109 protein-coding genes, 1 tRNA gene, 2 pseudogenes and 1 riboswitch (2 of these 113 cut by a window edge) are annotated in these 115,343 nt (G+C 38.4%); of the genes and pseudogenes, 44 read left to right on the top strand and 68 right to left on the bottom strand.

Features of this window, described 5'->3' with window-relative positions; all coding sequences use genetic code 11:
• The 7 genes from RM553_RS07495 to RM553_RS07465 form a co-directional block, all read right to left on the bottom strand.
• Nucleotides 1-809, bottom strand: partial view of an FAD binding domain-containing protein gene (locus tag RM553_RS07495; protein ID WP_311534302.1) — the 5' portion only. 187 nt of this gene lie to the left of the window's left edge; 809 of the gene's 996 nt are visible here — the first part of the coding sequence; its start codon is at nucleotides 807-809; its stop codon lies off the left edge, out of view.
• Between the two features lies 1 nt (nucleotide 810).
• Nucleotides 811-1,488, bottom strand: a complete 678-nt coding sequence (locus RM553_RS07490; protein ID WP_311534301.1) for a (2Fe-2S)-binding protein — start codon at nucleotides 1,486-1,488, stop codon at nucleotides 811-813.
• Between the two features lie 19 nt (nucleotides 1,489-1,507).
• Complete coding sequence (locus tag RM553_RS07485) at nucleotides 1,508-3,706, bottom strand: xanthine dehydrogenase family protein molybdopterin-binding subunit (RefSeq protein ID WP_311534300.1); 2,199 nt, start codon at nucleotides 3,704-3,706, stop codon at nucleotides 1,508-1,510.
• 181 nt (nucleotides 3,707-3,887) lie between these two features.
• A complete protein-coding gene (locus RM553_RS07480) occupies nucleotides 3,888-4,487 on the bottom strand; it encodes a nucleotidyltransferase family protein (RefSeq protein ID WP_311534299.1) in 600 nt (199 codons plus the stop codon).
• Between the two features lie 2 nt (nucleotides 4,488-4,489).
• The gene (locus RM553_RS07475) at nucleotides 4,490-5,509 is read right to left on the bottom strand and encodes an XdhC family protein (RefSeq protein WP_311534298.1); all 1,020 of its coding nucleotides are present in this window, start codon (nucleotides 5,507-5,509) and stop codon (nucleotides 4,490-4,492) included.
• A gap of 242 nt (nucleotides 5,510-5,751) precedes the next feature.
• Nucleotides 5,752-7,962, bottom strand: coding sequence for a xanthine dehydrogenase family protein molybdopterin-binding subunit (locus RM553_RS07470; protein WP_311534297.1), 2,211 nt, complete (start codon nucleotides 7,960-7,962; stop codon nucleotides 5,752-5,754).
• Between the two features lie 9 nt (nucleotides 7,963-7,971).
• The gene (locus tag RM553_RS07465) at nucleotides 7,972-8,436 is read right to left on the bottom strand and encodes a (2Fe-2S)-binding protein (protein ID WP_311534296.1); all 465 of its coding nucleotides are present in this window, start codon (nucleotides 8,434-8,436) and stop codon (nucleotides 7,972-7,974) included.
• Nucleotides 8,437-8,970: 534 nt separating this feature from the next.
• On the opposite strand from RM553_RS07465, the gene modA reads away from it, so the two are divergent.
• From modA to RM553_RS07440, 5 genes are read left to right on the top strand one after another with little or no spacing between them, the layout of a single operon-like run.
• On the top strand, nucleotides 8,971-9,663 hold the full coding sequence (gene modA, locus RM553_RS07460) for a molybdate ABC transporter substrate-binding protein (protein WP_311534313.1): 693 nt from the start codon (nucleotides 8,971-8,973) through the stop codon (nucleotides 9,661-9,663).
• Nucleotides 9,660-10,058 (top strand): TOBE domain-containing protein, encoded by a 399-nt coding sequence (locus RM553_RS07455; RefSeq protein ID WP_311534295.1) that lies wholly within the window; start codon nucleotides 9,660-9,662, stop codon nucleotides 10,056-10,058. Before modA ends, RM553_RS07455 begins: the two co-directional genes overlap by 4 nt.
• Nucleotides 10,058-10,723 (top strand): molybdate ABC transporter permease subunit, encoded by a 666-nt coding sequence (modB, locus tag RM553_RS07450; RefSeq protein WP_311534294.1) that lies wholly within the window; start codon nucleotides 10,058-10,060, stop codon nucleotides 10,721-10,723. Before RM553_RS07455 ends, modB begins: the two co-directional genes overlap by 1 nt.
• Nucleotides 10,720-11,595 (top strand): ABC transporter ATP-binding protein, encoded by an 876-nt coding sequence (locus RM553_RS07445; RefSeq protein ID WP_311534293.1) that lies wholly within the window; start codon nucleotides 10,720-10,722, stop codon nucleotides 11,593-11,595. The genes modB and RM553_RS07445 overlap by 4 nt, the downstream gene beginning before the upstream one ends.
• 11 nt (nucleotides 11,596-11,606) lie before the next feature.
• Nucleotides 11,607-12,791: a molybdopterin molybdotransferase MoeA gene (locus RM553_RS07440; RefSeq protein WP_311534292.1), complete on the top strand. Its 1,185-nt coding sequence runs from the start codon at nucleotides 11,607-11,609 to the stop codon at nucleotides 12,789-12,791.
• A gap of 525 nt (nucleotides 12,792-13,316) precedes the next feature.
• Here the strand turns inward: RM553_RS07440 and RM553_RS07435 are convergent.
• From RM553_RS07435 to RM553_RS07400, 8 genes and pseudogenes are all read right to left on the bottom strand, one after another.
• Nucleotides 13,317-15,533: a xanthine dehydrogenase family protein molybdopterin-binding subunit gene (locus RM553_RS07435; protein ID WP_311534291.1), complete on the bottom strand. Its 2,217-nt coding sequence runs from the start codon at nucleotides 15,531-15,533 to the stop codon at nucleotides 13,317-13,319.
• A 1-nt stretch (nucleotide 15,534) separates the two neighbouring features.
• Nucleotides 15,535-16,521, bottom strand: coding sequence for an FAD binding domain-containing protein (locus RM553_RS07430; RefSeq protein WP_311534290.1), 987 nt, complete (start codon nucleotides 16,519-16,521; stop codon nucleotides 15,535-15,537).
• A gap of 11 nt (nucleotides 16,522-16,532) precedes the next feature.
• A complete protein-coding gene (locus RM553_RS07425) occupies nucleotides 16,533-17,039 on the bottom strand; it encodes a (2Fe-2S)-binding protein (protein WP_311534289.1) in 507 nt (168 codons plus the stop codon).
• Nucleotides 17,040-17,208: 169 nt separating this feature from the next.
• Nucleotides 17,209-17,745 carry a hypothetical protein gene (locus RM553_RS07420; protein WP_311534288.1) on the bottom strand — a complete coding sequence of 179 codons (537 nt, stop codon included), beginning with the start codon at nucleotides 17,743-17,745 and terminating at the stop codon, nucleotides 17,209-17,211.
• A gap of 110 nt (nucleotides 17,746-17,855) precedes the next feature.
• Nucleotides 17,856-18,509 (bottom strand): cation efflux transmembrane domain-containing protein, encoded by a 654-nt coding sequence (locus RM553_RS07415; protein WP_311534287.1) that lies wholly within the window; start codon nucleotides 18,507-18,509, stop codon nucleotides 17,856-17,858.
• Nucleotides 18,510-18,519: 10 nt separating this feature from the next.
• Nucleotides 18,520-19,719 carry an efflux RND transporter periplasmic adaptor subunit gene (locus RM553_RS07410; RefSeq protein ID WP_311534286.1) on the bottom strand — a complete coding sequence of 400 codons (1,200 nt, stop codon included), beginning with the start codon at nucleotides 19,717-19,719 and terminating at the stop codon, nucleotides 18,520-18,522.
• Nucleotides 19,720-19,725: 6 nt separating this feature from the next.
• Nucleotides 19,726-24,085, bottom strand: a pseudogene (locus tag RM553_RS07405) (CusA/CzcA family heavy metal efflux RND transporter).
• 81 nt (nucleotides 24,086-24,166) lie between these two features.
• On the bottom strand, nucleotides 24,167-24,481 hold the full coding sequence (locus tag RM553_RS07400; RefSeq protein WP_311534285.1) for a DUF6660 family protein: 315 nt from the start codon (nucleotides 24,479-24,481) through the stop codon (nucleotides 24,167-24,169).
• A 142-nt stretch (nucleotides 24,482-24,623) separates the two neighbouring features.
• Nucleotides 24,624-24,713, top strand: a riboswitch (TPP riboswitch).
• Between the two features lie 71 nt (nucleotides 24,714-24,784).
• On the opposite strand from RM553_RS07400, the gene RM553_RS07395 reads away from it, so the two are divergent.
• Genes RM553_RS07395 through RM553_RS07380 form a run of 4 tightly spaced genes read left to right on the top strand, consistent with a single transcriptional unit; the run spans nucleotide 24,785 to nucleotide 27,502 of the window.
• Nucleotides 24,785-25,507: a class I SAM-dependent methyltransferase gene (locus RM553_RS07395; RefSeq protein ID WP_311534284.1), complete on the top strand. Its 723-nt coding sequence runs from the start codon at nucleotides 24,785-24,787 to the stop codon at nucleotides 25,505-25,507.
• Entirely contained in the window at nucleotides 25,507-26,562 is a 1,056-nt protein-coding gene (locus RM553_RS07390; RefSeq protein ID WP_311534283.1) for an AIR synthase family protein, read from the top strand. Before RM553_RS07395 ends, RM553_RS07390 begins: the two co-directional genes overlap by 1 nt.
• Nucleotides 26,562-27,215, top strand: a complete 654-nt coding sequence (locus tag RM553_RS07385) for a thiamine phosphate synthase (protein ID WP_311534282.1) — start codon at nucleotides 26,562-26,564, stop codon at nucleotides 27,213-27,215. The genes RM553_RS07390 and RM553_RS07385 overlap by 1 nt, the downstream gene beginning before the upstream one ends.
• On the top strand, nucleotides 27,212-27,502 hold the full coding sequence (locus tag RM553_RS07380) for a Trm112 family protein (RefSeq protein WP_311534281.1): 291 nt from the start codon (nucleotides 27,212-27,214) through the stop codon (nucleotides 27,500-27,502). The genes RM553_RS07385 and RM553_RS07380 overlap by 4 nt, the downstream gene beginning before the upstream one ends.
• A 416-nt stretch (nucleotides 27,503-27,918) precedes the next feature.
• Here RM553_RS07380 and surE read toward each other — a convergent pair whose 3' ends face one another.
• Nucleotides 27,919-28,650, bottom strand: coding sequence for a 5'/3'-nucleotidase SurE (surE, locus tag RM553_RS07375; RefSeq protein WP_311534280.1), 732 nt, complete (start codon nucleotides 28,648-28,650; stop codon nucleotides 27,919-27,921).
• A gap of 222 nt (nucleotides 28,651-28,872) precedes the next feature.
• Between surE and RM553_RS07370 the strand changes: the two genes are divergently transcribed.
• Nucleotides 28,873-29,787: a diacylglycerol/lipid kinase family protein gene (locus tag RM553_RS07370; RefSeq protein ID WP_311534279.1), complete on the top strand. Its 915-nt coding sequence runs from the start codon at nucleotides 28,873-28,875 to the stop codon at nucleotides 29,785-29,787.
• Here the strand turns inward: RM553_RS07370 and RM553_RS07365 are convergent.
• The gene (locus tag RM553_RS07365) at nucleotides 29,784-30,680 is read right to left on the bottom strand and encodes a carbohydrate kinase family protein (RefSeq protein ID WP_311534278.1); all 897 of its coding nucleotides are present in this window, start codon (nucleotides 30,678-30,680) and stop codon (nucleotides 29,784-29,786) included. The two genes, RM553_RS07370 and RM553_RS07365, sit on opposite strands and share 4 nt — an antisense overlap.
• Before the next feature lie 68 nt (nucleotides 30,681-30,748).
• A complete protein-coding gene (locus tag RM553_RS07360) occupies nucleotides 30,749-32,092 on the bottom strand; it encodes a sugar porter family MFS transporter (protein ID WP_311534277.1) in 1,344 nt (447 codons plus the stop codon).
• Nucleotides 32,093-32,254: 162 nt separating this feature from the next.
• Here RM553_RS07360 and RM553_RS07355 point away from each other — a divergent pair, with 162 nt between their 5' ends.
• The 3 genes from RM553_RS07355 to deoD all read left to right on the top strand — a co-directional run bounded on the left by RM553_RS07355 (nucleotide 32,255) and on the right by deoD (nucleotide 34,324).
• Nucleotides 32,255-32,830, top strand: coding sequence for a VOC family protein (locus RM553_RS07355; RefSeq protein ID WP_311534276.1), 576 nt, complete (start codon nucleotides 32,255-32,257; stop codon nucleotides 32,828-32,830).
• Nucleotides 32,831-32,979: 149 nt separating this feature from the next.
• Nucleotides 32,980-33,624: a deoxyribose-phosphate aldolase gene (gene deoC / locus RM553_RS07350; protein ID WP_311534275.1), complete on the top strand. Its 645-nt coding sequence runs from the start codon at nucleotides 32,980-32,982 to the stop codon at nucleotides 33,622-33,624.
• 1 nt (nucleotide 33,625) lies between these two features.
• The gene (gene deoD / locus RM553_RS07345) at nucleotides 33,626-34,324 is read left to right on the top strand and encodes a purine-nucleoside phosphorylase (protein ID WP_311534274.1); all 699 of its coding nucleotides are present in this window, start codon (nucleotides 33,626-33,628) and stop codon (nucleotides 34,322-34,324) included.
• Nucleotides 34,325-34,335: 11 nt separating this feature from the next.
• Here the strand turns inward: deoD and RM553_RS07340 are convergent, their stop codons facing one another.
• Nucleotides 34,336-35,439 (bottom strand): fatty acid desaturase family protein, encoded by a 1,104-nt coding sequence (locus tag RM553_RS07340; protein WP_311534273.1) that lies wholly within the window; start codon nucleotides 35,437-35,439, stop codon nucleotides 34,336-34,338.
• Nucleotides 35,440-35,620: 181 nt separating this feature from the next.
• On the opposite strand from RM553_RS07340, the gene mgrA reads away from it, so the two are divergent.
• On the top strand, nucleotides 35,621-36,616 hold the full coding sequence (gene mgrA / locus RM553_RS07335; protein ID WP_311534272.1) for an L-glyceraldehyde 3-phosphate reductase: 996 nt from the start codon (nucleotides 35,621-35,623) through the stop codon (nucleotides 36,614-36,616).
• A 76-nt stretch (nucleotides 36,617-36,692) separates the two neighbouring features.
• Here the strand turns inward: mgrA and RM553_RS07330 are convergent, their stop codons facing one another.
• Together RM553_RS07330 and RM553_RS07325 are read right to left on the bottom strand one after the other, a co-directional pair.
• On the bottom strand, nucleotides 36,693-37,664 hold the full coding sequence (locus tag RM553_RS07330) for a type I phosphomannose isomerase catalytic subunit (RefSeq protein ID WP_311534312.1): 972 nt from the start codon (nucleotides 37,662-37,664) through the stop codon (nucleotides 36,693-36,695).
• Nucleotides 37,665-37,717: 53 nt separating this feature from the next.
• Nucleotides 37,718-39,331: an ArnT family glycosyltransferase gene (locus tag RM553_RS07325; protein WP_311534271.1), complete on the bottom strand. Its 1,614-nt coding sequence runs from the start codon at nucleotides 39,329-39,331 to the stop codon at nucleotides 37,718-37,720.
• Nucleotides 39,332-39,582: 251 nt separating this feature from the next.
• Here RM553_RS07325 and RM553_RS07320 point away from each other — a divergent pair, with 251 nt between their 5' ends.
• The 6 genes from RM553_RS07320 (at nucleotide 39,583) to RM553_RS07295 (ending at nucleotide 43,400) form a co-directional block, all read left to right on the top strand.
• The gene (locus RM553_RS07320) at nucleotides 39,583-39,849 is read left to right on the top strand and encodes a hypothetical protein (RefSeq protein ID WP_311534270.1); all 267 of its coding nucleotides are present in this window, start codon (nucleotides 39,583-39,585) and stop codon (nucleotides 39,847-39,849) included.
• A 214-nt stretch (nucleotides 39,850-40,063) separates the two neighbouring features.
• Nucleotides 40,064-40,137 (top strand) — tRNA-Arg (locus tag RM553_RS07315).
• 699 nt (nucleotides 40,138-40,836) lie between these two features.
• Nucleotides 40,837-41,202: an ArsR/SmtB family transcription factor gene (locus RM553_RS07310; protein ID WP_083645664.1), complete on the top strand. Its 366-nt coding sequence runs from the start codon at nucleotides 40,837-40,839 to the stop codon at nucleotides 41,200-41,202.
• Nucleotides 41,203-41,207: 5 nt separating this feature from the next.
• Complete coding sequence (gene merTP / locus RM553_RS07305) at nucleotides 41,208-41,828, top strand: mercuric transport protein MerTP (protein WP_241551299.1); 621 nt, start codon at nucleotides 41,208-41,210, stop codon at nucleotides 41,826-41,828.
• A gap of 1 nt (nucleotide 41,829) precedes the next feature.
• Entirely contained in the window at nucleotides 41,830-43,176 is a 1,347-nt protein-coding gene (locus RM553_RS07300; protein WP_083645666.1) for a dihydrolipoyl dehydrogenase family protein, read from the top strand.
• A 17-nt stretch (nucleotides 43,177-43,193) separates the two neighbouring features.
• The gene (locus RM553_RS07295; protein ID WP_083645667.1) at nucleotides 43,194-43,400 is read left to right on the top strand and encodes a GDCCVxC domain-containing (seleno)protein; all 207 of its coding nucleotides are present in this window, start codon (nucleotides 43,194-43,196) and stop codon (nucleotides 43,398-43,400) included.
• A gap of 290 nt (nucleotides 43,401-43,690) precedes the next feature.
• Here the strand turns inward: RM553_RS07295 and RM553_RS07290 are convergent, their stop codons facing one another.
• From RM553_RS07290 to RM553_RS07255, 8 genes are all read right to left on the bottom strand, one after another.
• On the bottom strand, nucleotides 43,691-46,795 hold the full coding sequence (locus RM553_RS07290) for an efflux RND transporter permease subunit (RefSeq protein ID WP_083645668.1): 3,105 nt from the start codon (nucleotides 46,793-46,795) through the stop codon (nucleotides 43,691-43,693).
• An 18-nt stretch (nucleotides 46,796-46,813) separates the two neighbouring features.
• A complete protein-coding gene (locus RM553_RS07285) occupies nucleotides 46,814-48,316 on the bottom strand; it encodes an efflux RND transporter periplasmic adaptor subunit (RefSeq protein WP_083645669.1) in 1,503 nt (500 codons plus the stop codon).
• A 16-nt stretch (nucleotides 48,317-48,332) separates the two neighbouring features.
• Entirely contained in the window at nucleotides 48,333-48,608 is a 276-nt protein-coding gene (locus RM553_RS07280) for a hypothetical protein (protein WP_083645670.1), read from the bottom strand.
• Between the two features lie 15 nt (nucleotides 48,609-48,623).
• On the bottom strand, nucleotides 48,624-49,808 hold the full coding sequence (locus tag RM553_RS07275; RefSeq protein ID WP_083645671.1) for a TolC family protein: 1,185 nt from the start codon (nucleotides 49,806-49,808) through the stop codon (nucleotides 48,624-48,626).
• A 73-nt stretch (nucleotides 49,809-49,881) separates the two neighbouring features.
• Nucleotides 49,882-50,319 carry a DUF6769 family protein gene (locus RM553_RS07270; RefSeq protein WP_083646226.1) on the bottom strand — a complete coding sequence of 146 codons (438 nt, stop codon included), beginning with the start codon at nucleotides 50,317-50,319 and terminating at the stop codon, nucleotides 49,882-49,884.
• 108 nt (nucleotides 50,320-50,427) lie between these two features.
• Entirely contained in the window at nucleotides 50,428-50,850 is a 423-nt protein-coding gene (locus tag RM553_RS07265) for a DsrE family protein (RefSeq protein ID WP_083645672.1), read from the bottom strand.
• Nucleotides 50,847-51,254, bottom strand: a complete 408-nt coding sequence (locus RM553_RS07260) for a DoxX family protein (RefSeq protein ID WP_083645673.1) — start codon at nucleotides 51,252-51,254, stop codon at nucleotides 50,847-50,849. Before RM553_RS07260 ends, RM553_RS07265 begins: the two co-directional genes overlap by 4 nt.
• Nucleotides 51,255-51,316: 62 nt before the next feature.
• The gene (locus RM553_RS07255; protein ID WP_311534269.1) at nucleotides 51,317-51,679 is read right to left on the bottom strand and encodes a hypothetical protein; all 363 of its coding nucleotides are present in this window, start codon (nucleotides 51,677-51,679) and stop codon (nucleotides 51,317-51,319) included.
• Nucleotides 51,680-51,822: 143 nt separating this feature from the next.
• Between RM553_RS07255 and RM553_RS07250 the strand changes: the two genes are divergently transcribed.
• Complete coding sequence (locus RM553_RS07250; protein WP_083645675.1) at nucleotides 51,823-52,209, top strand: DUF302 domain-containing protein; 387 nt, start codon at nucleotides 51,823-51,825, stop codon at nucleotides 52,207-52,209.
• 31 nt (nucleotides 52,210-52,240) lie between these two features.
• On the opposite strand, the gene RM553_RS07245 is transcribed toward RM553_RS07250, so the two are convergent.
• Entirely contained in the window at nucleotides 52,241-53,596 is a 1,356-nt protein-coding gene (locus tag RM553_RS07245; protein ID WP_086047660.1) for an OprD family outer membrane porin, read from the bottom strand.
• Nucleotides 53,593-54,624, bottom strand: coding sequence for a c-type cytochrome (locus RM553_RS07240; RefSeq protein WP_083645676.1), 1,032 nt, complete (start codon nucleotides 54,622-54,624; stop codon nucleotides 53,593-53,595). Before RM553_RS07240 ends, RM553_RS07245 begins: the two co-directional genes overlap by 4 nt.
• A gap of 163 nt (nucleotides 54,625-54,787) precedes the next feature.
• On the opposite strand from RM553_RS07240, the gene RM553_RS07235 reads away from it, so the two are divergent.
• Together RM553_RS07235 and RM553_RS07230 are read left to right on the top strand one after the other, a co-directional pair.
• Complete coding sequence (locus tag RM553_RS07235; protein ID WP_236995824.1) at nucleotides 54,788-56,395, top strand: bifunctional metallophosphatase/5'-nucleotidase; 1,608 nt, start codon at nucleotides 54,788-54,790, stop codon at nucleotides 56,393-56,395.
• 28 nt (nucleotides 56,396-56,423) lie between these two features.
• Nucleotides 56,424-56,951, top strand: a complete 528-nt coding sequence (locus RM553_RS07230) for a DsrE family protein (RefSeq protein ID WP_083645678.1) — start codon at nucleotides 56,424-56,426, stop codon at nucleotides 56,949-56,951.
• 51 nt (nucleotides 56,952-57,002) lie between these two features.
• Here RM553_RS07230 and RM553_RS07225 read toward each other — a convergent pair whose 3' ends face one another.
• The 17 genes from RM553_RS07225 to RM553_RS07145 form a co-directional block, all read right to left on the bottom strand.
• Complete coding sequence (locus tag RM553_RS07225; RefSeq protein WP_083645679.1) at nucleotides 57,003-58,430, bottom strand: bifunctional metallophosphatase/5'-nucleotidase; 1,428 nt, start codon at nucleotides 58,428-58,430, stop codon at nucleotides 57,003-57,005.
• A gap of 73 nt (nucleotides 58,431-58,503) precedes the next feature.
• Nucleotides 58,504-60,582: a protein-disulfide reductase DsbD family protein gene (locus RM553_RS07220; protein ID WP_241551301.1), complete on the bottom strand. Its 2,079-nt coding sequence runs from the start codon at nucleotides 60,580-60,582 to the stop codon at nucleotides 58,504-58,506.
• A 36-nt stretch (nucleotides 60,583-60,618) separates the two neighbouring features.
• Nucleotides 60,619-61,212 carry a TlpA family protein disulfide reductase gene (locus tag RM553_RS07215; protein WP_083645681.1) on the bottom strand — a complete coding sequence of 198 codons (594 nt, stop codon included), beginning with the start codon at nucleotides 61,210-61,212 and terminating at the stop codon, nucleotides 60,619-60,621.
• 154 nt (nucleotides 61,213-61,366) lie between these two features.
• Nucleotides 61,367-61,717 carry a hypothetical protein gene (locus tag RM553_RS07210; protein WP_311534268.1) on the bottom strand — a complete coding sequence of 117 codons (351 nt, stop codon included), beginning with the start codon at nucleotides 61,715-61,717 and terminating at the stop codon, nucleotides 61,367-61,369.
• Between the two features lie 63 nt (nucleotides 61,718-61,780).
• Nucleotides 61,781-62,413, bottom strand: coding sequence for a Crp/Fnr family transcriptional regulator (locus RM553_RS07205; protein WP_083646232.1), 633 nt, complete (start codon nucleotides 62,411-62,413; stop codon nucleotides 61,781-61,783).
• Between the two features lie 13 nt (nucleotides 62,414-62,426).
• A complete protein-coding gene (locus tag RM553_RS07200) occupies nucleotides 62,427-62,840 on the bottom strand; it encodes a DUF6691 family protein (RefSeq protein WP_083646230.1) in 414 nt (137 codons plus the stop codon).
• Nucleotides 62,841-62,843: 3 nt separating this feature from the next.
• Nucleotides 62,844-63,401: a YeeE/YedE family protein gene (locus RM553_RS07195; RefSeq protein WP_083645683.1), complete on the bottom strand. Its 558-nt coding sequence runs from the start codon at nucleotides 63,399-63,401 to the stop codon at nucleotides 62,844-62,846.
• Between the two features lie 133 nt (nucleotides 63,402-63,534).
• A complete protein-coding gene (locus RM553_RS07190) occupies nucleotides 63,535-64,749 on the bottom strand; it encodes an MFS transporter (protein WP_311534267.1) in 1,215 nt (404 codons plus the stop codon).
• Entirely contained in the window at nucleotides 64,749-66,089 is a 1,341-nt protein-coding gene (locus RM553_RS07185; protein WP_311534266.1) for an MBL fold metallo-hydrolase, read from the bottom strand. The genes RM553_RS07190 and RM553_RS07185 overlap by 1 nt, the downstream gene beginning before the upstream one ends.
• Before the next feature lie 85 nt (nucleotides 66,090-66,174).
• Nucleotides 66,175-66,780, bottom strand: coding sequence for a class I SAM-dependent methyltransferase (locus RM553_RS07180; protein WP_083645686.1), 606 nt, complete (start codon nucleotides 66,778-66,780; stop codon nucleotides 66,175-66,177).
• Nucleotides 66,781-66,795: 15 nt separating this feature from the next.
• Nucleotides 66,796-67,113, bottom strand: coding sequence for a rhodanese-like domain-containing protein (locus RM553_RS07175; protein WP_083645687.1), 318 nt, complete (start codon nucleotides 67,111-67,113; stop codon nucleotides 66,796-66,798).
• A 23-nt stretch (nucleotides 67,114-67,136) separates the two neighbouring features.
• On the bottom strand, nucleotides 67,137-67,952 hold the full coding sequence (locus RM553_RS07170) for a sulfite exporter TauE/SafE family protein (RefSeq protein ID WP_083645688.1): 816 nt from the start codon (nucleotides 67,950-67,952) through the stop codon (nucleotides 67,137-67,139).
• Between the two features lie 327 nt (nucleotides 67,953-68,279).
• Nucleotides 68,280-69,683: an alpha/beta hydrolase family protein gene (locus RM553_RS07165; protein ID WP_083645689.1), complete on the bottom strand. Its 1,404-nt coding sequence runs from the start codon at nucleotides 69,681-69,683 to the stop codon at nucleotides 68,280-68,282.
• Nucleotides 69,684-69,761: 78 nt separating this feature from the next.
• On the bottom strand, nucleotides 69,762-70,355 hold the full coding sequence (locus RM553_RS07160; RefSeq protein WP_083645690.1) for a hypothetical protein: 594 nt from the start codon (nucleotides 70,353-70,355) through the stop codon (nucleotides 69,762-69,764).
• A 6-nt stretch (nucleotides 70,356-70,361) separates the two neighbouring features.
• Nucleotides 70,362-70,850, bottom strand: coding sequence for an RNA polymerase sigma factor (locus RM553_RS07155; protein WP_083645691.1), 489 nt, complete (start codon nucleotides 70,848-70,850; stop codon nucleotides 70,362-70,364).
• Between the two features lie 218 nt (nucleotides 70,851-71,068).
• Nucleotides 71,069-72,385 (bottom strand): hypothetical protein, encoded by a 1,317-nt coding sequence (locus tag RM553_RS07150; protein WP_311534265.1) that lies wholly within the window; start codon nucleotides 72,383-72,385, stop codon nucleotides 71,069-71,071.
• An 84-nt stretch (nucleotides 72,386-72,469) separates the two neighbouring features.
• The gene (locus RM553_RS07145; protein ID WP_311534264.1) at nucleotides 72,470-72,730 is read right to left on the bottom strand and encodes a helix-turn-helix domain-containing protein; all 261 of its coding nucleotides are present in this window, start codon (nucleotides 72,728-72,730) and stop codon (nucleotides 72,470-72,472) included.
• Nucleotides 72,731-73,452: 722 nt separating this feature from the next.
• On the opposite strand from RM553_RS07145, the gene RM553_RS07140 reads away from it, so the two are divergent.
• From RM553_RS07140 to RM553_RS07130, 3 genes are read left to right on the top strand one after another with little or no spacing between them, the layout of a single operon-like run.
• The gene (locus RM553_RS07140; protein WP_311534263.1) at nucleotides 73,453-76,434 is read left to right on the top strand and encodes a SusC/RagA family TonB-linked outer membrane protein; all 2,982 of its coding nucleotides are present in this window, start codon (nucleotides 73,453-73,455) and stop codon (nucleotides 76,432-76,434) included.
• Nucleotides 76,435-76,444: 10 nt separating this feature from the next.
• Nucleotides 76,445-77,848: a RagB/SusD family nutrient uptake outer membrane protein gene (locus RM553_RS07135; RefSeq protein WP_311534262.1), complete on the top strand. Its 1,404-nt coding sequence runs from the start codon at nucleotides 76,445-76,447 to the stop codon at nucleotides 77,846-77,848.
• On the top strand, nucleotides 77,835-80,648 hold the full coding sequence (locus RM553_RS07130) for a M16 family metallopeptidase (RefSeq protein ID WP_311534261.1): 2,814 nt from the start codon (nucleotides 77,835-77,837) through the stop codon (nucleotides 80,646-80,648). Before RM553_RS07135 ends, RM553_RS07130 begins: the two co-directional genes overlap by 14 nt.
• Nucleotides 80,649-80,717: 69 nt before the next feature.
• Here RM553_RS07130 and RM553_RS07125 read toward each other — a convergent pair whose 3' ends face one another.
• The 3 genes from RM553_RS07125 to RM553_RS07115 all read right to left on the bottom strand — a co-directional run bounded on the left by RM553_RS07125 (nucleotide 80,718) and on the right by RM553_RS07115 (nucleotide 82,499).
• On the bottom strand, nucleotides 80,718-80,999 hold the full coding sequence (locus RM553_RS07125; protein WP_311534260.1) for a DUF6520 family protein: 282 nt from the start codon (nucleotides 80,997-80,999) through the stop codon (nucleotides 80,718-80,720).
• A 138-nt stretch (nucleotides 81,000-81,137) separates the two neighbouring features.
• The gene (locus RM553_RS07120; protein ID WP_311534259.1) at nucleotides 81,138-82,058 is read right to left on the bottom strand and encodes a helix-turn-helix domain-containing protein; all 921 of its coding nucleotides are present in this window, start codon (nucleotides 82,056-82,058) and stop codon (nucleotides 81,138-81,140) included.
• A gap of 18 nt (nucleotides 82,059-82,076) precedes the next feature.
• Nucleotides 82,077-82,499 (bottom strand): DUF7793 family protein, encoded by a 423-nt coding sequence (locus tag RM553_RS07115; RefSeq protein WP_241551324.1) that lies wholly within the window; start codon nucleotides 82,497-82,499, stop codon nucleotides 82,077-82,079.
• Between the two features lie 174 nt (nucleotides 82,500-82,673).
• Between RM553_RS07115 and RM553_RS07110 the strand changes: the two genes are divergently transcribed.
• The 9 genes from RM553_RS07110 to RM553_RS07070 all read left to right on the top strand — a co-directional run bounded on the left by RM553_RS07110 (nucleotide 82,674) and on the right by RM553_RS07070 (nucleotide 92,918).
• Nucleotides 82,674-85,082: an aminotransferase class I/II-fold pyridoxal phosphate-dependent enzyme gene (locus RM553_RS07110; protein WP_311534258.1), complete on the top strand. Its 2,409-nt coding sequence runs from the start codon at nucleotides 82,674-82,676 to the stop codon at nucleotides 85,080-85,082.
• Nucleotides 85,083-85,161: 79 nt separating this feature from the next.
• On the top strand, nucleotides 85,162-86,016 hold the full coding sequence (locus tag RM553_RS07105; RefSeq protein WP_311534257.1) for an RteC domain-containing protein: 855 nt from the start codon (nucleotides 85,162-85,164) through the stop codon (nucleotides 86,014-86,016).
• 281 nt (nucleotides 86,017-86,297) lie between these two features.
• The gene (locus RM553_RS07100) at nucleotides 86,298-86,582 is read left to right on the top strand and encodes a helix-turn-helix domain-containing protein (RefSeq protein WP_311534256.1); all 285 of its coding nucleotides are present in this window, start codon (nucleotides 86,298-86,300) and stop codon (nucleotides 86,580-86,582) included.
• A 3-nt stretch (nucleotides 86,583-86,585) separates the two neighbouring features.
• Nucleotides 86,586-87,338 (top strand): hypothetical protein, encoded by a 753-nt coding sequence (locus tag RM553_RS07095; protein WP_311534255.1) that lies wholly within the window; start codon nucleotides 86,586-86,588, stop codon nucleotides 87,336-87,338.
• Complete coding sequence (locus RM553_RS07090; protein ID WP_311534254.1) at nucleotides 87,322-87,978, top strand: P-loop NTPase family protein; 657 nt, start codon at nucleotides 87,322-87,324, stop codon at nucleotides 87,976-87,978. The genes RM553_RS07095 and RM553_RS07090 overlap by 17 nt, the downstream gene beginning before the upstream one ends.
• A 78-nt stretch (nucleotides 87,979-88,056) precedes the next feature.
• Nucleotides 88,057-89,988, top strand: coding sequence for an AAA family ATPase (locus tag RM553_RS07085; protein ID WP_311534253.1), 1,932 nt, complete (start codon nucleotides 88,057-88,059; stop codon nucleotides 89,986-89,988).
• A complete protein-coding gene (locus RM553_RS07080) occupies nucleotides 89,988-90,590 on the top strand; it encodes a hypothetical protein (protein WP_311534252.1) in 603 nt (200 codons plus the stop codon). Before RM553_RS07085 ends, RM553_RS07080 begins: the two co-directional genes overlap by 1 nt.
• Nucleotides 90,580-91,647 carry a hypothetical protein gene (locus RM553_RS07075; RefSeq protein WP_311534251.1) on the top strand — a complete coding sequence of 356 codons (1,068 nt, stop codon included), beginning with the start codon at nucleotides 90,580-90,582 and terminating at the stop codon, nucleotides 91,645-91,647. The genes RM553_RS07080 and RM553_RS07075 overlap by 11 nt, the downstream gene beginning before the upstream one ends.
• 2 nt (nucleotides 91,648-91,649) lie before the next feature.
• Entirely contained in the window at nucleotides 91,650-92,918 is a 1,269-nt protein-coding gene (locus tag RM553_RS07070) for a hypothetical protein (RefSeq protein ID WP_311534250.1), read from the top strand.
• Here the strand turns inward: RM553_RS07070 and RM553_RS07065 are convergent.
• Nucleotides 92,896-93,552 carry an N-acetylmuramoyl-L-alanine amidase family protein gene (locus tag RM553_RS07065; RefSeq protein WP_311534249.1) on the bottom strand — a complete coding sequence of 219 codons (657 nt, stop codon included), beginning with the start codon at nucleotides 93,550-93,552 and terminating at the stop codon, nucleotides 92,896-92,898. The two genes, RM553_RS07070 and RM553_RS07065, sit on opposite strands and share 23 nt — an antisense overlap.
• 189 nt (nucleotides 93,553-93,741) lie before the next feature.
• On the opposite strand from RM553_RS07065, the gene RM553_RS07060 reads away from it, so the two are divergent.
• Genes RM553_RS07060 through RM553_RS07020 form a run of 9 tightly spaced genes read left to right on the top strand, consistent with a single transcriptional unit; the run spans nucleotide 93,742 to nucleotide 100,847 of the window.
• The gene (locus RM553_RS07060; protein ID WP_311534248.1) at nucleotides 93,742-94,029 is read left to right on the top strand and encodes a hypothetical protein; all 288 of its coding nucleotides are present in this window, start codon (nucleotides 93,742-93,744) and stop codon (nucleotides 94,027-94,029) included.
• A 30-nt stretch (nucleotides 94,030-94,059) separates the two neighbouring features.
• Nucleotides 94,060-94,344, top strand: coding sequence for a hypothetical protein (locus RM553_RS07055; protein ID WP_311534247.1), 285 nt, complete (start codon nucleotides 94,060-94,062; stop codon nucleotides 94,342-94,344).
• A complete protein-coding gene (locus tag RM553_RS07050; protein WP_311534246.1) occupies nucleotides 94,331-96,733 on the top strand; it encodes a TraG family conjugative transposon ATPase in 2,403 nt (800 codons plus the stop codon). Before RM553_RS07055 ends, RM553_RS07050 begins: the two co-directional genes overlap by 14 nt.
• Before the next feature lie 4 nt (nucleotides 96,734-96,737).
• A complete protein-coding gene (locus tag RM553_RS07045) occupies nucleotides 96,738-97,319 on the top strand; it encodes a conjugal transfer protein (RefSeq protein WP_311534245.1) in 582 nt (193 codons plus the stop codon).
• 9 nt (nucleotides 97,320-97,328) lie between these two features.
• Entirely contained in the window at nucleotides 97,329-98,165 is an 837-nt protein-coding gene (locus RM553_RS07040; RefSeq protein WP_311534244.1) for a hypothetical protein, read from the top strand.
• A 20-nt stretch (nucleotides 98,166-98,185) separates the two neighbouring features.
• A complete protein-coding gene (locus tag RM553_RS07035) occupies nucleotides 98,186-98,800 on the top strand; it encodes a conjugal transfer protein TraK (protein ID WP_311534243.1) in 615 nt (204 codons plus the stop codon).
• Complete coding sequence (gene traM / locus RM553_RS07030; protein WP_311534242.1) at nucleotides 98,790-99,713, top strand: conjugative transposon protein TraM; 924 nt, start codon at nucleotides 98,790-98,792, stop codon at nucleotides 99,711-99,713. The genes RM553_RS07035 and traM overlap by 11 nt, the downstream gene beginning before the upstream one ends.
• A gap of 11 nt (nucleotides 99,714-99,724) precedes the next feature.
• Nucleotides 99,725-100,585, top strand: a complete 861-nt coding sequence (locus RM553_RS07025) for a DUF4138 domain-containing protein (RefSeq protein ID WP_311534241.1) — start codon at nucleotides 99,725-99,727, stop codon at nucleotides 100,583-100,585.
• A gap of 7 nt (nucleotides 100,586-100,592) precedes the next feature.
• A complete protein-coding gene (locus tag RM553_RS07020) occupies nucleotides 100,593-100,847 on the top strand; it encodes a hypothetical protein (RefSeq protein ID WP_311534240.1) in 255 nt (84 codons plus the stop codon).
• Nucleotides 100,848-100,961: 114 nt separating this feature from the next.
• Here RM553_RS07020 and RM553_RS07015 read toward each other — a convergent pair whose 3' ends face one another.
• From RM553_RS07015 to RM553_RS06945, 16 genes and pseudogenes are all read right to left on the bottom strand, one after another.
• Nucleotides 100,962-101,750 carry a nucleotidyl transferase AbiEii/AbiGii toxin family protein gene (locus tag RM553_RS07015; RefSeq protein ID WP_311534239.1) on the bottom strand — a complete coding sequence of 263 codons (789 nt, stop codon included), beginning with the start codon at nucleotides 101,748-101,750 and terminating at the stop codon, nucleotides 100,962-100,964.
• The gene (locus RM553_RS07010) at nucleotides 101,747-102,538 is read right to left on the bottom strand and encodes a type IV toxin-antitoxin system AbiEi family antitoxin domain-containing protein (protein WP_311534238.1); all 792 of its coding nucleotides are present in this window, start codon (nucleotides 102,536-102,538) and stop codon (nucleotides 101,747-101,749) included. Before RM553_RS07010 ends, RM553_RS07015 begins: the two co-directional genes overlap by 4 nt.
• Nucleotides 102,539-102,613: 75 nt before the next feature.
• Nucleotides 102,614-102,748: pseudogene (locus RM553_RS19725) on the bottom strand (DUF7149 domain-containing protein); the annotation flags it as partial.
• Between the two features lie 284 nt (nucleotides 102,749-103,032).
• Nucleotides 103,033-104,619 carry a type IV secretory system conjugative DNA transfer family protein gene (locus tag RM553_RS07005; RefSeq protein WP_489752714.1) on the bottom strand — a complete coding sequence of 529 codons (1,587 nt, stop codon included), beginning with the start codon at nucleotides 104,617-104,619 and terminating at the stop codon, nucleotides 103,033-103,035.
• A gap of 10 nt (nucleotides 104,620-104,629) precedes the next feature.
• Nucleotides 104,630-105,661, bottom strand: a complete 1,032-nt coding sequence (gene mobB, locus RM553_RS07000) for a MobB family relaxase (RefSeq protein ID WP_311534237.1) — start codon at nucleotides 105,659-105,661, stop codon at nucleotides 104,630-104,632.
• 11 nt (nucleotides 105,662-105,672) lie between these two features.
• Nucleotides 105,673-106,023, bottom strand: coding sequence for a BfmA/BtgA family mobilization protein (locus RM553_RS06995; protein ID WP_311534236.1), 351 nt, complete (start codon nucleotides 106,021-106,023; stop codon nucleotides 105,673-105,675).
• A gap of 456 nt (nucleotides 106,024-106,479) precedes the next feature.
• Nucleotides 106,480-106,929, bottom strand: coding sequence for a JAB domain-containing protein (locus RM553_RS06990; protein ID WP_311534235.1), 450 nt, complete (start codon nucleotides 106,927-106,929; stop codon nucleotides 106,480-106,482).
• Between the two features lie 78 nt (nucleotides 106,930-107,007).
• Nucleotides 107,008-107,364 (bottom strand): single-stranded DNA-binding protein, encoded by a 357-nt coding sequence (locus RM553_RS06985; protein WP_311534234.1) that lies wholly within the window; start codon nucleotides 107,362-107,364, stop codon nucleotides 107,008-107,010.
• A gap of 582 nt (nucleotides 107,365-107,946) precedes the next feature.
• Nucleotides 107,947-109,842, bottom strand: coding sequence for a heavy metal translocating P-type ATPase (locus RM553_RS06980; protein ID WP_311534310.1), 1,896 nt, complete (start codon nucleotides 109,840-109,842; stop codon nucleotides 107,947-107,949).
• Nucleotides 109,843-109,922: 80 nt separating this feature from the next.
• Nucleotides 109,923-110,186, bottom strand: a complete 264-nt coding sequence (locus RM553_RS06975) for a cation transporter dimerization domain-containing protein (RefSeq protein ID WP_489752715.1) — start codon at nucleotides 110,184-110,186, stop codon at nucleotides 109,923-109,925.
• A gap of 522 nt (nucleotides 110,187-110,708) precedes the next feature.
• Nucleotides 110,709-111,272: a DUF305 domain-containing protein gene (locus RM553_RS06970; protein WP_311534232.1), complete on the bottom strand. Its 564-nt coding sequence runs from the start codon at nucleotides 111,270-111,272 to the stop codon at nucleotides 110,709-110,711.
• Between the two features lie 698 nt (nucleotides 111,273-111,970).
• The gene (locus tag RM553_RS06965; RefSeq protein WP_311534231.1) at nucleotides 111,971-112,267 is read right to left on the bottom strand and encodes a phosphoribosylpyrophosphate synthetase; all 297 of its coding nucleotides are present in this window, start codon (nucleotides 112,265-112,267) and stop codon (nucleotides 111,971-111,973) included.
• A 9-nt stretch (nucleotides 112,268-112,276) separates the two neighbouring features.
• A complete protein-coding gene (locus tag RM553_RS06960; protein WP_311534230.1) occupies nucleotides 112,277-112,756 on the bottom strand; it encodes a nuclear transport factor 2 family protein in 480 nt (159 codons plus the stop codon).
• Between the two features lie 16 nt (nucleotides 112,757-112,772).
• Nucleotides 112,773-113,315 (bottom strand): ion channel, encoded by a 543-nt coding sequence (locus tag RM553_RS06955; protein WP_311534229.1) that lies wholly within the window; start codon nucleotides 113,313-113,315, stop codon nucleotides 112,773-112,775.
• Nucleotides 113,316-114,869 carry an FMN-binding glutamate synthase family protein gene (locus RM553_RS06950; protein ID WP_311534228.1) on the bottom strand — a complete coding sequence of 518 codons (1,554 nt, stop codon included), beginning with the start codon at nucleotides 114,867-114,869 and terminating at the stop codon, nucleotides 113,316-113,318.
• Nucleotides 114,823-115,343, bottom strand: partial view of a DUF2231 domain-containing protein gene (locus RM553_RS06945; protein ID WP_311534227.1) — the 3' portion only. It continues 154 nt past the right edge of the window; 521 of the gene's 675 nt are visible here — the last part of the coding sequence; the start codon falls outside the window, past its right edge — the gene reads right to left on this strand; the stop codon is at nucleotides 114,823-114,825. Before RM553_RS06945 ends, RM553_RS06950 begins: the two co-directional genes overlap by 47 nt.

Here is a 115,343-nt window from a genome sequence, read left to right as displayed (position 1 = left end):
TTTGGCGCCACACTTCCCAGCACTAAACGTGCTTTTGTAATCTTCCCGCTTTCCATCACCAGGGCAGCAGCAACAGAAACAAGTGCAAAGGCAAAAGAATGACGGTCGCGTATTTTCAAATAATAAGAATTTTCAGCAAATTCCTTTGATTCTTCAGGCAAATCGATAGCCGTAATTAATTCTCCTTCTTTTAAAACCGTTTCTTTCCATGGAGTATCTTCAGGCAACAGATGGAAATCAACAACAGGAATACTTCTTTCACTGCCATCCGACAGCCGTGTTTGTATAACAGCATCCATTGCTGTAAGTGCAGTGGCCATGTCTGAAGGATAAGAAGCAATACATTTTTCTGAAGTTCCCAGGATAGACAACAATCGGTTTTCTCCATTTATCGCAGAACAACCACTCCCCGGTTCCCTTTTATTACAGGGAAAAGGCGGCGACATAAAATATGGGCAACGTGTTTTTTGCAACATATTGCCCCCATTGCTAGCTTTGTTGCGCAACTGTGCAGAAGCACCTAACAAGATTGCCTGGGAAACAATAGGATAAGCTTCCTTGAGTTCTTTATTCGCAGCTGTTTCGCTGTTGCTGGCCATAGCGCCGAGCCGCAGCCCGCCATTATAGGCTTTAATTGTTTTAAAATCAAGATGAGATACATCTATTAAATAATCCGGATGCACAACATCCCTTCTTATTAGATCTACCAGATTGGTTCCTCCTGCTAAAAATTTCGAATTTTCCTGCCGGGAAGCTGTTGCTGTTGCCTCTGAGGCTTCTTTCGCTTTTGTATATTGAAAAGGATACATTTTACATTTTTTTTAGAAGTGATTTGTCATAATTCCCATCCCGTACAGTTTTGATTGCAGCTACTATGCCTTTGTAAGCGCCGCAACGGCAAATATTACCGCTCATCCATTCCTGTATTTCATCATCGCTCCCGGCTCTATTGTTTTCCACCACTTTTATCGCAGACATGATTTGGCCAGAGGTACAATACCCACACTGGAAGCCGTCATGTTCAATAAAAGCTGCCTGCATGGGATGAAAATCCTCTTCTGAACCTATACCTTCTATAGTGGTCACCTCCTGCCCATCTATTTGTGCGGCAAGTGTAAGACAGGAATTAATCCGTTCTTTACCTATAAATACTGTACACGCCCCGCAGGCGCCCTGGTTGCAGCCTAATTTGGTTCCGGTAAGGCTAAGTTGTTCCCTTAGCAGGTTAAGCAGACTGGTACGGGGATCTAACTTCATCTTCATCTGTCTTCCGTTAATGCTGGTTTCAATTTCAACAAACTTTTCGAAGGGAAGCGCCGGGGCATCAATAGCTTCTGCAGCTAAGGTGGCGTAGGGTGCAATGGCCATTCCTCCTGCTGCAAGAATAGCTCTTGAAATAAACTTCCTCCTGCTAATCTTTGCCTCAATCAAAGATTTCTCTTCCGGCCATAGATCTTCCTGCTTTCTTTCTATCTCTTCTTTCTTCATCTTATGCTTTTTGCTGCTGTTATATTAATTTATCGAGGGTGATAGGCAGTTTTCTTATTCTCTTACCGGTGGCATTGTAAATAGCGTTGGCAATAGCGGCTGCTACTCCCGTGGTACCAATTTCACCAATTCCCCGGCCACCGTGAGAACTAAATTTATAATCAGGGATGTCCAGGTATTCTACCTGCAAATCATTAATATCTGCATTTACGGGAACATAGTATTCGGCCAGATCGGCATTTACCACATGGCCGTGGTCGTATTTTGTATGTTCCAGCAGGCCCATTCCGTAGCCAAAAATAATTCCGCCGTAAAACTGACTGTTACCGAGTTTCCGGTTAATCACCTTTCCCACATCGTAAACCGCCGTAATTCGAGGAATAGTAATTATACCCAAATCGGGATCTACATTGGCTTCTACAAAAACAGCCCCGAAAGACTGGTACGCGTAACCCTCTTCCTGTTTAGCCCCTGTTTCATCTGTGGAATAGGTTACACTTATATTTTCCTCTCCACTGCGCTGCACAATATTTTCAATGTTTTCACCTTCAGATGACCCATCGCTAATTTTACCATTTTCAAATTGCAGTTCATTTTCATTTATCTGAAAATATGGACTTTCACTTTGGCCTATTGCCGTACTGCCTAGTTTTTTTCTTAATTTTTCAGCAGCCAATTGAACATAACTTCCTGCTGAAGCAGTAACCTGCGAACCTCCTGAAAGCGGGCCTTTGGGGTAATCTGAATCTCCTATTTCCACGATCACTTTTTCAAAAGGCACACCAAGTGTATCGGCCACAATCTGGCCTAAAACAGTATAAGTTCCGGTACCTATATCTTGCGTTGCAGTACGCAAAAGTACTGTCCCGTCTTTTCTCAAAGTAAGGTTACATTCCCCGCCGGAACGATGGGCGGGATAAGTGGAAGTAGCCATACCATGCCCAACTAAAACACCGTCTTTTAGCATTTTTCCCGGATTTTTATTCCTGTTTTCCCAGCCGAATAACTGTGCTCCACGTCTATAACATTCTTTTAAATGCTTGGAAGAAAATGGCAAATCTTTCTTCAGGTCCCTGTCAGTATCATTAATAATCCTGAATTCAACAGGATCCATATTCAGCTTTTCGGCCATTTCATCCATGGCAGCTTCCAAAGCGTAAGTTCCACTGGATTCGCCCGGGCCTCTCATATAAGTTGGAGTTGGTAAATTGAGCCTGCCGTATCTGTGCTTCATGGAAAAGTTGGGAATATCATACAACATGGCTGATGTTACCCCGCAGGATTCATAAAAAGTACCCACTTTGGAAGTATAGGAATAAGTATCATGTGCTCCCGCTTCCAGCTTCCCGTTTTTGTCTGCGGCCAGGGTTACTTTTTGAATAACTTTTGGCCGGTGTCCCACAGAGGTAAACATATCTTCCCGGGTAAGGAACATTTTTACCGGCCGGCCCGTCATTTTTGCGGCCATGGCGGTCAGCAATGTATGTGGCCATAAAGTTCCTTTACAGCCAAAACCTCCCCCAATATGCTGGGCAATCACCCTAACGTTTTTAGGTTCCAGACCAAAAGCACGGGCAATTCCTTCCTGATGATTGGAAACGCCCTGTGTGGCATCATAAACCGTGAGCCGGTCTCCATCCCAAATAGCTGTGGTGGCCGAGAGTTCCATTGGGTTATGATGTTCAGTAGGGATCTCGTATTCCTCACTTATTACCACATCGGCCTCATTTTTGGCGGTTTCAAAATCTCCCCGGCTGTACTGCAATTCTTCCGGCCGTGGTTCGTAGTAGTCCTTTAAAACACTGCTGCGATCTGTACGCCCCTCCCCTTTTTTATAGGTCACTTTAAGCCGGGAGGCCCCTAATTGCGCATCTTCAATATTACTTGCCACCACAATGGCAATATCCTGACCGGCAAAATACACTTTCTTATCTGCCAGTGGTTCCCTGCTAATTTCTTCAGATTCAACATCGGGATTACCTTCCGAAGGCTTTTTAGTAGAATTCAATTTCAGGGCATTGCCGGAATGGATTAGCATTTCTATTCCAGGAATATCCTGGATAGAACTTTCATCTATATTTTCAATGGTTCCGCTGGAAATATGGCTCTTCACCATTATGGCATAAAGCGGCTTATCTACTTCATATTCCAGGGCATATTTTGCCTTTCCCGAAACCTTATCGAGTCCATGCATGCGGTTTCTCGCTTCACCTATCATTTGTGCTTGTAGTATGGATTATTAATTTATTTCAAATCCTTGAAACGGGGAGATTGAGAGATTTGAAATCGCTAAATTGTTTCTTCAATTTAAGTCATTCCTTCTACCTGTTCCTGTTAAACTACAGATTTTAAATTTAATTTAACAGCTGCTGAAGTTTATTTGGATGGAAAGAAGCAGATTATTTGGAGTACCTGTCCAGCAAATTTTGATAATCCTGCGGAGTGTCTATATCAAGAATGCGTTCTCCAGCATTTAAAGCAATAACCGAATCACGTTCACGTCGCAGTATATTTTTTGCGCCTTTATCTTCTTTTAAATTTGCCAGTTCCTTAAAATAGTTCTGCGGAAAAACTGCAGGCACGCCCAGAGAGCGCGGATAGGATGTAGCTATAATTGTTGAAGGATTTTCACCGGCATGTTTAAGCATTTTATCTACATAGCCGGAATCTACCAATGGCTGATCTCCTAACATTACCAAAGCAGCGCTAATTTTTTCTTTATGCTGAAGAAAATATCTGATCCCGGCCGCTATTGAAGAGCCAAGTCCTTGCTGCCAGTTCTCATTTTTGACAACAATACAATCGTAATTCTGAATTTTTGAAACGATCTCTTCTGAATATGCCCCAAGAACAATAATTACCTCAGCTGCAGCTGAAGCTTTTGCCTCTTCTATAACTTTTCCCAATAATATACCATCTTCCAGGGGTAAAAGCTGTTTGGCCTTGTTCATACGCCGGGAAGCGCCGGCTGCTACTATTATAATACTTGCTTTACTCAAAATCAGGTGTGGATTTTTCCAATTTTCTCCCGAAGCGAAAATGCCTGTTTTCCCCTTGTTACTGTCAGGATTTCAGATAATACAGAAACCGAAATTTCCTGTGGTGTTTCGGCTCCAATATCCAGTCCTGCCGGGCCGTATATTTTATCGAGGAAATCGGCATCTATCTCCGGGTGATATTCAATAAAAGCGTTGAAAATCTTTTCGCGGCGTTTCGCTGCACCCAGCAAGCCTATATAAACGGCTTTACTATCTTTAAGGGCTAGAAGAAATTTAAGATCGGTGGCATAACTGTGGTTCATCAGCATCACTGAAGTTTCACTATCTATTTCCAGTTGCTGAATTTCCTCCGGCATTAAATGTAAAACTTGCTGTGCTCCCGGGAAATTTGCCTTTGTACGCGGATCTTTAGGCGAAGCATTTACCAAAACCTCCCAACCTAAAAGTGATGCTGCAGAACATAATTGTACCGCATCATGCTCTGCCCCAATAATCAGCATTCTGAACAGTGGCTTCATTTCCTGTTTAAAAACAGAAAGTTCTTCTGTTTTTTCTGCGGAAGTATTTTCTGAAAAACCCACTTGTTTTCCATCGTCAAACTTTATTGCAGATCCCATTCCTGCAGTCTGGCATTCTTCTTTTCTGAAAGCAGATGCTATAAAAAACCTTTGTCTTTCCCTGAAAGTTTTTTCAAGCAGTGTTTGCAGTTCTTCTGAAACCGAAAAAGGTTCAAGCAAAATATACAATATCCCTTCGCAGCCCAACCTGTAACGGCCGTCGTAGGTCATTACTTTGGAACATCCGTTCTTAAAAACATTCTGTGCCTGGTTTAAAACCTCTTTTTCCACACAACCGCCACTAACTGCCCCGGTCATTTTACCATTTTCGGCAATAAGCATGCGCACCCCGGGTTTTCTGTAAGAAGAACCATCGAGAGCCACTACCGTGGCGAGAACACTTTTTAAATTTTCTTCCTGATTTTTTAAACAGGCTTCAATAATTTTTTTGAATTCGTGGGTCATTTTGAAATTTTATTTTATCCACTAAATCTTTTATGACAAGGCAAATAATGTCGGAATTTAGTCAAAAATCAGGCTTCGACTGCGCTCAGCCGGACAAACCGATTAAAATATTTAAAATTGATACTAAATTATGTAATTTTTTTGCGCAAGGGATAGCAGCGGCATCCTTTTGCAGCGCGGCAGGGCTGCAAAAGATACAGCGGATAGCCCGGGCCGCAGGCTGCGCCCAAATTCTCCCTACCTTAACGCAAATATTTTTCCACCGGATTAATGGGCAAATCCCGGTACCGTATTCCCGTGGCATCAAAAACCGCGTTTGCAACAGCAGCGGCAGAAGGTCCCTGTGCTGCTTCGCCCGCACCCAGAGGCTTTTCGTCCACACGGTCTATAACCTCCACTTCTACTTCGGGAATTTCCTCAAACCTGAAGATAGGATACCTGTGCCAGTCTACACTGGTAATATGCTGCTTATCAAACCGCACTTCCTCACGCAAAGCCCAGCTGGCGGCCTGTACCATTCCGCCTTCAGTCTGATTCTTTAACCCGTCGGGATTTATAGTTTCCCCGGAATCAATTACTCCCCACATCTTTTTTACCCGAAAGATACCATCATCCATCTTCTTAACATGGGCAGCAACGGCAAAATAAGAAGCAGAATTTTTGTAGCGCGAAAAGGCATATCCCAGTCCTTCGTTTTCACCAGGGCGAACATTGCTCGTCTTCTCTTTTATTTTTTTAAGGCAGGTAATCGCGCGCTCATCACTGAGATGATTTATGCGGAATTCTACCGGATCTTTACCAGCCTTTTGGGCCAGCTCGTCTATAAAACATTCTATTCCGAAGATATTCCCATAAGCGCCAAGACCTCTCAATGCCGACTTTCTCAGTGGCCCCTGGAAAATATGGGATGTGGTCTGCAAAGTTTCTATAGTATAATAGGGCGTGGAATTTCGTACTGCACCTCCCTTAAATCCAATTCCGGGTACACCGTGTCCTTTATCCAGAAAACGTGCGGGCAACAAAGTTTCCGGCTGGCCATTGGGGCGTGTACTATGCCCATCGGACCAAAAATCATATTTCCAACCTTTAATTTTTCCGTTGGAATCCAACCCGGCCTGCAGTTCCATGATCATAGCTGTTCCATAAGGTTCCCAGCAATGTTCGTCGTTGCGCATCCACTGCAGCCTTACATGCCTCCCGGGCAAATTTACCGCCAGCAGCGCAGCTTCGGCAGCAACATCATCTGCACCATTATGGCCGTAACAGCCGGAACCGGGAACTCCTTTAACATGAATGGATTCTGCGGGCATGCCCAAAAGTGCCGCCAAAGTCTCCCGCAGCGGATATACGCCCTGGCTATGCGTCCAGACACTGAGTTTATCATTATCAAAAAAAGCCACCGCGCAGGAAGGGCCATTAGCGGCATGCATAATATAAGGCTTATAGTACGAGGCGCTGTGCTGAATGGGCGCTTCTTCAATGGTACTTTGCCAATCCCCTTTTTCTTCTTCAACCTCTACATCTGCATCCAGGGTTTTCAAGTATTCCTTTAAGGGCACCTCTGCAGGTAATTCTTCATCATCGTCCCATTGCGCACGATTGTTAACCTCCCAGCTTAATTTGATAGCCTCAAATTCTTCTTCTGCAATAACACCTACAAAACTCCCGATACGCACCAGTTTTAAAAAACCAGGGAAATCTTCCAGGCCTTCTTCATCTAAAGAGGCTAATTTTGAAGTGTAAGAAGTTGGCCTAATAATCCTGGCGTGCACCATATTTGGAAACTCAAGGTCCTGTACATACTCATGCTGCGCCCGTACCATGGCAGAAATATCTTTTCTCAATACCGGCTGGCCTACATATTTTCGCCTGGTTTTACCATAGATTTCTGAAGGCTCTCCTATTTCTTCGCTAATCTGCCTGCCTTCCAGTAAATCGTAAAGTGTCATTTTATTAGTGCCGGCAATAATATTTCCATCTTCCAGGCTTACTTGAGATACAGGAATTTCCCATTTTTTTGAAGCCAGATTTAGCAATTTTTCCCGCGCAGCCGCAGCCGCCCTCCTAATTGACATGGCACTGGTTTCTATAGAATGGCTTCCCGCGGTGTAGCCCTCATTGGCTGTAACACCGGTTTCGGCTAAATTTACCTCCACAAGATCGGGACTGGTATTTAATTCTTCAGCAGCCATTTGCGCCACGGCAATTCTTATTCCCTGCCCAAGTTCCATTTTGCCGGTAAGCACCAGTACGCTCCCATCTTCCAATACTCGCAACCAGGCATTTATCCTGTCTGGCCGGTTGGAATTCTCAGTAGCAGCTTCGCTGTTACCGGCATTACCTCCCCCTTCATTGTTTTCTTCTTTAGTGTTCATACAGGCAGCACCTAATATGGTAAAGCCAATACTGACATATCCTAACTGTCTTATAAACTCTCGCCTGCTGGTTTTCATAGTTCCTTTTTATGAAGTTGAAGCTTTTTTCACCGCCTTTATTACCCTGGGATGAACCCCGCAGCGACAAATATTCCTGTACAATGCCGCCTGTATTTCTTCATCTGAAGGATTGGAATTTTTCTTAAGAAGCCCCACCGAAGCCATTACCAACCCGTTTAGGCAATAGCCACATTGTGCCGCCTGTTCTTCTACAAATGCCTGCTGTACCTTGTGCAGGTTGCCTTCTTCATCAACCAGGCCTTCCAGGGTGGTAATTTCCATATCGGTCGCGTTTTCTACTGACATCAGGCAGGAGGGGTTCGCCTTTCCGTCATAAAGTACCATACAGGCCCCGCATTGCGAAAGTCCACAACCAAATTTAGGACCTTTTAAGCCAAGGTTGTTTCTTAATACATAAAGTAAAGGAGTCTCCGGGTCTACATTAACCTCGTGCTCCTTTCCATTTACCTTTAATGTGATTTTCCTTTTCATAAATTTAAATTTGTTCTGCTTCGGCGGTACTTAATCCCATGTCTTTATCCAGGGTGATGGGCAAGGCCATAAAATTCCCTAAACTACTCCGCCTGAACGGGAAACGGCTCTAATCAATTTAGCTTCAGAATTATTATTCATCATCTTTAACAGGTTATGCATCTTTCTAATATTCACCAGGCCGTACGAAAATAAATGCAGGGAAAAATTCAAAAAACAAGTTGCACAGAAATTACATTAATTAAGAACAAGAAGAAGAAACACATTAAAGGTTTAAATTTATTTTAACATCCAATGCAACTGAATTTAAGGTATTTCTTAACGAAAATATAATTTGATGATTAGGCAGGTATATTTGGAAGTATTTATCATTAATTTTAGCCTTAATTATTAATCCCTTCCCTTGCTGTTCTTTGCATACGGAAGCTATTAAAATCTTTTCCTTTGAGTTTACCAGGCTTTTGCTTTATAAAACGAGCTATACTATTGTTATTAATCGGTTTTACGATTTCTGCCTGTAAAGAAAAAAAATTGGTGGGATTGAGGATTGCCACCGCGGCCAATATGCAGTTTGCCATGAACGAACTGGTACAGGAATTTACCGAAAAAACGGGTGTTCCTTCTGAAATAATCGTGAGTTCTTCCGGCAAGCTCACTGCGCAAATAAAGGCAGGCGCACCTTATGATGTTTTTGTTGCCGCTAATATGAAATATCCTAATGAGCTTTATAATTCCGGAATCACAAAGGAAAAACCTGAAATTTACGCTTTTGGCAGCCTTGTTCTATGGACTTTAAAAGACAGCTTAAAACCTTCAGTAGAAATATTGCGGGACCAAAGGCTGAAACACATTGTTGTGGCAAATCCCAAAACAGCGCCATACGGTACGGCAGCGATCGCTTTTTTAAAAAACAAAGGCCTTTATGAAGAGTTGAAACCAAAACTGGTGTTTGGCGAAAGCATTTCTTCAGTGAACCAGTTTATATTTTCTGAATCTGCCGAAATAGGTTTCACCGCACAATCTGTGGTTTTGTCTCCAAAAATGAAGGGAAAAGGTGCGTGGATTAAACTGGATGCAAATAGTTATCCTCCAATTGAACAGGGAGTGGTACTAATTGCGCAGAAAGATGAAAAAAAGGCTGAAAATGCTGCGGAATTTTATAAATTCCTTTTTTCGCCTGAAGCGCAACAAATCCTTCAGGATTATGGCTACCAACCCGTGCAATGAACATTTTAAAAGGAGAAATATCGGCTATTGAGAGCAGCGGCAGTTTATCTATACTGGATATTTTAGTAACAGGGGTTCAGCTAAAAGTAATTGTAGTGGAAACACCTGAAACAGCTTCTTACCTGAAAACCGGAAAAAAAATGCGCCTGCTGTTTAAAGAAACGGAGGTGATATTGTCCAAAAACACACTTCCTTATATAAGTATTGAAAATCAATTTCCGGGCAGGGTGCTGGAAATAATAAAAGGAGAATTATTGAGTGAAGTAAGAATAAAAAGCCTTGGAAGCGAAATTTCTGCTGTTATTTCCAGAAAAAAGCTGGAGGAAATACAGTTAAAAATCAATTCTGAAGTGGTGGTAATGATGAAGTCCAACGAAATAATGCTTTCAGAATAATGGCATGGAGCCCCTTGTTTCTCACGCTAAAACTTGCGCTTTTAAGCACCTTTTTTCTTGTTATAGCAGGAGTGCCGCTTGGCTATTGGCTGGCCTATACCAAAACAAAACTTAAACCAATAGCTGAAGCCGTAATTAGCATGCCGCTAATTTTACCGCCCACAGTGCTGGGGTTTTACCTGCTTATGGCCTTTGGGAGTTCCAGTTCTACTGGCCGGTGGTTGCAGGATACGCTGGATATACAGCTGGTATTTTCTTTTACCGGACTGGTACTGGCCTCGGTAATATACAGCCTTCCTTTTATGATACAGCCTATACAATCTGGATTTTCAAACCTTCCGGAGAATTTAAAAGAAGCTTCTTACACATTGGGAAAGTCTAAACTGACTACTTTTTTAAAAGTACTTTTACCTAATATAAAAACTTCATTGTTAACGGGAATGGTGCTCACTTTTGCTCATACCATCGGGGAGTTTGGTGTTGTTCTTATGATTGGTGGGAATATCCCCGGGGAAACCCGCGTGGCTTCAATCGCCATTTATGACGAAGTGGAAGCCTTAAATTACGCTTCTGCCAACAAGCTTTCCCTGGTACTTTTTGCTATTTGTTTCGCAATTTTGCTGCTTGTGTACATCATCAATAACGGAAAAAGATTTTGGAGATGATTGAGTGTGAATTTCAGAAGACATTAAAAGCCGCTTCCGGGGAAATGCTGCTGGACGTGAATTTCAGCTTAAAAAAAAGGTCTTTTACAGTTATTTATGGCGAATCCGGGGCGGGAAAAACCACCATATTAAGAATGATGGCGGGATTACTTGCCCCTGAAGACGGAAGAATGAAAGTAGAAGAAACTGTTTGGCTGGATACACAGCGAAAAATTTCACTGGAGCCACAGAAACGCAACATAGGAATGGTGTTTCAGGATTACGCATTGTTTCCTAATATGACGGTAGAAGAAAACCTGGAATTTGCATCGGGCAGTAAAAAAGACAAATCTCACCTGGAAGAACTAATCTACATTACCGGGCTCAGCGGTTTTAAAGATAGAAAACCCGCCACGCTCTCCGGCGGACAACAGCAACGGGTAGCGCTGGCAAGGGCACTGGTAAGAAAGCCTAAAATTCTTCTTTTAGATGAACCACTTTCAGCTTTAGACCACAGCATCCGCGGAAAATTACAGGATTATATTTTAAAATTGCACCGCAAATTTGCACTGACCACAGTTTTGATTAGCCATGATCCCGGAGAAATTATTAAACTGGCCGATAAAGTTCTTGTCCTTGAAAATGGGCAAATTACCAGAGAAGATAAACCCGTAACTATTTTTACAAAGAGCAAACTCAGCGGAAAATTCCAGTTTGCAGGCGAAGTCCTGGAAATAAAACCTGAAGGTGTGGTTACCATTTTAAGCATCCTGATTGGCAGAAATGTGATAAAGGTAATTTGTATGGAAGAGGAAGTAAAAACCATCAAAGCCGGAGACCAGGTTTTAGTTGCCTCCAAGGCATTTAACCCGGTGGTGAAGAAAATTAAATAAACTTAATTATTATGATCAATCAAAAGGAAGCTTTTCAAAAAGTATTGGAAACCGTAAAAGATTTTGGAAATGAAGTAATCCCACTTCTTGAAGCTACCGGAAGAATTTTAGCTGAAGATATTGAAGCCGATCGCGATTTTCCGCCTTTTGACCGTGTTACCAAAGATGGATATGCGATAAATTCAAAAGCCCTGGATGAAGGAGTCACTACCTTTGAAATAGAAAGTATAGGGGCGGCTGGTTCACCACGGGCAAAACTGGAAAATTACAAAAATTGTATCGAGATTATGACGGGGGCGGTTTTACCTGAGAATACCAATACCATTATTATGTATGAGCATACACAAGTTAAAGATGGTAAAATGCATATTGAAGTGCCTCCTGAAAAAGGACAAAATATCCATTTAAAAGGAGGAGATATTTCTAAAGGCGAAATAATTCTCACTAAAAACCGCAGGATCTCAGGTAAAGAAATGGGCGTAATGGCCGCAGTGGGAAAGGCTCAGGTCCTTGTAAAGAAATTACCAAAAGTATGCCTTATTTCCACAGGGGACGAATTGGTTAATATAGGGGAACAACCTTTGCCCCACCAAATAAGGAATTCTAACGGGATGAGCCTATACGGAGCTCTTTCTGCAGAAAATATCTATCCGGAATTTCTTCATCTGAAAGATGAAAAGAAGCAGATAAGAGAAAAATTAAAAGCCGCACTGGAAGAAAATGATGTCCTTCTTTTAAGCGGAGGCGTTTCCAAAGGAAAATTTGATTACCTGCCTGAAATTATGGAAGAACTGGAAGTGGAAAAAATATTCCACCGGGTTGCACAGCAGCCGGGAAAACCGCTCTGGTTTGGGGTTCAAAATAAAATGGGAACAAATGTTTTTTCTTTTCCCGGGAATCCTATATCCACCTTTGTAAATTTTCATATTTATTTTAAGCCGTGGCTAAAAAAATGCCTCAATATAAGACCCCGCCCTCAAAAGGTACAACTTCAAAAAGAGTTTGAAAACAAGGGTGACCTTACCAGGTTTTTACTGGTCTCTATTGCGTCTGAAGAAGGAGTTCTAAAAGCGAGCCTCATTGGCGGCAACGGTTCGGGTGATATGATTAGCCTTACCAGGGCAGACGGAATTATTGTTGTTCCACCAAAATCAGCCATTTTATCAGGAAGTGCTGTAGAATTTATTGCATTTTAAAATTCGCGGTTTTGCAGATTTATTGTTCTGGGGTTAAAATACCAAATTTTAGTATATATAAACCTGCCAGGTTTTGGAAACCTGGCAGGTTTGCTTTATTAAATGATAAAACACTGACAATCATCAAGAAGGGATTGAAAAATTAGCTCGTGAATAGCAGTACCTTTAAACAAGACTTGAACGAAAAATTTATTCCTTTTAAAATCGGCTAAACCTTAACGCAGAAGTTAAGAAAACAAAACCTACAAGGTTTTATAAACCTTGCAGGAATCTAAAAAAATCTTAGCCCGAAAGTTACAGCACCTTGCCCGGCTTTATAGAAAAGTCCCTGAACAAGCCGAAATCTTCACTCGCTACATCACAGGGATTGAAAAATTAGCTCGTGAATAGCAGTACCTTTAATGAAGACTTGAACGAAAAATTTATTCCTTTTAAAATCGGCTAAACCTTACCGCAGAAGTTAAGAAAACAAAACCTACAAGGTTTTATAAACCTTGCAGGAATCAAAATATCTTAGCCCTAAAGTTACAACACCTTGTCCAGCGTTATTGGCAATTCCCTTACCCGCTTTCCGGTGGCGTTATATATGGCATTCGAAATAGCAGAAGCCACTCCAACAATTCCAATTTCACCCAGGCCTTTAGCTCCTAAAGGGTTCACGATATCATCCTGCTCTTCCACAAAAATCACATCAATTTCCTTAACATCTGCCTGCACGGCAACATGGTATTCGGCCAGGTTGGCATTCATAATCCTGCCGTTGCGGCTATCCATCATTCCTTCTTCCTCCAGGGCCATTCCTATCCCCCAGGTAACACCACCAATAATCTGGCTCTCCGCAGTTTTTGGATTCAGGATCTTTCCTCCGGCAATAGCGTTTACAACTCTGGGAATACTAATCATTCCCGTATCTTCATCTACATGCACCTCAACCATCACGCAGGAATGGGTGTAGCAGGAATAATTGCTCCGGCTATCTTCGGGTTCGGAATTCACCTCAACCTGAATAGACTTTTTCTCAGCAGAACTAATAATTTCAGCGTAAGAAATTGTTGCACCGCTACCTGCGCTTAGCCCGGCATTGCTAAATGTGGCGTCTTCAATAAGCTTATTTTCAAACACATCGGGATGTGTTTGGGTGGCAAGCTCAAATATGCTTTCCTGCAATGCGGAACACACCATTTTTACCGCAGAACCTACTGATGATGCGGTCCATGAGCCACCTTCTATTGGTGCATCTGGCAAAGTGGAATCTCCCAGTTTAAATTCGACATTTTCAATAGAAAGGCCAAGTATTTCCGCAGCAATCTGTGACATAATGGTATAGGTACCCGTACCAATATCTGCTGTACCGGAACTCACTGTTAATTTACCTTCTGAAGTAAGAATAGCTTTTGCTGAAGATTTTTGCTGCATAGCCTCCCAAACCCCGGATGCCATTCCATATCCAACAAGCTGATTCCCTTGTTTAATACTTCGGGGTTCCGATTTGCGCTTTTGCCAGCCAAACTTTTCAGCAGCCCTTTGGTAACAGGCTTTTAATTCCTTACTGGAAAAAGGTTTATCTTCATTTTGGTCTTTTTCAGCATAATTAATAATTCTTAATTCCAGCGGATCCACCCCTGCTTCTATCGCCAGTTCATCCATGGCACATTCCAGCGCATACATACCGGTACTTCCCCCCGGAGCGCGCATATCCAGCGGCGTATAAACGTCTACCGGCACCAGTTGATAATCCAGTGCCACATTTTCACACTGGTACATTAGCCCGGACCAATCTACTACTGTTTCATTAAATTTCTCAAACCGGGATGTTTCAGCGAAAGCCTGGTGACGGATGGAGGTGAGTTTTCCACTTTTATCTGCGGAAAGTTTCATGCGTTGCAAACAGGCGGGGCGGTGCCCAAAACTGAACATTTGGGTCCTGGTCATTACTACTTTTACCGGAAGCTTTAGCGCTTTTGAAGCCATAGCAGCAAAAAACAGCTGGTATTGCGGGCGTAAACCGGAGCCGAAAGCTCCTCCAATAAAGGGAGAAATTACCCTTACTTTTTCTTTTTCAAGGTTAAAAATCCCGGCTATATACCCCTGGCTGCTGCTCACGCCCTGGATTTTATCATAAATACTAAAACTCCCCTCTTCTTCATTCCACGAAGCCACAGAAGCAAAAGGCTCCATAGGATTATGATATTCCCGCGGCTGGTAATATTCTGTGTCAATCTTTACTTCTGAAGAGTTAAAAGCATCTGCGGCGTTCCCTCTTGGCTCTGGCGGTTCGGGCACATCTTCATGGGTGGCATTATCAAGATTCCTGCGAATATCGACTTCATAAGCTTCCTCTTCTTCATATTCTACCTGAACCAGGCCTGCAGCAAAAGCAGCGGTTTCAAAAGTATCTGCCACCACCATGGCAACAGGCTGGCCATTATACAGGATATTCTCATCATATAAAGGACGAAACGGATTGCCCGGAGGTGCAAGCGGATCTGTATAATCGGAATCTATTTTAACTTCCACCGGCACATTTTCATGAGTAAATATTTCCCTTACCCCGGGAACCTGCAGTGCCTTTTCCTTATGAATAGCGGTTATTTTACCTTTTGCAATTGTACTGTTAATAATATAACCATGTACCAGGTCTGCCGGATTAAATTCGGCAATATAAGGTGCCTGCCCGGTAACTTTTTTTATACCATCTACCCTTCGCGTAGATTTTCCAATATATTTTGTGTCTGCTATCATATTAGTTTTCAATTGCTTCAGTTAGTGCTCTTACAATGGTCTTTTTAGCCAGTCCGATTTTAAAATCATTATCTCCGTACCCCGTTGCTCCTTCGATCAGTTTTTCAGCCAGGGATTCGAAGTTTTTTGGACTGGCTGCTTTTCCGTAGAAGTTTTTCTCCACTTCCGGCTTTCTCCAGGGTTTATGGGCCACTCCTCCAAGAGCAACGCGAATATCTTTTATATTTTCTCCCTCAAGTTCTACTGCGGCAGCTACAGAAACGAGCGCAAAGGCGTAAGAAGGCCGATCCCTGACTTTGAGATATGCGTAATTTTCAGCAAAACCTTTTTGCGGCAGTTCAATACCGGTAATTAATTCTCCTTCCTTTAAATTGGTTTCTATTTGCGGATTGTCTCCCGGCAAACGATGAAACTCCAGAATTGGAATAGCGCGCTCTCCCTCTTTCCCGGTAACTTTTACTATTGCATCCAGAGCGGCCAGTGCCACCGCCATATCTGAAGGATGAGTGGCAATACAATGCTCGCTTTCCCCTAAAATAGCATGAATACGGTTAAAGCCTTCCAGGGCCGAGCAACCGCTTCCCGGTTCCCTTTTGTTGCAGGGCATGGAAGTATCATAAAAATAATAACAGCGGGTACGCTGTAAAAGGTTACCGCCATTGGTGGCCATATTGCGCAATTGCGCGGAAGCGGCAGACAGCATGGCTTTGGAAAGAAGAGGATATTTCTTCTCAACTTCCTCATGATATGCGGTATCGGCATTGGTGACGGTAGCCCCGAGAAGCATTCCACCCTCTTCTGTAGTTTCTATTTTAGAAAGGTCCAGCTCATTTATATCAATAAGATGATCTGGATTTTCAACACGGTATTTCATAAGGTCCAGCAAATTGGTACCTCCTCCAATATATCTTACTTTTTCTTCCTGGTCAGTTGCGTTTTCTACCGCAGCATCAATATTCTTTGCCCGGGTAAAAGAAATATTATTCATAGTTCACATTTTTAAATTGAAGGAGTACCTTCGGTTCCTTTTTCTTTCATTTCTTCCACCACTTTATAAATATTGGCATACGCACCACACCGGCATATGTTGCCGCTCATGAGGTCCCGTATTTCTTCCGGGCTGTTGCCTTTTTTCATATTCAGCATTCCTACCGTAGAACAAATTTGCCCCGGGGTACAATAGCCGCACTGGAAAGCGTCATGTTCAATAAAAGCCTCCTGTACCGGGTGAAGATTTTCACCATTAGAAAGGCCTTCTATAGTAGTAATTTCCTTATCGGTTTGCATCGCCGCCAGGGTAAGGCAGGAATTGATGTGTTTGCCGTTTACCAGGACGGTACAGGCCCCGCACTGGCCATGATCACAACCCTTTTTTGTGCCGGTTAACTGCAGGTGTTCACGAAGTGCATCAAGAAGCGTTGTCCAGGCTGATATTTGAAGTTCCACCTTTCTCCCGTTTATATTAAGTTCTACGGAAGTGGTTTCAGGATGTTTGGATAATTCCATTTTTTGCTGGTTTGATTAGTTTTGAAAAAAATCATCCTTATATTTTCGATGATTTCTAATCTGAATTTAAGAATTATTCCTGCTTTTACTTGACAATAGAAGCACCTTAATATTTTTTTATGATTCGTGGAAATGAAATAGCATTTAGCCTGAATTGTAAAAAAATAGCCTAATCTTTCTTTTTTTCTTTGCTCACTTTTTTTACCAGCTCCTCCTTGTCCATCTTTGAGCGGCCGCTGATATCTTCCTTCTTCGCCATATCATAAAGCTCTCCTTTATTTTTTTCGCGAAGCCCTTCCTTTTCACCGGAATACTGCTTTTCGCTGCCCTTATTTCCTTTTCCTTTTACATGCTCCAGCACTTTTTCTTTCGAAAGTTTCTTGCTCTCCCTAATGAGCTTTTTTTGTTTATCACTTTTTGTAGGCAAGCCTTCGGGCAAAATAAGTTCGCGGAATTGATCCCCATCTTCCATAAACAAATGCCTCATATCCTGGAATTCCGGATCGTCCTGAAAATCGGCATAATAATATTTGCCTTGGGAAAGGCTGGACTGCTTTTTATGATCTGCATCTGAAAGCACGATCACATCTCCTTTTTGTCCTTCCACCAGGGCATAAAAATCTTTATCGTCCAGGTTTAGAAGATGGTTCCCATGAGTGGTCCTGAATAATTCATGTTTTCCCTCCTTAATCAATTTCCCTCTCATATCGATTGTTTTAAAAATTTAAAATGAAATAAATGGGGAGATTTCCGGTTTTTCCGACACATAATTAATTTAGGAAATTTGCAGAAGCAGGAAAAGTATTATCTGAAACTTTAACAACAATCACTGGAACAGGAAAGACTTTTACTTTTGGCGTTTTCAAAAGCTTCCTTTCCTTCTTTCCAGGCATACCACGCAATACCAATACTTCCTAAAGCATCTATATATGGAATTTGCCAAATTTCATATATCAGGCTTGAAGCCAGCAAGATAAAAGAGAGATAAAAACAGGTTTTGGTACATTTCGCATCTGAAATTATTGGTTTGCTGTCCAGTTTTTTCCCGACTTTCATTTTTTCAGCATAAAGAAAATACATGGTCAAAATGGAAATTCCCGCTACAATAATTCCGGCCATTGTAGTCTCAGGTTCAGATTGATTAAAAATAGAAATACCCGCCCCAACTATAAGCCCGGCTGTAAGAATATACAGAGCAGTACCCGTAATTCTAAGGGCGGTAATTTCGAACTTATCCCTTTCGTTTATGCTGTTGCGTTTCATCCTGTATATCATGTGCGCGATTCCCACTCCGGAAAGCACTTCTACAAAACTATCCAGTCCAAACCCAAAAAGCGCCAGCGTCTCGTCGCTGGCGCCAAAAAAGGTAGAAACTATTCCTTCTATGGTATTGTAGGCAATGGTAATTACGCTTAAAATCATGGCGTAATGCAGGCCTTTCTGAACTTTTTCTTTATCCTGGTTTTCCATTTTTGAAGATTTAATGATGATGCCCGCCTTCTCTTTTTTGCATTTCGGCCATGAGATAATAGGCATTATTGAAGGCAAATTTCAACCCGGCTTCAGGTTTGGATACAAAACTCACCTCTACCCATTCATTGTCCCGCGTGCCGGTAATAACCTCCACAGGCTTAAAACTCCATGCTTCCCCTTCTTCTTCCGCAGAAAAAACGTAAGACCGGCCTCCGTTAGTCGCAATAGCGTCCTCAGGCATGGCCATGGTGCCGTTATCTTCAACCGCAATCCTGCCCCGCACATACATGCCCGGGATCAGGTTTTTTGGCTTGTCTTCAATCTCGGCATGTATATGTAAGGCTTTAGGGTCTTCTTCAAAAGTTTTGCCAATGGAAAGAATTTTAGCCTGCAGCTCGGTTCCCGGCAAAGATTCTACCGTAAAATTTACCTGCTGCCCCTCCTCTACCAGGGCAACGTCCCTTTCAAAAACCATCAAATCTGCATGCACATGCTCTGTATTTACAATTTCGAACAAATTTTGCTGAGCCTGCACATACTGCCCCGTTTTTATGTTCACTTTTTGCACAGCTCCCGCAATTGGGCTTTTTAAAGGCACCCGCTGCGCCAAATTCCCGTTTAAAATAGCCTGCGGATTCAAATTTAATAAAGATAGCTGAGCTTTAAGGCCCTGTAAATTACCTTTGGCGTTTCGGTAGGCAGCTTCAGCTTTTTGAAAACCTTCTCCAGACCCCACACCTGCTTCATACAATTTTTGCTGGCGGTTATATTCCTTCTCCTGGAATTCCTTCTCGTTCGCCATATTCAAAAACCTTGTCTGAATTTCCACAATATCGGGATGAGAAATGTAGGCTAACACCTGGCCTTTTTTCACATTATCTCCCTCAATCACCTCTATGGAAGCAATGTTTGCCCCCAGAGAAGTTGTTACAGTGGCCTCGCTTTGCGGCGGAACTTCCAGATGGCCGTTTGCCTCTACAAATCCGCTCATGGAACGTGTAGCCAGGGTGTCAATTTTAATATCCAGCGCATCAAACTGCTGCTGGGAAATCATTACCTCGGTACTTTTTGCGGAAGCTTTCTCTGCTCCTGCTCCTGGATTTTCTGAAACAGCAGCTTCTTTTTCATTAGTACCGGTTTCATCTCCACAGGAAATCATTAAAAATCCGGTTAGAAAAATAAATATATATTTTGAATAAAATTTCATCTTGATTTATTTAGAATTAAGGAAATACTGAAGTTCTGCCACGGCCAGCTGATAATTTTTAAATGTTTTTAGGGCATTTAATTCAGTTTGCAGGGCATTGTCCATATTTTGAATAAAGGCAACATATTCTATTGCGCCCTCTTTAAAAGCCAGTAACGAACCCTGTAACTGTTCTTCATTTAAAGGCAGTGCTTCATCCTGGTAAAATTGCCAGGATTCCTCCCATTTTTTATAATTCTGAAAAGCACTGGACAATTGAGATTTAAATTTTCGCTGCTGAAAGTCAGCAGTCTGGGAAGCGATTTTCTTTTCGATTTTTGCCGTTTTTACATCTGCATAAGCCTCTCCCGATAAAACCGGAATGGAAATTCCCGCCTGATAACTGTAAAATCCAGAAGCTCCATTTACTTCCTGAAGGCCATACCTAAGGTTGAATTTTGGCAGAAAATTAGATTTAGTAAGACTAAATTCCGCTTCTGCTAAATCAATTTTCTGGCGAGCGGTGGCAAGTTCAGGGTGATCTGAAAATTCTTCAGCAGAAATTTTCTGCGGAATCAGGGAACCAATTGTATAACCTTCAGCAACAGTAAATTTCCTTTCATCACCTATCCACAGGTTTAGTTGCTGCAAAACAGAAAGATAATCATGGTAAGCCTGCTGTTTCTGAACAACTATTTCTGCGGCTTTGTTCTTCGCCGTTAGCATTTCCAGTCGGGAAATAGCTTCCACTTCATATCGCAAATCTACAGCTTCAGAAAAACGCTGATAAACAGAATCCAGCCGATTTAGAACATCGAATTTTCGGCGGGCAAAATAAGCCCTGCTCCATATTTCACGCACGGCCTGCGCTACCTTCAATTGAGAAAGATCAAAAGATTTCTCGGCAAAAGATACTTTTTCCTTCTGAAGTTTACGCCCGGGCAAAATTCCGAAAATATCTATATCCTGCTGCTGAATTCCTATTTTGGTATAAATCCCTCGCTCTTCATCCAGTTCTTCCCCACCTGTGAAAACCTGGGTTTCCCCAAAATCCCAGGCCGAAATTTTTTCAGCTTTGGCCTGTTCTATTTCCAGCAGCCTACTCTTCAGTAAAGGATAATTTTTTAAGGCCATCTCCACCGCCTGCTGCTGATTTATCTCAGGTAAATCATTTAATTCCTGAGACTTTGCCTTTATCGGGTTCAGAAAAAACAATGCAAGAAGGACAGTGGCCGGCACAAACTTTTTATTCAGCTTAAATTTACCTTCCCGCTCCTCGGTCCATTTGTACAAGATTGGCAGGATAAACAATGTAAGCAAGGTTGAAGTAATTAAACCTCCAATAACGACCGTGGCCAGTGGCCGTTGCACCTCGGCCCCTGCAGAGCCTGAAACCGCCATTGGTAAAAATCCCAGCACATCAGTTAAAGCAGTAAGCAATATTGGCCTTATTCTTCGTTTTGTGCCTTCTGTTAAACGCTGACTTAAACTGTTGACTCCCTCTTCCTTCAGCTCATTTAACCCGCTAATCAATACGAGTCCGTTTAAAACAGCAACCCCAAAAAGCACTATAAAACCCACTCCTGCCGAAATACTAAAGGGCATATCCCGCAGCCACAACGCATATACTCCGCCAATGGCTGCCAGCGGGATGGCCATATAGATCATGGTGGTTTGTTTGAAAGATTTCAAGGCGAAAAAGATGAGTATGAAAATGAGCAGCAAAGCAATGGGCACCACAATTTGCAGTCGTTTGCTCGCCCTTTCAAAATTCTCAAAAGCACCGCCATACCTAATATAATATCCCGGCGGTAATTGCAATTCCTCATCCATTTTCTGTTGAATATCGCTAACAACAGATTTTACATCGCGGTTCCTTATGTTCACTCCCACATACGTCCTACGGTTGGTATTGTCCCTGCTAATCTGCATCGGGCCGGGCTGATAGGAAATCTGCGCCACTTCCCTTAGCGGTACCTGAGTCCCGGAAGGCAGCGTGACATATAAATTCCTGATATTTTCAATATTTGTACGCTCACTTTCCGCCAGACGAACCACCAGGTCAAAACGTTTTTCCCCTTCAAAAATCACCCCGGCCTTACCTCCTGCAAAAGCAGATTGAATAAGCGAGTTGAGCGTACTCACCTGCAAGCCGTACTGCGCGAGTTTGGAGCGGTTGTAATTAACGGTAATTTGTGGTAGCCCGGCGGTAGCTTCCACCTTAAGATCGGCCACTCCATCTATCTTTCTTATAATCTTACCCATTTCACTGGCCTTAGAAGCCAGCACCTGCAGGTCTTCCCCATAAAGTTTCACCGCCACATCTTCGCGCACCCCGGTTAAAAGTTCATTAAAACGCATTTCCACCGGCTGGGTAAACTCGTAGCTAACTCCCGGAATAACACCAATGGTCTTCTTTATTTTGGCAATAAGTTCATCTTTTGTTTCTGCGGAAGTCCACTCCGATTTTGGCTTCAGAATAATAAAACTGTCACCAATATCCATCGGCATAGGATCTGTGGGAACATCTGAAACACCAAACCGGCTTACCACCTGTTCGATTTCCGGAAACTCATTCAGCAGTAATTTTTCAATTTTAGTTGAAGTGGCTATACCTTCAGACAGCGAACTTCCCGGCTTCAGAATAATATGAAATGCGATATCCCCTTCATCCAGCTGCGGAATAAATTCTCCCCCCATTCTTGTGAATAAGAAAACAGCCACAGCGAAAAGTACCACCGCAGATCCAAGAACAATTTTGGCTCTTTTAAGAGAAGTTTTTAAAAGCGGTTCATATTTTCTTTGGGTCCAGCCAATAATTTTGTCTCCCCAGGATTCCTTTTGCTTCGGGGATTCCTTCAGAAATAGAGAAGAAATCATGGGCACATAGGTAAGGCATAAAATCATTGCACCTATCATGGCAAAAATAAAAGTAAGCGCCATGGGCCTGAACATTTTGCCCTCCACACCTTCCAGGGCGAGAATGGGAAGAAAAACAATAAGGATAATAAGCTGGCCGAAAAATGCCGAATTCATCATCTTTTTTGCTGAAGAAGATGCAATCTCATCATGCTCTTTCTTACCAATTTTCCTGTTTTTTAAGATCCGCTGATGAAGCAGAAATACGGTGCTTTCCACAATAATCACCGCACCGTCTACAATAATCCCAAAATCGATGGCTCCAAGGCTCATCAGGTTGGCCCAAACATCAAAAATATTCATCAGGATAAAAGCGAACAAAAGGGATAAAGGAATTGTAGAAGCCACAATTAGGCCTCCGCGCCAGTTCCCCAGCAGCAGTACCAGCACGAAAATTACAATAAGCCCGCCTTCCAAAAGATTTCCGGTTACGGTAGAAGTGGTTTCACTTATGAGTTCACTACGGTCCAGAAATGGTTTTATAGAAACTCCTTCCGGCAAGGACTTCTGGATTTGCACAATCCGGTTCTTTACATTGTCAATCACTTCATTGGAATTGGCACCTTTTAACATCATCACCATGCCACCAACAGTTTCGCCTTCGCCATTTTTAGTAAGTGCTCCGTATCGCACTGCGCTACCAATTTTCACATCGGCAACATCTTGAATGGTAACAGGAATGCCATCAGAATTTTTTACCACGATTTTCTCCAGGTCTTCCACACTACGGGCCAGGCCTTCCCCCCGAATAAAGTTTGCCTGATGGTCCTTTTCAATATAAGCACCGCCGGTATTGGCATTATTAAGTTCCAGGGCATTAAAAACATCAGAAATACTCAGCCCGATAGCACGCAATTCTTCGGGATTTACAGCAACTTCAAATTGTTTTATCCTGCCACCTACACCGTTTACTTCCACTACTCCTGGTACCATTGCCATTTGCCGGCGTACAATCCAGTCCTGAATCGTCCTGAGTTCAGTAGGAGAATATTCATCTTTATATTCCTCTTCAACTTCAAGAGTATACTGGTATATTTCGCCCAGGCCGGTAGAAATTGGCCCCATGGAAGGTTTACCAAAACCTTCGGGAATTTCTTCTTTTACGGCGTTCAGCTTTTACGGCGTTCAGCTTTTCAGCTACGAGCTGGCGCGGCAAATAAGTACCCAGCTCATCATCAAAAACAATGGTAACGACAGAAAGTCCAAATCTGGAGACAGAACGAATTTCACTTACCCCGGGAAGGTTGCTCATGGCCACTTCTACGGGATAGGTAACAAATTGCTCAATATCTTCGGTTCCCAAATTGGGAGCCTGGGTAATCACCTGCACCTGATTATTGGTGATATCGGGCTGTGCATCTACCGGAACTTTTATCATGCTCCAGATACCCGCACCAATAAGTACGCAGGTAAGCAACCCAATAATAAATTTATTATTGATTGAAAAATCAATGATCTTGTTAATCATAGAATTCAGAATTTAATTCAGTTTATAAAATTGGCCGGAAAGGCCTTCATGCCGGGATATAATTATCCCTGTAAAACTGAATTAAACCCGCGGTGGCTGGAAATGAGTATCGGGAATTTCGTCACCCGAATTAACAGCGTTTGCAATAACAAGAGTTGAAATATGCTGCTCAATTAGCGGCGATTCTGAAGTTTGAAAATTTACCACATGAACGTGACAGCAATGACACTGGCAAAAAGGCGAACAGAAATCTGCCTTCATACCATGGGAATGCCCTGTATTTAACGCTGAAACGGTTTCCTGAAGATCATTAGTGAATTGTGAAATATCATCACCACAGGGAACTGCGTTTAGCCCCAGGAAATAAAAAGATAATATGGCGGCAATAATTTTCACACTGCAAATATAAAAAAGCCCGGCTACTTTTAAACCTTTCAGTTAAAAAAGACAGTTCCCGGCACATAAATGAGGAGAGAGGAAAAACGTTAGAATTATCTTCGGAAAAAATAAAATTCCGCCGATTTAATTTTAACTTTGAAGCAAATGCACGGGGTGCCGTAAAAAGCTGAGAAATACCCGAAAACCTGACATGGATAATGCCAACGTAGGGATGCAGTGTTAAAATATTTCCGTTTTAAGCTCCATTCTACCTGGCAAATTCAGGTTGCAGAATGGAGTTTTTTTTATAAAAAATTTAAAATGGAAATAGAGAAAAAGGATTTTCAGTTGCTGCCGAGGACGCAACAGAACTGGCAGGAAAGGCCGGAATGGTTCTTTAACCGCGAGCATACCGATACCTACGAGCAATGGTATGAAGGAAGATACAAAAGAGCTGAAGTATGGCAGAAAAAGGTAATGGAACAACTGGTTTCCAAAGACAGCAGGGTTAAAACCCTTCTTGAATTTGGATGCGGCACCACCCGTTTTACCAGGTGGTGGAAGGAAATAGGAATTGAAGCTACCGGTGGGGATATTTCTCCGCTAATGCTCTCCCAGGCCATCAATTTGTTTGACGGCGACCTTGTGATGGCAGATTCCCATAATATGCCTTTTAAGGACAATACTTTCGATTCCCTGGCATTTATTACCACTTTTGAATATTATAAAGACCCGGTAAAGGTAATTCGGGAAGCTGCGAGAGTGGGAAAATACGGAATTGCCATGGGAATGATGAACAGGAATTCTCCCAAGGTTGCCCGCAGGAGAATCCAGGAAATATTTGGTAAAAACCCATTCTACCTTACCGCGACTTTCTATACTCCCAAGAAATTAACTGCCATAATTAATGAAGCTTTAAAAGGCAGGAAATATACTATAGAATGGTCCTGTACCGGCCTGCCAAAATGGTTTCCCGTACAGCAATGGAATAAGCCTTATGGGGATTTCTTCGGATTATATGTGCAATTTAAAGATGTTGACTAATGAGCAAAGAACTGGGAAAAATAGAGAATGATGTTTTTGAAGAGGTGATTTTCCATAATTGCGGATTTCCACGGAAGGAAGTAAGCGTTGGCCCCGGCTTCGGCGTGGACGTTTCTTTGGTAGATTTACCCAATGGCCTGGCAATGGCGGCAACAAGTGATCCGCTTTCCCTGATACCTTCTCTGGGATTGGAAGAATCGGCATGGCTTTCGGTGCATCTGATGGCTAATGATATGGCCACAACAGGGTTTGCACCCATGTACGCCCAGTTTGTATTGAACCTTCCGGGAAATTTTCCGCAGGAAGATTTTAAAATTTACTGGGAGTACATCCACAAATTTTGCAAAGACATTGGAACGGCTATAACCGGCGGGCATACGGGCTTTATCGAAGGCCAGAATTCCACCATCGCCGGCGGCGGCACTTTTACCACCATAGCTCCAAAAAAGGATATTTTGGTATCAAAAAATGCCGCGCCCGGGGACGTGATCCTGGTAACAAAAACCTGCGCAATTTCTTCGTCTTCCATTCTTGGGATGAGTTTCCCGGAAACGGTAAAAAATAAACTCGGCAAAGAAGTTTTTGAAGAAAGCTGCAAGATGTTCTATGAGACCTCTTCTTTAAAAGATGCACTGACCGCAGCAGGGAAAGATGAAAAGCACAAAGATGTTACCGCCATGCACGATGTAACCGAAGGTGGCGTTTTGGGAGCAATTTATGAACTCACCAAAGCCTGTGGCCACGGCGCCAGAATCGAAAACGACCTGCTTCCCATAGGCCATACCCAGAAGGAGATTTGCAGGTTATTTTCTATAGATCCCAGGTTTAGCATTGGTGCTGGCTCCATGATTATCACCTGTAAAAAAGGGACAGAAAATGAGGTTATCGACAGGCTTAAGAAGGAAAATATCGCCTGCACCGCCGTTGGCGAAATCACTGAAAAAGAAGATGGAATTAAGCTGATTGAAGATGGCGAAACCCGGGATTTACCATATTTTGAACAGGATCCTTACTGGGCGGCATTTTTTAAAGCTTATAATGAAAAATGGAAATGATGGAAAAGACGAAACAAAAAAGGCAAATATCAGGAGGCGTTTACCTGGTAATTGACCCGTCTATGAAAGAAGAGTTATTAATCCTGAAGCTGGAGCAAATTCTAAAGGAGAAAATAGCAGCCGTACAAATCTGGGACAATTTTTCATCTTCGGAAGAAGAGCAGGTAAAACTTGTAGATCATATTTCTGAAATTTGTCATGAAAAAGATGTTCCTGTTTTTTTGAATAACAAATGGAAACTTCTGAAAAAGACCAAAGCTGATGGAGTTCATTTTGACGAAATTCCGGAAGATTTTGAATATATCAGGAAAAATTCAAAAGAAAATGCGCTTTTCGGCTTAACCTGTAACAATGATATCTCTGTTATAAACCAGGCAGAAGGGCATCACCTGGATTATATTTCCTTCTGCTCTGTATTCCCCTCTCAAACCAGCAACAATTGTGAACTGGTAAGCTTTGATGCTATAAAAAAAGCAAGGAAAATTACGGGGATGCCTATTTTTCTTGCGGGAGGAATTCAGCATTCTAATGTTACAGAATTAAAAGACCTAAGTTTTGACGGCATAGCTGTGGTTTCAGGAATAATGAGTGCTGAAGATCCCGGCAGCGCCACCAGAAATTATATAAACGAAATAAAAAAGCTGAAAAAATGAAATTAGCAACCATAGATAAATTATGCTGCCCTTTTGACAAAGAGGAAATAGCGCTAACCAGCATCTCCAAAGATCTGGAAGAAAATGTAATTGAAGGTTTCCTTACCTGTAAAAAATGCAGGAGGATCTATCCCATAATAAAAGGAATTCCAATTATGAACCCCGATGAATACCGGGAGTTCAAGCTGGAACAGCCTATACTTGAAAAATGGCAAAAACACATGCCGGGTAAAAAAATTGAAAATTTCAGACTGGTGGAGGATGAAAGTTTAAAAATAAAAGAATAAAAAGTGGAAAGTGCTGAGGTTTTTTAAGCAATGTTCATTTTAAAATATGTTTCAAAACAGAAATAGATAGTTAGGAACAGTTGGTTTCACCCTTCCGTCTTAATCAGCCTTAGCTGATTTAGACACCTTCCCTTAAAAAAAGGGAAGGAACTGTTCCAAAATAATTTCGTAAAACACCTTTTTTAGCTCCCCTCCTTAAAAAAGGAGGGTGGCCGAAGAACGGGGTGGTTTTTCTTTAAAGTTGAAAGTTTCAAGTGGAAAAGTTAAAAAGTGTCCCTGCGATATCAGCGTATTTGCGGGAGAAAAATAAAGAGTAAAATTTCCCAAAAAAAGTATATTTATATTATTCCTTTTTAGCTTTAATCCTTTCCCGATAGCAGGCGTACCGAAGCATTAAGAATGAAATAATACACACACTATTTCTGCTCTTTTCTTCTATTTAAATATTCATGATCTGTTATATCAAGGATCATTGGGGTAATACTGGTTTTGCCATTTCTTATGGCCCAGCGATCTGTACCTTCTTCCACATTTTCAATTTGCACCACGGTAAACCAGTAATGCTGCCGGCCCATGGGATCTTTATTGGCAATCACCTTCCCATCGTAATGCCTAACCGACTGGTTGGTCCAGACTATTTCCCCTTCAGGAGAACGCGGGAAGTTGATGTTAAGCAGTTTGCGTTCCTCTTCATGAACCACTTCTTTCAGGGCTTCAGAAACAAAGGGTTCCAAAGCCTCAAAATCGGGCTCCTCTTCCCCTACCGAAACGCTAAGGGCAATTCCGCGGATATCAAAAAGCACAGCCTGCCGGGCCGCAGAAAGCGTTCCTGAATGCCAGGCAGAATTTCCCAAATTTGAACCTATATTAATCCCGGAAAGAACCAGGTCTATATCTTCAAACAAATGGGTTCCCAGGGCCACACAATCGGCGGGCGTTCCACTTACGCGGTAGGCTTCTATTCCCTCAAAATGAATGGGCGATTTTTTGTAAGTTATAGGCTTTCCCGAAGTTATGGCCTGCCCCATGGAAGATTGTTCCACATCGGGGGCCATTACAATAACTTCCCCATATTCTGCCGCTACTCTTGCGAGGCAGGCGAGCCCCGGGCTGTAAATTCCGTCGTCGTTGGTTATCAGTATCCTCATAATTTCAGTTTTGGTTGAATTCTCTTTGCATTAAATTACGAAATTCAGTTTTTCCAAAAGCCTTCAATTTCCAAAAGCCCTAAAATTTATAGTTCCTCTAACAACAGTCTAACAATTCTTCTTAAAGCATGTTTCCTCATGCTGCCTTAAAATCATAAGATATCGTTAATCCAATTCAACCAAGCGCAAATGTGGTTACCTTTATTTTGAAACAGCCTAATTATGAAGACGATCCTAATAGTGCACAACCCTACCGCCGGGAATGGCCGGCATGATAAGGAGGAACTAATTCAGATTGTAAAAGATTCGGGATATAATGCCGAATATATTTCTACCAATTACCTCTTCTGGAAAAAACATTTTAAACCTGAAGGAGCCGATGCGCTCCTATTGGCAGGAGGAGACGGAACGGTTAGAAAGCTGGCCAAGAACCTCATCAATAAAAAGGACCTTCCCAAACCCCCTCCAATTCACCTAATTCCGCTGGGTACTGCCAACAATATTTCAAAAGTCCTTAATGTGGTCCAGCAAAAGGAATCACATAAAATTGAACTAAACGGCAAGTCATCCCGTTTTAGCTACGGAAAAATAAAAAGCGCGGGGAAAAAGGATTTTTTCCTGGAAAGCTTTGGCTTTGGGATTTTTCCGAAGCTGATTTCAGAAATGAAAAAACGAAGCACTCCCGATGATCCCGAAGAAAAATTAAGGGCAACCCTTAAGGTGTTACTGGAAATCGTGAGGAATTATAAACCAAAAAAAGCGAAAATTGAAACCGGCGGCATTACAATAAAAGGTGCTTTCTTCTTGGTAGAACTGATGAACATTAAGCTGATTGGCCCTAACTTTAGCCTTGCGCCAAATGCCATTCCTGCCGATGAACATTTTGAACTGGTTTTAATCCCGGAAGAAAAAAGAAAAGAACTGGAAGTGTACATCAGTAATTTGATTAAGAACCAGGCCAGCGAGGAAGACCTGGAAAAGCTGGTGACCATAATTCCCGTGAAAAAAGCGAAGATGAAGTGGAGCGGTTCCCGTGCACATATAGATGATAACCTGATTACCGATTACTTCGGAAAAAAATTCAAAATAAAATTAGCCGACGATTACCTGGAATTTTTTACCGATATTCAGGATTAAGATTCCTGCGGATGGATGAAATTTTCAATGACCTCTTGGGAAAGCTTTGGATTAGCTCCTTCTCTCCCCGCAACTAAAGCTCCCACTGCGCAGGCAAAATCCAGGGCTTTTTGTGTTTTCTCCCCCTGAAGTATTTTGGCGACAAGAGTGGCTAGAAAGGAATCTCCCGCCCCTACCGTGTCCTTTACCTTAATTTTAAATCCGCTGTTATAGTATAAATCCCCCTCATGCAAAAAAACCGCACCATGATTTCCTTTAGTTACACAAATAGAGGAAGCCATGGTTTTTCCGGCAATAAAATCCAGGTTCTGCTCCAGGGAATTGTACATAGAACCAAGCATAGCGGCAATCTCAAACAATTCATCATCATTAAATTTGATGAATCCGGCCTGCTGAATGAGTTTAAGCAGAACTTCTTCATCGTAATGCGGCGGCCGCAAATTGATATCAAGAACTTTAAAATTTGCTTCAGGAAGAAGTTGAAAAAGTGTTTTTCTGCTAACCTCATCTCGACATACCAGGCTTCCAAAAATAAAAGCATCTGCTTCCTTTACCGATTGCTTCATTTCTTCGGAAATATTTATTTTATCCCAGGCAGATGGATAGTTGATCTCATAAGATGCCGAACCGGAAGGAGACAAACTTACCTGCACAATTCCGGTAGAAAGATTTTCATCTTCTGAAACATGTTTGGTGTCAACATTATTGTTTTTGAGATAGGTAAGCAATTTCTGCCCTCTTTCATCTTTTCCAATTTTGCTAAGCATTTTGGTATGAATTCCGAAGCTGCTTAAGCGGGAAGCCACATTTAGAGGTGCCCCGCCAATTCGTTCTTCATCCGGAAAAACATCCCACAGGATTTCACCATAACAAACTGCTTTTTTTGTATTCATTTATCCTCTTAATTTTAAACCTGATAATGTTTCTGTTTTCTGTATATCCCGATAATATTGCTTTACCCTTATTGGCCACGGAATTTTATTTTCTCTTTCCCCAGGGATAATTCTTCGCTTAGTTCCTCCAGTGTTTTTCCTTTGGTCTCTGGCATCATAAAGATCACAAATAAAAGCTGTAGTACCATCATAAACGCGAAAAAGGCAAAAACATATCCGGGACCAACAGAAGAAAACAGCACAGGAATAACCGATGGCACCATAGCCGCCAAAACCCAGTGCGTTGAAGAACCAAAAGCCTGGCCTGAAGCCCGTAAATGGTTCGGGAAAATTTCAGAAATAAAGACCCAGATAACCGCGCCCTGCCCAATGGCGTGTGCCGCGATAAAGAGAAAAAGAAAAATTGGAACCCATAAACCGCCCCAATTAAGAAAAAAAGCTGCTGCAACCAGGGAAAGCGAAACAATATAACCTAAAGAACCAATAAACATAAGCTGTTTTCTACCTAAACGATCAATAAGAAAGACCCCAAGAAGGGTAAAAACCAGGTTTACCACTCCTACTCCAATACTGCTCAAAAGTGCCGTACTTTCTCCCAGGCCTGCGGCTTCAAATATTCTTGGCGCGTAATACAAAAACGCATTTATACCAGATAACTGGTTAAAGAAGGCCACCAAAAAAGCGAGGATCAACGGGAGGCGGTATTTCTTAATGAATATACTTTCGCTGGTATCTTCGGTATCTGTCTGCCTTTTAATTTCGAGCAATTTTTCCTGAATATTAGCATCAGGATAAATGATTTTCAGGCCTTTCTCCGCTTCTACAGTTTTAGATTTAGAAAGTAGCCAGCGTGGACTTTTGGGGATAAACACTACAAATATGATATAAATTAAAGCAGGTACGGCTTCTATTCCCACCATCCACCTCCAGGGCTGGTCTCCGGTGTTTCTAAGCAAATAATTAGAAAGAAATGCCACAAGGATCCCCAGCACAATATTAAACTGGTACAGAGACACCAGCCTGCCCCGTTGTTTGGGCGGAGCAATTTCAGAAACATAAGCGGGAGCGGCAATGGTAGAAGCTCCAACTCCCAGGCCTCCTATAAACCTAAAAATGGCAAATGTTACAGGATCGTTTACCAGGGCAGAACCCAGTGCCGAAACAAAATACAGCACTCCAATAATAAGCAAGGTGTTTTTTCTTCCGAAGAAATTAGTGGGAAATCCGCCAAAAATAGCGCCCACAACTGTTCCCCATAACGCCATAGCCATAACAACCGATCCATGAAAAGCATCTGAAGTGTGCCACAATTCCTGGAGTTGCTTGTCTGCTCCCGAAATCACCACGGTATCAAAGCCAAATAAGAATCCTGCTAAAGCGGCACTTATTGACCAGGTAAAAATCTTCTTCATATTTGTTTAATATTACCACTAATCTATGTCTATTATTAAGGATGATCAAATTTTACTTTATGATGAAATGAAAAATCACCTGAAACATAGAACCTAATCCTCAGGAAAAACTGTTGTGGCATAACCGGCTTTTCGCTACTTTAATAGGAAAACTAAATTTATATGAAAATGGATTTTTCCGGTAAAATGTTTCTTCCCTGTTTAAAGATTACATCTTTCTTAGCCCTGGCTTTTTTCTGTTTTACATCCTGTAACACCAAAAAAGAGCTTAAAGTAGAGCCAGATCAAAAGCTTGGGCATGTTGTTCTGCAGGTAAGCGACCTTCAGGAGTCCCAGAAGTTTTACGAAGACGTTCTGCATATGACTACTCATGAAGAAGCGGTTTACGATAATGCGAAACGTATTTTCTTAAGTTCCGGCGACAGTCACCATGAGCTTGTTTTAAAAGAAGGATTAAAAGATAGGATCCCGACCAAAAAAAGATACCTGCAGCAAATGGCCATAAAAGTTAAAGGACATGATGAGCTCGTTTCTTATTATGAAGAGCTTAAAAGGCGCAATATGCCTCTGGAACTAAAAGATAACCGGGTAAGCTGGTCCATTTATATTTACGATCCAGACAGTGTTTATGTGGAAATTTACTGGGACGTGCGGGATGAGCCGTTTGGGGAAGATAAATTAAAAGGGATCCAAAACAACCTTACTCCTGAACAGCTTAAAAATCCTCCTTCCAATTAGAATTTCGCTTAACAAGGATCCTCTACTATATGGTAAGTACTATGAAGGCCGCCCAAGTTGGATGGAAATCATAAAATATGATGTACATCTGGCAATTATCAGCAGCAGCTAAAAATGTTTTAATTAAATTGCATATAAAACTGTCGTAAATGCAATTGAACCAATATATAGACCATACCAGTTTAAAAGCTGTGGCTACCCCAGGCGATATTATCCAGCTTTGTAAGGAAGCAAAAAAACACCAGTTTTATGCCGTATGTGTGAATGGAAGCTACGTAAGGCTTGCTGGAGAAGCATTAAAAGGTTCTGGAGTTAAAGTAGCAGCGGTAATAGGATTTCCTCTGGGGGCCATGGATACCCGCTCAAAAATTTTTGAAGCAAGGGAATGTACTGCAAGTGGTGCAGATGAAATTGATATGGTAATCAATATTGGAGAGCTTAAAGATGGCAACCTGAAATTTGTGGAAGATGAGATTTCAGAAATCAAAAAAGCTATAGGGACAAAAGTTCTGAAAGTAATAATAGAAACCTGTTATCTTACTGAAGATGAAAAAATTGCTGCCTGCAAATGCGCCCTTAACGCAAAGGCTGATTTTGTGAAAACTTCAACAGGATTTGGCAGCGGCGGGGCTACGTTTGAAGATGTAAAACTGATGAAGTCTATAGTTGGAGACAAGCTTCAGGTAAAAGCATCAGGAGGCATAAAAGACGCTGAAACAGCTGCAAATTATATCAAACTTGGAGCAAGCCGGCTTGGCACTTCTTCAGGAATCTTCATAATCTCAAAATCTTAAAATGAGCATTCATATTGAAGCCGACAAAGGCGATATTGCGGAAACAGTGTTATTACCAGGTGATCCCCTGAGGGCAAAATGGATTGCCAATCATTTTCTGGAGCATCCCAAACAATACAACAACATTCGCGGCATGCTTGGCTTTACAGGCCTGTATAACGGGAAAAAAGTTTCAGTGCAGGGAACGGGAATGGGCATTCCTTCCACTCTTATTTACTGCCATGAGCTTATTAATCATTATGGGGTAAAAAACCTTATTCGTGTAGGTTCGGCAGGCTCTTACCTGGAAAAGGTAAAGATCAATGATATTGTGATGGCCATGGCTGCATCGTCTACTTCAGGAATTAATACAGCAAGATTTCCGGGAGCTAATTTTGCTCCTACAGCAGATTTTCAACTTTTTACAAAGGCTGCCAATTATGCCCTGCAGGAAAATATTCAGGTTCATGCAGGTAATGTTTTATCTTCAGATATTTTTTATGAAGATGACGCGGAAGATTATAAAAAATGGGCAAGATTCGGGATCCTTTGTGTTGAAATGGAAACTGCAGGATTATACACTATCGCCGCACAACATGGGGCTTCTGCTTTATCCCTGCTCACTATATCAGACTCCCTGGTAACCGGGGAGAGCCTTTCTTCAGAAGACCGGGAAAAATCATTTTCAGATATGATGAAAATCGCCTTAAGCGTTGTTTAAATCACACCTGTTCACATGGTTTCTTCAAATATATTTTCACGCACTGCATTTTGCTTCAGTAAATCGTAATGGCCTTTAAGGGATTGCCACAAAGTTTGTTGCCGGTAAGGCAGGTTATTTTCCTTCGCAAAACCCTTTATGGATTTAGTGATTTCAGGATAATAAACATGGTGCACATTTGGAAAAAGATGATGAGCAATATGATAATTAAAACTGCCCATAAAAAACCTGATAAAGAAATTATCATTGGAGACATCATTTGTACATTTTAGCTGATGCTCAAACCAGTTGTACGGCATTTTCCCTTTTTCATCTGCTTCTGGAAAATCACTGTGGATATTAGCATGAGGAGAGAGAAGAACCAGCAACGAGAGCAGGCTGGCTGTTAAAATCATAAGACAAAATCCAAGAAGAATTCTGCTCCATGCTACATCCAAAACAATTTTTGGAAGCAGCAGCAGGTAAAAAAAGAAAAAAGCTTTAAAAAGGAAGAGTTTGATAAATTCTTTTCCTGGGATTTTTACCACTTTCCTTACAATGGCGTTTTTGCTGAAAAAATCCTTGAAATCACGTATAATTAACCAATTGAACAAGTACAGCGGATACATAAATGGCAAATAAATGTGCTGATAGGCGTGCATCTTTTTTGCTTCAGCATGTGGAAAAACCCTAACCATGGGGCTCTGTTCGAAATCGCTGTCCCAGTGCATAATATTTGGATAAGCATGATGAAGTTGTAAATGCCTTATTTTCCAGATGTAACTATTGGCACCAAGCAGATCAAAAAAGTAAACATAGATTTTATTCATCCATTTAGCTGAAGTAAAAATAACTTCATGCACCGCATCATGGATAAGGTTTAAAAAATTGAGCACCAACAAGATTCCCAGTAGAAAATAGGAGAAATAGAATACGCCTTCTTCTCTTCCGTCCAGAAGCAATAAAGCATATATTAAAAAGTACATGAAGGGAAAGAGAAATGCCTTTATCTTGATTTCAAATTTTTTGCTTCTCTCCAGGTTCCTTACTTTCTGAAAAACATCTTTTCTTAAAGCTGAAAATTTTATATCTGTATTTTTTTGGTACTGAGGCGGATGGACATTCATACTTTCCATATACATATTTTTACGTTCTAAAAACAGGTACGGGTATTTCTATCGAAATTAAAAGATGCCTGTAAACCCTACAAAGAATTAGCATTAGATTAAGAAAATGAGGATCTGTTTGATGGCAATTGAAACCTGTTTTACTTAACTTTATCTTTTACAGATAAATTAATTAATCAAAAACTAAAAAATGGAGAATTATACAGCCGATGAAAATCGTTATGAAAATATGGAATACCGCCGTTGTGGAAAAAGCGGAATAATGCTTCCCCTTATTTCCATTGGCCTGTGGCATAACTTTGGAGATAAAGATAATTTTGACAATGCCCGGCAGATCCTGCGTACCGCTTTTGACAATGGAATAACACATTTTGACCTGGCCAATAATTACGGGCCTCCTTATGGTTCAGCAGAAAAAAACTTTGGAAAAATTTTTAAAGAAGATTTTAAAGCTTACAGGGATGAACTAATTATCTCTACAAAGGCCGGCTGGGATATGTGGCCAGGGCCTTACGGTAACTTTGGTTCAAGAAAATATCTTATTGCCAGCCTGGACCAGTCCCTGCAACGAATGGGACTGGATTACGTAGACATTTTTTATCACCACCGCCCAGACCCGGATACTCCTCTTGAAGAAACCATGGGCGCGCTGGACCAGATTGTAAGGGATGGAAAAGCGCTTTATGTGGGAATCTCTCAGTATTCGGCTAAGGAAACATCTAAAGCTGCTGAAATTCTCCGGGAGCAAAAAACACCATTTTTAATACACCAACCGCGCTATAATATGATGGACCGCTGGGTGGAAGACGGGCTACTAAATACTTTAGAACACGAAGGCATTGGCAGTATTGTTTTTTCCCCACTGGAACAGGGTATCCTCACCAATAAATATCTGAACGGCATTCCTGAAGATTCCCGTGCAGCAACAGAAGGCAGCTATTTAAACGAATCCCAGATTACACCCGAGGTAGTTGAACAGGTGCAAAAGCTGAACAAGATAGCGCAATCCCGTGGCCAAAGCCTGGCTCAAATGGCAGTAGCCTGGTTGTTAAAAGATAATCGTGTTACTTCGGTTTTGGTTGGAGTAAGTAAAGTTTCTCAACTGCAAGATAATATTGGAGCATTAGATAACCTGGAATTTAGCAGCAATGAGCTGGAAGAAATTGACAGTATTCTGAAGAAATAATAATCAGCTACAGTTAGCAGTAAACAAAAAAGCTGCGGAAAAATTTTCCGCAGCTTTTAATTTTCAGCTTAATAGGTTATCCAATATAGACCTCCAAAAGTTCACAGTCTTTTGACTGAATATGAACTTTTTCAATGTTTGCAGGAATTAGAATAGTTTGACCCTGCTGGATGGTTTCAACATTTCCCTTTGTTGCAATTTCAGCCCTGCCGCTAACGCACATGTAAATCACAAATGAATCTGTTTTAGTGTAATCTTTGTTCACCTTACCATTTACAGGCAAATAATTAGTGGTAAAATACTGGCATTGCGCTATATTGGTAGATTCATTTAACCTTTTCTCATAATTAAGTTTAAAATCATCTTTTCTTTCAAAATCTATGGCGTCTATAGCCAGGGCGGTATGCAGTTCCCGCGAATTACCATCAGCGTCCACCCTGTCCCAATCATAAATACGATATGTTATATCTGAAGTTTGCTGAATTTCAGCAAGTAAAACCCCGGCGCCTATTGCATGTACTTTCCCGGTATTTATGAAAAAACTATCCCCTTTTTTAACTTCTTCAAAATTAAGGAGTTTGGTAATCTCATTTGCTTCCAGAGCATTAAGGTATTCCTCCCGGTTAATGCTCTCCTTAAAGCCAACATTAATTTTAGCATTTTCATCAGCCTGCATAATGTACCACATTTCTGTTTTTCCGAAGGAGTTGTGGCGTTTTTTGGCTAATCTGTCGTTTGGGTGTAGCTGTACCGAAAGTTCGGTGCTGGCATCTATAAACTTAATAAGTAGTGGAAAATCATCTCCAAATTGCTCATAGATCTTTTCTCCTACAAACTTGCCCTTATGCTCTTCGATAAGTTTCTTTAAAGAAGTTCCTCGCAAATCTCCATTTTCAACTACAGATACATTTTCGGCCACACCAGATATTTCCCAGCTTTCCCCTAAATTCTCCACAATGGAATGTTTGTTGAGAATATCTTTAAGCTTGTTTCCTCCCCAGATTTTCTCTTTCAGGATTGGGGTAAATTTTAACGGATAATCGGGCATTTTCATGTTTTATTCTTTTTTGGACCTTCAAATATAGTTCTTAATATCAAAAATCATTGTCTTTCCAGCAGATAAAGATCGCGGTAAAGCCTGACTTTATGAGTGGAAGAAACTGGATTCATATCAAAACTTTCCACTTTCTTGAGATTATAACCTTCAAATTCTTCCCGCAGACTTTCTTCCATACCTTCTTTGGCAAGAAGATAAAAAGAGGCTTCAGCTGGTAGCGCGTCTTCTTCATGTAAAACAGGAATAGGTTCTCCATATTCCCATATAATCTCTGGCGTAAAACCTCTGAATTCGTAAAGAGGTAAACCTGTTTCTTCCAGCATTGGCTTTACATTGGTAATGCTGTTATAATTTTCGTTTACATTAATATATTGAGCCATGGGAAGGCCAAACCATATAAGGCTAACAATAAATCCTATACTGAAATAAAAGACCTTTTCAATATTTCTTCTGCGCAAAAAAAACAGGATACCAAGCCCAAGGCTGAAGAGGGATAGTGCTGTAAGACCAAACCAAAACGGAAATTTGGCAATTTCATTTCCAAAGTAAAAATAACCCGCAAAGGGAAAAATTATTCCAATTAAGGCAATGAGGCCAAAATTAAAATATACGATCCATGCTTCTTTTTTTGCCATTTCCAACCTGAAATTTCGAAACAGGTATTCTATATAAAAAGCTGTATTAAATGCAAGCGGAATAAAAACGGGAAGTAAATACCTTATTTTTTTTTCAGGAATAATTGATAGAAGTAGCACTGAAGTCAGCGTCCAAAAAAGAGTGAATTTATAGACTTTTTTATCCAAGACTTTATTCTTTAGATAAGGATATAGCAGGCTTACAAAAGCAGGAATAAGCCAGATACCGGTATGAACGAAAAAGCTCCAGTAATAATAGAATGGCCTTACATTGTAATCGAGCCACCTGCCGGTTTCCTTTTCAGTAATTTTTGCCACTGCCCTCGTATCGAAAAGGTACACATATAAATTCCACCAGCCGGAAATTATGATCGTGAGAAACAATAAAAGCAATATTGCTTTCCATTTTCCCCGGATGGCCCTAAAGCGGTAAACCGCACCAAAGGCAATAAGAAAAGGCAAAAGCAGAGCATAATGGGAAACCGGGCCTTTGCTCAAAAAAGAAAAACCTATAAATACTGCAGCGATAACAGTGTTTTTATAAATTCTTTTTTCTGAAGTAAGCAGAAGATATAAAAAATAAATTCCAGGCAATATAAAGGCGTGTGCAAAAATATCCCATTGGCCGTTACGCCCGGAAAAGATAATATAAAACGAGGTCATTAAAATTAAAGAAGCTATCCAGGCAAACTTCTTTTGCCCCGTTAATTTTATAATGAGGAAATAATTGGAGATCACCAGCAATAATGTGGAAAGTGCCGCAGGAAGCCTGAGTGCGAAAAAATTTTCCATCCCAAAGATAAACATGGAAACAGCGGTGAGCCAGGTTGGTAATGGGGGTTTTTCGTAGCGGGGTTCAGCATTCATAGTAGTGAAAATCCAGTTCCCATCATTAAGCATCTCGCGGGCAGTTATAAAATTTCTGGCTTCCATTATATTTATATAAATGGCATCCAGGTTTATAAAGAATATAGCTATACATACGGCGATGATGGGAAAAATATAATTGCGCTGAAGTTTCATCTTAGAAATATAAATTGCGAACTTACATAATTACGGTAAATTAAAAACAACCCACTTCTGAATTTTAATAGCAGCATTCCAGATTTGCCGGGAAAAAACCCTTGGAGTCAGCTGGCAGCATTGGTCTTCATCGAAGAAATTATGCCTTTCAAAGATTTGTGAGCAGAATATTTTACGCAAGACTTTAAGATGTTTTATATTTACCACGCCCATCTACATTTACATATACCTGCTTAGCTAAGACTATAAAAATGTCAGCTTTGCTACAGGAAACAGAACATTATATTCAAACCACAGAAGAAGAATACAGCCAGATAGCTTCTGTAAAGATGTTGGTAGATAATATCTACGCAAAGGGAAGTTTTTTTCAGCTTTCTCTCAAAACTTTAGAATTGATGAGGCGCTTTAATGGTTTATTTGACCGTGTGATAAAAGAGGAGGATCAAACTCCCCGGCTTGTCAATCAGCTGGTCATAACTTCCCAACATCTGGACCAACAACTGGTCCGGGAATTTTAAAGCGGCTTCTAAGCCGCTTTTTTTAGATGTTATTTTAGGACATCCTTTTTACAGGAATAAAGAAAGCCTGAATTTACCGACATTTTTCATTAAAAAACATTGTTTTATTTCTAAAGAGGTTTATATTTGCAACCGCAAAAATGGTCGCGTAGCTCAGTTGGATAGAGCATCTGCCTTCTAAGCAGGCGAATTTGACATACAGAATTGCACCACCGGTCGCGTAGCTCAGTTGGATAGAGCATTTGCCTTCTAAGCAAACGGTCGCAGGTTCGAATCCTGCCGCGATCACTGTAAATAGGGACTTCCGAAAGGTTTGTCCCTTTTTTTATGGTTTAAAAATATGGTAGCATTCGGCGCTAACAGTTTCTTTAAATATGCGTTGTTCTCTTAGTCATTTCATAAATACGCACAGTTTACGCACACTTTTAGGAATTTTAACATATACCTATAAAATTTAACACAATTTGATTGATTTTTGATTAACCCAAGTAATTTTTTCGATAGAGAAATTTATCTTTCCATCAAAACCTTTAGAAATTAAACTCGAAAAATTCTGGGTCAAGAGTCTATAGAATGAAGAATGTTCTTCTATCTCTCATATTTATATTAATTAAAGAAAATTAATTCTCATTTTTTCAAATCAGTTTCCGGTTTCTAACAATTTGATTCCTATCCCGGAGGACAAGAGTTCAAAACTCGTACACTAAAAATAAGGCTTTCGAGAAATCGGGAGCCTTTTGTTTTTTAACCTAGTACGGAATAAATACTGAATAGCTATATTTTCTTTTCCAAATTGTACAATAATACCATTTAATATTATTTGAGATTAAATATTAAATCTAGCTAGAATGTTGTTCTCATAGTTATAATTCTCAATTGTAAGTCAGTACCTCCTACTCTTATTGTAATATATATCCAAGCACTTATATTTTTAAGTATTTGCTTAAATAAGTATACTTATATATATTTGTTCAATAATTAAATACTATGAAACTGGAAATCACCTGTACCAGAGCACAAGCTGATCATAAGCAGCTTCTTAATTGCAAAGCGACCTTAGATAAGATGGACGATAATTTTAAAGAAATTACCAAACTCCTTTCTATTGCCGGAAATGAGGTTCGTTTAAAAATTCTGTTCCTGTTAAATATGGAGAATGAATTATGTCCCTGTGACATAGCTGATATTTTAGAAATGAGTGTTCCTGCTATCTCCCAGCATATTCGTAAGATTAAAGATGCGGGGTTTATAAAGTCTCGAAGGGAGGGACAAACACTATACTATTCATTAGTTGGAGAGAAAACCACATTACTGAACAATATTTTTACTTCCTTAAGGACTTCAAAAAAATAGCTTAAATGAAATCTTCCAGTAAATCAACCAATTCTGCATTCGCAAGTATATTAACAGCAATTACCGCATCTTTATGTTGCATAACGCCACTTATTGCTATTCTGGCAGGAAGCGGCGGAATTGCTACCATGTTTTCCTGGTTAGAACCTTTCCGACCTTATTTGATTGGGCTTACCATAGGAATTCTTGTATTCGCCTGGTACCTTAAATTGAAGCCTAGAACACAAAAGGAAATAGAATGCGCATGTGACGAAGATGAAAAAACCTCTTTCTGGCGATCAAAGAGTTTTCTGTTTGTTATTACTGTTTTTACGGCCTTGATGCTCACCTTTCCCTACTATTCAAGGTTATTCTATAATACTTCTGAAAAAGAAATTCTTGTAGTAGCTGAAAATAATATTGAGAAAAAAATTATTGAAATAGAAGGAATGACTTGTGCAGGATGTGAAGCCCATGTAGAAAATGAAGTAAATAAGCTTCCGGGGATTATCTCTGTAAAAGCAAGTTATGAAAATTCAAATGCTATAGTGGAATTTGATAAATCGAAAGTAACGGCAACTGAAATCTTTATGGCTATTAATAAGACTGGATATAAAGCTATTACTGCGGAGAAAAAGATTAGATGAAATGAAAAAATATGATGTATTTGTAATTGGTTCCGGGATGTCCGGAATGACTGCGGCGAACAAATGTGCCTCCAAAGGACTTAAAGTTGGGATTACTGATGAATTGCCATACGGGGGTACTTGTGCCCTGCGGGGGTGTGATCCTAAAAAGGTGATTATAGGAGCTACTGAGGTTCGCGATTTTGCCCAAAGGCTTAAAGGAAATGGAATAGATACCATACCCAAAGTCAATTGGGAAGATATCATGGCATTTAAACAGTCCTTTGTAGATGCCATGCCCCCCAAAATTGAAAAAGCATATAAAAATAAAGATATTGACACCTATCACACTGCCGCTAAATTTTTATCTGATAATACCTTGCAGGTAGGCGATGAAGTTATTGAAGCAGATAAAATAGTTATTGCTACAGGGGCAAAACCAAGAATACTGGATTTTGAAGGTGGGGAATATGCGCTATCAAGTACTGATTTTCTTAACCTGAAAGAACTACCTCAGTCCCTACTATTTATAGGAGGAGGTTATATTGCTTTCGAATTTGCTCACATTGCTGCTCGTGCAGGAGCAGAAGTCACTATAGTTCATCGCAGTAAAAAGCCATTGGAAAACTTTGAACAGGATATTGTAGAGCATCTTGTTAATGCTACTGAGGAATTAGGAATTAAATTGATTCTGGAAACTGAAGTCTCCGGTATAGAAAAAACCGAAGAAGGTTACAATGTGAAAGGAAATAAAAATGGCAAAGACGTATCTTTCACGGTCGAAGCAGTTTTTAATTCAGCTGGCAGGCCCCCGGCCATTTTTGATCTTGATCTGGAAAAAGCAAACATTTCGTATTCAAAAAAGGGGATTGCGGTAAATGAATATTTACAAAGTACTTCTAATCCCAGAATTTATGCAGCCGGGGATGCAGCAGATACACGGGGACTACCTTTGACTCCTGTAGCGGTTCTGGAAGGACATACACTGGCTTCCAACATTATTAAAGGGAATAAAAAAGAAGTTAGTTATCCGCCAATGCCCACAGTTGTTTTTACCCATCCCACAATGGCTTCAGTGGGATTGACAGAAAAACAGGCAAACGAGAAAGGAATTCAATATAAAGTAAACTATAAATCTGCCGATGATTGGTTTAATGCAAAACGTCTGAACGTTAAGGAATACGCATTTAAAACAATAGAGGATCAAGAAGAACAGATTCTATTAGGTGCTCATTTAATTGGACCCAATTCAGAGGAAGTCATTAATATTTTCGCCATGGCCATTAAAACAAAAATGAAATTACAGGAGTTAAGAACCATGATTTTCGCCTATCCTACTATGGCGTCGGATATACCCCATATGCTGTAGAAAAAATTAAATTTATTATGGAATTGAAATTAAAATCGGAGCTCACCTGCCCGAATTGTGGATATAAAAAGGAAGAGCTAATGCCCACAACTGCCTGTCAGTTTTTTTATGAATGTGAAAACTGTAAACAGGTTCTTAAGCCTAAAGAAGGGGACTGTTGTGTCTTTTGCTCTTACGGTTCGGTTGCCTGTCCGCCAATACAGGGGGGTTCTGCCTGTTGTTGAAGAATAAAACGAGTATTGGAAAAACCAAATAAACTAAATTTTAAAAAAGTTGATTCTAATAATTGAAAGCAACAATAGCACTCTTTCGCTCATGTTCAGAAGGAATGCTGAAACCTGGGAAAATTAAGAAGCTATCTCAAAACCGTAAAGTATCCGTCATTCTGAATTTATTTCAGAATCTTTTCAATTTTAAATTAAATAATTATTAGACCCTGAATCGTCCCGATAGCTATCGGGACAGGGTGACGAAAAAGAGGTTTTGAGACGGCTTCTTTTTATATTAATAAATTCTATTCAATTATATTTTGATTACCTGCATTGTTATGGGTTACTAGTTCATACACACAAGGTATAACCACCAGATTCAGAATGGTTGCAGAAAGTAAACCACCCAAAATAACAACCGCCATAGGGCTTTGGATCTCACTACCCGGTTCACCTCCTTTTAAGGCTAGCGGAATAAGCGCCAAACCAGTTGTAAAAGCGGTCATCAGGATTGGATTCAGTCTATCTAACGCCCCGGTTTTTATAAGTTCATAACCTTTCCAACCTTCTTTTCTTAGATCTTCATATCTCGAAACGAGTAAGATTCCATTTCGGGTTGCTATTCCAAAGAGACTTATAAATCCAATAGTAGAAGCTATACTTACAATTCCGGAAGTAAAGTAAACGATCAGGATTCCGCCAATAAGTGCCAATGGCAAATTGATAAGTACAACAAATGCCAGCTTTACATTATTGAATTCAAAATAAAGCAATAAAAAGATCACAAAAATGGCTATCACGGCCGTGATTAAAAGCATTTGCGAAGCTCTTGACTCACTTTCGAACTGCCCGCCATACTGTACCCTATAACCTTCCGGAATAGTCACCGAAGAATTTACAGTTTCCCGGATCTCTTCTACCGCACTTCTCAAGTCACGGCCCTGCACATTAGCGGCAACGACAATTTTACGCTGCACATCTTCCCTGCTTATGGTATTAGGGCTGCTAACCGAAGAAACTTGTGCCAGCTGCTCTAGTGGCACCTGTGATCCATTCGGCAGACCAATCAAAGCGGTTTTGATTTTCTCAATGCTATTTCTGAAACCTTCTTCATAACGTACCACCAGATCAAAATACTTCTGTCCTTCATAGATCTCCCCTACTTCGTGTCCTGCAAAAGCCACATCCACCTGCACCATCAGCTGGCCAACTGTCATTCCGTAAGCGGAAAGGATCTGACGTTTTGGAGTGATCTTGATTTGCGGTACTTCGATCTGCTGATCTACAGCTACATCGGCAAGTCCATCGATAGGTTTTATATTCTCCTCCACGCTTTTACCTATTTCATACAACTGTTGCAGATCAGGGCCAAAAATTTTGATCGCGATATTGGCCCTGGTTCCTGAGAGCATATGATCTATACGGTGGGCAATAGGCTGTCCAAGGGTGATATTAACACCAGGAACGATGCTGAGTTTATTTCTAACATCTTCAAAAAATTCCTCCTTGGACTTATCTTCCAGGGTAAACGGGACATCGATCTCGGCGGCATTCACCCCCTGGGCATGCTCGTCCAATTCGGCTCTTCCTGTTCTTCTGGTAACCACAGCAACTTCCGGCATCTCAAGCAACAATTGCTCTACCTGTTTCCCGGTCTTATTGCTTTCTTCCAGCGACATTCCCGGAGGACCAACCACACTAATTACCATAGAACCCTCATTAAATTCCGGAAGAAAACTTCTTCCTAATTGAGTAAAGAGGGCAATACTCAGTAAAAAAGCGATCACTGTGACCGTTATCACTGTTTTGGGAATCCTTAATGCTCTATTTAGAATATCAGCATAAGACTTCTGTAACCATCTTTCAACTTTAGTCCCTTCAGCCTGTTTCTTCAGCATCTTTTCCTTTTTCAGAAGATAGGTGCACAATACAGGAGTGACGGTTACCGCCACCACCAAAGAAGTCAGGACTGAAGTTATAAATGCTATTCCGAGAGGCTTCAGCAATCGCCCTTCCATTCCGCCAAGAAAAAATAGCGGTACAAAAGAAACAATAATGATAAGTGTCGCAATGATGATCGAACTTCTAATTTCAACCGAAGCTTCCCTTACCACTGTAATAACCCCCTGCCTTTCAGCTTTTGGTTTTCGAATGTTCTCCCGAAGGCGTTTGTAAACGTTCTCAACATCAATGATGGCATCATCTACCAAAGCTCCAATTGCAATAGCCATACCTCCTAAACTCATTGTATTGATGGTATACCCAAGCATTTTCAAAACAATTATTGACACCAGTAATGAAATTGGAATTGCCAGCAGCGAAATGAGGGTTGTACGCCAGTTCATTAAGAAAATAAAGAGTACAATCACTACAAAAAATGCTCCTTCCAGCAGCGTCATATTAAGATTACTTATGGAAGCATCAATAAAATCGGCTTGTCGGAAGATCTGGCTTTTGATCTCTACGCTTTCAGGAAGACTGGTCTCCAGTTCGGCGATGGCTTCATCAAGCCTTTCTGTAAGCTCCAGTGTATTCACATCGGGTTGCTTGGATATAGTGAGGATAACCGCCGGTTCTGCATTCAGGGAACCATCACCAATTTTATCGGCAGATCCAATTTGCACTTCAGCTATATCTTTGATCTTGATGCTCTGGCCATTTACCTGCTTGACCACAGCTTCTTCCAAATCTTCTAAAGCATAGGCTCTTCCATTTCCTTTAATGATATACTGATTTCCATATTCATTCAGGAAACCACCCGGGGCGTTAGTATTCGCTTCCCGGACTTTCTCAGTAAGCTCTTCAAGGCTTACGTCGTAATATTTCATTTTTCCGGGATTAGCAAAAACCTGGTATTGCTTATAATCACCTCCAATCACCACTACGTTGGCAATCCCTCCGATAGCTTTAATACGCGGACGGATCTGCCAGTCTGATAATGTTCTTAACTCCATAGGGCTAAGACTGTCTGAAGTGACTCCCAGCAACATTACTTCTCCCATAATGGAAGAAATAGGTGCCATTGTGGGAGCACCGATCCCACTGGGCAGGTTTTCACGAACCATTGGAATACGCTCACTTACGATCTGTCTGGCTTTATAAATATCGGTGCCCCAGTCGAATTCAACCCAAACGATAGAAATTCCTGCCGCAGAAGAAGAACGAATCCTTCTCACATTTGGCGAGCCATTCATCGCGGTCTCAAGCTGGTAGGTCACTAGTTTCTCTACTTCTTCCGACTCCATACCGTGGGCTTCCGTAAGTATGGTCACAGTAGGTGCAGTAAGATCAGGGAATACATCTACGTTCATATTACGTGCGAGGTAAAACCCGGTAATACTCAGTACAACCGCTGCCAGAAGAACCAAAAGCCTGTTCTGAAGCGAAATTGATAATATTTTATTTAACATCTAGTTTCTTTTTCAGGATTAATGATCATGGCCGTGTGCAGGAGTTGTACCGGACATAGAAGCCATTTTGACCTGGTAGAAACCTGTGGTTACCACAACTTCTCCAGCTTCAAGTCCGCTAAGAACCTGCGCGTGCTTACCATTTCGCTTCCCGATCTTTACAGGTCTTCTTTCGTAACTCTCGCCACCAGTTTGTACGATAACAGAATAATTTCCATAATCTTCCAGTAAAGCCGCTTCAGGAACTACAATTCCATTTTCAGCTTCACCCAGAGCAATCTGGACTTCAGTAAAACTACCTTCAGGCATTTCAACCACATCATTTACCTTGATAAATACCGGGATCATCGGTTTTCGGTCTTCCACTTCCTTGCCTACCGAAATTATCGAGCTATCTGAACCTTCCACTTCCTTCCATTCTCCATTTTCACTCTTGTACCACACGTTGGCAATTGATTCTTTACTTGGATTGTGAGAGGCACTTAACTGTGTTTTCAATATTCGTGATTTATCGGTCCCGACGGTGACAAGTTGTGCTCCCTGTTCCACATAATTTCCGTTAGAGGTACTGATGGATTTAATAAACCCGGCAAAGGGAGCTCTAATTTGCTTCCCGCCTGCGCCGTAATTAGAAGCAAGCGCCCGGTAATTCGCTTCGGCTACGCGAAAATCGCTTTCCACCTTTTCGAATTCCGCCTTGGGAACAATCTTATCCTCGTAGAGTTCTTTCTTCCGTTCATATTCCGCTTTGACCTGATCATATCTGGCTTTAGCCTGGGCAATCTCTGCCTGTACATTATTGGAAGAAAGTCCTTCACTGCTCAGGTTCATCAATAATTGCCCTCTTTTCACCTCGGTGCCTTCTGTAAGGTTTTCTGAAACAAAATTCACCATTCCATTAGCTCCTGCCGCCAGGGTCTTATAAGTTCCCGGGGCAGCCTGCCAAATTCCGGAAGTATGAACAACATCATACACTTCTCCCTGTGTGACAGGTTCCGTCTGAAAATCGATTTTCCAGGCCTGCTCCTTTAAAAAGCTGATGCCGCCTTCTTCTGCTTCCGCTACATTCTTTGAAGCTTCTTCTGCAGAAGCATAAACCTGTACATCTTCGATCACGATTCTATCTGAATACTCAGGAGTTTTCAGATCAAAGACCAGATCATAGGTTCCAGGCGTTTTCGGCTGTAAAGCGGGTGAAAAAATTCCTGGGGATGAAGGGGCATCCACCTTATGGCGAATCCCGGTTTCTCCCTTAATAAGGCTCACCGTTACTGAACCTTTACGAACAGGTTGATGTTTGTCCAACACCGTAAAATGAGCTGCAAATTTGCTGGTTCTGCCTTCCACCAAAGCCGGAAATTCCACGAAAAGTTCTGTCTGGTTTGTCCAAATGGTTTTACTAATCGCAGGAACTTCGGAGCCTACATGGTTTCCTTCTGCATCATGCGCGTGTTCTGCTTCCTCGTTATTTCCGCAGGAAAAAAGAAAAAGTGCGATGCATGTTATATAAATATATTTCATGTTAAATTTCTATTTTTTAATGATCTTCATGCTCGGTTCCGTCATCATGCGTATGATGATCAGATTCTTCATGCATTTCCAATGAATCCTCACCTACTTTAAATTCTTCCTGCTCCATATGATCTCCTTCCATATGACTTCCATCTTCATTATGGGGATGTCCATGCGCATCTTCCTCATGAGTTTCGGTGCCTTCCTCATGCTCATGACCGTGATCCTCTTTGGCAGTATCTCTACATGCTGAAAATCCAAATACTAATATTGCTGCGAAAAATAAATTCCTGAAATTCATATTTTTAAATTTTAATTATAATTGATGTTTTAATAGGGTTGCTTTTAGCTGAAGGAGTTCTTTCTCCATTTCCAGCTTCTTATTGTAAGCCTGCCTGTAGAATTCAACTTCCCGGTAATAATCCAGAAAGGAAAGTTCACCAAGCTCGTAGGCTTTGAATAAAAGTTCTTCGGAATTCAGATCCTTGAAAGTCTCTTCGTATTCCTCAAATTTTCTTTTTAATAATTGATATTGCTGATAGTTCTCCTGAAACCGGGTATAAAGTTCAGCGGTTTCGGCACCCGTATTGGCCTGGGTAAACTCGAGATTTGCTTTAGCTGCCTTCACTTTATTATTGCTATTCCATAGGGGAATTGAAAGGCCGCCTAAGAACCCGGAATAATTATTGGAATTCACTCCCTGATAATTATAGCCTATGCTTAGGTTGGGAAGGATCTTATTCTTTTCCAGTTTTACCTGCTGCTCAGCCAAAGCTTCACGGGCAGTTAATTGCTGAACCTCTGCGTCTGCGGAAAGTTTTTCTTCCCATAGCCTCTGCATAGTTGCTAATTCAGAATCTTCCATCAACTGGATCTGATCTGTATTAACAGCATTTCCGCCATTTAATTTCTGAAGATTTAAAAGCGTATTCCTGATCTGGATATTAATCTGGTCTATTTCAAACTGTTCCTGCAACCAGGCTATTTTAGATTTATTGAGTTCCAAAATACCGATCTGTTCGGCTTCAAATAAACGCCGGATCTGATCATAAACCTCTTTGGCCTGCTCAACTCTTTCCTGCTCCAGCTTCTTTCGCTTCTGCAGAATTTGTAGCTCCAAAAGCTGTTTTTTAGCATTTAAAAGTACTTCCTGCCGCACGGCATTATACTCAAACTCAAGTAGTTCTTTCTGCCTTTCTATCCTTTTGCTTCGGGCACTGTAAACGCTGGGGAATTCAAACCTCTGTGAGATTTGGTATTCTGAATAATTACCAGTCTCATGTTCTCCAAATGGAAGATAAAAGGCTGAAACCTCAGGATCCTGAAGGTTGTTATCTGTCTTGTTGCTAAGGGTCTGACTGGCCATGTATGACTGGTAAGCCTTAAGCTGTCTGTTATTCCGGCTTATTTCATCCAGAACACCTTTTACTCCGGGACTTTGAGCAAAAGAGCCAATAGAGATAAGGATTCCGCAAATAGCGGAAACTATATATCTGTACATAAATTTTGATTTTAGTTTAATCTATAAAACAAGGGTCTGCCTGCTGTTAAAAAACAACGGCACGACTTAGTGATTAAACTAATTGGGGCGGTCCCCGAAGCGAGAGTAAGGATAAATAGGGATTGAAATAATGGTTGGGAGATTGATAAATTTTTAACTTCAGTGATTCCTGATCGATTAACACCCAATCTACATTATAAAATTCCTGATCGGTTTTCTTTTTAATTTCTGTCTTTTGAAATCTGAAATTTTCCGAATGTTCTTTTAGAACGAGAATTTCACTGGAAGTAGAGGTATGAGAATGAATCGCTAATAAATAGGATAGAAAATCTCCTGAATTATTCTCTTCGTTCTTATCCTGGTGATGATGATCTTCACCTGAATGATGATGCGCAATCTCCTCTTTCTTCTCCTTATGTTCGTGATGTGCATGAGGTATGACCTGATGAAAGGACATCAGCATAAAAATGCTGAGAAGAAATAAGGCTTTTATTTGATTTTTGATTTGCACAGAGTACAAAAATAGCAATTTATAGCAGAGAATTGATAAATAATAAAATAAACCATAAGAACCTTAGCCCTTATGGTTTATACTTCAATTAAATAAACATCTAACTATTTAGAGTTCTATACTCAAATAGCCTTTCTTTTGAAGTTGAAAATCATGCAAGATGCCATTGTCTACGACTTCAAGTTCCTCAGGAATATCTTCTTTACTGACTTTGAATTTTTTCAGAGAAAACCCACACACCACAATTTTAACGTGGGCTTTTTGAGCTTTTTCAATAAATTTTTTCATCATTTCCTTATCAGTGAGATCTTCAACAGTCTTTCCGCAGATGATCGCCTGAAAATCGCCAAAGCTCTTCCCATCTTCTTCCGCCAGGGCTTCAGCCGTCAAAATTATTGGCTGGAGTTGGGGGATCTTTTTAGTGAGCACCACATAATTATGTGAGTGGTGATCCTGTTTGGAGGTTTGCGCGTTTAATACATTTGTGAACGTTAGTGTAAGGATAAATAATCCTAAAATTAGCTTTTTCATAATTTTTCTTTTTTAAAAGTTTGAATATCGTTTAATATAAAAAACAGGAGTCCCCCTAAGATTGCTATATTTTTAAAAAGAGGTCCTAAAGTGTGAATTTGTCCAACCTGGACGGTTAATGTAATTGGTATAATAACAGCAGCAAGAGCTATCGCTGCCCAGCGTGTCTTAAAGCCAATCAGGAGAAAAAAGCCTGCAATCATCATTACTATTCCAGATATGATCACCAGGTACTCCGGATTCCCAAAAAAGTAGGCTATACCTTTAAACCTTGCCTGATCAATTCGGTTTAATGTCTTTTCAAGATTTAAAATATGATTAAAACTTGCTACTAAAAATATTCCGCTAAGTAATATGCGAAATAGCTGTACCGATCTATAGGATACAGAAATTTTTGCTTTCATTAATTTCAATAGTTTAGGTGTATAAATTAGTTTAGCATAACGTATATCTAAACCAGTTCTAGTCAAATCACCATTGAATATTTAGGAGGTGGGTATAATTTTTTAGAGTGGTCATTACTTTTTTGAAGTTTTCGATATTTGAATTGCTTATCTACAGAGTATGAAACTTCAGGAATATCTTTTCCTACAGGCTGTTGATAATTATTAGAACAGATCCTGGCTAGTTTCAATACATGCACCCGGGAAGAAGCTTTAAATTGGTAGCCCAATTTCTTCATATCGTCACTTTTCTTCTCACAAATAGGGTTTAATAGCACAATTTCATTAGTCTTAAGTAACAAACTAAATAATTCAGAATCTATGGTGATAAGTTTTCCGGAAAAAATCACCAGCATAATTATCGCTATATATTGTTTTATTAGCATATGAATTTCAAATATATAAGAAATGATATCTACGCCATGTAACCTTTGTTACATAAAAAAGATGTCTTCAGTTTATGTAACAATCGTTACTGAATATCTCTTTATATAGTCTTATATTGAAACTTAATTAAAAAATAAAAGCTATGAAATATTATTTTGATAAGACCATTACCGGCGAATTTGAGGCAGTAATTAAAAAAGTAACCGATGAACTGGAAAAAAAAGGTTTTGGAGTTTTAACAGAAATAAATGTTACGGAAACCCTTAAGAAAAAACTAGACATCGATTTTAAAAACTATCGTATCCTGGGAGCCTGTAATGCCCCTTATGCTCACAAAGCTTTGCAGGCAGAAGATAAAATCGGTACTATGTTACCATGTAATGTAATAGTTCAGGAACTGGAAAAGGGAAAAATTGAAGTTGCCGCCGTAAATCCAATGGCATCGATGCAGGCTGTTGAAAACGAAGAATTAGAGCACATCGCCGATGAAATTGCCGACAAATTGAAAAAGGTACTAACCCAACTATAGAACTCCTTATTTACGCAGGTTAAAATATATTCTAAAAATTATAATTCAAAATTAGATCCACGTGAAATAAATCTGTCTTATTTAGATAAAAATTTGGGTTATCAGGAAAATCCCCATTTGCGAATTTAGTTACAAATAATAGTTCCGGTTTTAGGTTTTTCAATTTCTTAAAAGAGAAAAATAAATCAAGATTTATATGGGTATAATCAGGTACCGCATATTTATTTAATTCAGGATCTAAAACTGAAGGTTTCCATTGGTGGCCTATACTAAGAACCGATTTTATTTTTGACTGAGGATCGCCTAAAGTAAAAGTATCATCATAATAAATAATTAATGCATGGTTGTCTGCGGAACCTTCGCTTCGCTCCCTTTTTTGAAAACTAAATAGGAATTCCCGTCCCCATTCTCGTGGAAAAATGAACTGACCGTGAGGAAGAATTCTGTCATAGCCTAATGATAAAGAAGTATTATCGCTCCAGTTATATTTCACTTTCAAGCCCAGAATATCCGATGAATTCGCTTGAAAATAACGCAATGAATCTATCGAGTTTCCACCATCACCAATCCTGTTTTGATGCAACCATTCCATTTCGAGATCAACATTTTCGTTAATATCAAGTTTGGGTTTCAAATAAAATGAATTGGATACGTTCTCTATAAAATAGTTCCAGGTTTCAAAACTCAGGCTCTCTGTAATTTTAATATCTGCATTGGCAATAAAAAGAAAATCCGAATCTGTATTATTGGCATATTGGGCGGGATTACCAGACCAGTCCCTACCCGTAGCATATGTACCAATACTTTCACCAATGCCATAAAATTCCCCAGTAGATCTGGGTGCCACTGCATTAAAAATCCCTGCTTGAAAATGTATGGTTTTGGTGGGGGTATATTGATAACGAAACCCCTGAAAAAGACTTGGAATCATCCTTCCATCTTCCGGGTTGACGAAAGGGGATTTAATTTTCATACGACCCAGGCTAAATTCGTGTTGTTGAATTTTATAATTAGCATAGAGTTCTCCAATTAAAAATATAGCTTTATTTTCTAAATTTAAACGGTCAAAAAGGCCTTCCTCATACCTGCTCAATTTTCCTGTTTGCATATCTGGAATTGTCAAATTTTGTAATCCCAAATTGGTAGAATTATAAACCGCAATCCCAAAATTTAAGTTTTCGTTCGGGATGAATTGATATTTTAACTTCCCTCCTATTGCCAGGGCCTTGAAATCTTTTAAGGATCCTTTATTAAAAGTATTCATATAGTAAGAACGCAATTGCCCGGAAAGGATACTGCGTTTTTTATCTTCTTCAAGTTCCTGTGAAATCAACGCAGTGGGGCTAAAGAATGCTAAAATTATTAAAGCGGAAAAATATCTAATCATTTATTTTTTGTTAAGCCGTATTCCTGTTGGTAATATTCCATAATAGGTGGAAATGGGCCATATTTATGTTGAGTTGAAGAAAAAGTATCCGCCCATGGTCCATATGGGGTTGAAACTGGCTTTAATTTTAGATCTGGATAATCTTTTTCTAAATTACTTTTCTGAGGACGCTCAAAGCTATTGATATAACCGGCCAGATGGTAAGCCTCTTCATCACTTAATTTAGGATTATCCCAGGTAGCCTGGCCAAAAGGCATGTTGCCCTTGATAAATTGGGCAGCGGTTATTACCCGGTGCATTCCCGCACCATTATTATAACTGTCTGGGCCCCAAAGAGGAGGGTATTGATATCCTTTAGTGGAATCTGCCAATCGCTGACCTTGTCCATCCTCCCCATGGCAAACCGCACATTCTTTAATAAATAGTGCTTTACCTTTTTCCAGGTTAACCGCAATATCAGGAATGTTGATTTTAGGGAAACCTTTAAATTCTTTTTCCCTTTCTTCTGGTAAATCTTCTCCCAACCATTTCATATAAGCCACGATAGATTTCATTTCCCGGGATTCTGTAGGAAGTTTTTCCCCGTCCATACTTCGTTGCATACAGCCATTAATTCTGTCTTCAATAGTTCCTTCACTATTGGATCTTCCACGAAATTGAGGAAAACGCTCAGTAACACCTACCCATGAGGCTGACCCAGGTTGGGTACCTGCCTTTAAGTGGCAATTGATACAAGCAAGGTTGTTGCCAGCATAACGCATCCCAGGATCTTGTGCCTGAGGTCCCATATATTTCGAAGATTCGGCTATAAGCTGATACCCATATTTTACATCCGAAGGCATAAAACCTGAGGCTAACTCTGCATCAACATCTTTAGGTTGCCAGGCTTCCGAAGAAATCTCACTTTTAATAAATAAGGAAGGATTGGAATCGAATAAAAAGATACCAATGAACAATACTACAATGAGTGCAATTAAGGAGCTAAAAAAATATGTAATGGACCTTATCAAAGATCTAAAATCTTTCATAACAATAAACTAAAAACATTCAAAATCAACAGGTTTAACCAGATAAATGCATAATTTTCAAACATAAAACTTACTTATAAAAAGCTATGTAACAAATGTTACAGGGGGATAGCAATGAAGATCCTATTTTCGAAAATTTGAATGAAAATTAAACATGAATAATATGTCAGGACTTAAATTATCAGTTTTGTTAGTGATTTCTTGTATCCTTTTGGCGGGATGTAAATCTGCTAAGAATATTGTGGGAACAAATTCAAATAATATAGATAAGGTTAAAAAAGTTTCGGTTTTACATACCAATGATATGCATGGTTCCTATATGCCTTTCACCACCACTTTAGATAATGCCACCGCTCAAACCGGCGATTCTATTGATAATCTAATGAGATTTGAAAAAGAGGGAAAAATAGGTGGAATGGCCTGGATGGCAACGGCTATAAAATCAATTAGAAAAGAGAAAGGGAATGACCATATAATTCTGCTTGATGGCGGAGATACTTTTAGTGATGACCAGTTAGGGAATTTAACGAAAGGTGAAGCGATGATTCTGATGATGAATAAACTAAATTATGATTTGATGGTGCTGGGAAATCATGATTTTGATTATAGCCTGGAGAGGACTCGTGAACTGGAGACAATGGCTAATTTTCCGATGCGTGCAGCCAACATAATAGATCAGGAAACCGGAAGCCCAATCTTTCAAGATCCTTATATCATATTGGAAAGAGGTGATTTAAAAATTGGTTTGCTGCCAATTGGGTATAGGAATACTCCTCTAACAGGAAATTCTAAAAATATCAAAGGCTTAAAATTTATTAAGGGGATAGAAGCAGTTGACAAATATCTTCCTGAATTGAAAACCAAAGCCGATATTATTGTTTTGCTTTCCCACGAAGGTATGGCGGTAGATAAAATAATAGCTGAAAAAATAAATGGGATTGATCTAATTATTGGCGCCCATAGCCATGATGTTATAGAACCACCAATTAAAATCAACCAGACCTACGTAGTGCAGGCTTTGTCTGATGCTGCAGTATTAGGTGAAACTGAAATGATAATTACAAATAAAAAATTGTCTGGCATCAAAACGCGATATCACTATTTATGGCATGATACCTATACAGCAGATGAGGAACAGCAGAAATTAGTGAAAGAGCTTCGTAAGCCATTTGTGTCCCAACTAGAAGAAAAAATTACACAAACCGATACAATTATTGGAAGACAATATAAATCTGAAAGCCCTTTTGATAAAGTAGTGACCACGTTGATGAAGGACAATTTCAAAACTGATGCCGCATTTCTTCCCGGTGTGGGATATGGGATTTCCTTAAAGGGAACTATTACCAGTGAGGATATATACAAGTTACTCCCTCATCCTGCAAAAATTGTGACCCTGGAAATGACGGGAGATCAGATAAGAAAAACATTAGAGCAAACGGCTACAAATTTAAAGCCTGAAAATAAATTGGATATTGTGGGAGGTCTTATTCAGTCATCGGGCATTCATTATCATGTAGATCTTTCCAGGCCTATTGGAAAACGGATATCAGATATAAAAATTAACAATGAGTCTTTAGTAGATAGCAAGCTATATAAAATTGCCACACATTCAGGTATGCTAAACGGGATTCATAATTATGCAGAATTTTCAAAAGGCACTAATATTGAAAAGACAGATATAATTCTAACTGAATTTATATTAGAGAAATTAAGAAAAGTAGCTGAGCTTGATTTTCCTGAAAATATGGGAGAGATTACCGTTACCAAATAATCTTTACTTTGATTAAAAAAAGATTTTTATGAAAACAACATTAAAGATTTTAATAATTCTTACAATCAGTTTTCAAATGAAAGCACAGGAATGGCAGACTCCTGAAATAGAAGGTTATGGGAAGATCAAGTATTTTGAAGATGCAGCTGAATTACCTGACACTTCCCTAACCTATAAAATGATTTTTAATATTGATAGCGAAAAGGAAAAAGAAGGTGTTAACGTGGGGTTATGGAGAATTGCCCGGACCTTGAATATACTAAAAGCCGGAAATATATCTAATGAAAAGATTGATATTGTGGCTGTTTTACATGGAGAGGCCACTTATGCGATTTTAACTGACAAAGAATATAAAAAGCGTTTTCAAACCCAAAATCCCAATATGGGGTTATTAAGGCTTTTAAAAGAAAACGGAGTGACAGTTTTGGTTTGTGGGCAGGCTATGGCTTCAAGAAATATAGAAAAAGAACACCTCAATTTGTATGTTGAAATGGCTCTTTCAGCTTTAACTGTCTTACCGAACTATCAGTTAAAAGGCTATGCATTGATTCCTTAATTTCAGGAAACTTTGCGGAGTATTAATTTATTTTTTCTAAAATAAGCTCATTCAAACCAGCCTAAAACTTCCAACTTTGCTGGGTGTAAAAACTGGATTTTTCTTCAAATACTCCTTCATAGCTGCTACGGCCGTTTGTTCGTGTCTTTTTCTATTTTTACCATATTTACGAGCAACCCCTTGCGTGGTAACAAACCCCACTTTATATATTTTATCAAAATTGATATGGTCACTTTTAAAATATATTTCCTGGATGCGATGACCTTTAGGATTCTCAATGCGAAAATTTACTTGTAATCCTAAACAACGTTTCACATAGCCTCCCATTTGACCAATGGGATCACAACAAAAGGTACGCTCCAGGTTTTCTTCCAACATCTCCTTAATTTCTGCACCTGTAAGTTCTACTGTGGAAACAGGAGGATTCATTGGGGCAATATTATATAAATCGTTCTCTGTAATATTTCCTTTGGGAATGGGTGCACCGTAACGCCATCCGTTCGAAAAGACAATCTCTGTTGCGGTACTATTGGCAATCGATCGAAGCAATAATTCGTCCAAAGTAGAATTTATGGTATTATAGCGATGTAATGTCTCGGTAGTACTACCAATAGCCAGTTCTCTTATCTCTTGATAGGGTTTTAGCAGATTTTGAACCATGGTGTCTACTTTGGTATTTTTTGGTAATGAAGCATCCACTTTAACAAGTTCGTAATCATAGGCTTTAATCTTTTTATCCTCTATTTCAAGAATAAAATTCCCTATGAAGGCGCCGTGGCATCCGCATTGTACTATACGTGTACCATTAATTTCAATAGGTTTATAAATTCTATTATGGGTATGGGCACTCAGACAAATATCTATACCTTCCACTTTTTTCAGAAGTTCAACATCCTGCGGAAACCCATTATGGGAAAGCAAGATTATTATATCAGATCCCCTGGCTTTTAAATTTTTTACATATTCTGATACTTCATCCAAACCGGAGGTAAACTTTAGACCTTTGCTCATCTTTTCGGGCATCACTTTATCCACGATCATAGCGCTAATACCTATTACGCCAATTTTAAGACCTGCCTTTTCATACATGGCAGTGGGTTGTAAAAAATTTGACCCATCTTCTGAATATATGTTACACCCCAATACCGGAAATTCCAGTTGAGTATTTAACTCTTTCAATCGATCAGGTCCATAGGCAAAATCCCAATGCCCTACAAGTGCATCAAGCTTTAACGCATTTAAAATAGGTACAAGAGCTTTGCCCTCAGAATCTACAACAGGTTTTGTTCCGTGCAGGGTATCTCCCCCATCAAAGAATAATGTATTAGGGTTTCTTTTACGAATTTGTTCCGCGAATCCTGCAATATGAGCATAACCTCCGGCAGTTTCTACCACTTCCCCGGTTTCATTATAAAATAGCTCGGGATGTGGGGCGATATAACCATGTACATCGTTTATAAATAAAACATTTAATTTCATAGTATCTGTTTTTTAAGAGAATAGCGTGTGTTCCAAAATTTTTAAGTAAATCAGTATACTCCCTACACTGTATTTAATCCTCCTTATTCTGAATTATCCCTGTCGAAGCAATATTCTTTTCTTGTCTTGCATCGAATTCCTTTAAACCATTGTCTAAAAATTCAACGAAATTTTCAACATTTAGATCATAGCCTTTTGGAGCACTCAATAAAGAGCCACTAGTATCAACCAGCGTATAATATGGTTGCGCATTGGCGTTTAGCTTTTGGATCATGAAATCCAGATTCTGTTTGCCAATGGTTTTTTTAACTTTTTGATCATGGGCTGAAACATACCATTCAGATTCTGGTAATTCTGTTTTTTCATCTACATATAGCGCTACTACCACATAATCGTTTTTCAGCCGTTTCAAAACCCTTGGATCACTCCAGACTGTAGCTTCCATTTCACGGCAATTAACGCAGCCATGACCTGTAAAGTCAATAAAAATGGGTTTATTTTGCTTTTGCGCACATTCCAATGCCTGATCATAATCAAAATATCCCTGGATATTGTGAGGTAATTCCAGAAGGTCATTATATTTCGGAGTTCCGCAATTTGTAATATTACTATCAACTTCGTTTTCACTTACCAGAGTTGAAGTATTCATGTTAAAATTTTGGCTGCTCATAGGTGGTAAATATCCTGCTAATGGTTTTAATGGTGCACCAAATAATCCCGGAATCAAATAGACCACAAAGCTAAATATTAATATAGCCGATATGACTCTGTATACTGAAGCACTTTCCGTTTTCTTTTCATGTGGAAATTGAATTTTACCCAACAGGTAAAATCCAAGAAATGCAAAAATCACAATCCAAAGAGCTAAATAAATATCGCGGTCAAGAAATTCCCAGTGATAAACCTGGTCCACTATACTCAAAAATTTCAGGGCTAATGCCAATTCCACAAACCCCAGAACAACCTTAACCGTATTGAGCCAGCCTCCACTTTTGGGTAATGATTTTAACCAATGGGGAAATATTGCAAACAGCGTAAAAGGCAGTGCAAATGCCAGCGAAAACCCTAGCATCCCAATTAGGGGTTTTATAGTTTCCCCATTAGCCGCTTGCAATAAAATTGTTCCTGCAATTGGCCCGGTACAACTAAAACCAACCAGCACTAAAGTAAAAGCCATAAAAAAAATACCTAACAAACCACCTTTGTTAGATTGTGCATCTATTTTATTCACAAATGAATTTGGCAGACGGATCTCAAATAATCCAAAAAAGGATAGTGCAAATAGTAGAAAAACTGCAAAGAAAAAAAGATTGGGTAGCCAATGTGTACTAAGAAAATTAGCGAAATCGGCACCAAACAATAAAGAAAACACTGTTCCTATTAACGTATAAATCAGAATAATCGAAAAACCATATAATAATGCCTGACTTATTCCATTTGCCCGACTGATGTTAGATTTTGTGAAATAGGTTACTGTCATGGGAATCATAGGAAAAACACAAGGTGTTAACAAAGCTGCCAGACCGGCCCCAAAGGATAGTAGAAAAAAGGTAAGAAGGAAAGCTCCGCCTTCCTCCTTTTCTTCTATTTTAAACTCATTCTTAAAAGATTTCAATTCTTTTGAGGATATAAGATCATTTCCATCTTTTATGCTGGCACTCTGATTTTGTAAAAAATCCTCTTTCTTGCTGTTCCATACCAAATCCGTTTCAAAGGGGATACACTGTCCTGTAACATCAGAACATATTTGATAAATGGCTACAGCTTCTATTTTGGGTACACTGCTTCTAATCTTAATACGCTGTTGAAATTCAGCTATACCCGTAAAATAAGTGTACTTACCTCCCCATAATTCGTCATATTTTTCTTTTGGGTCAACAGGGATGAGATCACCAATAACTTCATAAGATTGATTTTCACCAAAATTAATCTCGGTAAGCATCGGTCCCAGTTCGGGATCAAAGTCGCTTGAATATAAATACCAGTCGGCAGGAACCTCTGCCTGAAAACTGATTACGATCGTATCTCCCGGTTCTAGTTTTTCTTTATCTACAGACACCTCCCAATTCGGTGGATCCATCACCTGGCCATAACTTGATAAGGAGCTGATGAAAATACTCAGCAAGAACATTAAGAATTTAATATATCTCATAAAGACTTATTTTTTAGATTTAAATTGACCTTAAGCCTATTTGAGACCGTCTAGAAATTCTTTGAATTCCTGAGTGTCGTAATCTCCCATACCCTGATGAGTTAAGGCCAGATTTCCATCTGCATCTATAATATAAGTAGTGGGGATTGCCTGGGAAGCGTACATTTGAGGCAAGTTTCCGGCCAATTTATATACTTCAAAATCATAACCTTTCCTCTTATTAAAATCTATAGCTTTTTGAAATTCATTATCTAAAGAAAGCATTATAAAGGCAACTTCTTCACCTTTTACATCATTGTACATATTATTTATTCCCGGCATTTCTGCCACACAGGGAGGACACCAGGTTGCCCACATATTAAAGAAAATGACTTTACCTCGAAATTCTTCCATTTCAACGCGTTCACCCTTAGAATTGATAAGGCTCATGTTGAAATCGGCTTTAGGTTTTTTGGCTTGTTCTTTCGGATTTGATTTTGCTTCTACATCTGGATTCATTAATCCCGTCTTTAAAACTCCTCGTTGTACAAAACCAAAAACTTCGGTATGTAATCCGGTTAAAAATAAGGTGAGTATAATCGTTCCTGTAATACCATATTCGAGAAGATTTTTCTTTACTTTTTTATTCATCACTAAATTTTTTAATGCAATAACCCGATATGCTTACAATATTTTAAAACATCCAAGAAGGTTTATTGCCTGATTATATAATTAGATTAGAAGCTGATTATTCCAGCTTCATAAATAAGAATTTGTAGTTCAGTTAAATGAACCTTTTAAAAAATCAGGATAATTTAGGAGGAGGAACAAATTTGTAAGTAAATGCCCTTGTTTCGGCATAAATGTGTTTGAAATTCCTTTTGAAATTGAGCTGAATAACAACTTCATCTTCCAGTTGTTTTTCTATCTGAAATACGGAATTACAAAACGAATGAAAAGTAATTTGAATTCCATCAGATGACTGGTTAAAGTTACCATCTAAAGACTTCTTACCAGCATTCAAATCACAATGTTTCTTTACATAACTAATTTTGTCTGAATTTACGATCTCCCCCAGAATATTTGAATCCAGGGCAATTAACTTACCAAACATAATAAGGGCAAGAATTATTGCTATGTATGATCGTAGGTTCATAAAGTCAAAAGTAATGAACAGTATGAGTAGATCAAGTAACATTTGTTACATAACCAAGGGAAATTATAAATCAATTATTACAATACTATTTCTGCGTAATGAAATTTTACCTTCCATCTCTAAGGTTTTTAGCAATCTGGAAATAACAACACGGGAAGTATGAAGATCGTAAGCGATGTCCTGATGTGTTATTTGCAGGATTTCATTTTGATTTACCTTTGCCTTATCCTGCAAATATTGAAACAATCTTTTATCCATCTTAAGAAATGCTACTGAATCTATTGCATCCAGCATTTCCTTAAGTCGTAAGCTGTAACTTTGAAAAACAAAGGTTCGCCAGGATTTATATTTTACAATCCATTCCTCCATTTTTCCTACAGGAACCATAATTAAACTGGTATCCTTCTCGGTAACTGCTTTTATATCACTTTTACTTCTATCTAAACAACAAGTGAGTGTAACTGCGCACGTATCTCCTCTTTCAAGGAAATAGAGTAATAACTCGTCACCATCATCATCTACCCGGGAAATTTTTATAGCTCCATCCAGTAATAAAGGTATAGAGGTAACGTACTCTTCTGCACTTAAAATTACTTCTCCAGCAGGAATTTCCTTAAAGGTCCCAATTTCAGATATTTCATTTAGCAATTCCTCTTCGAACACAAAGGAATAGGCTTCATATAAATCAGTTTTCATAGCAGAAGCTTTTTTAATGAGGAAGTTTATTTCGCAACAGGCCATATACAAAGGTTCCGAATAAAGCAGCCGCGATCACCACCAGTATCGAAATATAACCAGCTCCTGCAAGCACATACATAGGACCCGGGCAGGCACCGGCAAGGGCCCAACCCAATCCAAAAATGATCCCACCAATTAAGTAACGGGCAATGCTTTTATCTTTTGGCTTTAACTGCATCTCCTGCCCGCCCATCGCTTTTATATTATTTCTCTTTATATATTGAACACCCAGCACACCGATAATTAATGCCGAACCAATTATTCCATACATATGGAACGCTCCAAATTCAAACATTTCATAAATTCTGAACCAGGAAGCTGCTTCAGATTTATACATTATAATACCAAAAAAGAATCCGATTAAAACGTAGGTAATATATCTCATCATTTAAAATATTAATGGGTAAAATAAATGTATCATTATAAGACCACCAATAAAAAAGCCAATTACGGCAATTAAGGAAGGTAGTTGCAGGTTGCTTAATCCTGATATTGCATGCCCTGAAGTACAACCACCCGCGTACCTGGCCCCGAAGCCAACCAAAAAACCACCGGCGATCAATACAAATAAAACAAGCGGATCACCCAGATTCTGCATAGCAAAAATTTCGGTAGGCATATAAGCTTCTCCCGCACTATGGATACCATATTCATTGCTTAATTTATCTGCCAGTCTTTCATTTATTTCTACCGTATTATTGGATAGATATGTAGAAGCAAAAAAACCACCCAGTACAGCACCTAAAACCACCATAAGGTTCCATCTCTCTTTCTTCCAGTCAAACCTAAAGAAATCGGCCGCTTTACCGGCCCCTGTCGCAGAACACATGGTACGTAGGTTAGAAGACATTCCAAATTGTTTTCCCGTATAGAGCAACACGAACATCGTTGCCGCAATTAAAGGCCCGGAAATATACCAGGGCCAGGGTTCGTAGATCAATTCCATTATATATTATTTTTAGGCGAATATATTGAATAGGCAGTGCATACTCGGTAACCTTTGTTACATACTGCAATAGAACTCTAAAATCAAAAATTTAAAATTTTCACGTCGTATCGATTTAGAATACATAGCCTGCCTACGGTTCTGAATTTATTTTTTCAGGCATTCTTAATTTAATTATTCCTGCCGAACATATGGTTATTATACCAATTGAAATAATTGCAAAAGGAACGCCAAGTAGGTCAGCAATAATTCCTGATAGGATCGCTCCAATGGCATAACCCGAATCACGCCAAAATCTAAAAGCACCAATACTTTCAGCACGTTGGGTAGGATTGGTTGCCGTGGCGATTGCGGATAAGAAGGTTGGATACACCAATGCCGTACCTAATCCTAAAATAAAAGCGATAGCCACCATAAATATAAAATCTTCTGTAAATGGCAGAATGAGGATTGCGATCCCCTGTAATAACATTCCCCAAAAAAGTAATTCCTTTTTTGAGTAAATATCAGACATCCTACCGGTAAATAATTGACCTATCCCCCATACGGTAGGGTAAACTGCCGTAATGATACCAATGGATTTCGAATCATAATCTGCCTGCAAAAGAATAATGGGTAACAATCCCCAAATCATTCCGTCGTTCAAATTATTAACCAGTCCTGCCTGGGTAACAGAGCTTAAAGTCCTGTTTCGGAAAGTAGTATCTAAAAAAACATTTTTTAAAGAAGAAGTACTATTACTATCCTTTTCTATTGCTACAAATGTCCTGGTATCTTTTATAAAAAGATAGCTCATTATTAAACCCACCACAGAGATCCCTATTCCAATATAAAAAGGATAAGGTGTGATCCCATACTTATTTGCAACATAGCCAGATAAAAACGCAATTATTCCTACGGCAAGGTAACCCGAGAACTCGTTTAGCCCCATCGCCAATCCACGGTTCTTCTCGCCTACCAGATCAATTTTCATGACTACCGTACTACTCCAGGTTAAACCCTGGTTAATCCCTAAAAGAATATTGGCAAAAATCACCCAATTCCAGGATGTTGCATACATTAAAATAAAAGGGATAGGAATGGCAAACAGCCAGCCGAAAACCAACAAAGGTTTTCTGCCAAACCTGTTGGCAAATCTTCCGGTCATTAAATTAGTAACGGCCTTGGTAATACCAAAGGCCGTTATAAAAGATAGAATCGCAGTATTAGATTCTATACCAAAAATCTCCTGGGCGTATTGGGGGAAGATACTTCTCTCCAGTCCCACCATTCCTCCAACAAAAGCATTTATTAAAACCAGTAAGGAAAACTGTTTCCAGTTTTCCTTTAAGCCAAGTTTTTGGTTCATTAGGATTTATATTTTTTTACATCCTCGCTTAAGTCATAAACCGCAACTTCCTCAATTTCACTTTCTATAATACTGCTACCGGCAGCACTACGATATCCTCCGGCACAATGCACTACCAGGGGCTTATTTTTAGGTAAATCACCAATCTTATTACGTAGTTCATTTAAAGGGATATGATAAGAATTTTCAAAGATTTTAGCCTCAGAAACTTCAGCATCATTACGAATATCTACAATCGTATAGTTTTCTTTATTTTCATCGAAAGTTGCCACATCAAATTTTTCCGAAGAATTTGTAATCTTATCAGATAAAGTAAAAATTCCTTTTAATTGTTTTTCGTAACCAATTTTTGCAAGCCTTTCAAGGATTTCATCCAGTTTATCAATTGTTTCCAGTACTAAATAGAATTGTTCTTCAGGTTCAATAATAGCTCCAAGCCAGGTTTCAAATTTATCGTTTTCACTCCGCGCCATGATATTGATACTATAGGGAAGATGACTCTTTTTATAAATCTGCTCATCCCTGGTATCTACTACAAGAAATTCATCTTCAATATTTTCAACATTTAAATGTATTGGTACTCTATATTTAGCAGCCTGGACATTTTCTGCACCATCCCGATTAAGATCTACGTTGAAACCAAAATAAGAGGGTATAAATGGTTGATCCTTTAAAATTTCAGAAACAAATTCTTCTTTGGTTTGCTTTTTAAAAGCCCAGTTACCCATACGTTCATTGCCTAAAGTACTGCTATTGGCATCACTCATATTCTTACCACATAACGAACCTGCACCGTGAGCAGGATAAACTATAGCCTCATCTGGTAAATCATCGAATTTATTTTGAATAGACTGATACATCATTTGAGCAAGCTCTTTACGCTTTGATTTCGTATTTCCGGCTTTTTCCCTTAAATCCGGACGCCCCACATCCCCAATAAATAAGGTGTCCCCGGTAAATAGAACATGCTCATCCTTATCAAATGCATGAAAGGTCAAACTATCCGGAGAATGCCCAGGTGTGAATATTGGCTTGATGGTAACATCTCCTATGGTAATACTATCCCCTTCATCAAAGCTTTGATGGGGATAGTTTACCCCAACTTTTTCACTGATATAAATAGTGGCTCCCGTTTCTTTATGAATCTGAAGATGGCCGCTTACAAAATCGGCATGCGGGTGTGTTTCCAGGACAGCTACAATCTTAGCATTTTCTTCTTCAGCATATTTATAATACTGGATTGGATTTCTGGCGGGATCAATTAAAGCCATTTCTCCATTACTTACCAGAGCATAAGAAAAATGTGATAATGGATCATCTTTAAACTGTTTTATCTTCATAACTTATATTTTAAATTTCTACTGTAAAATTGCCAAATACAATTGAAACCTACAGTAACAATTGTTACGTGCCTGAATCGCTATGTCAGATTCTTTTTGCAACCATACGAATAACGCTGCTTTTGCCCTGATGATATTCTCCTTCCTTCTGGTTTATTCCTAGCTCTTCAAGATATTGGATTGTTAAACCTGAAAATTCACTTTTCATCTCTTCAATGGAAAATAGCATCTTTAAATCTTTAGGTCCGCCGGAATTGTAACTTAATTGTTTTTTTGAGAATGCTTCAAAAATCAAAACTCCACCGGGCTTTAAAAGATTAATTAAGTGCTGGTGGCTTTTAATCCTTATATCGGCGTCAAAATGAGCATAAATAAGGGCTATCACATCAAATTTTCTATCACTTTGGAAATTTAATACAGAAGAAACCTTGAAATTTATATCCACTTCATTCTTTTGTGCAAGGCGTAAGGCTTTAATTTTTGCCATAGTACTGAGATCAAAGGCAGTCACATCCCAGCCCTGTTTGGAAGCAAAAACAGCATTTCGTCCTTCTCCCTCAGCAGGTAGAAAAATAGATGCTGGTTCTAACTTCTTTAGCTCGTTTTGAAGGAAAACATTTGGTTGTTCCCCATAGGCGTACTCCCGTTCACTATATCTATCTTCCCAGAATTCCTTAGTTTTATCGGTCATCCTATTAAAATAAATCTAGAATACCGGTTTAGAGAGCTCCTTATTCCATTGCATAATACCACCACTAAGATTATACGTTTTAAAACCTTTGGATTCCATAATTTTACAAGCCTGCCCACTTCTGTTTCCACTACGACAGTATATATAATAATTTCTATCTTTATTCAAACCTGTTATCTCCCTTTGAAAAGTGACGGGCTCAAATAGATTAATTAATCTCGCATTAGGTATTATACCATCTTTCCATTCTTTGGGGGTTCGCACATCTATGATCACAGCATTTTTATCCTGTTTGATTTTATGAGCAAAATCATCTGTATTTAAATTTTCCATTTATTTTTAATTTGAATTGTTATCTAATTTTTAACGAAGAATTCCATGTAGAAAATGAATCCGGCCATAAGGAATATAAAGTAACCGAAACCTTTTTTTAAACGGGCTCCATTAATATAATTGCTTAAATAGGAGCCTATAAAAATCCCCGTAAAAGAAAGGGCCGTAATTATACCTAGGAATACCCAGTCTATTTCCATGGTTATGGCATCTCCCAAAAAGAAGCCCAGTAGAGATTTAAAAGCAATTATAATGAGCGAAGTTCCCACCGCGGTCTTCATTTCAATGTTTGCCAAAATGACTAAAGCGGGAATAATAAGAAAGCCTCCCCCGGCACCAATCATTCCTGTAATAGCTCCTACAATTAAACCTTCAACCAGAATTAGCGGATAATTATATTTTACCTCTTTATTTTTTTCCTGGTCTGTATCAGGAGACTTTTTTCGCAACATGGAAAAAGCAGCGGGTATCATAAGCACGGCAAATAACCCGAACATGGCCATCCTTCTGGTAAATTCAAATTCCTGAATAAAAAACAATGTTTCAGGTAAAGCCGGAACCACATAATGCCTAACAATTGTGACACCTATAACAGCAGGAATACCGAAAATCACTGCCGTTTTCCAGTCTACATAACCTTTATAATGTTGTTGAATCCCACCTACCAGGGCACTGGCCCCAACTATAAATAAAGAATAGGCGGTAGCCACCCTCTCCCCCATGGAGAAAAGATATGCCAGCACTGGTACTGCGAGAATAGAACCACCGCCACCTATTAAACCAAGTGAGATCCCTATAATAAGAGAACTTACATAACCAAAAATTTCAAGTAATTCCATTTATCAATTTTTTAATTGACAACAAAATTAACTTTATGCTTTAGTAGCTACAGTAACATTTGTAACAAAGGGTAATTTAGAGAACTACTCAGAAAGTAGAGCAAATAAAAAATAGCAGTAATTTGATGGATGCTTATAGTGAAAGGAAACTAGTTTTATCATTTACAAAAATTAGTTTGTTACAATTCAATTGCTTAAAATTTAATTACTTTCTTTCTAACGCTGCCTTTCAATGGTAATGAACCGTTACCGGGTGTTGCATTTTTCAAATTATTTGTTTGATATATAAAATGTATCTAATTTTCTAAAATTCTAATGTATGAATCATTAAATCTCTTCTAGAATCCAATCACTGATTTTTTCAAGAACCTTCGGACTCATAGTTTCTTCGATCTCTGGATATTCAGAAATTTGTCCTGTTTTACTTTCCTGGAATAAATGATTTAATCCCTGCATCAAAACAACTTCGTAATTTCCAGATTTACTTTTTTGTAAAGCCTCTTTTACTGGCTTCATATTATATTTTGGAGGTACCTGAGTATCCTTACTTCCATATAAGGCCAAAGCAGGAATGCCAATTTTTGCAATTTCTTCCGCTGGATTATAGTTGTAAAAATATCGGATCCATGGATTTGTTCTGCTTTTTACCAGGTTCTCAATAAATTCATCTTTATTTATGTTTTGAGGTAAAATAGAATTTAATACTTCAGAATCCTGATAAAAAGATTTCAATTCATTTTTTACTATTGTCACATCCTTATCAGAAGCCGCAATCGCAATCGCTTTTACTATATAATCTCTGTATTTTTCTTCATCCTGTACAGGAAAATTTCTGTAATCCAGTGCTTGTTGCAGAGAGACCTTCTTGCCTAAAATTCCTGTGCCCGCCAGCATAACAATGGATGACACATCTTGTGAGCTATTTGCAACTTTTGGTGCGATTATCGCTCCTTCGCTATGGCCTATTAAACCAATGTTACGAGTATCAATATCGGTTCTGTCCTTCAAAAATTCAATGATTTTCAATACATCATTAGAAAAGTCGGCTGTAGTTGCTGTTTCAAAATTTCCAGTGGATTCTCCGACTCCTCTATCATCATACCTTAAAACCGCTATTCCTTTTCGTGTTAGATAATCGGCAAGAACCAGAAAGGGTTTATGTCCCATATAAGATTCATCCCTATCTTGTGGACCACTACCAGAAATCAATATTACCACGGGCGTATATTGATTTGATGAGTTGGGTAAGGTAAGTGTTCCTGCAAGGCTAATATGATCTTCAGAATTATATATTTTCACCTCTTCAACCAGGTACGGATATGGTTTTGAAGGTTCCTGAGGCCTTTTTGGAGTTTCTACCTGTTCTGCCTTTATTTTTTTGATTAGAATTAAAGGAACGATATTCAAGCCTTCCTGAAAGCTGCCTTTTATTTCGCCTGATTCTTCATTAAACATTCCATCGAATTTAAAACCCAGGTTAGAGGCGTTAATGATTAAGTTATTATCGAGAAACGTGGTGGAAGCTGGTTGGAGATTCATTAAACCCTGGCTGGGAATATCTAATTTGGTAAAATGACTTTTATTAGATTCAGAAATTTTGAATATAAATAGCATGGTTTTTCCAGGCTGAACTTCAAGGTTTCCCTGCCAGATTCCTTCAATGTTCTGTGCTAATAGATTATTTCCAAATATTGATAAAATAATGACTAGAGTGATCATAAGTGTTTTCATAATAATGTTCAGTTTAAGGCATAGCTATCCTTCTGCTGAAATTTCAGCTGATAGAAATACGTGTATTGATTTAGGTTTTTAGTTGTTAATTTCAGAGAGTAATTTCTCCGTGGCTTCTAAAGATTTATTGTAGGATCTCAATACCCAAAATGCAAATCCTAAGAAAGCGATTATTGAAATTGGAAATGTAAGTGTCCAGAAATGTTCGGTTTCACTGAGATCAACACCTTTTATTGCTGAAAGTACAGGAATGGCGACTAAAATTAAAAATAGTCCTAGTGAAACATTCAATTTTTGAAACTTTTGAAACCTGATCTTACGTCTCCCAAAATCATTTAAAGTGTCTAGATAGGTTTTTGAAGATATTTTTACTTTCTGCATTCCGTTCAAACTGCTTAAAGAGATTATCGGTAATGTTAGGAGTAAACCAATGGCAATAACCGCAAAGATTTTTTCTGCTAATGGATCTATTTTCATAAAATTCATAATTAAATAGATAGCTCCCAGATAACAGATAATTGTTCCTATAATTTCAGAGTATCTGATCTTATTCAGTTTCGAATAATATTTCTGTTCAGTCACTTTTTCAATAAGATTTTTAGTGAGCAGCTCTTGTTTTTCAACTTGTGCACTCATTCCTTTCCATAAATTTTTCATTTCTTCCAGTTCCATAATATTTTATTTACTGTTTAGCTGTGACTTTAATTTTTTCTTGATCCTTGAAATCTTAGTTCCAACGTTGCTCTTAGTTATTCCAATTATTACTGAAATTTCATCATGACTTTTTCCTTCCAGATATAGTAGAATAATACCTTTCTCCAAAAGGTTTAATTTTTGAATTTGATCATTAAGCAGTTTTAGTTTTTCTTCTTCTGAATTATCCCTGTGGTCGGCAATTCTTTCCACGATAGGATCGATTGTAGTTGTCCCTATTTTTCTATTATTTTTTTTCAAATTATAGATTGCCGTATTCATTGCCACACGGTACATCCAGGTACTTAATTTTGAAAATTCTTTAAAGCTGTCGTAAGATTTCCAAAGTTGAAAAACAATCTCTTGATATAGATCTTCTCTGTCCTGAAGATTTTCTGTATAAAGCAGGGTCACTTTATAAATTAGGCCTTCATTTTCTTCAATTGCTCTTGTAAAATGCTCTTTTTTCTTCATTTAAAAATTAAACTTCTCCTTATTAGTGTATCAAGTTTTGAAAAAATCACACTTTAAAGGATTTTTTTTAATCTAAAGACATTTTTGTAATTGCTGGCAATGGTTTCGGTTAGCGCCAGTTGGCGGAGTAAGGAACGTGGATTTGTCGGCTTAGTTAATTATTTTCTTTCTTACGGTGCCGACTATAAGCGATTAACCCTTGTTGGCTACTGGCATGATTAGTTCTTATCTAAACTGTAAAGAATACTTCTAACCATTTCGGTCCATTCGTCTAAACTTTTGTCTAAAACTTTTCCAAGATCTTCGTATGTATAAGCGAAATATTTATAATTAAAATCTTCTTTCGTTTTATACAAATCCAAATCGTTCTTGATTTTTTTCGTTATCCACTCGGTTATTGTTTCTCTTTTTATTTTTTTTCGCGCGAACAATTCTTTTGAATAATGTTTTTGAGCGAAACCTTCGTTTCTTACTGAGGAATAATAAAAGTCAATATATATCTTATGAATTTCTTTTTTTATAGCTAAAGGAAATTGTTGTTCATATTCCTCAATAATCATTGTTATGTTATTCTCTTCTTCAAAATCGACGCTTCTCAAAAGAGAACCTATCCCATCAAAAAATACTTTTTTCGCTTCAGAGTTAATATTATCAAATTGATCTAAGTAGGTTTCAATGAATCTATTCAAATAAATTTTTGGATCTTCAAATATATATTTTGAAAAATAATCGCTAGGAAGATTTTTTAAAATAGGATTAGAAAAATCTGGGTTGTATAAACGGAAAAATTTAGAACTATTAAAATATGATGGTCTCGATAGAAAGTTTAATTTCAATAGTTTTGAAGCAGTTTCGAATAACTTTTTATATGCTGTAGCTTGTTCATTGATATTTAAATTCTCAAAATTACTTTCGATAATTTCCGCGTCTAAAGATTCATTTGTTACTATTGAATTTCTAAAAAATTTATTGATTTTTTCATTATTTATTTCTAAATCTTCGTCTTTAACTTCCTTTATACTCTCTTTGTAGTCTTTTACGGAAACATATGGTAGGTTATCAAATGATAATTTTTCAATGACAAATTTTAGAAATTTTTGTAGTTCTATTTTTTCTCTAAGTAAAGTCTTAATATCATTTCCATTTAAAACAACCACATTTTGTTTCCGTCCTTTTCTTAAAGCATTTAAAAAATTTTCGCTTAAAGGATTATAAGAAATATAGATGCCTAAAGTGCCGTGAAATTTATTTTCTACTTTACCGATAAACTCATATAGAGAAGAAGCTGCTAATTTTTTTGACCATTTCACTTCTAAAAGAAAAATTTTTCCTTCAAAACTGATCACACCATCAATTTGTTCTGATTTATTATCGGATGTATGAAAACCTCCATTTTTTACCACTGATAATAAATGGTTTTCAAAGAAATAATCTCTTATTAACTTCTCAAAATCTAAACCTCTTTGGCGAGCTACTGCCGAATCTGATTCAGTTTTTAGATTTTCTAGTTCTTCTAGTTTTTTTAATGAATCCATATTATGCTTGTTGCCAACTAATCATATCCAAAGCAATGTAACTGTTTAATCTAAAATGTGCCAGGGTATTCAAAGTATCACGTTCTATTCATAATCAAATAGTTTTTGAAAAGAAACATCTAAAATTGATGCTAGGGCAATCAATGTTTCAAAGGTTGGATTAGCCTCTCCCCTCTCTATTTCTCCGATAGTCTTTTTTGATAACAATCCTTTTCTATCACTCAATTCTTGCTGTGAGATACTTCTATTTGGGTATTCGAGACTGACAATTTTTTCTCTGAGATTTTTTACATGGTTGCCAAATCTCATTTTTTGTTCGCTGAACTTCAAAGTATCTTTAATCATACTATAAAATTCTAGGTTACAGAAATAAATTATGGTAACACATAGGTTACCATTTAAATTATTTTACTATATTTACTTCATATTAATATATTTGCGAAACTTCTTAAAGTAAAATATTAGAAGCATTTCGCTTTGAATCTCGGTTCGAAAACTGGTAATTTTTAAACGACGAGATGATAAGCATAATGCTCACGACCCGGGCGTGGGCTTGCTTATTGTCGTAAGGTATACCAGTACCTCGAACCAGTAAGTTGAGTCTCCACGCCTTTTTTGTATTTAGGCTAAACCTGCTCTACTATATTTAAAGCATTTGTTTCTTCACTAAAAAGACGTCGCTAACAATTAACCCTACATTATAAAAAAGGTCAAAGCGGCCGGCATTCCCTATGGAGTGTTTTTATTAAGCTTGTTTACGGGAACGAGATAATTCCGCTAATAATCCCGTGGGTTGCTATTATTTGTATAAGTAATAGCAGTTGGGTGGGCAAAAGCCAGCTCTCTTATAGAGGTGGCTTGGGTACGGTATTTTTTTGCTCCAATTTAATAGTTTATTTAGCCACAAAAAAAATGCGAATGAAAGCCTATACTGGGCATTTAAAAAGAAAAAAGTGAACACTCGTTTTGACGGGTAAAAGCAAGAAAGCCTTCCCTTAAGATTGGTGTCTGGCGGGGAAGGCCTAAGCTTTAATAAAACAAATGTTTCATTTAACTAATGTAAAATTATGAAAAATTTTTACAAGAGGGGCATGCTTATTATCATGTTCCTTCTAGCCATGGCCTTTTTAGTCCTTCTGGCGATGGGCCAGGCTAAAGCGGCCAGCCTCTCTACTCCTATTTACATTTACCAACAGGAAATTAGTGGGGCGGTAACGAATACTAATGGTGAACCTCTTTTAGGGGTGACCGTATTTATCAAAAACAACAGGATAGGAACTACCACAAATATGGATGGAGATTATTCTATTACTGCAAACAAAGGCGATACTCTTATATTTTCTTTTATTGGATACATATCCCAGCAAGTAAGAGTAAATAATAAGTCAACCATAGATATTTCTCTTGAAGAAGATGTTGCTGCTCTGGGGGAGGTTGAGATCAATGCCGGGTATTATAATACAACACGAAGAAAAAGTACAGGAAATATTTCCAGGGTAACCGCTGCCGAAATAGAAAACCAGCCGGTTGTGAGTCCAATACAAGCTCTGCAAGGTAGAATGGCGGGAGTGGAGGTTACGTCCGGGGGTGTCAATCCGGGAGCGGCTTCCACTATTCGTATTCGCGGTATTAATAGTCTGAGGACAGAAGGGAATTATCCCTTATATATCATTGACGGCGTACCAATTAGTTCGACTCCGGTAGAAAGTAATTCTCTTTTAGGAAATTCCGGGATTGATCCTCTTAATAACCTGAATCCTGCCAACATCGAAAGTATCGAAGTGCTGAAGGATGCCGATGCTACTGCAATATATGGTTCCCGTGGAGCCAACGGAGTGGTGCTAATTACTACCAAAATAGGAGCGCAGGCCGGAACAGGACTTGAAATGAGAACCTATACCGGAATATCTTACGTGCCTGGAAGATTGGATCTTCTTGAAACGCCCCGGTATCTGGAAATTAGGCAAGCAGCATTTGAAAATGATAATATTGAGCCCAATGAGAGCAATGCATATGATCTCTTGCTTTGGGATCAGCAACGCTATACAAACTGGCAGGATTATGCCTTTGGAAACAATGCAGAGGTGACCAGTGCGAATCTGGCCTTTAGCGGTGGTAACGATCTGACTACTTTCAGAATTGGAGGATCCTGGTTTAGCCAGGGTACGGTATACCCGGGAGATTATAAGTATCGAAAGCTTACCGGCAATATGAGTCTGAACCACTTCTCCGGAGATAGAAAATTTAATATACAGGCTTCCCTGAGTTATGGGCTGGATAAAAATCAGCTTACCGGGGATCTTAATCTGGGAACGCTAACTTTTTTAGCTCCCAACGCACCGGCTTTATTAAATGCTGACGGCTCCCTGAACTGGACTGAGTGGGGAGAAGCCGGTTTAACAAATCCCCTGGCGGGATATTTTAACCGGAATGATACTAAGACGAATAATCTTATTAGTAGTGCCAGTATCTCCTATGAGGTTTTAAAAGGATTAAACCTGAAATCGAGTTTCGGATATACTCGCTATGATAGTGATGAGCTCTGGAGGTTACCAAGCCGATCATATAACCCGGCAGGTAATCCGGTAAACAGGTCTGTGCATTTAAGCGCTATTAGAAATTCGTGGATTATTGAGCCGCAATTGTCTTATAATCCTGATCTTGGAAATTTAGGACTGGATTTTCTGCTGGGTGCTACTGTGCAGGAAAATAATAATACAAGACAAAGTCTACAGGGTACGGGATATGCTTCCGAGGCGCTTATTGGAAACCTCGCTGCCGCTGAGGATGTATTGAATGCCCGAAGTTCTGAAGTGCAGTATAAATACGCTGCCTTGTTCTCACGCATAGGATTAAATTGGGATAAAAAGTACTATCTCAATCTTACTGGAAGGAGAGATGGTTCCAGCAGGTTTGGCCCGAATAACCGCTTTGCAAATTTCGGGGCAATCGGGACGGCCTGGATTTTTTCAGAAGAGAAATTTATTAGAGAAAATATTTCCTTTCTGTCCTTAGGGAAGTTACGAGCCAGCTATGGAACAACCGGTAATGATCAGATTGGAGATTATGGTTACCTGGATGCATATGAAGCAACAAGGGGGCCGGGAGGACTCTATCCTACCGGTTTGGCCAATCCCGATTATTCCTGGGAGATCAATAAGAAGATGGAAGTAGGCCTTGAGTTGGGCTTTTGGAAGAACAGGATGAATTTTGGTTTAAGCTGGTATCGCAACCGTTCCTCAAACCAACTCGTGGGGTACACATTACCGGCTATTACCGGGTTTGGTTCTGTGCAGGCTAATCTACCTGCAACCGTGGAGAACAGGGGGTTGGAGTTGGAGTTCAATAGTGTGAATTTCAATAATGACAACTTTAGATGGCAGACTTCTTTTAACATCAGTCTTCCTGAAAATGAACTCCTGAGCTATCCCAATATTGAGCAATCTTCCTATGCGAATACCTACCGGGTCGGGGAACCATTGAATATTTCACTAAACTATAACTACACCGGAATAGATCCGGAAACAGGCTACTATGCCTTTGAGGATGTGAATGATGACGGCAGGCTGGACTTCCAGGACCGAACGATCGTTGAAGATCGAACTCGTAAGTTTTATGGTGGCTTGGGTAATGACCTCACCTATAGAAATTTTTCTCTGCAATTCTTATGGGAATTTGTTAAACAGGACGGGAAACTCATATACTACAATGCTGGAAGACCGGAAAATATTCTTTCAGCATATTCTACGACTACTTATCAGGTTCCAACTATTTCTTATCAGGGAAGTCTGGCATTTTCAAATGCTAGAAATAGTTCCCTCTTTAACCGTGATGGGTCTTTCCTTCGTTTAAAGACTTTTTCTTTGAGATACGATCTTCCAGACTCATTCCTGCAAACCACTGGTATAAAAAAGTTCCAGTTGTTTTTTAATGGGCAAAACCTTTGGACCATTACCCCCTATGATGGCCTGGATCCTGAAAATTCTTTTGAAGGCAATTATATAGGCAACCTGCGAACTATTACTGCAGGGGCTCAAATCAACTTTTAAAACCATAGTGATGAAAAAATATAAGTTAATCATACAAATTTTTATTTTGCTGCTTCTTTGTGCTAACTTTTCCTGTGAGAAACTGGTAGACATTGATGCTCCAACTGATAAGCTGATAAGAGAAGAAGTGTTCAGCAATGAAAAAACGGCCATCAGTGCCATGGACGGTATTTATAATGAATTATACCAGGCAGAATTTTCAAGTGGTTCCCGATCCAGCGTAACGGTATTGGCGGGATTATCGTCAGATAACCTTCAGTATTTCAATTCTGTGAATCTCAATATGATGGAGTTTCAGGACCATGAAATTACCCCTGCTAATCCAGGCAACCTGGAATTATGGACAAGTGCTTATAACATCATTTATTTGTGTAATTCTTTTATCGAAGGCATTACAAATTCTACTTCAATTGATGCGGAGTTACAGCAGCAGTTGGAAGGAGAGGCTAGATTTGTCCGTGCCTTCAGCTATTTCTACCTGGTGAACCTCTATGGTAGAATTCCACTGATTCTGGATACTGATTATCGCGTAAATGCATTGAAACCTCAGGCCGACAGTGAGGAAGTATATGATTTAATTGAAAACGACCTTTTGTTATCATCTGAAATGCTGAGTGCTTCTTATAGAAATTCAGAGAGAACCAGTGTTAACCAATTTGTAGCAAAAGCACTACTGGCCAGGGTATACTTGTTTTTGGAAGATTGGCAAGGAGCTGAAAGTCTTAGTAGCGAGGTAATTCAAGAAACTGCCTCTTACGTACTTCTCGACAACCTGGATGAGGTTTTTCTTGCGAATAGCCGCGAGGCAATTTGGCAGATATCGCCGATAGGGGGAGGTGGGATCGTTTCTAATACCAATGACGGTAGTATGTTTATTATCGATCCTTTCTTTTCTTTTTTTGCCACCTTAAAACTGGATGAATCCTTAATTGCCGAGTTTAGTGAAGGTGATATTCGACTAGAGAAATGGATTGGATATAATTCTTCTAAAGATGCTTTCTACAGTCATAAATATAAAATTAGGGCGAGTTCACAATTTCCCATACAGGAATATTCTATGGTCTTACGATTAGCAGAGCAATATCTCATTAGAGCCGAAGCAAGAACACAAATGGGGAAAATCAATGATGCCGTAAATGATCTGGATGTGATTCGGCAACGGGCAGGTTTACCTGCTTTAATGGAGATTACACCGGGTATAGCCGAAAATAATTTAATGGAGGAAATATACCTTCAGCGAAGGATAGAATTGTTTACCGAATGGGGACATCGCTGGTTTGATCTAAAAAGGAGTGATCTTATAGAGAGAGTATTTGAAAACAGCTCTACATGGGAATCTACAGATAGGCTTTATCCTATTCCCATTGAAGAAATTTCTAAAAACCCAAACCTAATTCAGAATGATGGCTACTAGTAAACAGTATATATTCCCGCTAATCTTTGTGTTAAGTGGATTGCTTTCTTACAGTCAGATTTCAAGTTTAGAATTACCTGAAAAAGCAATTCAGCTAGATAGCACGGTAAGATTTGGCAAACTTGAAAATGGTTTCACTTATTACCTGAAAGATATTAACAATCCACAAGGGGAGGTAATAATGAAAATGATTCAGAAGACAGGAAGATTTCACGAAGATGAAGATCAGACGGAGTACGCACACCTTTTAGAGCATGTTGGAGTAAGGGATGTTGAGAAATATAAAGACCTGGCAACAGTGCTTACACTTAATGGAATTGATCACAGAGCTTTTACAGCTAAGCTTTCAACTAGTTATACCTTGATTATTCCCCAAAGTGATCAACAGAAACTTGATCTTGGGTTAACAGTATTAGAACAATGGGCTGGAGGTATTGTTATTGATTCTTCCAGAATGAATATGCACCAGGGTAGCATTCTAGGTGAATTACGTCCCATCGATGCCTACGCAGATGATTTTTATAATAAAAAAGGGAAAATACTGCTTCGGAATACCGGGTTTCCTCCTGCTGATAATAATAAAAGTCTTCAAAGTATTAAGAATCTTGACATCAACCGGTTAAAAGATTTTTATAGGGACTGGTACAGGCCCGACTTACAGGCTGCTATTATAGTAGGAGCCATTAATCCTGACAGTCTGGAAAATGTCTTAAGAAATAAGTTTTCCAGGTTCAGTATCCCCAAGGTTGTAAGGGGTACCTCGCGTGCTATTGATAAGTTTAAGTATAAGCTGACCGGAGAAAATCAATATGAAGCTATAAATGATACTATAAATTCTAAGTGGAGGCTCAATGTTATTTCAAAAAGAATCAATTATAATTTCAAGTATCGATCAAAAAAGGATTATTACCTAAGTATTCTTCAGAATTTGTATGAAAGTATTATCACCAAAAGAAAGGATGAATATACTATGCAATATAATCCGCCATTTTCGGAATATTCAACCATGTATTATGGTAATGGTTTGGCCAGTAGCCAAATCAGTATTGGTTTAATGAATATTGAATTAGATCACGATCCAACATTTATTGAAAAAAATATTATTGAAGCGGTTAAAGCCGATGAGATTATGCATTCGAATTTTACGCCAGAGGATCTGGAGGTAGCAAAAAGCAAACTGGCAGTAACCTTGGGAGAAGCTCGAAATTCAAGTGATTTGGCACGAGCTTATGAAAATAATTTTATTTATGGGAAGGCAGCTCCATCAGAAATCGTAAGCGATGAATTAAGAAACCTGCTTAAAAATGTCTCTCTTTTAGAATTACAGAAATTTGCCGATTCGAGAAGAAACTTGCTTGAGAACTCTGATTTTATTTTTATTAACGTTCCGGAAAGCTTAATTCCTGGAAAACATAGGATCGAGGAGATTATAAAAAAGGTGTACGGTTCTACAATACCAGAATACCGTTCCCCCTTCAACAAATTAAAATCGATTGAGAACCTAACTATAAAAAGTAAAGACTTAAAAATAAAGGTTGAGGAAAATGACTTGGGAGTTACAACCTTATTTTTCGATAATGGTATCAAAGTTCTTTTGAAACCTACAAAACCTCAAACTCCCGAATTTGAAAACAGAATTGAATTTTTAGGTTTTCAACCGTTACGTTTCAACGGAAATTCAAACTGGTATAACTCACAGGTTTTGGCACACAACTACGCTTCTAAAGTCGGTACTGGGTATCATAACCATTTTCAGATTGAACAATTCAAACGCGACCATAATATGGTATTGAATTTTGGAACAGACAATAGAAATTATCTTATTGAGGGTAATTTCGATAGAAGTAATTTAAAAGATTTCTTTAACCTATTGTTTCAGTACATCCGGGTACCTGAGGAGGATGCTGAGGCCTTTAATTACTGGCAAGAGGTAAATAGAAAGCGTCTTAGTCCTTTTGCAATAAAAGGAGGGTCCGGATTTTTTCGTGACAAGATTGAAAAGATCTGGAATCCAAAAATCCCTGGTATTGATGAAAGTACATTCAATTCAATAAGCCAAGAAGAGCTGATGAAGACATATAAGGAGCATTTTTCGAATTTTAATGAATACACCTTTATAATAACCGGGGATTTCCAAGCCCAAGATCTTATTGGTGAAATTAGGCCGTACTTTACAGGATTACCCGTTTCAGGCCCTCGTGAAGGGGAAAAAATCGGTATGTGGAAAAATGAGTGGGAAAAAAGAAATGATACTTTATTCTACGGGGGTATCAATCAATCATTTTCGGAAATATTCCTGCCGGTGGAAATAGAACCCAGCATTAAAAACCAGGTTGTCCTTGATCTTGTTAATTCAGCCTTCTATGAAAGACTGGTTAAGGTGCTGCGATTGGATTGTTATGCTCCTGGAGCAGGAGGGCACTGGATTAATTTAAGTGATAGTTTATATACTTTTCAGATTACCTATAACAGCGAATTGGGAAACGAGGGAAAGATGTTTTCAAACTCCATGGACGAAATTGAGAATCTGAAAGAAACAGGAATAGATGAGAAGTGGCTGGAATCGCATACTAAGTATGCCGGGCAAAAATTCAAATCTCAAATCAATTTCTTTGGATATTTTAATTTCTGGCCTGAATTCCTGAAAAACAGTTTAGAAGAGGGAAGGGACTACGAAGAATATATTCTGAAATATCCAGGAATAGTAGAAAATTTCATAAGCATCGATGATGTGAATAAGGCAATTAACGATTATATTAAAAAGGACAACTTGCAAAACTTCCTTGTGTTGCCGAAATAAGATTGTAATAGTTCTATAACCTAATAAGAAAGCCTACTGAGATTTCCCAGTAGGCTTTAATTGATCCTATTAAAGGATAATTATGGTTCCATCACTTTGTTTTTTCTTGGTGGATAGATCCATTTCATCATAGAGTTCATAAATAGGTCCATCTGTACCAAATTGAACTTGACAAGTCTGGTTGCCACCTGTACAGTTCTGCTCAGGGATTGCTTGCCAGTTTCCATTATCATATACGTAATCACTGGCAACAACTTCAGGCTGCTCTTCAATTTCGCTTACTTCGTTAGTAAAGGACATCCCAAATACAACGAGAAGTGCCATTATCGGAATTAAAAATAACTTTTTCATAATATAAAGATTTAAAATATACCTACTCTTTGAAGGATTTTCGGTATCTCCTACTTTCTGCGCAAAAAGATTTTACAATAGTAAATTTCCCCAAATACCTTCAAATAAAATGGTCGAAAAAGCCGTAATACTATTCTCTTATGAAATTGAGCTTATATTTTTTATTCTATACTCCGAAGGTGTCTGTCCAAACTGGATTTTAAAATTTTTTGAAAAATGGGAGTGATCTTTAAAACCGCACTTCTGGGTAATCATAGAGATAGGCAATTCTGTATTCCGAATTAAAAGCGCTCCCTTTTCAAGCCTTTTCTCCATATGGAAACGATGGATGGTAGTACCATACATTTTCTTAAATCCTTCTTTAAGCTTAGTTTTATTGGTACGATGAATAAGTCCTAATTCTTTAAGGGAAGGAAGATCGGTATGCAAATTTCTGAGCACGTAAAGACGTACTTTTTTCATAAGCATTTTTGTGGCGGCAGTTTCCTTTTTTTCTGGTTTTGATGATTCATTGGTATTTGTTGCATTCTTCGCCGATTCATTTCCATTTGAAAAACGAAAAGCTGTGATCACAGTAGCGCAGATGGATTCACCCACCATCCCCTGAATAATACAGGGAGATCTATACAGGCTTCTATTTTCAGACAGAAAGTCAACAGGAATCAATCGCTGATAAGCTCTATCAGTGCCTAAATCAAGTTCATCTATCAACGCTTTTTTCGAGTTTTTTGAAAGAATTTCAGAAACCGGCCTGTCGTACATATCCTGATTCCATTTCAAAATGTCAGGAGTATTGGAAGAATAGGCTGTTATATGAAATTTTTTATCTAGGAATATCGAAAAATGTATTTCCGGTTGCTCTTCTTGTTTTTGTGCTTCGAAACAAAAATTATATATCTCCTCCGACATCATATTCAATAAAACAGTAACTGTATCAATTGGATCTCTACGCCCTGATGGTTCCTGACGAAACATGAAATTCCCGCAGGCAATTTCAATTATTTGCTGGTACAAGGCATTGAACCTCATTTTCTCATCATTGTTAATTGGTTTTTTCATAACTCAGTATAAACTTTACTATTTATATTCCTGCAGGAACGACAGTGCCTTCTGCTTATCTGTAAATACCCGGGTAGGATAATCAGGATTGCTTGTTTTTATATAAAGTTGAGTGATGGCCATGGCATGCTCGTCTTCTACCAGTAATGCAAGTGCCGTAGTCATATAAGACCCTTCAATCGCAAGATAATCCCTCGCCTCTTTATGAGCATTAGTAACGGCTCTTAGATCACAAAAAATGGGATACGAATTTTCATTCTGTAACTGTAAGCGTTGGCTTACGATCTGTTTGGCCATACTCCTATTGATCTCATAAATCTCTTTATAGACAAAGAACAGGATTCCTTCACTAATCCACATTTTTGCATAACTACCATCCACCACCATTCCGCTAAAGTTTTGGATATCACTAATATATACAATAATATAATTTAAAAGCATATCAGAACACCTCAAATGGATTTATATGCTATTTGTCAAAGTTATTTCCATAGCATTTACCAGCATTTGAATGAAAAGACGTATAACTGTTCTGAAAAGACTTTTAGTAATAACGGTTAGATTTATAAATAATATTTGTCATAGCTTGAAATATAATTTTTATAATAAAAAATCATGGCAAAGATCAAGCACAACAATTTTCTGGATACCGTAGATGAAGTAATCACCAATGCAACTAAAGCTGGAGTCCTACACTTACATGCGGAGGGATCAGGATTAAATGGACGTAAGATAACAGTTAATGGAATAGAATCCTTTCATTTTGGAACCACTGGTTATCTTGGTCTCGAACAAGATCAGCGGCTTAAGAACGCCGCCATAGAGGCTATACAAAAATACGGCACCCAGTTTCCTCTTTCCAAGACTTATATCTCGCATCCCCTGTATGCGGAATTAGAGGAAAAAATAGAATCTATCTACGATAATCCAATTCTAATAACTAAAAATAGCACCTTAGGTCATATAGCGGTTATACCAACTGCGGTAAGGGACGATGATGCGGTAATCCTAGATCACCAGGTGCACTGGAGTGTTCAAAATGCGGCACAACTCCTTAAAATAAGGGGTATCCCTGTGAGCTTGATACGCCACAACTCGCTGGATATGTTGGAAGACCGCATCAAGAAAATATCTGGAAAAGTCAAAAAAATATGGTATATGGCTGATGGGGTATATTCCATGTATGGAGATTATGCTCCGGTAGAAGATCTTATAGCACTTTGTAATAAATATCCTCAACTGCATTTATATTTTGACGATGTGCACGGAATGAGCTGGAAAGGCCATAACGGCGGTGGCTATATAATGGAAGTCCTGAAAGAATTACCTGAAAATATTTTATTATTTGGTACCTTAAGCAAAACCTTTGGGGCCTCTGGTGCCGTTTTAGTTTGCCCCGATAAAACCCTATTTCGAAAAATCAAAAACTTCGGGGGTCCCCTCACCTTCTCTGCTCAATTAGAACCCAGTGCAGTTGCTGCTGCAAGCGCTTCAGCAGATATCCACCTTTCCACCGAGATTTATACGTTACAAAATGCATTGCAGCTACGTATAAGTTATTTTAATGAACTGCTTTCGCAAACCAACCTGCCATTAATATCGAATAACGACTCCCCGGTTTTTTATATAGGTACCGGTTTACCCGCCACCGGATATAATTTTGTCAAGCGAATGCTGGATGAAGGATTTTTTGTAAACCTGGGATTATTCCCGGCGGTCCCGGTGAAAAATACAGGAGTACGCATTACGATTTCTTGCCACAACGAATTAGAAGATATTAAAGCCCTGGTGGATGCCCTGGAGTATCATTACGAAAAAGCGCTAAAGGCAACAAACAATACTCTGGAAAGGGTTGGAAAAGCTTTTAATATTCCTGTCAATCAAAATATTACAAAAAGAGAATTAGATTCAGATTTATCAGTGATTTGTGCGGATAGTATTGAAGAAATCGATCCAGAGCTATGGAAAAAATTACTCGGAAATCACAATATGCTCAATGTGGAAGGTCTGCAATTTTTGGAAAAATGCTTTTCAAATAATGACCGGAAAGAGCATAACTGGACGTTCCACTATTTTATAATTACAGATCGTAAGGGTTATCCAATTTTAGCCACATTTTTAACCAGTGGTTTATGGAAGAATGATATGCTTGCACCTGATTCGGTATCTAAAGCCATTGAGAAAGACAGGCAAGCAGATCCTTATGCGATGACCACCAAGGTTCTTTCCATGGGGTGTCTCTTTACTGAAGGAACTCATTTGTATGTAGATAATAAGCATTCAAAATCTAATGATGCTTTAAAAGAACTGTTATATAGAATCGAAGAGCTGGGAGAAAAACTAGGTGCCGGAATGTCTGTACTGCGCGATTTTAAAAAGTCAACCCCCTTGGCTGAACTGTTTCAAAAGGAGGGTTATATTCCCATCGCTATGCCTGACTCCTGCGTGATTAAGGATTTGAATTGGAACAGCGAAGAAGAATTTATCGAAACCTTAAGTTCCAGGTCACGAAAACATTTCCGAAAAGAGGTGCAGCCATTTGAAGAAAAATTCAATATTTCAATTATAGACTCCCCTGCCTCAGAAAAGATTGAGAAGTATCATGAACTCTATAAAAATGTAAAAGCAAAGAATTTTGGGTTAAATACCTTTACCTATCCAGAGAAGGTATTTCAGAATATGGCATCCCATCTGGCCTGGGAGTTTATCGAATTAAAGCTTAAGCCGGAAGACCAAATTGTAGGGGTTTTGTTTTGTTATAAAAATCCACATGGGATTTATATTCCCATTTTAATCGGGATGGATTATGACTATTCCAGGGAATTTCAGGTCTATCGCCAGTTATTATACCAGACCATTAAGAGAGCTAAGAACTTAAACTATAAAAAAATAGATCTAGGATTTAGCGCTTCCTTTGAAAAACGAAAATTTGGAGCAAAAATAATTGAAAAGCAAGCTTTTATTCAGGCTTCAGATAATTTTCAGTTGGAACAACTGGATATGATGAGAAATGAATTTTCATAAGTGATATAATAATTGCCCCCTACTTAGTCTTTGTAAAAAACCAAGCAATTTGAAGATCCCGTTACCACACTATTTTTTAATGATTCAAGGTAAGAATAAGATGTTTGACGATGTAATACATGAATTTCACAACGAACTTAACGCTACCGTTGTTCCTATACCTACTCCCCTAAAAAAAGCGGATAAGGGTATTGATATAGCTAACGGAACCTTATCTAAACTAAAGGAAATAGTAGAAAAAGAAGATTTTGAAAGTACCCCGGATGAAATAACCTTTTTCAAAAAAATCAAACCCTGCCCGATGAGTTACCTGATCTACTTTTCGGAGGTTAGGTCATGTGAGGTACGTAAACCAAAAGCAGGGAAAAATTTCCAGTATACCTTCTTTGAAAAAGAACTGCAGAAAATCAACAAATTTTTCTATAAGAACAACGATTTTGTGCAGTACATGGAACAGGGGCATGAATACCTGGATCATCAGCTCTTTACTAGACACCACCGAAAGAACTTTCCGTTCACTCCCATGATCAATTATTACCAGTATCCGGAGTTCTCAAGTTCACACGATATGTTATGGGCTAAAATACAGGCGATGTACCGACTTATTCATTATGTTCGGGAAGCCATGGAAACTATTAAACCTGGAAAACAGGATGCTTTCCTTGACAAAAAGCATAAAATCATGTTATGGTCTGGCTCTAAAACAGCTCTAGTGGAACTTATCTATGCCGTCTATGCTAATGGGGATCTTAATCACGGAGCAGTAGATATTAGTACAGTTACTTCTTCCTTTGAAGACTTCTTTAATATCAAGCTGGAAAATATTTATAAAACCTACTCTGAAATCAAGTCCAGAAAAGGTTCCAGGGCAAAATATTTGCAAAATCTTATCATTCGTCTGGAAGCTAAGATGAACCAGGATGATGAAAACTGAACTTTTCGTAGTCACTCGTAACTACGAAAAGCAGCATCCCCTCTTTCTATTCCATTTTTTCTGACATGAAACACCTGTTAAATCCTTTTTCGAGACCAAAACGCTCCAAATTCCATCAATATTTATTAAACGTTAAATTTTCTCGTAACTACGAAACATATAGGGAAAAATAACCATCAAACAGTACCAATTTAGTAGAACGAAAGTCAAACTCAGATAGGGGCTATCAATTAAAAAGCTTAAACCATTTGATAGTCCCTTTCTATTAAAAATGTTCTATTATGCCAACAAGTATTATTACCACAGACGACCTTCGGGAATTCAAAATGGAATTGCTCGAAGAACTAAGAAGTATTCTTTCCAAACAATCTTCCGGGACACTTAAACGCTATTTAAAATCTTCCGAAGTTATGGACCTTCTCAAAATTAGTCCTGGCACTTTGCAAAATTTTCGGATTAATGGTACACTGCCTTATACCAAGGTAGGCGGGATTATTTACTATGATATCCAGGAGATCCACCGGGTGATGAATGAAAACAGGGTAAGAACCAATTTTGATTTATAAAAAATGAATTATATAAAGCTCCTTAACGCGGCTTTTTCAACATTCTTTTTTGATGACCGCCTGAACCCGACACATATCAGCCTGTATATGGCATTATTCCAGGAATGGAACAGCAGCCGTTTTGCCGATAGATTTTTTGTAAACCGCAGAGAACTCATGCGTGTGGCCAAGATAGGCTCAAAATCTACCTATCATCGCTGTATCACCGATCTGGATTCATGGGATTATCTCTCTTATTTTCCTTCCAATAATCCGTACAAAGGAAGTGAAATTAAGATGTCCATTTTCGGGACAACTGATGAACCGGTTGCGGGAGACTACGATCCCATATTGGAACAGGTTGCGGAACAGTACTGTCCCATACGGGAACCAGTAGTGTACCAGCACCATCCCGTTAATGGACAGGCTGTGGACCCGCACCGTCCCGCTAGTGGACAAGCATTGGTACCTTATATAAACAATACTAAACAAATAAACATTAATAAACAGCCAAAGGGCAGACAGGCCGTTTTAATTTTTTTCGAAGAAAAAGGTTTTCCTGCTGATGAAGGAAAAAAATTCTTCGAACATTACCAGGCTCATGACTGGAAAACAAGTGACGGGAACCAGGTACGAGACTGGCGGGCCTTAGCAATCCACTGGATGGAAAAAACCGAATTATTCAACGAGGAACAAAAAGAAACCAAAAAGGAAGCGTCCCATATTCGGGACAACCTGCGAACCACTAAGCTCAAAGATTATGGACAACCCCTCTAAAATTACCGAAGGAGGCATAGAATATTCATTAGGCAGATTTGATGGGAAATCCGTTCAATATGATTTTCCTAAAATCCTGGTGTATCTAAATGCCAAAGGAAAACTCCTCTTTGGAGAAAAATTTAAAATCTACAAAAAGGATAAAGAAATTTTACTAAAGCTTTGCTCCTACTTTATTAAGGACAAAGAGAATTGCAAGAAATTTGGTATAGACGTGGATAAGGGAATCCTGCTTTCCGGACCCGTGGGATGTGGCAAAACGAGCCTTATGAAACTCTTACATTTCTTGGTGCCTCACCAGCGAAAATATGTGGTCATGCCCTGCCGTAATATCGTTTTTGCTTTTAATCATCTGGGTTACAAAACTATAGAAGACTATGGAGAAAGTAGTTTCTTCTGTTTCGATGATATGGGAGTAGAACCCATGGGACGCCACTACGGAAAGGATTGTAACGTAATCGGGGAAATCCTGCTCTCACGTTATGACCTTTTTCTTGAGACCAACCTAAAAACCCACGCCACTACAAATCTGAATGCTGAAGAACTGGAAGACCGCTACGGTAACCGGGTACGCAGCCGGATGAGGGAATTGTTTAATTTGATTGCTTTTGATACGCGGGTAAGCGATAAAAGGAGCTAGTTTATTTAAATGAAAAGTTAATTTTCTTTTATTATATTCGCCATTAAAGCCATATAATAGGAGACTCATAAGAATAAAATGACAGAATATAATTTCCCATATATTACATCTGTAACCATTGAAAATTTCAGTCTTTATAAAAAGGCTCAAGAGATTACAATCAATATTGATAAAAATGTTTTTAGTTTAGTTGGTGCTAACGGTCTAGGAAAATCTACCTTTATTACAATACTAAATTATGCATTAACAGGTATTGTAAAGCATCCAAAGAGAACATTCACATGGTATAATTCTATCAATAGATTTTACACATTGAGTAAAACTTTCGCAGCTACATATTTTGATGGTAGAGTTTCTGAAGAAGATATTGATACCGCTCAAGTGACATTAACCTTTAACTTAGGTAATATTAAATATAAAATTGTTCGTGGCTTTTTTGAACCAGATGAAATTAGATTACTCGAAATTACTGATCCTAATGGTGAAAAATGCGAATTTGATGAACTGTCCCCAAACGAAATTGATTCTGAATATCGCAAAAACTTTTTAAAAGATTCTGGACTATCTGAATTTTCTCAGTTCGCATTTTTACAGTCGTACGTATTTACGTTCGATGAAACACATCAACTACTTTTTTGGGATCCAGCCATCATGGAAAGAGTTCTTTATCTGTTTTTTGGTTTAGATTCCGCTGTGGCAAAAAAAGCTGACAAACTAAGAAAAGAATATACTACGTTCGATTCAAATGCGCGTAATTTTCAGTGGAGAATTACCCAATCCAGGAATGAATTAAAAACTATGTTGGAATCTATGGGAGACAATGCTAATTCAGGGGGTTCTGATATTGTGGAGAAACATCAAAGTTTAATTAAAGATGTAGAAACAGCTAATGAAAACTTGGATAAAATAGAGTCTGAAATAAAGGAAACTGATTTATCAATAGCAGATCTCGCTCTTAAAATTTCTTCGCTAAAAATTGAATATGATAATCTTTTCAACCAGTCATTAAAAAATGAAATTCCCATTGAAAAAGATACCATTCTTTTAAAATATGTTAAAGATATAAAATCAAAAATTTTTGCTGATGAGCCATTTCAGGAGTCACTGGAAAAAATGATTACCTACCTTCAAGAAGCTAAACGAGAATCTAAGTCTACCATTGATTTAGATATCTTAACTAACCTAAAAAAAATTGATGAAATTTTAGGAAAGGAGATTGACAAACAGGAAAGTTTTCAGAAAAGAAAAGAACGATTCGTACAAAAGGAAAAAGAAATAAATATTGAAATTAATACCTTAGAAACAAGTATTAAGGAGATTGAAGCTGAAAACGAAAATATTTTTAAAAATCAAAATTCACCTAAAAACAATGATTCTATTGAGGTTATTAAAAAAAGTTTTAAAGACCAAATAGAGAGATTCAAAGAACAAAAAGCAGAAAGTTATAGTAAAAGAGATGCTGCAAAAATCGAACTAAAAAAACTAGAAGCTTCTATGAGTAAAAGTTTTTTAGAGGCTCAAAAATTATTTGTTCCAAAATTTAATGGTTTTGCCAAAAGTTTTTTAGGCTTAGATATCAATATTGACCTTAATTTCGCGTCTAAGGGAACCAATCTGGATATAAGAATCAATGAAAACAGAAGAAGTGACTCTTACGAATTATCTGAAAGTCAACGTTATTTTATTGATATAGCTCTACGCATGGCATTATTAGGAATTGGTGCGAGACAAGCTTGTCTTCTAATCGATACTCCAGAAGGTTCATTAGATATAGCATATGAAAGTCGAGCTGGTCAAATGATCGCTGATTTTTCTGAAGGAAATTTTAAAACTATTATGACCGCAAATATCAACACCTCAAGGTTACTATTGGAGCTCGCCGAGATTTGTGGAAATAAACGAATGAAAATTCAACGGATGACTGACTGGACTTATTTATCTGAAGTTCAGACTAAAGAACAAACTAAAATAGAGTCAGCGTTTACACAAATTGAAACGCTATTAGCCTAATGTTCAAGTTACCCGAATCTATAGTAGATATTCTTTTTATCGGAAATAATATTTCGAAAAAATATTCGGATTTCAATATCTCAGAATTGCAATCTTTGGCTTATTTATCTTGTTTGATTTCCTTATACGATAATAATCCAACTTCATTTTGGAAATATAAATTCATTAAAAATGATTCTAGTAGTCCTTATAGTCATGATTTACACTCAAATGTAATTTACCTTGAACAAATTGGATATCTACAAAGTACTTCCGAAGGATATTATAAACTTTCAGAAATAGGTTTAAAAAGTTTAAATTTTTATAACACTCTATCAACTTTGAAAAGTAGAATGAAGTATCTCACTATTGCCTGTAATAGCATACATATTATTCCTCTCAATTTAGTTAGAGCAGGTTTAGAAAATGATCCAATTCTAAACGCTGCCTATCATAATAGCGGAAAAAAGTTGCTATTAGATGAGAAATCAATTGCCTTGGCTGCACTTTATGAGGATTTTTACAATTTAAAAGTAGCATTAAATGACGATTATGAAACACTTTTTGCGCCGGCAATAGTTTGGCTAGAATCTTTAACCACTAACTATAATTATGATAGTTGATCCTGAACAAGTAAATTTCTTTCGTTCAATTGCTCAAAGAGAATTTGCCCTAAAAGTATTAGATGACCTAGGTCCTGATTCTTTAGAACATCTACTTGTTTTAACTGAATCGGTTTCTGAAATATACAAGCATTTACTCTACGAAAGTTTTGAGGAGGTTTTGATATGTAAAAGTTTAAATTCGACTCCAATTTTTGAATTCATGGATAGTTCAAAAGTCATAGAAGTTACTTCTTTAAATAGTTTCTCAAACCGTAGAGGAAATCAAATTTGCATTGAAATTGTAAATAGAAATAAATTTAGAATCTGCATAGACGCTAAAATTAACAAAAACGAACTTATAAAAGACGCTATCTTATATCAACATCTAAGTTATAGTGAGGAGGAGACTATATATACTACAAATTCAACATCTACTTTGCGGCAAATTCCTGGTTCGGATTCATATTTTGCACTACAATCTTTTAAAGAATTGGATAAAGCATTAGAGCAATATGCAATTAAAAGAGCCAGAAATTCGAATTGTCCTATTTTGAAAAATGCATGGTTCAGTAAGAGTAGAATTTTTTTCAAAGTTAAACCAGAATCTTTATTGAGGGATTCTCTAACTGATTTTCTAAAGATTAGTTTTAGAGAGGAGGTACGTCCTGAGCAAATTGTAGATGACTCTCATCCTGTTGATATTAAAGTAACATGGCAAATGATTAATCGTATTGCTTTAATAGAAATAAAGTGGCTTGGAAAATCATTAAAAAATTTAGGAGAGGAATTCACATCGATCTACACTGACGCGCGAGCTAGAGAAGGCGCAAAACAACTAAGTGACTACCTAGATGAAAATATTATTCAAGCACCTGATAAAAATTCAAAAGGTTATTTGGTAATATTTGATGCTAGAAGATGGCAAACCAATAACCAAACAAAAGATATTAGTGAAGAGAATGGTTTATACTATATAAATAGTGAAATTAATTATAATCCCAAATATGAAATCATACGAAAGGATTTTGCCAAACCCATACGCTTTTTTATCAATCCGATTATTAAATTGAATTAAATATGGATAATAGAGTCAATTTTGATTTTGACTTAAAGGATAAAAGTTTATCCAACTCACTCAATTCAATTGAACTACCACGGCATAGATGGTATTTTTATAAAGAAGGTTTCTCTCCAATATTAGTCGAAAGAGCAATTAAGGATAATGATTTAGATTCCTCCGGACTGGTAGTGGATCCCTTTAACGGAAGTGGAACGACCACTTTAACATCTTCTCTGTTTGGTGTAAGATCTGTGGGTATTGAGGTTAATCCATTTACACATTTTCTATCTTCCGTAAAGCATATAGAAACTAATGTATCAACATTACTAAAAATCAAGGATGAGTTTTTAGAATCTATAGCAAATAAAAAACAATCTCCATTATTAGAATTTTCAACATTTTCCGAAAATTCTCGAAAGGATAGATTTTTATTTAATTCGGAAGTTCTCAATTCATTCGAAGGGGGGTGGCAATACACCACTCACTTAAAGTCAAGAAAAAATAAATCAGTTCTACAATTGGCATCGATCATTGCTGCGATGCAAAATTGTAATGCTAAAAAAGATGGTAAATGCTTAAGATATCGTGATAATTGGAAATCTAAACATTATGACTCTACCACCTATCTACAATCAGTTGAAAAAGTATTAGATTCAATGATTGATGATTTAAATTCCTCCGGTTTAAAATCTTCTACTAAACTATATAATTCTGATATACGTAATTCATTAAATAAAAATAAAGCAATAAATAATTTTAATCTATGCATTACATCTCCTCCATATTTAAATACTTTCGATTATACTGATATTTACCGACCAGAATTGTTTTTAGGTAAATTTGTATTAAATCAAGAATCTCTCTATGATCTTCGTTTGAAGACAGTACGATCTCATATTCAGGCAAAATGGAGAAAACCTCTTGGTAAAAATTATGGGATAATTTTTAAGAGAATTTTAGAAAATTTAAATTCTCAACCCGAAAATTTAATGCATAAGAATATTCCATCTATGATTCAAGCTTATTTCGAAGATATGGAAAGAATTCTTCAAGCTCTTTATGTTAAAGCAGCCAAAAATTCAGAATTATGGATAGTAGTTTCTAACTCTGCCTACGCGAATATTGAAATTCCAGTTGATCTAATTTTAGCTGATATCGGTTCAACTACAGGTTGGAAATTAAAGGAAATTGGCGTTCTGAGGAACGTGAGGAAGAGAAAAACAAAGTATAGTCCAGACGTAGAATTTTTAAGGGAAAGTGTAGTTATTTTAAGAAAGTCCTTCTAGTATAATAATTATTAATGCTATGTAATATTAAGTTTGATTGCAGTCTTCGATACTGATAAATGTTTTGATATATAGCTTCATCCCAATTACTCAAAAATCCCAATTCTAAAAGCACACTGGGGCAATAATTAACCATCTCCTGAAGCACCTGAAAATTCGAAAACTTCACTCCCCTACTCTCAAAACCCAACTTCTTATTCAGTTGATCTTGAATTATAAACGCAAGCCAGGTAGCCTCAGCGGAATATTTAGATTTAGAATTAGCCACATATACTTCAATACCTCTCGCGTTTGGATTATCAGAATGATTGCAATGCAGCGAAATAAATAGATCTGCATTTACGGCTTTTGCCAATTTGGTTCTATCGGACAACGAAACCAAGGTATCACTATACCGGGTCAAATAAATATCTAACGGAACTTCTAAATTCTCATTAAGTCTCAAAATTTCATTTGCAATATTCAACACCACATCCTTTTCCTGGATACCATATATTCCAACGGCACCTGAATCTTTCCTGCCGTGTCCGGAATCAATGACTATTATTTTTTGATTCGGAGTTCCCTGCCCGAAGATGAGACTCATTTTCAAGAGCAAAATCACAAAACTGACGTTTTTAAGAGCTTTTTTCATTTTCAGTTTTCGGGTTATCAACAACTTACCTATTGAACTTCATAGAATTTGATATCAAATAATAGCAACGGAATTCAAACAGCATCAATTTATATTTTATTCACAAATATCTGATTTACAGTTATTTAAAATCAAATATATGTAATTTTCCTTTAACGAAAACAACACAAAAATCTAAACTGTTCCGTTATGAAAAAATCAATCTATTTGGCAACTTTTGTTTCACTGCTCTCAACGTCCCTTTTTGCACAAATTGGGGGAATTGAAGATTCCGTTAATGATGTTTCCGATACCATCAGGACCATCTTCCCTATTATCCTTGGGGTTATTTTCCTAATTGGATTTCTTTTTAATGCCGGACATTTCTTTGGCGAAAATTCGGATCTCAAAAAAGGGATTACCCGTGTGCTGGTCTTTGTACTCATTGCGGGAGCGGTAGTCGGCATCTTTACCTATCTAATCACCATTGTTGTGTAAGCCCCTCAGATGCTTTTAAAACTATGCTTAATGAAAAAATTCGATGTTTACAGAAATATGAGAAAAACGGCGATCATTTTTGGATTACCCTTGTCCCTGTTTGCCATGATGATGGTTTCTATAGTGGCTTCGCTCCTGGTGATTATCTTCTCCTTGAGCTTTGGTATTATCATAGGAGTCTTAAGCTTCAATTCTGCCCTTTATATCGCTTTAACGAGGATAACAAACAATCCGCAACTCTTCCAACTGGAAGGTTCCTTCCCTAACATCATCAGCAACCGAAAAAATTCAGGCTTATATTATGAAAAGGATTAACCTATCAACATACCGGCCTATCGCGGATATTCAGGACAATATTATTTTTGCCAACAATGGCAATGTGGTTCTCTGCTATGAAGCGGTACTGCCTGAAATCTATTCTTTATCCGAAAAAGATTTTGAGGATATCCATGGCGCCTGGTTTCAGGCGTTGAAATCGCTTCCAGTTGGCACGGTCGTTCACAAGCAGGACATCTATATAAAGAAAAAGTATTCTTCGGATAAATTGTCGAATCAAACTTTTTTGGAAAAGGCAACCCATGATCATTTTAAAGAAAGGGAATATATGCAGCATCGTTGTTTCTTATTCTTTATCCTAACCAAAAACAAGGCTCTTAATAATCCAAAATATATCAATCCGTTTCGCAATATCTCAAAGGCGGTTGTCAGGGAACTTGATGATAGCGTAAACAGTTTTATCGGTGCCGTCAGCGATTCTGTTTCCTTTATCAATAACAGTCGTAAAATAGAACTTTTTCCGCTTAAAGCAGAAGAGATCGATAGCCTGAGCGACGGATATTTCAATGGCTTTAATGAAGGCTTTGATACCGATATCTTACTGGACAAAAAGAATGTCAATATAGGAGAAAACTATTTTGATGCGCTGGCCATTAACAGTGAACTGTGCTTTGGTGAAAGCGTACAAAGTAGCAAGACCAATGAGAAATTTACTTCAGACGATTTTGTATTTCACCAGGGCTTTATTGATGGATTAGGGCTTACCCTGAATGAAAACCATATCGTCAACCAGATTTTATACCTGGATGATAAACATAAGTGGCGTAAGCTGCTGGATAAAAAGGTCGAAGAATTAAAAAAGAGTTCCAATTTTGGTTCTCAGAACAAAGTGGTGCTTGGTAAAATCCAGCATATCCTGGATCGGATTAATGCCGATGACAACGCTCGCATAATACGTGGTCATTTAAACATTATCTATTGGGATCGTGAAGCTAAAAATCTGGACAGGATTGCTTCAAAGATTAAAACCGAATTCAAAGAACTGGATATTCTCCCCTACTACCCCAGAGGTGAGGAACGTAAAAATTATATACTAAACAGTTATTGCTGTTTTTCGTCCAACTTTTCCAACGAAGATTTATATGTAACCGATTTAAAACATGCTCTGTGCCTGTTTATTAATAATACAAATTATAAGTCTGATCCTACCGGTATCATCTTTAATGATCGGGAACATAATATTCCCGTGCTCAAAGATGTCTGGGACGAGAAAAAGAAACGGATCAAGGCACGAAATTTTGCCATTTTTGCCCCAACCGGTGAAGGCAAATCTTTTTTGGCCAATAATATCCTGCGGCAATATTTTGAAAGTGGGGTGCGTCTGGTCATTATCGACCTCGGTGGATCATACACCAAATTCGCTAAACTATATCCCGGAAAATATACCGTGCTACGTTACGAAAGCGGAAAGAACCTGGGTATTAACCCGTTTTATATCCATACCCAGAATGATCTAACACCGGAACGTCTGGAAGATTTATCGGTGTTCCTGTTTGAATTGTTCGCTTCAGATTTGAAGGTAACTAAGGCACAATCGGTTTCTATCAAAAAGATATTACGCCACTATTATGAATCCACTCCTGAGAACCATTCTTTGGATGGCTTTTATCATTTCATCGAAAGCAATCAAAAAGATCTGCTAAGTAAACTTAAAATCCATCCCGACTACTTCAATATTACCAACTTCCTGCACATAATGTCGGAGTATGTTGGAGATGGTCTATATAGCTTCCTTTTTGAGGTTAGCGAAGACCAGACCTATAAAATCGAGGACAAACGCCTGATTGTTTTTGAACTCGACGAAGTAAAGGATAACAAGGAAATTCTTTCTGTGATGTTGAAGCTGATCAAGTCGGCTATTCAAAGAACGATATGGAAAAACAGATCGGAAAAAGGAATTATCCTATTCGATGAATTTGCGAAACAACTGAAATTTGAAAATGTACTCGAAAGCGTGGAATTCTATTACCAGGCGATCCGAAAACAAAACGGTGCTATCGGGATCATTTTACAATCTATCAACCAGCTACCGAACAATTCCACTTCAGCGAGTATTCTGGAGAATACACAGGTGATTTACAGCCTTCATAATGAAAAAGGTTATGAGGAGCTGGTAAGACGATTAAACCTCTCCACACATGATCTCAACCAGCTAAAGTCTATTAAGAACAATCTTACAGGACCCAGAAAATACACAGAAATTTTTATAAAGATCGGAAAGCAAAGCAATGTTTTTCGGCTGGAAGTACCTAAAGAAGTTTACGCAGCTTACCTCACAGATGGACAAGAAAACGACACCCTAATGAAGCTTTATGACAAACATAAATCTATGGAACAAGCAATAATTGAATTCACCTTAAAAACTTAAAACTATGCAAAACAACATCAGAATTTTAGTAATGGCAATAGCTCTTGCCCTATTAATGCCTGGCCGTGCTACGGCCCAGGGGATGCCGGTTTATGACAACACCAATTTTATTAGCCTGGCCAAATCACTAATCGAATCGGCAAAACAAACCTCGCAACTGCTTAAAACGGTTGAATTCCTCAAACAGCAAAAAGAGAATCTGGAAAAAGTAAATAACGTGGTCAAGCAACTGAAAGCGGTTCGGGAAATTGCGGCAAACAATGAGCGACTTTTTGATGTAGTACGCGATGACTTAAGAGAGATCCTGAATTCTCCATATATCAAACCTGAGGAGGTTACGCGTATTTCAGAATCTTTTAATGCCATTATAGAGAATTCCCTGGACGATCTGGACTTTATAGAGCAGATTTTATCCAGCGATTACCTGAAAATGACCGATGCGGAACGCGCGGCTATTTTAAAGGAAAAAGAACTTCAATCCAAAGAGATGGTTTCAGAAATCCAACTGAAAACCCAGCGCTACCGAGACATCATTTCCTTTCGGGAAATGCAGGACAAAATCAATAATCGGGAAACAGACTATTAAATAAAGGTTATGGGTATTTTTTTAGGAATAGGATTGGAATATGTAGATGCTGTTTTTCAGGTTATTAAAAACAGTGACTTTTCGCAATACACTATTGCAGGGATGAAAACCCTTGCCGTGCTTTTTTTTCTGGTGAATATTCTAAAAAAATACAACGAAGGGATTGCCGATAAGGAAGGCTATACATGGGGACTCAGCCCGGGAGAACTGGCAAAGAATTTTGCGGTGGTATTGTTGGTCATATTCTCAACGCAGGTACTCGGCTTTTTTGACAGTATCCTGGTGGCTATAGAATCACAGTATAAGGACACGGCTCCCGCCCTTATTCCGCTCCAACTTCAGGATATTGATTTGGAAACCGATGTGGGTCCACTGGAAGTTGCGACCAAAGCAATGTCCCTTCTTTATGATGCACTGGTAACTCCTTTATATCCGGTAAAGGTGATTTCGTTTGTGATTGGTTTATTCCTATGGGTATTGGACCTTTTTATCTATCCGCTGTTTTTAGCTGAACGATATTTCTTGCTTGGGATCATGCAGGCATTCTTTCCCCTGGTTATTAGCCTGGCCGTATTTGAAAAATTCAGGGAGATGGCCTACAATTTTTTTAAACTGTATGCTGCGGTTTATATGCTGGTCCCAGCATTCTTTTTAGTCAACATCTTTGTAAATAATCTTTATGCGGAAATCAATACAAATTTCTGGTCGAATCTATTAGGAAACTCTACCGATAATAATATCATTAAAATCATTGTGGAGGCAGGATCTATCGGCTTTATCGTTTTTTTAAAATTTAAGCTTTATCGACGTGCTACTTCATTCACATTTAAACTTTTCACTTCTTAATTCATATAAAATAAAACAATATGAGAACAGCTTACAGAAATATCTATTCCGTCCTAAAACTCAATCGGTTTATAGTAATGGTGGTTGTACTTCTTGCCCTGGGATCAAGTGGGTTCTCGGGATTGATGGTGTATGACATATACCGAAAATCCATGAACAATGCATTCGCCATCAATACTGATGGATCAGTTATTCCCCTGAAATGGGTCGCCCAACAGGAAAATCTGAAAGTTGAAGCCCTCGCCCAGCTGGAACTCTTCCATACCTATTTCTATAATATAGATGCCAGCAACTATGAAAAGAACTTAGAAAAAGCATTATGGCTGGGCAATAGCTCGGTGGATAACCTCTATCGGCAAAAGAAAGCCGACGGGGTCTATAACCGGTTGATACAATATTCCCTTGTCCAAAAAGTACTGAGTATTGAATCAGAACTTGATTTGTCGAATGAACCTTATCAATTCAGAAGTACCATCAATTTTGAAATCAATCGAGGTACGATCACAGATACTTATGAACTGGTTTCCACCGGAAACTTATTAGTTGTAGATCGCAATTTTCCAAATAATACACACGGACTTCTTATCACGAATTATTTTGAAAACTCCCTTAAAAAACTCAATAATGAAAATTGAAAAAAATAAAATCGTATTTGCTTCGGTACTAGCCGTAGTGATCCTATTTATTGTGGCATATTCATTTACAATAATGTCTGACGATGATAATGAAAATGATAACCTAAGACAAACTACCGTTCCTGAAATAGGCAATGAGCAGGAAGAATATTCTTCAAAACTGGATGCTATCAATGCCTTAAAAGAAGTGAAGGAAACCAATGCGCCCAGCATCTATAATCAAAGCCTGATAGACACCGCCGGCTTTTACGATCCAGATTTGATAGATAAAGAAAAACAACGCATTGTAGATAGCATTTACGATTCCGGGCGCATCATTTATTCAGACACTCCTTATCGAAGTGCAGTTTCAGTATTCATCAAAAAAAACACGGCTGATTCCTCTTTACCTAAAGCGACTACGATAATTTCTGCTAAAGAAATAGGTTTGGAACACCAGCTCTTTTTCAGTTCAAACCCCTCCGAAAATTCAGAGCTTGGTTCATCAGATACCGATAACGTGATCTACGTTGAAGTGGATGGAACCCAGGTGGTCAAACAAAATTACAGGTTACGAATGCGCCTGAGTGAGGATGCCAGAATAAATGGGATGCTCGTCCCTAAAAATACCCCCGTTTTTGGGTTTATAAGCTTTCAGCCAAACAGGGCATTGATAGAAATTGAGAATATCAACCACAAGCCGGTGAAACTTAAAGCATACGATCTTCAGGATGGCAGCGAAGGCATCTATGTGGAAAACAGTTTAAGAGCCGATGCTACCCGGGAAGTTATAGATGACCTTGTACAGGACATTAATATTACCGGGGTACCACAAGTTAGCGGTATCAAAAAAGTATTTCAACGCGATAACCGGAACATCAAGGTGACGGTAACCAATACCTATAAACTCATTTTAAAAGCCCCAGGGCATTAATTCACATTACTATGAAAAATCTAATTATTGCTTTAAGTATACTGAGTGTTATTCCTTTCGGAAATCTGAATGCTCAGGAGGAATTATCAAGGCTTCCTAAAACCCTTATTTTGGATACAATCTATGCCAACGACACAAAGAATGTCGCCCTGTTTTTTCCTGATCCTATTAAACAGGGAATAACCGGTTCAGAAAATTTTGTATTTACCTATAATAGAGAGAAGGAACAGTATTTTGGCTTATTACAGGCCAAACCGGGAGAAGACAGTAATTTACTCATTATCAATACAAATGGTTCTGTTTTTTCGTATATTGTAAGGTACAAACAGCAACTGAACAAACTAAATTATTTCATTTCCAGGACCCAAAGTATTGGGAATGAAAAACCTGTTTTAAAAGAAAGTAAGCCAAAAGACAGTTTTGGAAATCAAACCGAAAAAAGCGATTTATATTATAATAGGTTTAGTGAATTTCTTCTTGACAGAAATCAAAAGATTGGCAGGATAAAAAAGCGTGCTAATGGAATTGTCTTAAGTATAGAAAATATAGTATTTGATAGGTCAGCACTATATTTCGTTATTGAAATAGAGAATACCTCTTCCCTGGATTATGATCTTAATTTTCTAAAATTTTATATAGAAACAAAGAAACAGGGGAAAAGAAAATCAATTCAAAAATTGGTAAAACAGCCAGTCTATACACATCAGGTACCATTAAAAGTTTTGGAAAATGAAACGAGAAGAATGGTGTTTGTACTTCCAAAGTTTTCTTTGGTAAATGATAAAAAAATGGTGGTTGAACTCAATGAACAAAACGGAGAACGAAGTTTAAAATTAAATGTAAAATCAAAATTTATTAATAATCCTAATTAGTATTGTTATGAAAAAACTAATCTGTCTTTTGATCCTTATATCTGGGATTTCCTGTTCCGAAAGTGATCAAATGTCCCACACGGAAATCGCTAAGTTGGTTGCGGAAAGCTTTATAAATAAGGATATTGGCACTTTGGAAAAATACACTACTTCACAACGTTATCGGTCTCTGGTTTCGGTACAGGAAATGGTTACTTCCACATATTCAGGCGATACAAATTTTGAGGTAGTTCGGGATACGGTTTATAGCGATACGGCCTAGGTAAAATTTACAACTTTCCATGAACAAAAACCCGAGACTTTTAAATTGATAAAAGAAGGCGGTCAATGGAAAGTAACCGAAACCGGTTTACGGGAGCGCAGTCCTTTTTAAAAATCACATTCTTGAAATAATATTTTCCTTTAACCACTGGAAAGCTGCTTTCTGGTCATAGGTTATTTCCGGTCTTAACAAGCCTTCCATATCCCCGGCAAAGCCCGGATCATTTTCTTTAGCTTCGATATTTTGAAGGAACTCTTTTTGTGAGGGGGCTTTTCCAACCGAAAATTCCATATATGCGTTAAAACATTTGATTATTTCATCTAAATCAAGTTCCATATTTCTTCTTGAATAATCCAAATCGAATAAATCCCTTCCTTTACTGCGCTGATACAGTGCCCTTAGTTTTGTACCTAAAAGTTCATTGATGCTATAGGTAGTAATAGCGGCGTTTCCTTTAAACCAGGGGTTATCAATTTCAAAGGGAAAATCGACCCATTCCAGTACATTAAAATGCTCCTTGCAATTGATCTCCAGTTTAAGGCGGCGACGTTCTTCTTCATATTCTGAAGTAAATCGATATAAAGCCTTTGCACCGTGTCCTTTTATCTGTGTGCGCCTGTCTTCTTCAAAAAAGGTGATCACCTCCCCTATCCGCTTCATAATAGGTTTAATGGGGCCTTCTTTAATTTGTACCAGGTCTATATCTTCGGAATATCTTGGAGCGGGATCCAGATATAATTTATGTAAGGCTGTACCACCTCTAAAAGCTAAATTATCCCGTAGAAAATCATCAGAAAAAATTTCTGCCAGTGCCCGGCTAATAATCAAATCCTGTTCTACCTGTGCAAATTCTTTCCATGGAGCGTGTTCCTGCCATTGGGCTATATAAGGTTTTGGGATCATATATCACTTTCTAATTGCAGGTTAACATCTACTTTCCATTTGTTGTCAACGGCACCAGGTTTTTGTGCAGTATCGGGTTGTAATAAAACAGGATAAAACTTTTGTTTACTCAGGTGTGCAAAAATAAGATCATCCAGACCATTATTTGCATCTAATTCTGAAATTAAAAAACCTAAACGCTGCAAGGTTGCTTTGTGATCAAACCAGTCGAGTAGATCTTCAAGATCATTTTGGGTTACTTCTTCCAGTATTTCTTCTATCGTGGAAAGCATCCGGTTGATACCGCCCAGCTTATTTTGATACCGAACAAGATCTGCCAGAGTAAGTGCCGGACTCGAAATATGATAGATCCCGGCATCTGATCTTTTAGAAACAATATTCCTTTTAGGCCAAACGGAAGTCGTTAAAAACCGGATGTCGATGGCTGATTTCTGAATGTCCAGAAGTTTAGGTGTCTGGGACATTACATAATCTCGCTGTGCCTGCTGGTGGCTGGCTCCATATACTTTGGCTGCGCTATAAAACCCCAGGTAATATTTGCGTTCTAAATAATCAAACAATTTATGGATATAAAGATTGATGGGTAACTTTCCAAAGCTGGAGTATCTGGGCGTCAGTATTAAATAAAAACCCTGACGAAGATTGATGACCTCACCCTTTTCAATTAAACGGTCAAGTTCTCTTATAAGTGCAGTTTTGCCTTTATCGGTTTCTTTTAAAAGTTCGGCCAGCGAAAAGGAATATTCCTCAACACTTAAAAGCATGTTTATATATTCGGATGCAGACATTTTAGTATTTATTCGACAAATATACCTAATAAAGGTGTAAGACTTAAATAAATACTATAATTCTAATAATCAGTATTATAATAATTCAAATTTTCGACAATACCGCTTTAGAAAATCTATTAACAGATTTTTGTGAAATTCTTCAGATTCGGTATCATTGGTCCTGTCCAGTAAATCCTTAAGACTATCTTTAAACTGCTCAATTTGGGAGCGATGGGGTTTTAATCTTTAAAAATCCCTTATTAAGTGCCTTTCGGGGCTTAAGTAAATTAAAACTATTCGAATCAATTTCCTGTTCGGTCATGCAGAAATGAGGTTAGTATTAATACAGAGAGCTTGTAGGAAAGACTCTCTGAATCGGAAAAATCATATAGTATGAATAACCGATATTAATTTTTAACAATATATAAGGAAGATTCAAAAGTTATGCTTCAGCATTAGAAAACCTTTCAACAAGTAAAAGTTAATAGAAATACAGCTGAAAAAGATGGGAGTTAACTAAATATCGACCTAGCCTCCTCGTAAATCCTCTCGAAATTAGCCTCTATTTCAGCCTGTGTAAAAAACTTGGAATCATCCGGTAAAGCTCGTTCAATCTTTGGGATTTTAAACTGTACTTTTTTATCCTTTCCATCGGCATACGTAATAAATTCGCCTTGTTTTAAACGAAAGAAGGAATCGGCTCTTACTTTTGCCATTTCACGCTCTCCTATAGATATTTTAGTATCAAAATCCAGACCTTCTCCTCTCATAACTGTTCTGGTCTGCCCTTTTACAATTTCAAAAAACCGTTCATAATATTTAGCCGTGTCCGGGTCGTTCACTTTTCCAAAAAACTGATAGGACAGATTGGCCAGAATAGCTTTGCTGGCTTTATCGCCGTACATCATATCATTCTGGATCTTATCCTGCATTACATACACCGTAGCGATATCATAGCTCCTCAAGGTAGCCGGGATTCTGTGCATATTCAATAATCTAATCGTGGAAGCCTCTTCCATTAAAAGGAAAGAAGGATTAGAGTTCCGAACACTCATTTGCTTGGTAATAGTATGCAGTATAGTCGCTATTACAGGAGAATAGGCAGTTTCATACTTGGGATTGTTCACCAGGGAAATAACCGCTGGATTTTCCGGATGATTTATATTGAGGGGAACTTCATCTGCAGATAAGGCCATAAAAATCTGTTTGGTGCTGATCTTTTTAAGGGCATTTGCCAGTGTACTTTTTACCCCTGCCGTCTGCCTTTCCGAATCTTTTCCGCTAATAAATGCGCTGGACATGGCGCGGGAAGTAGGATTAGTCTCCAAAAAAGCAATCAGGCTATCGGTATCCAGAATTTGATAAATCAGAATTAAATGTGGCAAGCTGCAGTATTGTGGATAGGAAGTCTTCAGTTTCCACATAAGTCCGCCTACCAGGCCTTCCGCAGCATCATTAAAGAACTTATTGGTACCGGTCGCACCAGATTCCTTTTGCTCCAAAAGATTTTCAATGAGCACCCTGGAAATCTCGTTCACACTCTCCTCATTTTCCAGATATCTGGGTGCGATTGGATTTACTTTATGCAGTATTTTATCAAAGGAAACCACATAAAAGGGAATATCAGGGTTATTGAAAAGCGGACAGGCCATTTCCGTAATTTCAAAATCTTTATAATCGTGGATCACCCCACTAAAGGAGTAGTTGCTGAAATGTTTTAAAAAACCATGCACTATACTTTCAGTTTTACCACTTCCGGCAGCTCCAATAATCGAGGCACCCCGCATGATATTTTTAATTTGAAATTTTCCGTGGTTTATTTTAAAAACCACCTTGTATTTTGCTTCAGAAGCCCCATCATCGTCCCTATTACTGAATACATAGAGGGCGGTATTCCCCAATATTAACGGACAGCCATAATAAACTACGAGACTAGATAAATTGCTTAAACCCAGACCTGGGTATGCCATAAGAAATAAAAATAGGACGGTGATCCCCAGGTTAATCATAAAAGCGAACTTGGAGATCCTGTAAATCAGAAAAAACAGGATGTGAAGTACTAACAGCATGGCAATTATAGTAGATAGCGTCGTCATCATAATTTTTAAATTAAATCCCTATTGAACCGGAGCGGATGGCCGTATTCACACCTTGTTTTATTTTATTGATTACTTTTAAAGCCAACTGCACCTTATTGGCGGGGATCTTTGGTAGCATGGGCATCCCGGATTCCCTTAACATCTTAACCGCGATTGCTTTTTCACTGGTCGGTAAACCAATAAGTGCGGAGAAATACATTTTCGGATTTTTGATAAACTCTTTCCTGGCCTGATAGGTTTCGACAAAATTTCGTTGATACTGAAAGGTTCTATCAAAAGTTTGTTCTGCCCTGGAAAAAAACTGATCACGGTCAAAACCCCTTTTCACCAGTTTCCCGTTCATTTCCACTTCCGAAGACTTGTATTTGCTTCCCGGGGACAGACTATAGGAATTGGAGGTATCCTTTCGGCTAACAATAATGTGGATATGGCTTTGGTTGCCTTCCTTGGGCATCCCCTGAACAATTCGTTCCCCACCCTGCTCATGTGGTGCCTCCTTTTCCAGCTTCGCGATCCTTTTTTCAAGACTTGGAATATTACCCTCTATTTCACCACGTTTAATTTTTTGAATGTCGTCTTTGCATTTTAGAATTTTGGTGGCATAAGGCTGGTTTTCTTTTACCTGACGATCCGTTCCTTTAAAAGCCCGCTGATGTTCGATTTTTGCATAATATTTAATATCATTAGCTGTAATGGCCCTTCCACTGATTTCACGGTTAAAGCATGCGGCATAATCCTTTATAAGCTCACGGGTATAGCGTTTGAGATCTTCACTACTGTTTTGCAATCTTTTTAGTTCATATGGAGACGGACATACGGTAATGGCATAAAACTTAGGCTCGACTTTCTTCAATTTTGCAGTATTCCCATCAATTTCCTGAACTACTTCCTTCGCAGAAATATCCTCCCTGTCCTGATTAAAGAAATGTTCCAGATCCTCCTGCTCTACACCTTCATTCTCTTTTTCCAGATAATCCACATAATTCCCTGAACTCTGTGAAAACGTGCCGCCTAATTTTTGAGCTGAAATAGTGATGTACATGATTCAGTTTTTTAATATTTATTCTGATCTTCCTTCCGGGAACTATTTTTTTCCAGGATCAGGGTTTTCTTTTTCGGTTCATTCACTTCCAATAGGGATTGCAAAATGGCCAGGGTGGGATTGGCCTTATTTTTTTCCACATCCTTCATAATGGCGATAATGGCATTCATTCTTTTTTTCAATGAGTTTTCTATTTTTCTTCCAGTTGGACCTAATTTTTCTTTCGGAGAAATCTCGTTGTAGAAGAAAAAATCAAGCATGGTAGCCAGGGCTTCTGAATGAGTTTTAAAATGGGTACGTGAGAATTCCTGAAAACGTTCCGCGGTTTTTTTCTTAAATCGAATATTCTTAAAAGGCTCCATATGTTCGCTGTTTTTATCAATTTGCCGCAAATACCTGCCTGTTTATTAGGGTTTCCAGCCCATTTGCCGCAAATTTCAATTTTCAGGAATTCTTGAACGATTTTAAACAACTGATTTACAACGTTTTAAAATGAAAAGGCAATGTCTAACATCGCATCGCGTGTTACCCTCTTGCTATTCCTTTTTGTCCCGCCAGGCGGACAAAAAAATTATACAATCTGGCTAAACGCCAATTGCCTTTTTCTTAGAATTCAAGATTCCTTATAAAATAAATTGATGGGTATAGGGAGCAGCGAAAGTCAAAATAGTAGGCTCACTATACGTAAATATAAACGCTGAAGATCAGCATCTTAAAGATAAGGATTTTTTACCAATTGAAATTTTCAAAACATAAAAAAACATCTCTGGAATTTCAGAGATGTTCTTTAGCTAATTTTTTTAAATATATAATAGCATTTAAAGCATGCCTTCATCTGCAAAACTAAAATAATCACCATCGGGGGTCAGTATTAAATGATCGAGGATTTTAATATCTAAAAGTTCCCCTGCCTTTTTAATTTTTTCGGTCAGGCGTTTATCCGCCTCACTGGGTTTTAAAGTTCCTGAAGGGTGATTATGGGAAAGAATCATAGAGCAGCTAAGGCTCTTAAGAACAACTGCAAACAGAATTCGCAGATCTACGAGGGTGCCGGTAATCCCACCGGTAGAAACTTCAAAAATACCCTTCACTCTATTGGCATTATTTAAGAGCATAACTTTAAAACATTCCTGCAGTCCTATCTGGTCTTTATTCCACATATCAAATAATAACTCTGCGGCATTTACTGAAGATGTTATTTTTGGTGCCTGCGAGATTTTAAAATTACCCTGATATTTTATCGATATTTCATTAACTTGTGCTTTCATTTTAATTTGATTTAAAGCGTTGAAATGAAAAAAGAGGGCGTTACCATGAGCAAGTTCCAGCCCTCTTTTATTTAACTGCTAATGAGTATCGTTATTAGCATTCCCGCCACCCAGCAAAAGAATTTCACTGGCTACCACTTCGGTTATGTATCTTTTTTCTCCTTCCTTATTTTCATAGGAGCGATTGGTTAGTTTACCTTCAATGGCAATTTCTTTACCTTTGGCCACATAACTTTCTACGATTGCAGCGGTTTTGCCCCAGGCTACGATGTTATGCCATTGAGTATCCTGTATTTTTTCTCCCTTTGAATTTTTATAAATTTCATTAGTAGCAATGGAGAAACTGGCTACTTTTTTACCACTTTCAAGATTTTTGATTTCCGGGGTTTGTCCCACATTTCCGATTAACTGAACTTTGTTTCTAAGCGTTTTCATAATTAAAAGATTTAAAGATTAAAAATTGATTTACTTATTATATCCGGAGCTTTTCTTTTTTGATTTTTTTGTTCTACTTCCGGATAATTTTGTTTTTATTGATTTCATCACGTTCTTATTTTGATTTACTTCCTATAGAGCCGTATGCTGTTTCCTTTTTGATGCTGATTCATTTTCGGCATATAGAATTAGAGAGGACTTATAAAAGGGCAGACGAAGTCAACCGGCTTATGCAGTCCGGCTAACTTCTATATGCTGGTATTTTGCATTTATAAAAAGGAAAAAACAGTAACGGTTGAGAAGTAAATGGAGAACGGGAAAATGAAAAACAAAACCGGAAGGAGAAGAAATTAAAAATATCCTACCCATTAATTACATCTCGTAAATCCGGGAATAGTAAATTGTTGGAATTTTTATCGAAACGAGAAGATATATATATCTTAGGTACTGATATTAAAACACTTATGCCTATTTATATTTTTGATATTATAATACAAGCAGTCTAATTCATCCTTAAGGAATAAATTATCTATATATTTTCGCGCTTAAAAAAAATCCTCAAAATAAGATCTAATTTTATTTCTAGTCCATATTCTGCAAACGAATTGCGTTGAGGATAGCTAACATCGCAACTCCAACATCGGCAAATACGGCCTCCCACATTGTTGCCATTCCGAAAGCACCTAAGACCATAACGGCTAATTTAACACCAAATGCCAAAGCAATATTCTGCCACACAATTTTTCTAGTGGATCGGCCTATTTTAATGGCCTGTGCGATTTTAGAAGGCTGGTCTGTTTGAATGATGACATCTGCAGTTTCAATGGCTACATCGCTTCCCAGACCACCCATTGCTATGCCAACATCACTTGTTGCAAGGACAGGCGCATCGTTAATACCGTCACCTACAAAAGCAACTTTAACTCCTACCTGTTTTCTTAAAGATTCTACTTCATCGAGTTTATCTTCCGGTAACAATCCACCTATGGCCTGATCTAATCCTATTTCTCTACCAAGCTCTCTGGTAATAGAATCTTTGTCGCCAGAGAGCATTATGATTCTCGATATTCCGGTTTTACGAATTTCTTTGATCGCTTGATGTGCATCTTCTTTCAGCTCATCAGCTATAGTTACGTAACCAGCAAATTCACCATCAATAGCCACCAATACCACAGATTCTACAATATTATTTATTTCAGTAGGAGATATGATATCGTGGGAATCCAATAGTTCTTTATTGCCAATCAAAACAGATTTACCTGTAACTATTCCTGTTAATCCCTTTCCTGCAACCTCACTTACCTGGGATGCTTTATAAGCTGAATTATCTTTTTTATACTCTATGATAGCCTTAGCTATAGGATGAGTTGACTGTTCCTCTATCGCCCAGAGGTATTTCATTAATTCTTCTTCCGTAATTTCAGGGCTACTTACAATTTCCTTTATTTTAAAAACTCCTTTGGTAAGGGTTCCAGTTTTATCCATTACAACCGTATTTATTTTGGTCATGGTATCCAGAAAAGATGCGCCTTTAAAGAGGATTCCGTTACGAGACGCTGCACCCAAACCTCCGAAATAACCTAATGGGATAGAGATTACGAGGGCACACGGACATGAAATTACCAGAAAAATTAATGCCTTATAAAACCAATCCTGGAATATATAATTATCAACAAAGAAGTAGGGTAGAAAGGTTAGGCCAATCGAAAGGAATACAACTATTGGCGTATAAACCCTGGCGAATTTTCGGATGAATAATTCTGTTTTTGACTTACGGGCTGTGGCATTCTGAACCATATCCAGGATACGGGCAATTGAACTGTCCTTAAATTCCTTTGTGGTTTCAATTTGAATAACATCATTAAGATTAATGCTTCCGGCAAATACGGTTGAGCCTTTTGCGATAGTATCTGGTTTGCTTTCCCCTGTAAGGGCCGCCGTATTTAAGGAGGCTTTATCAGATAACAGTTTTCCGTCCAATGGAACTTTCTCCCCTACCCTAACTTGAATTTTTGAACCAATTTTCACAGATTCAGGTGGCACCGAAACATAATTATTATTTTGATACAGTAAGGCTTCATTAGGTCTTACATCCAACAAGGCCTTGATATTTCCCTTTGCTTTTTTTACAGCTGAACCCTGGAAAAGTTCACCTACCGTATAGAATAACATTACGGCTACCCCTTCGGGGTATTGACCAATAATAAAAGCACCAATTGTAGCAATGGACATTAAAAGGAATTCTGTAAAGAAATCCCCATTTTTGATACTTTTCCAACCTTCCTTCATCACAGGTAAACCCACGGGTAAATAGGCCACAGCATACCAGAGGATTCTGATCCAGCTGGAAAAACGGGAAAATGTTCCCAGGTAATCTAATAGAATTCCTATAATTAAAAACAGGAAGCTAAAAATAGCTGGAATGTAAACCTTAAAACTCGGTTTGTTTGCAACCAATTCTTCCTCATTACCAGCCATACTTCCACAACAATCTTCTGATTCCTGAATAGAACAGGAAGTTTCTTCTGAGATAACTGAATTCTTTTCTTTCATAACTTCTAATTAGTATCTAATTCCTGATATGGCTGGTATTCTTTATCTCCAAATTCTTTTTCTATCTGAATGGTAGTATGGGTTATTTTAAATTTATCGCGTAGCTGATTACGGATATCATATAGAAATTGATCTTCATATCCGTTAGGAACTACTAAATGGGTAGAGAGGGCAGTTTTAGTTGTACTCATAGCCCATATATGTAAATCGTGAACGTCTTCTACCCCTTCAAGGTCTTTTAAAAATTCCTCAACTTCGTCAATATCAATATTTTTTGGAACCGCGTCTATCGCTATTTTAACCGAATCACGAAGAAGGCCCTAGGAACTATATAAAATAACCAAAACAATTATTAAACTTAGCGCAGGATCTATCCAGGTTAAGCCGGTATATTTGATGGCGAGATCACCAAGCAGTCTGACAAAGACTGCGATGGCGATTTATGTAATGTACTTATTTATAAATTATCATTTTTATTCTATAATCCTTCTATTAACCAATTCCATTTCTGTGCCTTCCTTACACTGTGCATCTATACTGTCACTGCCCAATTTCTTGATTAACGGGTTTTAAAGATCCGCCATTTCACCTTTTAGATGGCTGTAAAATGTAACCGTATCATTGTCTTCATCTGATCTATACTGTAAGCATTTAATTGGTTTAACTTTAAACCTTGCAAGAACCGGACGGGAAAATTGGTTTTATTTGTAGAAGCAGTTGAAAACGAAAACAGCCAATAACCTGTAACCTTTATTTAAAGGCGGCATGCCTATATCAAATGCAGTCATTTGTTAATTTTCAATATTCTTGGTTTCCTCATCTAACTTCCCTTCAAATTTTGGCACAGGTCTATTTCGCCTTTCACTTTCGGTTTCAACAATTCCGTTCTTACGTATATCCTTAATCAACCACTGCATTTCCATAATTTCCCTACGCTGTGCCTTTATGATTTCGTCGGCAAGTTTCCTAACCCTGACATCTTTTATTTGAGACCGTTCGCTAGTTAAAATGGCTATAGAGTGATGGGGTATCATTCCTTCCATGTAGTCAACACCTGTAACAGTTACTTGGCTTCGGACTAGCCATATTCCACTTACAATCAATAAAAAACCCAAACCTAAAACCAAAACATTCTTTTTTCGGTCCTTGTACATTTGTAGCATGTAAAGCAGCATAATTATGACCATTGACCCGCCCATAATCAGTGTCATAAAAAACCTAGTCTCGCTGTACCAGAAATGATCTATAATCTGATATGAATGCGTGTACATTAAAAAAAACATTGCGACCATTGAGGTTGCAATCATTGCAAAAAATTTACCGTATTTTCCTTTGTTGTTCTGTTTGTTTTCCATTTTGTTTAAATTTAAAATTAAAGATTTAGTTAATGAGTGGTATACACATCGTTAAAAAAAGTAAGCGAGCATCCCTACAAATTTTGTGTATTGATTTTTCTTTTTGTGGTCATTTGAATTTTCCATAGTAGTTTAATTTATAGTTAATTATTTGCGTCGTGTTTTAATTATTTTTCTAATAGTTGGTGAACTGGTGTACCAAAGTAGAAATTCACTTAAAACCGTTATCAAGCCTAAAGCGAGAAAGCTCTTAGCACTATATTTGGTCAAATTCTAAATCGGTCAACATATCGCGTTCTTCCACTTTGATTGCTTCTTGTTCTGTGAACTCTTTTTCCTTGCTCCTGTAAGCACATGATAAAGCTCAGGCTCATTAATCCAGTAATCGGATGTATCCGCTATTTCAAAAAATTCTAATGATTGAATGGGTTCCTAATATTTAGTTGAGAACTTCCCAATAAATCTGAAAATGCATTTTGTTCAGGAATCTCTTTTTTGAAATGATCACCGTGTATTTCATCGATTTCCGTCCAACTGAAATAGATACCGCTTATTGTCCACATCAAAAACTGTATGCGTAGGAAGATGCCCAAATTGCGATGTGCCATTCTAATTTTTAGGACTGTTTTTCTTTCGACCATTTAGCTATCAATTTTTTTGTTCGTAATTGCAGGGCATTCGGAGTTACAGATACCGAACTAAAACTCATTGCCAGTGCAGCTATCATCGTGAGAGTAACAATCCCTTAACTCCTTTTTTGATGAAATGGTGTAAAGACTACTGTTATCATCATTATTGCTCATTCCTTCAAAACAATGAATCTCATCCACATCGAAATCCTCCGTATGCAACTTTAATTTTAATGCCCTACATTCAATGTTTCCCGTACATAAATTAAAATTATAGGCATAACCATGCTCTTGCAAATAATTAATTATTTGGAAAAGGGTGTCAAATGTTTTCACAGCTACGATTTTTTTAAGAAACGTATTCATACATTCATTTTATTTTACGTTTCTGGAAGACGAATGCATTTTGGTAATCTTCCATTGGCTGTCAATTTTTTTAAGGATTGAGGTTGCCACACCTTTTTTCTTTATTGTTCGTGTATTACCATTTTCGTCTGGGTTGAGGACTATGGTATATATGTATGTTTCTGTAGTAAAGGCATAGGGTAAATCTACACTTGCATCAATTTCATAATCTGAAAACTCAAATTTTTCGAAATGCCCCAATTCAGGCCCCAAATGATGCTCAATATAATGAGCATAGGTTCCTTCAACACCACCAGATTCAAATACTTCAGATTCTTCTGTAAACAGGTCAAAAGTACCTTCGGTGGTTAGGTTTTGTAGCGCATCCTTATAGGTTTTCATCACATTTATGACTGCCTCTTTTTCGATATTCGTTTCATTTTGACCATATCCCAATGCTGTTACAATTAGAAATAGTGCTAAGATTGTTTTAAGATTTGATGTTTTCATAAAATTTGATTTTTGGTTATTTATTTACTTTAATCCTATTTACATTGGCAATACCAAACACCAATACAAAAAATCGTACAGTGACCTCCAAGATGACCAATGTTTTTGCGGTTATGCTTATAGGTACTATGTCACCATAGCCTACCGAGGAAAATGTAATTAGGCTGAAATAGAACATATCAAAAAATGACAGGGTAGTAGCTGGATTGTCACCGTATTTAAAATGGGACGATTCTATTAGATATAGCGCACAATAGTCAACTGAAAAAGAAATTACGATAAGCGCAATTAAGTATCCAAAAAGGGTTAATACGTGGATTAAGATGTGGCTTTGCCCAATGATTTTCATCAGTTGATTGAAAGCTAAAGCAATGATAAACCCGATTTTGGTTATTGTTAGGCATATCAATATTATTTCGGCAATTGATGTCTCAAGTTTGGGCACCAAATAGAGTTGCACTGCACTGGCAATAAGCACTACAGCTATCACATAATTTGAACTGTTGAATAACTGCCCGTAAAAAGCGGTTGTTGTTTCTATGTCTTTTTCCTTGCTCATTTAGTGGTTATTTACATATATTTTGTCATAGGTTAATGTTTGGTTCTCACTTACTTTCTTTATTATATATTTTTTGTCGATAGCCGTTCTATCTTTTAATCCCATTGACCTTAACAATTCAGCAAATGCTTTTATCGTATTCTTGTGATAATTCGCCACTTTTATCTTTTTATCATCTATTACGAGAGATGCTACCCGTGTTGGGTTCATTGTGGTAATACCGGTTGGACAAGTATCAAGGTTGCATTTTAAGGATTGTACGCATCCCAAGGCAAACATCATCCCCCTTGCGCTGTAGCAGGCATCGGCACCAAGTGCCAACATTCTATAGATATCAAAAGCCGATATTATTTTTCCTGCTGCCATTACTTTAATCTCATCGCGCAACCTATACTTTTTAAGGATGCCGTTTGCGAAATGGACGGCTTCAATTATGGGCATACCCGCCCAATGTAAAGATTCCATATGAGCAGCGCCAGAGCCGCCTTCAGCGCCGTCAATGGCTATAAAATCTGGATAATTTTGCTTTTCGGCAAAGGTTTTTACCATTCTTTTAAACTCATCTTGTTGGCCAATGCACAATTTTATTCCCACAGGTTTTCCATTGGATAGCTTTCTCAATTTTCTAATGAAGCGCAGCATTTCAATGTCATTGGCGAATGCCGAATGAAATGCTGGAGAATGGATTTCTGTTCCCTTCTCCACCTCCCTGAATTCGGCAATTTCCCCAGTGTTCTTCTTTGCCGGCAAAATGGCCCCAAAGCCAGGTTTGGCACCTTGGGAAATTTTTATCTCAATCATTTTAACCACCTCTTCGGTGGCGATTTCCTTGAATTTTTTAGTATCGAATTTTCCATCTTTGGTACGGCATCCAAAATACCCTGTACCAAATTGGAAAATAATATCTGCGTTATATTTTGTGTGATAGGGGGTAAAACCACCTTCGCCCGTGTTTTGGGCAAAACCCGCTATTTTGGCCCCACCGTTCAAGGCGAGGGTGGCATTTTTGCTTATAGAACCATAGCTCATTCCAGCTACATTCAATATGCTTGCAGAATAGGGTTTGGAACATTTTGAACTGCCTATGGTAACCCTGAAATCATCTTTAATTTCCTTTGCGGGATACGTAGAATGGGTAAACCATTCCCTGCCTACTTCATCGTATGGTATTTGTGTTCCAAAAGGTTGGTTTTTGACTGCATCTTCAGCACGCTTGTATACAATTTCCTTTTGAATCCAATTAAAAGGTTGCCCTTCGATACGGTTGAGCAAGAGGGTTTCCTGAACCACGTGGCGCTGTTCTTCAAGAAGGTTTGTAACCCTTCCTAAAAGCGGATATGTTTTTTTAATATTGTCGGATTTTTGAAAATAGTCAATTAGACCCAAAACGAGGAATGGAAGTAGTATCAAAGCCAACCACCACAAATGTGGGTATAGCATGATTATGGCGGCTAACGCCAAAACCAATATGATGCTCGTAATAACAAATCCATTTCTCATTTTATTTTTAATGTGAGTGTCCACCACTTTCATTATGCCCTTCTTCGGCTTCATTACCCAAATATTTCCCTTGTGGGCCAACCCCTTCAATATACACCAGTTGTGCACCATAATGACCGGCCTGAGAGACGGAAAAGGCCGAAAAAGCCATCACCAACAACACAGCAATCTCAAAGCCCCGTTTTAGTTTTAACCAGAACAGGCTAATAACTTTCAAAACTGCTGCCAATGCACTCGACCAGATCGTCCAGTTGGCGTATTTATCGTGCTGTTCCAATACTTTTTTGGCCATTTCGGTAAGTCCCTCGGTATGTGGATGGACCAACGTACCCGCCGCATAAGCGCCAATGAAGCCTGAACCTATAACCAATAATATGACCCAGTCCAGCGAACGTTTCAACACAAATAATTGAATCAGTTGCAATATGACAGCGAACAGCAACAGCACAATAGGGAAATGCACGACCATTGGGTGCAGGTTTGGAAATTCATCGAAATTAGCTTTAGTATTAGCTTGTAAGGTGGGAA

The organism is Autumnicola tepida, assembly GCF_031846485.1.
Taxonomy (GTDB): domain Bacteria; phylum Bacteroidota; class Bacteroidia; order Flavobacteriales; family Flavobacteriaceae; genus Autumnicola; species Autumnicola tepida.
This window is presented reverse-complemented; position numbering and strand designations above follow the sequence as displayed.

Coding starts and splice junctions, on each gene's coding strand:
- RM553_RS07370 (WP_311534279.1), top strand. CDS start 28,873: ATGAAGACGATCCTAATAGTGCACAACCCTACCGCCGGGAATGGCCGG.
- RM553_RS07215 (WP_083645681.1), bottom strand. CDS start 61,212: ATGAATAAAAAAGTAAAGAAAAATCTTCTCGAATATGGTATTACAGGA.
- RM553_RS07410 (WP_311534286.1), bottom strand. CDS start 19,719: ATGAAATTTTATTCAAAATATATATTTATTTTTCTAACCGGATTTTTA.
- RM553_RS07275 (WP_083645671.1), bottom strand. CDS start 49,808: ATGTACAGATATATAGTTTCCGCTATTTGCGGAATCCTTATCTCTATT.
- RM553_RS07180 (WP_083645686.1), bottom strand. CDS start 66,780: ATGACCGATAAAACTAAGGAATTCTGGGAAGATAGATATAGTGAACGG.
- RM553_RS07445 (WP_311534293.1), top strand. CDS start 10,720: ATGATTGAGTGTGAATTTCAGAAGACATTAAAAGCCGCTTCCGGGGAA.
- RM553_RS06965 (WP_311534231.1), bottom strand. CDS start 112,267: ATGAATACGTTTCTTAAAAAAATCGTAGCTGTGAAAACATTTGACACC.
- RM553_RS07055 (WP_311534247.1), top strand. CDS start 94,060: ATGAAAAAATTCGATGTTTACAGAAATATGAGAAAAACGGCGATCATT.
- RM553_RS07325 (WP_311534271.1), bottom strand. CDS start 39,331: ATGAAACTTCAGCGCAATTATATTTTTCCCATCATCGCCGTATGTATA.
- RM553_RS07085 (WP_311534253.1), top strand. CDS start 88,057: ATGACAGAATATAATTTCCCATATATTACATCTGTAACCATTGAAAAT.
- RM553_RS07465 (WP_311534296.1), bottom strand. CDS start 8,436: ATGAAAAGGAAAATCACATTAAAGGTAAATGGAAAGGAGCACGAGGTT.
- RM553_RS07135 (WP_311534262.1), top strand. CDS start 76,445: ATGAAAAAATATAAGTTAATCATACAAATTTTTATTTTGCTGCTTCTT.
- RM553_RS06980 (WP_311534310.1), bottom strand. CDS start 109,842: ATGGCTGGTAATGAGGAAGAATTGGTTGCAAACAAACCGAGTTTTAAG.
- RM553_RS07210 (WP_311534268.1), bottom strand. CDS start 61,717: ATGAACCTACGATCATACATAGCAATAATTCTTGCCCTTATTATGTTT.
- RM553_RS07165 (WP_083645689.1), bottom strand. CDS start 69,683: ATGAAAACACTTATGATCACTCTAGTCATTATTTTATCAATATTTGGA.
- RM553_RS06985 (WP_311534234.1), bottom strand. CDS start 107,364: ATGAAAACGCTTAGAAACAAAGTTCAGTTAATCGGAAATGTGGGACAA.
- surE (WP_311534280.1), bottom strand. CDS start 28,650: ATGAGGATACTGATAACCAACGACGACGGAATTTACAGCCCGGGGCTC.
- RM553_RS07300 (WP_083645666.1), top strand. CDS start 41,830: ATGAAAAAATATGATGTATTTGTAATTGGTTCCGGGATGTCCGGAATG.
- mobB (WP_311534237.1), bottom strand. CDS start 105,661: ATGTACATCACTATTTCAGCTCAAAAATTAGGCGGCACGTTTTCACAG.
- RM553_RS07225 (WP_083645679.1), bottom strand. CDS start 58,430: ATGAAATTAAATGTTTTATTTATAAACGATGTACATGGTTATATCGCC.
- RM553_RS07065 (WP_311534249.1), bottom strand. CDS start 93,552: ATGAAAAAAGCTCTTAAAAACGTCAGTTTTGTGATTTTGCTCTTGAAA.
- RM553_RS07360 (WP_311534277.1), bottom strand. CDS start 32,092: ATGAAGAAGATTTTTACCTGGTCAATAAGTGCCGCTTTAGCAGGATTC.
- modB (WP_311534294.1), top strand. CDS start 10,058: ATGGCATGGAGCCCCTTGTTTCTCACGCTAAAACTTGCGCTTTTAAGC.
- RM553_RS06955 (WP_311534229.1), bottom strand. CDS start 113,315: ATGAGCAAGGAAAAAGACATAGAAACAACAACCGCTTTTTACGGGCAG.
- RM553_RS06960 (WP_311534230.1), bottom strand. CDS start 112,756: ATGAAAACATCAAATCTTAAAACAATCTTAGCACTATTTCTAATTGTA.
- RM553_RS06950 (WP_311534228.1), bottom strand. CDS start 114,869: ATGAAGCCGAAGAAGGGCATAATGAAAGTGGTGGACACTCACATTAAA.
- RM553_RS07040 (WP_311534244.1), top strand. CDS start 97,329: ATGGGTATTTTTTTAGGAATAGGATTGGAATATGTAGATGCTGTTTTT.
- RM553_RS07140 (WP_311534263.1), top strand. CDS start 73,453: ATGAAAAATTTTTACAAGAGGGGCATGCTTATTATCATGTTCCTTCTA.
- RM553_RS07200 (WP_083646230.1), bottom strand. CDS start 62,840: ATGAGATATATTACCTACGTTTTAATCGGATTCTTTTTTGGTATTATA.
- RM553_RS07310 (WP_083645664.1), top strand. CDS start 40,837: ATGAAACTGGAAATCACCTGTACCAGAGCACAAGCTGATCATAAGCAG.
- RM553_RS07120 (WP_311534259.1), bottom strand. CDS start 82,058: ATGAAAAAACCAATTAACAATGATGAGAAAATGAGGTTCAATGCCTTG.
- RM553_RS07365 (WP_311534278.1), bottom strand. CDS start 30,680: ATGAATACAAAAAAAGCAGTTTGTTATGGTGAAATCCTGTGGGATGTT.
- RM553_RS07035 (WP_311534243.1), top strand. CDS start 98,186: ATGAGAACAGCTTACAGAAATATCTATTCCGTCCTAAAACTCAATCGG.
- RM553_RS07100 (WP_311534256.1), top strand. CDS start 86,298: ATGCCAACAAGTATTATTACCACAGACGACCTTCGGGAATTCAAAATG.
- RM553_RS07220 (WP_241551301.1), bottom strand. CDS start 60,582: ATGAGATATATTAAATTCTTAATGTTCTTGCTGAGTATTTTCATCAGC.
- RM553_RS07235 (WP_236995824.1), top strand. CDS start 54,788: ATGTCAGGACTTAAATTATCAGTTTTGTTAGTGATTTCTTGTATCCTT.
- RM553_RS07190 (WP_311534267.1), bottom strand. CDS start 64,749: ATGAACCAAAAACTTGGCTTAAAGGAAAACTGGAAACAGTTTTCCTTA.
- RM553_RS07380 (WP_311534281.1), top strand. CDS start 27,212: ATGAAATTAGCAACCATAGATAAATTATGCTGCCCTTTTGACAAAGAG.
- RM553_RS07175 (WP_083645687.1), bottom strand. CDS start 67,113: ATGGAAAATTTAAATACAGATGATTTTGCTCATAAAATCAAACAGGAT.
- RM553_RS07470 (WP_311534297.1), bottom strand. CDS start 7,962: ATGAAAACCAGCAGGCGAGAGTTTATAAGACAGTTAGGATATGTCAGT.
- RM553_RS07070 (WP_311534250.1), top strand. CDS start 91,650: ATGGATAATAGAGTCAATTTTGATTTTGACTTAAAGGATAAAAGTTTA.
- RM553_RS07430 (WP_311534290.1), bottom strand. CDS start 16,521: ATGAATAATATTTCTTTTACCCGGGCAAAGAATATTGATGCTGCGGTA.
- RM553_RS07395 (WP_311534284.1), top strand. CDS start 24,785: ATGGAAATAGAGAAAAAGGATTTTCAGTTGCTGCCGAGGACGCAACAG.
- mgrA (WP_311534272.1), top strand. CDS start 35,621: ATGGAGAATTATACAGCCGATGAAAATCGTTATGAAAATATGGAATAC.
- RM553_RS07130 (WP_311534261.1), top strand. CDS start 77,835: ATGATGGCTACTAGTAAACAGTATATATTCCCGCTAATCTTTGTGTTA.
- RM553_RS07255 (WP_311534269.1), bottom strand. CDS start 51,679: ATGCTAATAAAACAATATATAGCGATAATTATGCTGGTGATTTTTTCC.
- RM553_RS07155 (WP_083645691.1), bottom strand. CDS start 70,850: ATGAAGAAAAAAGAGCATTTTACAAGAGCAATTGAAGAAAATGAAGGC.
- RM553_RS07420 (WP_311534288.1), bottom strand. CDS start 17,745: ATGAGAGGGAAATTGATTAAGGAGGGAAAACATGAATTATTCAGGACC.
- deoD (WP_311534274.1), top strand. CDS start 33,626: ATGAGCATTCATATTGAAGCCGACAAAGGCGATATTGCGGAAACAGTG.
- RM553_RS07195 (WP_083645683.1), bottom strand. CDS start 63,401: ATGGAATTGATCTACGAACCCTGGCCCTGGTATATTTCCGGGCCTTTA.
- RM553_RS07320 (WP_311534270.1), top strand. CDS start 39,583: ATGTCAGCTTTGCTACAGGAAACAGAACATTATATTCAAACCACAGAA.
- RM553_RS07080 (WP_311534252.1), top strand. CDS start 89,988: ATGTTCAAGTTACCCGAATCTATAGTAGATATTCTTTTTATCGGAAAT.
- RM553_RS07435 (WP_311534291.1), bottom strand. CDS start 15,533: ATGATAGCAGACACAAAATATATTGGAAAATCTACGCGAAGGGTAGAT.
- RM553_RS06995 (WP_311534236.1), bottom strand. CDS start 106,023: ATGGAGCCTTTTAAGAATATTCGATTTAAGAAAAAAACCGCGGAACGT.
- RM553_RS07105 (WP_311534257.1), top strand. CDS start 85,162: ATGATTCAAGGTAAGAATAAGATGTTTGACGATGTAATACATGAATTT.
- RM553_RS07415 (WP_311534287.1), bottom strand. CDS start 18,509: ATGGAAAACCAGGATAAAGAAAAAGTTCAGAAAGGCCTGCATTACGCC.
- RM553_RS07075 (WP_311534251.1), top strand. CDS start 90,580: ATGATAGTTGATCCTGAACAAGTAAATTTCTTTCGTTCAATTGCTCAA.
- RM553_RS07475 (WP_311534298.1), bottom strand. CDS start 5,509: ATGACCCACGAATTCAAAAAAATTATTGAAGCCTGTTTAAAAAATCAG.
- RM553_RS07290 (WP_083645668.1), bottom strand. CDS start 46,795: ATGTTAAATAAAATATTATCAATTTCGCTTCAGAACAGGCTTTTGGTT.
- RM553_RS07390 (WP_311534283.1), top strand. CDS start 25,507: ATGAGCAAAGAACTGGGAAAAATAGAGAATGATGTTTTTGAAGAGGTG.
- RM553_RS07385 (WP_311534282.1), top strand. CDS start 26,562: ATGGAAAAGACGAAACAAAAAAGGCAAATATCAGGAGGCGTTTACCTG.
- RM553_RS07490 (WP_311534301.1), bottom strand. CDS start 1,488: ATGAAGAAAGAAGAGATAGAAAGAAAGCAGGAAGATCTATGGCCGGAA.
- RM553_RS07095 (WP_311534255.1), top strand. CDS start 86,586: ATGAATTATATAAAGCTCCTTAACGCGGCTTTTTCAACATTCTTTTTT.
- merTP (WP_241551299.1), top strand. CDS start 41,208: ATGAAATCTTCCAGTAAATCAACCAATTCTGCATTCGCAAGTATATTA.
- RM553_RS07060 (WP_311534248.1), top strand. CDS start 93,742: ATGAAAAAATCAATCTATTTGGCAACTTTTGTTTCACTGCTCTCAACG.
- RM553_RS07015 (WP_311534239.1), bottom strand. CDS start 101,750: ATGATCCCAAAACCTTATATAGCCCAATGGCAGGAACACGCTCCATGG.
- RM553_RS07455 (WP_311534295.1), top strand. CDS start 9,660: ATGAACATTTTAAAAGGAGAAATATCGGCTATTGAGAGCAGCGGCAGT.
- RM553_RS07240 (WP_083645676.1), bottom strand. CDS start 54,624: ATGAAAGATTTTAGATCTTTGATAAGGTCCATTACATATTTTTTTAGC.
- RM553_RS07250 (WP_083645675.1), top strand. CDS start 51,823: ATGAAATATTATTTTGATAAGACCATTACCGGCGAATTTGAGGCAGTA.
- RM553_RS07160 (WP_083645690.1), bottom strand. CDS start 70,355: ATGGAACTGGAAGAAATGAAAAATTTATGGAAAGGAATGAGTGCACAA.
- RM553_RS07050 (WP_311534246.1), top strand. CDS start 94,331: ATGAAAAGGATTAACCTATCAACATACCGGCCTATCGCGGATATTCAG.
- RM553_RS07330 (WP_311534312.1), bottom strand. CDS start 37,664: ATGCCCGATTATCCGTTAAAATTTACCCCAATCCTGAAAGAGAAAATC.
- deoC (WP_311534275.1), top strand. CDS start 32,980: ATGCAATTGAACCAATATATAGACCATACCAGTTTAAAAGCTGTGGCT.
- RM553_RS07185 (WP_311534266.1), bottom strand. CDS start 66,089: ATGAAGATAAAACAGTTTAAAGATGATCCATTATCACATTTTTCTTAT.
- traM (WP_311534242.1), top strand. CDS start 98,790: ATGAAAATTGAAAAAAATAAAATCGTATTTGCTTCGGTACTAGCCGTA.
- RM553_RS06990 (WP_311534235.1), bottom strand. CDS start 106,929: ATGAAAGCACAAGTTAATGAAATATCGATAAAATATCAGGGTAATTTT.
- RM553_RS07260 (WP_083645673.1), bottom strand. CDS start 51,254: ATGAAAGCAAAAATTTCTGTATCCTATAGATCGGTACAGCTATTTCGC.
- RM553_RS07020 (WP_311534240.1), top strand. CDS start 100,593: ATGAAAAAACTAATCTGTCTTTTGATCCTTATATCTGGGATTTCCTGT.
- RM553_RS07265 (WP_083645672.1), bottom strand. CDS start 50,850: ATGAAAAAGCTAATTTTAGGATTATTTATCCTTACACTAACGTTCACA.
- RM553_RS07005 (WP_489752714.1), bottom strand. CDS start 104,619: ATGATGACGACGCTATCTACTATAATTGCCATGCTGTTAGTACTTCAC.
- RM553_RS07090 (WP_311534254.1), top strand. CDS start 87,322: ATGGACAACCCCTCTAAAATTACCGAAGGAGGCATAGAATATTCATTA.
- RM553_RS07230 (WP_083645678.1), top strand. CDS start 56,424: ATGAAAACAACATTAAAGATTTTAATAATTCTTACAATCAGTTTTCAA.
- RM553_RS07245 (WP_086047660.1), bottom strand. CDS start 53,596: ATGATTAGATATTTTTCCGCTTTAATAATTTTAGCATTCTTTAGCCCC.
- RM553_RS07285 (WP_083645669.1), bottom strand. CDS start 48,316: ATGAAATATATTTATATAACATGCATCGCACTTTTTCTTTTTTCCTGC.
- RM553_RS07170 (WP_083645688.1), bottom strand. CDS start 67,952: ATGGAATTACTTGAAATTTTTGGTTATGTAAGTTCTCTTATTATAGGG.
- RM553_RS07115 (WP_241551324.1), bottom strand. CDS start 82,499: ATGCTTTTAAATTATATTATTGTATATATTAGTGATATCCAAAACTTT.
- RM553_RS07295 (WP_083645667.1), top strand. CDS start 43,194: ATGGAATTGAAATTAAAATCGGAGCTCACCTGCCCGAATTGTGGATAT.
- RM553_RS07355 (WP_311534276.1), top strand. CDS start 32,255: ATGAAAATGGATTTTTCCGGTAAAATGTTTCTTCCCTGTTTAAAGATT.
- RM553_RS07010 (WP_311534238.1), bottom strand. CDS start 102,538: ATGTCTGCATCCGAATATATAAACATGCTTTTAAGTGTTGAGGAATAT.
- RM553_RS07025 (WP_311534241.1), top strand. CDS start 99,725: ATGAAAAATCTAATTATTGCTTTAAGTATACTGAGTGTTATTCCTTTC.
- RM553_RS07485 (WP_311534300.1), bottom strand. CDS start 3,706: ATGATAGGTGAAGCGAGAAACCGCATGCATGGACTCGATAAGGTTTCG.
- RM553_RS07125 (WP_311534260.1), bottom strand. CDS start 80,999: ATGAAAAAGTTATTTTTAATTCCGATAATGGCACTTCTCGTTGTATTT.
- RM553_RS07340 (WP_311534273.1), bottom strand. CDS start 35,439: ATGGAAAGTATGAATGTCCATCCGCCTCAGTACCAAAAAAATACAGAT.
- RM553_RS07205 (WP_083646232.1), bottom strand. CDS start 62,413: ATGAAAACTGATTTATATGAAGCCTATTCCTTTGTGTTCGAAGAGGAA.
- RM553_RS07045 (WP_311534245.1), top strand. CDS start 96,738: ATGCAAAACAACATCAGAATTTTAGTAATGGCAATAGCTCTTGCCCTA.
- RM553_RS07425 (WP_311534289.1), bottom strand. CDS start 17,039: ATGGAATTATCCAAACATCCTGAAACCACTTCCGTAGAACTTAATATA.
- RM553_RS07110 (WP_311534258.1), top strand. CDS start 82,674: ATGGCAAAGATCAAGCACAACAATTTTCTGGATACCGTAGATGAAGTA.
- RM553_RS07150 (WP_311534265.1), bottom strand. CDS start 72,385: ATGGATTCATTAAAAAAACTAGAAGAACTAGAAAATCTAAAAACTGAA.
- RM553_RS07145 (WP_311534264.1), bottom strand. CDS start 72,730: ATGATTAAAGATACTTTGAAGTTCAGCGAACAAAAAATGAGATTTGGC.
- RM553_RS07280 (WP_083645670.1), bottom strand. CDS start 48,608: ATGAATTTCAGGAATTTATTTTTCGCAGCAATATTAGTATTTGGATTT.
- RM553_RS06970 (WP_311534232.1), bottom strand. CDS start 111,272: ATGGAAAACAAACAGAACAACAAAGGAAAATACGGTAAATTTTTTGCA.
- RM553_RS07440 (WP_311534292.1), top strand. CDS start 11,607: ATGATCAATCAAAAGGAAGCTTTTCAAAAAGTATTGGAAACCGTAAAA.